Origin of the sequence: Rhodoferax sp., assembly GCF_034519335.1 — a bacterium.
Classification (GTDB): Bacteria; Pseudomonadota; Gammaproteobacteria; order Burkholderiales; family Burkholderiaceae_C; genus Allorhodoferax.
Window position 1 is genome coordinate 112,285 of record NZ_JAXHOL010000001.1, and the last position, 114,038, is coordinate 226,322.

Below are 114,038 nucleotides of genomic sequence, written 5' to 3' on the forward strand. Positions count from 1 at the left end.
TCGCAAAGACGCTTACGACCGTTACCGCGACGAGTTCAATGCGCTGTTTACGGGTCATGTTCCGGCCTACGCCCAGTTCAACCAACCCGGGCAAGGGTTGGATGCGTACCCTGAGTTGTGTGCCCACATTGCATCGGTCTGGCCCAGCAAGGCTGCGCTCGAGTTTATTGAAAAGTGCTTGGTACGAGCGCGTAATGCTGCGGCAGAGATGCGTTTTGATCTGGAGGCATTCCGCGAACTGTTGCTTTTGCATGCGCTGGTAACGCGTTTGTCGGGTGAAGCAACCAGTGGTGTAGCGCCGTTCAGCGCTGCCAAAGCTGTAGAGCCATCGGGGCTGCTCTCGGCAGAAACCGGGCCTGCGCCCGTGGATGCTGCCTTGCCCGCCATGGATATTGACTTGGATTTGTCAGACTCTGTACCGCCTGCTGACAACCTCATTGAGTTTGATGCGTCCGGCCTGTCTGTTACCCCGCCGCTGACACCGCGCTCCTAGGTGCTTGAGGCGTTTGAGGTGTTCAGCGGCGTACCTGCAGTGCGCCCGGGTTGATGATGTTCGACGGGGTACCTTTGATGAAGTTCACCACGTTGTCAAAAGCCGCACCGAAGTACATCTCGTAGCTGTCCTGCTCCACATAACCAATATGGGGTGTGCAGATGCAGTTTTCCAGCCTGAGCAAGGCGTGGCCTTGCAAAATCGGTTCAGTCTCGAAAACATCCACCGCAGCGAGACCAGGACGGCCCCGGTTGAGTGCACCAATCAGCGCATCGGCTTCAATCAGCTCTGCCCGTGAGGTGTTCACCAAAAGAGCCGTGCTTTTCATGCAGGCTAGGTCGGCGGCAGTCACGATGGCACGGGTGCTGTCGTTCAGGCGCAGGTGCAAGGTGAGCACGTCACTGCGCGAGAAAAATTCTTCGCGATCATTAGCGCTGAGGTATCCGTCTTTCACAGCCTTTTGGCGTGAGCTTTCGCTGCCCCAGACCAGCACCTGCATGCCGAAAGCACGGCCATACCCTGCGACCAATTGGCCAATGCGGCCATATCCCCAGATGCCCAGTGTTTTGCCGTGCAAGACGTTGCCCAGCCCGAAATTGGCCGGCATGGAGCCTGCCTTGAGCCCGGACTGTTGCCAGGCGCCGTGTTTGAGGTTGCCAATGTAATGGGGCAGTCGGCGCATGGCTGCCATGATCAGGGCCCAGGTCAACTCTGCAGGCGCGGTTGGGGAGCCTACGCCTTCGGCCACCGCAACGCCGTGCTCAGTGCACGCCTGTACATCAATGTGCGATCCTGCACGCCCGGTTTGGGCAATCAGTTTGAGACGGGGGAGTTTGTCAATCAGGGATCTGGTGATCTGCGTGCGTTCGCGGATCAGGACGATCACATCGGCGTCTTTAAGCCGAATGGACAGTTGGCCTATGCCTTTGACCGTGTTGGTGTACACCTTGGCAGGAAAGGCGTCGAGCTTGGCAGAGCATTGCAGCTTGCGCACCGCGTCCTGATAGTCATCCAGAATCACAATATTCATGCATGCCATTGTGCCTTGGGATGGCGGTCGCCCGGCCGCCGGCGGGGCAAAATTGCCCTGCTTTTGTTACGCAGCTTCGCAGGCCGCCAAGCGGTCCAGTTCGGCGCACACATCGGCCATGCGGCCCGAAATCACCATGCGGCCAACCTCAGAGCGTGCTTGCCCCGATTCGACCACACGCACCACACGCAAGGGCTTGGATTTCAAGCTGTTTGGTGCCTTTTGCGGCGTGGATATTGCGCGAGTAGCTACTAAATAAGGAGCGGTTTTAGGCTTTGCAGCTGGGGTGATGGGTTGGTGACGTAGCGACGGGCTGGTCTCGGGCCACAGCCATTGTTGCAAGAGACGCAACGGCGCCCAGAAATCAGGTTTGATGGCGAGAGCGGTATTCATGGTCAGACGTCCTGGGGTTCACATCAACATGGTGTTACGAATCAGGCCCACAGCCAGGCCTTCGATCTCGAATGGTTCGCCGGGCTCCACCACAATGGTTTGGTAGTCGGGGTTTTCAGGGTGCAGTTCGATCAGGTGTTTGTTGCGGCGAAAACGCTTGACGGTGACTTCTTCGCCCAAGCGTGCCACGACGATCTGGCCATTTTTGGCGTCTTTGGTAGCTTGTACGGCGAGCAGGTCGCCGTCCATGATGCCGGCGTCACGCATGGACATGCCGCGTACCTTGAGCAGGTAGTCGGGCTGGCGCTGAAACAGGCTGTTTTCCACGTAGTAGGTTTGGTCTACGTGCTCTTGTGCCAGGATGGGCGAGCCCGCAGCCACACGGCCAATCAGGGGCAGAGCCAGTTGGGCCAGGCCAGGCATGGGCAGCGCAAACTGTTTCATGCGGGACTCTTGCATGGAGCGCAGCACGTCACCTTTGAGGCGGATGCCGCGCGATGTGCCACTGACCAGCTCAATCACGCCTTTGCGGGCGAGGGCCTGCAGATGCTCTTCGGCGGCGTTGGCTGACTTGAAGCCCAGTTCGGTGGCGATTTCCGCCCGGGTGGGGGGGGCGCCGGTGCGAGCAATGGCGCCCTGGATCAAATCCAAAATTTGCTGTTGGCGGGCGGTGAGTTTGGGACTTTCAAGCATACTGACTCCTTCGGGTTGGGTCGGTGCTGGCTGTGTGTCTGTACACACTGTTTTCTCATCCAGTAACTGTATTTTTAACCAGTTTTTTGATTAATGCAAGCGGGACGGTGATGTATGGGTAAAAAAGTAGTGGTTTTGGGCACAGGGGGCACCATTGCGGGTCGCTCGGAGCGCGGCTCTGACAATGTGGGCTACAAGGCTGGGGAGGTGGGGGTACAGTCGCTGTTGGATGCCATTGCGCCTTTGAAAAGTGCCTTGCAAGGGCGGGAAATGGTGGCTGAGCAGGTGGCCCAGGTGGACAGCAAGGACATGGGGTTTGCCGTCTGGTCCACGCTGGCGCAGCGCTGTGCCGAGCACCTACAGGATTCCGAGGTCGATGCCGTAGTGATCACCCACGGAACGGACACACTGGAGGAGACTGCCTTTTTTCTGGAGCAGGTGCTGCCGCCCGCGCTGCTACAGGCCAAACCATTGGTTATGACCTGTGCCATGCGCCCGGCTTCGGCGCTCACGCCGGACGGTCCGCAAAATGTGCTGGATGCCGTGGCAGTGGCCTTGGACAGTGCGGCCCGGGGGGTGCTGGTGGTCTGTGCGGGTGCGGTGCACAGTGCGCGTCTGGTGCAGAAGAGTTACACCTACCGTGTCGACGCGTTTGACTCCGGGGATGCTGGGCCACTGGCCTTGGTAGAGGAAGCCCGGGTGCGTTGGCTGGGCCAGCCGGTGCATGTGGCTCCTGCTTTTTCGCTGGAGCGTCTGTCTTTGCCTCATGCTGCCTGGCCGCGTGTCGAGCTTGTGATGAATTACGCGGGCGCCTCGGGTGCCATGGTGCGAAGTCTCGTCTATTCGGACGCAAATGTGCCCCCTTTGCGTGGACTGGTCGTCGCAGGTACTGGCAATGGCACTCTGCATGTGGACCTGGAAGCCGCTTTGCTGGAGGTTCAGCGGCAGGGAGTGCGCGTGGTGCGTGCCAGCCGCTGTGCCCGTGGCCAGGTGGTGGCTGGGGAGGCACCTGCGGCCTTGCCCCACTCCCAAGGTTTGTCGCCCGTGAAGGCGCGCATTGCGCTGATGCTGGCGCTCATGGCGTAAAAGAAGCCGCTTGCGCGGCTTTTTTGCAGTGCCTGTTGCGCTTACCGGCTCAGCGCTTCAAACACGCGTGCGGTGATGGCGTCTACGTCACCCATACCGCTGATGGCGCGGTATTTGGGGGCTGCGGCTTGGTCTTTGGCCGCCCAGCTGGAGTAGTACTCCACCAAGGGACGTGTTTGTGCGCTGTAGACGTCCAGGCGTTTCTTGACCGTCTCTTCCTGGTCGTCAGGGCGTTGCACCAGCGGTTCTCCCGTCACATCGTCCAGACCTTCCACCTTGGGCGGGTTGAACTTGACGTGGTACGTGCGGCCCGATGCAGGGTGCGAACGGCGGCCGCTCATGCGTTCGATGATCGCGTCGAACGGGACGTCAATTTCGACCACGTAATCCAGCGCCACGCCAGCGGCTTTCATGGCATCGGCCTGAGGAATGGTGCGGGGAAAGCCGTCAAACAAGAAGCCCTTGGCGCAATCGGGCTGCGCAATGCGTTCTTTGACCAGGTTGATGATGAGGTCGTCGCTGACCAGTCCGCCGGACTTCATGACAGCATCGGCCTGCAGGCCTAGCGGTGTGCCAGCTTTGACGGCCGCACGCAGCATGTCGCCAGTGGAAATTTGCGGAATTCCGTACTTTTGACAAATGAAGGTGGCTTGCGTGCCTTTGCCAGCGCCGGGTGCGCCCAACAGAATCAGTCTCATGGATAACCTCGGATAAAACAAAACTTTGGCGCTTGTTTGGCACCTTGCTGGTGCGTTTTTCTTGCGCGCGTGTAGCTCTGGAGAATAGCACGGGCTGTCCCGTGCTTAACTTACAGCTTCGGCGCCAAGCCAGCGAGGATGGCCCGGACGCGTGCCAAGTCTTCTGGGGTGTCCACCCCGGGGCCGGGGGCGTGCGCGCTGACATGCACTGCGATCCGGTGCCCGTGCCAAAGCGCGCGCAGTTGTTCCAGTGCTTCCACGACTTCGATAGGGGCCTGGGGCAGGCGCGGAAACTCCCGCAGAAAACCCACGCGGTAGGAGTAGATGCCAATGTGGCGCAAGGGGGCTGGCGAAGGCAGGCTGCTGATGCCATTGGCAAAGCCGTCACGCCACCAACTGATGGGTGCGCGGCTGAAATACAGCGCCAAGTGGGCGGCGTCGTGCACGACTTTCACCACATTGGGGTTGGCAAAGTCAGCCACCTCGGTGATGGCATGGGCGGCTGTGCCCATGCTGGCTTGTGGCGTGGCTTGCAACAAGGCCGCTACCGCTTGCACCAAGTCGGGATCCATCAGCGGTTCGTCACCCTGGACGTTCACCACAATGTCCTCGTCGGCCAGACCCAGAATATCGCAGGCTTCTGCCAGGCGGTCGCTGCCGGAGGGGTGATCTTGGCGGGTCAGGATGGCCTGCACGCCATGTGCTGCACAGGCTTGCACGATGGAGCCGCTGTCTGCAGCCACCACTACGCGATTGGCTTGGGGCACGCCTTCACGGACCCGCTGTGCTACCCGCACCACCATGGGGATACCCCCGAGGTCCGCCAAAGGCTTGTTGGGCAGGCGGGTGGAAGCAAGGCGCGCAGGAATGAGAACTGTGAAACCCATGCTGCCGCTCACAGCCCAAGCTCGGCGTCGGTGAGGACGCGGGCCTCGTTTTCCAGCAGGATGGGAATGCCGTCGCGCACGGGGTACGCCAGGCGGGCGCTGCGGGAGACGAGTTCCTGCTGGTCGCGGTTGTATTCCAGGGGGCCCTTGGTGACGGGGCAAACAAGCAGTTCGAGAAGTCTGGTGTCCATGTCAGGATGATAGCGGGGCAGGTCGGTGTGGCTGTAAGCATCGGTCCAGCGCAGCATAGAAATCAGCGGGTGCGGTCTGCACCAGCGGCACGGCGCGGGCTTCAGGCACGTGTTGCCAGAGTTTGGTAGCGTCTTTCTCAGTGCAAATCAGGCTGTAGTGCCCGTGGTTATTGCGCGACCAGCTATCAAAATCATAGTGATCCGTGAGCGCCATGGTACGCGTTGGAACGATACCCTGCGCGCGCAGCATGGCAAAAAAAGCCTCGGGCTGGGCAATGCCCGCCACGGCACACAGCGGCTTGGCACCGGGAGCGTTCAGGGCCGCGAGTGGCTGCATATGGCCGCTGGCATCTACCGTGTGGTCGGCCAATTGGCGGATGGCGGTAAAGCCGGGCACGGTGTTAGGCCCTGTGTTGAGCACCAGCAGTTGCTCACCAGACTGGCCCGCGGCATGCAATGCCCTGCGCGGCCAATGTTCACGAAGCGGGCCAGCGGGCAAGAGCCAGCCGTTGCCGATGCCTCTGCTGTCGAACACACAAATTTCTACGTCACGGTAGAGGGCGTAATGCTGCATGCCGTCGTCACACACGATGATCTGCGTTTGAGGGTGGGCGTCCAGCAAGGCCCGGGCCGCAGCGGCACGCTCACGACCCACGTACACCGGAACCCCCGTTTTACGCTGCAGTAGCAAGGGTTCATCACCCACTTCGGCGGGCAATGCATCCGTGTGTACGGCCTGAACGGCGTCACTTCGGCGTCCGAAGCCGCGCGAAACGATGCCAACCTTCCACCCCTGGGCTTGCAAATGGGCCACCACGCCGATGACGGTGGGCGTTTTGCCCGCACCACCCGCCAATACATTGCCCACTACCACCACGGGGACTGGAAGGCGCTGGCTGGTGAGCCAATGTTGGCGATACGCAAAGCGGCGCAGCCAAACGAGGCTGCTGTAAACAAAAGCGACAGGGCGCAGGGCCCAGGCCAGTGCACCGCGGCCTGTCCAGGCCCGCAGCAGGGCCTGTTGCAGGCCTGCATGCATGTCTTATTGGCCGCCCGCCTGGGCGGAAGACTGGGTGGCGAAGGTGATTTGGTTGAGTCCGGCGCGCCGGGCCGCTTCCATCACGGTGACCACGGCCTGATGCTTGGCGCTGGCATCGGCGCTAATGATGACGACGGTGTCTTTGCCTGCCTTGGCGTTGTCGGTCAGGGCAATCGCCAAGCTGTCCAAGTTACGGCCTGCAATGGCATTGCGGTTGATGCTGTAGCTGCCATCCGCACTGACTGCAACGATGAGTTCCTTCGGGTAGTCGCGCTGGGCATCGGTGTCGGCGACCGGCAGCTTGAGCTGCAGTTCGGTGAACTTGCTGTAGGTGGTAGACAGCATCAGGAAGATGAGCACCACCAGAAGCACGTCGATAAAGGGGATCAGGTTGATCTCGGGCTCGTCCTGGCGGCGGTGGCGGAAGTTCATGGTGCGGTGTTTCCTCAATCGGCCGACTTATTTGCGCATGGCCCTGAGGTGCCGATTCAGGTGCTCGGCCGCGAGCTCCAAGGTCAACAGGTAGGCATCGACGCGAGCCCGGAAATAGCGCCAGAAAATCAGTGAAGGAATCGCAACGATCAGACCAAACGCTGTGTTGTAGAGCGCAATTGAAATGCCGTGTGCCAATTGCGCGGGGTTCCCACCAGTGCTGCCGCCTGGCGCTTGCGAGCCGAAGATCTCAATCATGCCCACCACCGTGCCAAACAGGCCCAGCAGCGGTGCGGCCGACGCAATAGTGGCCAAGGCGCCCAGATAGGTTTCCAGGCGTTGGGTGACTTTGCGCCCAGCGCCTTCCATGGTGGCACGCACATCGTCTTCCGAAATATGGGGGTCTGCATTCACGGCGCGCAGGCCGCTGGCCAGTACTTCCCCCAAGGCCGAGTTCTTTTCCAGTTGGGTGACGACATCAGGCGCAGGCACGCTGGTGCGTGTGACGCTAAGCACTTCTTCAAGCAAGCGGGGAGGTGCCACCTTGGCAACTTTCAGGCTGATGAAGCGTTCGATAACGATGGCCAAGGCCAGAATGGAGCAGGCAATCAAGGGCCAAATGGGCCAACCCGCGGCTTGTATGATGGAAAACAAGTGTGAAACCCCATGCAGAGTAAAAGCTGGCTGATTATGGCGTAGCCGGATGTCCCCTTTTTTCACAAAATGTGTGGATAAGTATGTGGGCAACTGCACCAGCTTGGCGGCTTTGCCCCGCCTGCATGCGGGTGCGAACAGTTTGATGACAAATACAGCAGTGAAAACTCCAATGAATTCAAAGACTTGCTACGCACCCGTGTGCGTTGGCGGAAGCCAGGGCGCGGTACATGGCTGCATTTGAGGCTGTGCCGCCCCTGCGGCGGGTTTGGCCGGTGTCAGCCTTGTGTCGTGCTCTAGCTGACACGCTGGACGCACGCTTCAACCCGGTGCGGGTGACCGGGGAGCTGGCCAGTTTCACGCGGGCCAGCAGCGGCCATTGCTACTTCACCTTGAAAGACGCGCAAGCCCAGCTGCGCTGTGCCATGTTCAAGCGCGCTGCTTCCTTGCTGGACTTTGCACCGCGCGAAGGCGAGTTGGTGGAGTTGACTGGGCGCTTGGATATTTACGGGCCGCGTGGCGATTTGCAGCTGATTGTGGAAAGCATGACGCGACAAGGCCAGGGCAATCTGTTTGAGCAGTTCATGCGTCTCAAGGCGGCGCTTGAGGCCGAAGGTTTGTTTGATCCTGCACGCAAGCGCTCTCTGCCTGCGGTGCCGCGGAGCATTGGCCTGGTGACGTCCCTGGGTGCTGCAGCCTTGCACGATGTGGTCACGGCCTTGCGCAGGCGTGCACCGCATCTTCAGGTGGTATTGGCGCCAGCTTTGGTGCAGGGTGAGGGCGCTGCACCCGCGCTGGTCCAAGCGTTGGAGTCGTTGTACCGTTAACCGTGGCGCGCAGGCGCAGGGGGTTGATGCCATTTTGTTGGTGCGGGGCGGCGGTTCCATGGAAGACCTGTGGGCCTTCAACGATGAACAACTTGCACGCACCATTGCCGCGAGCCCGGTTCCGGTGGTCAGTGGTGTCGGGCATGAAACAGACTTCACGATGGCTGATTTTGTGGCCGATGTGCGTGCGCCCACGCCCACGGCTGCGGCTGAGATGGTAAGTCCGTCGACCCAGCAGCTACAGGATTTGGTGGACAGCCAGCAAGACCGCCTTCAAACGGCCCTGATGCGCGTGGTGGACCGGCAGGCGCAACGACTGGATGGTGTGGCTGCCCGCCTGGGTCGCCCTTCGTCCATGGTGGTGCAGCGCAGTGCGGGTCTAGAACACTTGCGCCAGCGTCTGCGGCATGCGGTGGCCTCCGAGGTGCTGCGAAAGCGTGCTGCCGTGCAGCATGCCCAGCAAGGCTTGTTGCCTAGCTTGGCGCGGGCCCACCAAGCCCAGCAGGAACGCACTGCCCGTGCAGGCTTGCGCCTGGAGCTGCTGGACCCCAGCCTGGTGTTGCGCAGGGGTTATGCCTGGCTAAGCGACAAGTCCGGTCACGCCGTGACCCGGACGAGCCAGCTTCATGCCGGAGACCCCGTTCGGGCCACCCTTGCTGATGGCGCGGTTGATTTTGTGGTTGCCCAACAGGCTTCCAATTAGTTTCTACAATTCCGTTTTCTTGCTAACCAACCCAGAGGACTCCATGGAACATACCTTGCCCGCCCTGCCCTACGCGATTGACGCTTTGGCTCCCGCCTACTCCAAAGAAACCTTGGAGTTCCACCATGGCAAGCACCACAACGCCTACGTGGTGAACCTGAACAACCTGCAAAAGGGCACCGAATTCGAGAGCATGACGCTCGAAGAGATCATCAAGAAGTCCAGCGGCGGTATCTACAACAACTCCGCCCAGATCTGGAACCACACCTTCTTCTGGAACTGCATGAAGCCCAACGGCGGTGGTGAACCTACTGGCGCGTTGGCAACTGCCATCAACGCCAAGTGGGGCAGCTATGCTGCGTTCAAAGAAGCGTTTGTGAAGTCGGCTGTGGGCAATTTTGGTTCCGGCTGGACCTGGCTGGTGAAGAAGCCTGATGGCACGGTAGACATCGTGAACACCGGCGCGGCCGGCACGCCTCTGACCACCTCTGACACAGCCCTCTTGACCGTGGACGTATGGGAACACGCGTACTACATTGATTACCGCAACATGCGTCCCAAGTTTGTTGAGACCTTCTTGGACAAGCTGGTGAACTGGGGGTTCGCGGAAAAGAACTTCGCCTGAGGCGCGTTTCGTCTTAGCCGAGAGGCCAACGGGGTGACCTGTTGGCCTTTTTTACTTTGGGGTCATACTTTGGTCGCGAAAAAATTTTTGCCAGAATGAAGTTAAATTTCGCATTGTGAGAATGCATTGCAAAAAACCGGATTTAGGTCAGACCACTGAAAGCACAATCACGCACTATCCGGTGAACAAAGCCGGTGGGTAGTGCAGACCCACGGCGCCACCCCTTTCTATTTTTTGGAGACAAGAGATGACTACCCAGCAACCCACCATCATCTACACGCTGACTGACGAGGCCCCTCGCCTGGCCACCGCGTCGTTTTTGCCCATCATTCGCACATTTGCCGCGCCCGCAGGTATCAATGTGACCGAAAGCGATATTTCAGTGGCTGCCCGGGTGCTGGGGGAGTTCCCCGAATGTTTGCCCGAAGCCCAAAGGCTGCCGAATACCTTGGCCGAGCTGGGCAAAAAAACGCTGGAAGCAGATGCCAACATCATCAAGCTGCCCAACATCAGCGCATCCGTTGGCCAATTGCAAGCGTGTATCAAAGAGCTGCAGTCCAAAGGTTATGCAATTCCTGACTATCCGGAAGCGCCCAAGACGGACGAAGAAAAGTCCATCCGCGCCCGTTACGCCCGCTGCATTGGATCGGCTGTGAACCCTGTGCTGCGCGAAGGTAACTCGGACCGCCGTGCGCCCAAGGCCGTGAAGGAATACGCCCGCAAGAACCCGCACAGCATGGCTGAATGGAGCCAGGCATCGCGCTCGCACGTGTCTCACATGCACGCCGGAGACTTCTACCATGGCGAAAAGTCCATGACGCTGGACCGTGCTCGCGAGGTCAAGATGGAACTGCTCACCAAGAGCGGTCAAACCATTGTTCTCAAGCCGAAGGTGTCTCTGCTGGACCGCGAGGTCATCGACAGCATGTTCATGAGCAAAAAGGCCTTGCTGGAGTTCTACGAGAAAGAAATTGAAGACGCGCGCAAGACTGGCGTGATGTTCTCGCTGCACGTGAAGGCTACGATGATGAAGGTGTCCCACCCCATCGTGTTCGGCCACTGCGTGCGGATTTTTTACAAAGAAGCGTTCGAAAAACACGGCGCCTTGTTCAAGGAGCTGGGCGTCAACGTCAACAACGGTATGGCAGATCTGTACACCAAGATCGCCACCCTGCCGCAAAGCAAGCAAGACGAAATCAAGCGCGACCTGCACGCTTGCCATGAACATCGCCCCGAGCTGGCCATGGTGGACTCTGCCAAGGGCATCACCAACTTCCACTCGCCCAACGACATCATCGTGGATGCCTCCATGCCCGCCATGATCCGCAACGGCGGCAAGATGTGGGACGCCAATGGCCGCCTGAAAGACGTGAAGGCCGTGATGCCCGAGTCGACCTTTGCTCGCATTTACCAGGAGATCATCAACTTCTGCAAATGGCACGGCAACTTTGATCCCAAGACCATGGGTACCGTACCCAATGTGGGATTGATGGCGCAGCAGGCCGAAGAGTATGGCTCGCATGACAAGACATTTGAGATTTCGGAAGACGGTGTGGCCAACATTACCGACCTGGCTACGGGCGAAGTGCTGCTGAGCCAGAACGTGGAAGCGGGCGACATCTGGCGCATGTGCCAGGTCAAGGACGCTGCTATCCGCGACTGGGTCAAGCTGGCCGTGAACCGTGCGCGCAACTCGGGCATGCCCGTGGTGTTCTGGCTGGACTCGTACCGCCCCCACGAAGCGCAGCTGATCACCAAGGTGAAGATGTATCTGCACGAGCACAACACCGTGGGTTTGGATATCCAGATCATGAGCCAAGTGCGTGCGATGCGCTACACGCTGGAGCGCGTGATCCGCGGCCAGGACACGATCAGTGCCACCGGCAACATTCTGCGTGATTACCTGACCGATCTGTTCCCCATCATGGAATTGGGTACCTCGGCCAAGATGCTGTCTATCGTGCCCTTGATGGCCGGTGGTGGCATGTACGAGACGGGAGCTGGCGGCTCTGCGCCCAAGCATGTGCAGCAACTGGTGGAAGAAAACCACTTGCGATGGGATTCCTTGGGCGAGTTTTTGGCATTGGCAGTCTCCCTCGAAGATTTGGGCCTCAAGACGGGCAATGCAAAAGCCAAAGTACTGGCCAAGACATTGGACGCTGCAACGGGCAAGCTGTTGGATAACAACAAGAACCCTTCTCCCAAGACTGGTCAATTGGATAACCGTGGCAGCCAGTTTTACCTGGCCCTTTACTGGGCGCAGGAATTGGTAGCCCAAACGGATGATCCTGCACTGGCAAAGCTTTTTGCACCTCTGGCCAAGCAACTAACCGACAACGAGCAAACCATTGTGGCCGAGTTGGCTGCGGTGCAAGGAAAACCAGCGGATATCGGCGGTTATTACCTGCCCGATAGCAGCAAGCTCGATGCAGTGATGCGTCCCAGCCAGACCTTGAATGTGGCCTTGAAATCGGTCAAAGTGTAAGCTCGCGTTTTAGCCCTTTGGGGCTAGCCGCCGCGGACAGAAAAATGCCCCCGCAGACTGCAATGTCTGCGGGGGCATTTTGTTGGGGGACTGCAGTTGTGTGGCCTTGCAAATTATTTGCGTGTTGTGAATGGTGGCCCGCCCAATTTGCTTCCAGCCTTGAAGCCACGTTTGGTGAACCAGCCTTGATTCATTTCCAGAACGTAGCGTACCGGTTTGGCTGCGCAATGGGAGTCAGTCGTTTGTGGTTTCATATCTGCGAGGTTCACGATGGTTCCGTCATCGGCCACAAAAGCTGCGGTGAGCGGCAAGAGCGTGTTCTTCATCCAGAAACACAGGCCAGAGGGTTGTTCGAACACAAATAACATGCCTTCATGCTGGGGCATATCTTTGCGAAACATCAGGCCGATGCTGCGTTGGTCTGGCGTTTGGGCCACTTGTGCATCAATGACATGCATGCCCGCCGTGAGCTGGATGCGTGGCAAATTTGTTTGGGCGGAATCTTGTGCAATGGCTGCATGTGTTCCAGCCATTGCCATGCAGAGTGCAATAAGGTACTTGCCAAAGGATTTCATACGGTGACTGTTTGCGGGTTGTGATGCGGTCAAGGATTGGATTGTGCGCCATGTGCGTGCGGCATTTACAACTAGAATTCCCACGGTCAATTCCGGCGCCGCACCTTGCGTGTGGCATCCGGCCTCACATTGTTAGCGTACCGAACACGGAGTTCTGTTTTTATGTACCAGCACATCAAGGTCCCCGCGGAAGGCCAAAAAATCACCGTCAATGCCGACATGACTTTGAATGTGCCGGACCAGCCCATCATCCCTTACATCGAAGGTGATGGAACGGGGCAGGACATTACCCCAGTGATGCTCAAAGTGGTGGACGCAGCTGTAGCCAAGGCCTATGGTGGTCAGCGAAAAATTCAATGGATGGAAGTTTATGCGGGTGAAAAATCCACCAGAATTTATGGCCCTGATGTCTGGTTGCCCCAGGAGACGCTGGATGTAGTGCGGGAATACGTGGTGTCTATCAAGGGGCCACTGACGACTCCGGTGGGGGGGGGTATTCGTTCGCTGAACGTGGCGCTGCGCCAGGAGCTGGACTTGTATGTGTGCCTGCGACCTATCCAGTATTTCAAGGGTGTGCCCAGCCCGCTGAAAGAACCAGAGAAAACCAATATGGTGATCTTCCGTGAGAACTCGGAAGACATATACGCCGGCATTGAGTTTGAAGCGGAGTCGGACAAGGCCAAGAAGCTCATCAAGTTTTTACAAGACGAATTCGGTGTCAAGAAGATCCGCTTCCCAAATACCTCTGGAATCGGCATCAAGCCTGTATCGCGCGAGGGAACCGAGCGCCTGGTTCGCAAGGCCATCCAGTACGCCATCGACAACGACAAGCCCAATGTGACGATTGTGCACAAGGGCAATATCATGAAATTCACCGAGGGCGGCTTCCGCGACTGGGCCTATGCGTTAGCCCAAAAAGAGTTTGGCGCAGAATTGATTGATGGTGGTCCATGGTGCAGGTTCAAGAATCCCAAAACCGGCAAGGACATCGTCATCAAGGACAGCATTGCGGACGCGTTTTTGCAGCAAATTTTGTTGCGTCCGGTGGAGTACAGCGTGGTGGCTACCTTGAATCTGAATGGAGATTACATCTCCGATGCATTGGCGGCCCAGGTGGGCGGGATTGGCATTGCCCCCGGTGCCAATTTATCCGATACCGTCGCCATGTTTGAAGCAACCCATGGCACGGCCCCCAAGTACGCGGGCAAGGACTATGTGAACCCCGGTTCCGAGATTTTGTCGGCTGAAATGATGCTGCGCCACATGGGCTGGAAAGAGGCGGCAGACCTGATCATCCGCTCGATTGAAAAGTCGATTGCCAGCAAGAAAGTGACGTACGACTTTGCCCGACTGATGGACGGCGCCAAGCAGGTGAGTTGCTCCGGCTTTGGCCAAGTCATGATCGACAACATGTGATATGGATGCTGCGGCACCGCTCGCAGTACCTCCTCACCCTGAAAAACCGCTGCGGAGCCAGACTGCGCAGCGGTTTTTTGTTGGTGCGGCTTGAAACCCTCGTTTTTGTCACCAACTCCAAACAACATCGCCAGCGTGCACGCAAGTAAGCGCCCGATAAAATCTCACGCATGGCCACCAACAAACCTACCAAGCCCATCATTTCGCCGCCCCTTACCGAGGGGGATGGCTCCGTGGTAATGGAGCGGCTGACGCAAAAGGTGCAGCCGCCGTCCATGTACCAGGTGGTCATGCTCAATGACGATTACACCCCCATGGAGTTTGTGGTGGTAGTGATCCAGGAGTTTTTTGGCAAGGACCTGGAGGCGGCAACGCAAATCATGCTCAAGATCCATCTGGATGGGCGAGGCGTGTGCGGTGTTTATTCCAAGGATATTGCCGCGACCAAGGTAGACCAGGTCATGGAGGCGGCGCACAAGGCAGGTCATCCATTGCAGTGTGTGAGCGAACCGGTGGATTTGTAGGGTATTTCCGGCGTAAGCGCTTTGGGCGACGTAAAACGCATTACAGTTATTCAACACAGCAAGGCAAAAAGGAATTCATATGATTGCCCAAGAATTGGAAGTCAGCCTGCACATGGCGTTTGTCGAAGCGCGGCAGCAGCGGCATGAGTTCATCACCGTAGAGCACTTGCTGTTGGCCTTGCTCGACAATCCCAGCGCTGCCGAAGTGTTGCGGGCGTGCGCTGCCAACATCGATGATTTGCGCAAATCTCTGAGCAACTTCATCAAGGACAACACCCCCCAAGTGGCCGGCAGTGACGAGGTGGACACGCAGCCAACCCTAGGCTTTCAACGCGTGATCCAGCGAGCCATCATGCACGTGCAGAGCACCGGCAGCGGAAAGAAAGAAGTCACCGGCGCCAACGTGCTGGTCGCTATCTTTGGTGAGAAAGATTCGCATGCGGTGTACTACCTCCACCAGCAGGGCGTGACCCGCTTGGATGTGGTGAACTTCATCGCCCATGGAATCAAGAAGAGCGATCCTCCTGAGGCAGCCAAATCCAGTGAAAATCCTGCAGAAGCGGAAGAGGGCGGTTCTGAAAAGAACGAAAAGGCTTCTCCACTGGAGCAATACACCCAGAACCTGAACCAAATGGCCAAGGACGGGAAGATCGATCCGCTAATCGGCCGTGAGTACGAGGTGGAGCGGGTCATTCAGATTCTGTGCCGCCGCCGCAAGAATAACCCGCTGCTGGTCGGTGAGGCGGGTGTGGGTAAAACGGCGATCGCCGAGGGCTTGGCATGGCGCATCTCGCAAAACGATGTACCTGAAATTCTGGCGGATTCCGTCGTGTACTCGCTCGACATGGGCGCCTTGCTGGCAGGTACCAAGTACCGCGGTGATTTTGAGCAACGCCTCAAAGGTGTGTTGAAAGCCCTCAAGGACAAGCCCAATGCGGTGCTGTTTATTGACGAGATTCACACCCTGATTGGTGCCGGCGCTGCTTCGGGCGGCACGCTGGATGCCTCCAACCTGCTCAAGCCCAGCTTGAGTTCAGGCCAACTGAAGTGCATTGGTGCAACCACGTTCACGGAGTACCGTGGCATCTTTGAAAAAGATGCGGCCCTGTCGCGCCGCTTCCAGAAGGTGGATGTGGTGGAACCCACCATCGACCAGACCGTGGAAATCCTCAAGGGACTGAAGTCCCGTTTTGAAGAGCATCACAACGTGAAGTACGCACTGGCTGCATTGCAGGCTGCTGCAGAACTCAGTGCGAAGTACATCAACGATCGCCATTTGCCGGACAAGGCGATTGATGTGATCGATGAGGCTGGTGCTGCGCAGCGCATTTTGGCGCCCAGCAAACGCAAGAAGACCATCAGCAAGACTGAGGTGGAAGAAATCGTGGCGAAGATCGCTCGGATTCCCCCTGCCAATGTGTCTAATGATGACCGCAGCAAACTCAAGACGCTGGAGCGCGACTTGAAGAGTGTGGTGTTTGGCCAGGACAAGGCGCTGGACGTCTTAGCCTCAGCGGTCAAGATGGCACGCTCGGGTCTGGGCAAGGGCGACAAGCCGATTGGCTCCTTCCTGTTCAGCGGTCCCACGGGCGTGGGCAAGACCGAAGCGGCCAAGCAACTGGCCTACATCATGGGCATCGATCTGATCCGCTTTGACATGAGCGAGTACATGGAACGGCATGCTGTGAGCCGTCTGATTGGTGCGCCTCCCGGTTATGTGGGCTTTGACCAAGGCGGTTTGCTGACGGAAGCCGTGACGAAGAAGCCGCATGCGGTGTTGCTGCTGGATGAGATTGAAAAAGCCCATCCGGACATCTTTAACGTCCTTTTGCAAGTCATGGACCATGGTTCCTTGACTGACAACAATGGCCGCAAGGCAGATTTCCGCAATGTCATCATCATCATGACGACCAATGCGGGTGCCGAGACCATGAACAAGGCGACCATCGGTTTCACTAATCCGCGTGAGTCCGGTGATGAGATGGTGGACATCAAGCGTCTGTTCACTCCTGAGTTCCGCAACCGCCTGGATGCCATCGTTGGCTTCAAGGCGCTGGACGAGGTGGTGATCCTGCGTGTCGTCGATAAATTCTTGTTGCAGCTGGAAACGCAGCTGGCCGAGAAAAAAGTGGATGTCACGTTTACCGACAAACTGCGCAAGCACTTGGCGAAGAAGGGGTTCGATCCGCTCATGGGTGCACGCCCCATGCAGCGGCTGATCCAAGACACGATTCGTCGCGCGCTGGCCGATGAGCTGCTGTTCGGCCGTCTGGTTGACGGAGGCCGTCTCACGGTTGATCTGGATGATGCGGTGGCTGACAAGACCGAAGTGATTCTGGACATTCAACCCTTGCCCAAAAAAGAGGGCAAGTCCAAGCCAGAAGAGGCTACAGCGGGTTGAGGGTCAAACACCGTAAAAGAAAAGGGGCGCTCTGAGCGCCCCTTTTTTAATCGCCGGTGGGTATGTTCAACTGGCGTTTAGTTGGGCCCGTATAACTTCAATGCGTTGCCGGTTGACACCAAAGTCTTTGCGACCAATGCGGCTCGCAGAGCGCACTTGAATGACTTGGTTAGACGTGTCGAGCCAAAACTCCACGTCATCTGTAAAGCGCAACAACTTGGTCGTGCTTTGGGCATACACGTAACCGTCGCTTTGCGAGACGATCACGGTACCCGGCAGAGATTGCACAACATCTACCAGTTTGGCCATTGCGGCCTTGGCGTCACCTTGGTATGCCAATGGCGCGATAGCGGCGTACTGGGCTTGTGGATGATCGGGATAGAGGCCAGCTTGGCTATTGACACTGTTGGGCGTGCGGGCTGGCGGTTTGAGTCGGCCGTCTTTGACGCCCAAGTCTGTGGGTGGTGTTCCTTTGAGGATTCCCAGCTGTCCAGCCAAAAACAACAGTGTTGCTATGGCTACCATCACCAACGCGATGAACCAGACGACTTTCATGGTTGACCCTCTCTATCAAGCGTGTTCAGGTGTGCGCCTCGCCATTTGGCAAGACGCACAAACCTGAGCTTACTTGAAACCCACACGGTCCAACATCTGTTGGACTTTGACTTGGTTCATTCCGACCACGCTGATTGGGATCGTCTCGCTCTTGAACGAGCCGCCGCCCATGGCTTGAAGCGCAGGGTTGCTGGATTTCACGCCTTTTGCAGTGGGCCATTCGTTATTGCCGTTGGCGAAATGTTCCTGGGCAGAGGGGCTGGCCAAATATTCCAGAAATTTCACTGCGTTCGCTACATTCTTGGAGTTTTTGGCGACGGCGCCGCCTGCAATGTTCATGTGGGTTCCCCACGACGATTGGTTGGGAAACACCACGCCAACACGCTCCACGACAGCCTTGTCTGCGGCTGCGTCTGAACGCATCAATCGCGCCAGGTAGTAGGAGTTCGTCACCGCGATGCCACATTCCCCGCTGGCGACAGCCTTGATCTGGTCAGTGTCCCCGCCCTTGGGGGCGCGAGCCATGTTGTCCACCATACCTTTGAGCCACTGCTCCGCGGCCGCGTCACCCAAATGCTCGGTGACAGATCCAAACAGGGATAGGTTGTAAGGGTGCGAGCCCGAGCGAATGCACAGCTTTCCTTTGTTCTTGCTGTCACCCAGCTCTTCGTAGGTGTCTACGTCTTCCTTCTTGACCTTTACCTTGTCATACACAATCACACGTGCCCGGGTAGAGAAGCCATACCAAGGGATGCCGCCGTCAGTGCTTGCCTTGCCGCGCAGCTGCGCTGGAATGGCGTCTTCAAGCAATTTGGATTTGACCGGTTGGAAGAGACCATCGATTTCGCCGCGCCACAGGCGGCTCGCATCGACGAGCAAGATAATGTCAGCCGGAGACGCAGTGCCCTCTGCCTTCAAGCGCGCCAGAATGCCGGCATCGTCGGCGTCCACGCGGTTGAGTTTGATGCCGGTGGCCTTGGTGAAATTGGTGTACAGGGCCTCGTCCGTGGGGTAGTGGCGTGCGGAGTAAATGTTCAGTGTTTGCTCTTGCGCCATGGCGCCGCTAGCGCCGGCGACCATCAATGCGGCCAAAGTAATGCGAGAAATTTTCATGGTGTGTCGCTTTTCAGTTGTAAAACCAACGACATCATAAAACAAACGCGAATCATTCGTAATTAAGGTGAATTGATGCTGATCACAGAGTGGGTAAAAAGAGGCTGGATGACGGCCATGGTTTCGGGGGCGCTGTTGGTTTTGGCGGGCTGCGCCTCTTCACCAGTCGTAGTGGCGCCAGTCGTTGACGCCACTACGTCTGCGCCTGCAGCACCAGTCTTGGTGGTGAAGCCTCCGCCCAAGATAGGTTTGGCCTTGGGGGGCGGGGCTGCACGTGGGTTTGCGCATGTGGGTGTCATCCAGGTGTTGGAAGAAAATGGCATACGCCCAAATTTGGTAACGGGAACCTCTGCAGGAAGCTTGGTTGCCGCCATTTATGCCAGTGGCAAGACGGGGGCACAGCTGCAGCGTGTGGCAGAAACCATGGAGGAGGCTGCCATTGCAGACTGGACCTTGCCCATCTTCAGCCGTGGCATGCTGCGTGGGGAGGCACTGGCACGTTACGTGAACGCCCAAGTGGGATCGCGCCGAATCGAAGACATGCCGTTGCCACTGGGCATCATTGCGACGGACCTGAACACTGGCAAGGACGTGATCTTTCAGCGTGGCGATACAGGTACCGCCGTGCGAGCTTCCAGTGCAGTCCCGGCGGTGTTCCAGCCGGTCAAGATTTCGGGGCGTGAATATGTGGATGGTGGCTTGGTCTCGCCCGTGCCCGTGGGTGCGGCACGCAAGATGGGGGCGGATTTTGTGATTGCGGTGGACATTTCCAGTCCACCGGAGGGCAGCCTCACGGGCGGAACGCTGGAAATCCTGTTGCAAACTTTTTCCATCATGGGCAAAAGCATCAATACCTTTGAGCTGCGCGATGCCGATGTGGTGGTGCGCCCAGCCCTCCAGGGTATTGCGAGTTCGGATTTCAGTGCCCGCAAGCGTTCGATTGATGCCGGCCGGCAGGCTATGCTGCGTGCAATACCTGAGCTGAAGGCCGCACTCGCAGCCCGCATGCGTTAGGGAGGCTCGTTTGCGAGGGGCAAAAAAAAGGCCCCGTTTTGCAACGAGGCCTTGAAGGGATCCCTGAACCTGAAGGTTTCGAAAGGACCCGAGGAGACAACCGGTGGAAACAAACTTTGTTTCCGATGAAAGAATTATCTCAGGGTTTTCCCTTGGTAGATAGGGAGTAGGCCCAAATTTATTAAAAAACTTACGACCCGTTCCTGAATTAGCGCTTTTTGGCAGCAGTCTTGGTGGCGTTGGTCGCTGTGGCGGCCACTGCATTGAAGTTGGCTTCTGCCACTTCTGTGGCTTGCTTCACAGCCTTTTGCACAGATTCCAGCGCGTTGTTGGCAGCAGCCACAGAGCTTTTCAGGATGGCCACTGCGGCTTCGGAGCCGGCAGGAGCGTTCTTTGCAGCGCTGTCCACCAGACCTGCAAACTTCTTCTGGGCGTCAGCGGCTTGGCCTTCCACGGTCTTGGTCAGCTCAGCGCTGGCACCGGAAGCGATGTCATACAGGTGACGGCTGTAAGCAGCGGTCTTTTCAGCCAAAGGTTGCAGCAGGCTGGATTGCAGAGCCAGCAGTTCTTGGGCGTCTTTCACGCTCAGGACGGATTGGGTGTGGCCAGCGGCTTCAGACAAGGCAGCCTTGGAGGCGGTCAGGTTCAGTTCAACGATTTTTTCCACGCCTTCGAAGGCCTTGTTGGTCAGACCAAACAGGGTTTCGATATTGGCCTTGTGGGAAGCGATTACTTGTTCAACGGTCAGCATGTTCATTCTCCAGTAGTTAAGGTGAAAATCACTATCTGCTCCGTAACCTGCCCCCTGGGGCTCGTTTATGTTGCAGTGCAGCATGGGGTGAATTGTAGCGATGCTGCACTGCAATGCAAGCACTTTTTGTTGCAGTGCAGCAATTTAGATGCGATCGCCTATTCCTGTGCGGTTTCATGCCATTGACATGGTGGTCGGGCAGTGCATCCCGGGCTGGCAAAATGCTCACATGGACAACGTTCCTTCCAAACCCCAAGCCGAACCTCGCAGCGCCTACAAAGCATTTCGTCCCATCTCCACACGCTGGTCTGACAACGATGTATATGGCCACGTCAACAACGTCGTCTACTACAGTTGGTTCGACACCGCGGTCAATGCCTACCTGATCGAGCAGGGGGTGCTGGATATTCATGGAGGCGGCACGATTGGCCTGGTCGTGGAAACCCAATGCAACTACTTTGCCTCGCTGGCCTTTCCGCAGGCCGTCCAGGCGGGCATACGCGTGGCCAAGTTGGGGACTTCCAGCGTGCGTTACGAAGTCGGCATATTTGGCGAGGGCGAGTTCACCGCAGCCAAGGGGCATTTCATCCACGTCTACGTGGACCCCATCACACGTAAACCGGTGGCGTTGCCGTCGGATCTTAAAAAAGTATTGGAGACTCTTCTATGAACGCTACCGTGGTGGACGACGCTATTACCTCCCGCATGTCGGCGCGGGCTTTCACTGGGCAGCCCGTTGCGCGTGCCGATTTGGAGGCGATCCTGCAGGTGGCCAGCCGGGCACCCAGTGGCACTAACTGCCAGCCCTGGAAAGTGTATGTATTGCAAGGAGCCAGCCGCAGCACTTTGGTGAACAAGGTCTGTGCGGCCCACGATGCCATCCGTGCCAACCCCGGGCTGGCGGCTGAGTATCAGGAGGAATACGACTACTACCCAGGCCAGTGGGTCAGTCCCTATATTGACCGGCGCCGCGAGAACGGCTGGGGCCTGTATGGCTTGCTGGGCATTGGCAAAGCGGACAAAGACAAGATGCACGCCCAACACCAGCGCAATTTCAGGTTTTTTGATGCACCGGTGGGCCTGATGTTTACCGTGGACAAAGTCATGGGCCGTGGCTCGCTGGTGGACTACGGTGCGTTTCTGCAAAACATCATGGTGGCGGCGCGTGGGCGTGGCCTGCATACCTGCCCCCAGGCCGCCTGGAACGGCTTTGCCAAAATCATCTTGCCGCATATTGGGGCGGGCGAGGGCGAGATGCTGGTGTGCGGCATGTCCCTGGGCTATGCGGACATGCAGGCGCCGGTGAACAGCTTTCATACGCCGCGTGTGCCGGTAGCGGAATTCACCCGTTGGCTCGACTGAGGCTTTGATTTATAAGAAATAGGCCCTTTGGGCCCATAGAAACTGCGCGAGCAGCTATTAATAGCATAGCAAATATGTCGCCATAGCGGCGTCGACTGTCACACCATGATCATTGCCAGCCTTCTGGATACCGACCTGTACAAGTTCACCATGATGCAGGTGGTGTTGCACCAGTTCCCGGGCGCACAGGTGGAATACCGCTTCAAGTGCCGAAATCCCGGCATGAATCTGGCGGCGCATGCCGAGGACATCCGGGCTGAAATTCGCAGTTTGTGCGAGCTGCGGTTTCAAGACGAGGAGCTGGCCTACTTGCGTTCGCTGCGCTTCATCAAAAGCGACTTTGTGGATTTTCTGGGTTTGTTCAAGCTCAATGAAAAATACATCACGGTCACGCCCTTGCCAACGGGTGAGCTGGACATCGTCATTGAAGGCCCATGGCTGCACACCATCCTGTTCGAGATTCCGGTGCTGGCCATCGTCAACGAGGTGTATTTCCGCAATACCCAGCCCCAACCGGACCTGGATGAAGGTCGCCGCCGTCTGGATACCAAGATTGCCGAGCTGCGGGTGGCCGGACTGGGTGACTTGAAAATTGCCGACTATGGAACGCGGCGCCGGTTTTCACGCGCATGGCACGAAGAAGTGTTGCGTGTGCTGGCCGCCAAGCTGGGCACCGTGCACAGCCCGGGGCGGACCGGGGCCGCACCGGGGCAGTTGGCCGGTACCAGCAATGTGTTGCAGGCCATGCGCATGGGACTGTTGCCGCTGGGCACTATGGCGCACGAGTATTTGCAGGCATCCCAAGCGCTGGGGCCACGCCTGCGTGACAGCCAGATTTTTGCCTTTGAATCCTGGGCACGAGAATACCGCGGGGACCTGGGCATTGCGCTAAGCGACGTCTATGGAATGAACGCCTTTCTGCGCGACTTCGACATGTACTTTTGCAAGTTGTTCGATGGCGCACGCCACGACAGTGGAGACCCCTTCAACTGGGGCGAACGCATGCTGGAGCACTACCTGCGCAACCGCGTGAACCCGCGCACCAAAACACTTATCTTCAGTGATGGCTTGACCGTTCCGCGGACCATTGAGCTGTACCAGCAGTTCCGCGGCCGTTGCCAGTTGGCGTTTGGCATTGGTACCAACCTCACCAACGACCTGGGTTACGAGCCCTTGCAAATTGTGATCAAGATGGTGCGCTGTAACGGCCAACCGGTGGCTAAGTTGTCGGATACTCCATCCAAGAATATGTGCGATGACGAAAAGTACCTGGCCTATCTGCGCCAGGTGTTTGAGATCACGCCAGCCGCCTGACAGGCACCTGCTGTCTGACGTTTTTTCAGGGAAGCACCCATCCATGTCCTCCAAACCCCGCATTCTTGTGGCCCGTGCTATTTTTCCGGAGGTGCTCGACTATTTGTCCCGGCACTTCGAGGTGGAGTCCAACCAATCCGACACTGCCTGGAGCCCGGAACAGCTGATAGAGAAGCTGCAAGGCAAGGTTGGGGTGTTGAGCACAGGCGGAGAGCGCATCAGCGCCGCGCTTCTGGCCGCGTGCCCGCAGCTGCGCATTTGCGCCAACATGGCCGTGGGCTTCAACAACTTTGATGTGGACGCCATGACCGTTGCGGGCGTGCAAGGCACCAATGCCCCTGATGTGCTGACGGAGACCACTGCCGACTTTGGCTTTGCCTTGCTGATGGCCACGGCCCGGCGCGTGACCGAGAGCGAGCATTACCTGCGTGCTGGGCATTGGAAGCGCTGGAGCTATGACATGTTTTGTGGCTCCGATATTCACGGCTCTACCCTGGGCATCATCGGCATGGGCCGCATTGGCCAGGCCATTGCGCGGCGCGGTGCCTTGGGCTTTGGCATGCAGGTGATCTACCACAACCGCAGCCGTCTTGACCCAGCCACCGAGGCCGCCTGTGGCGCCCGCTACGTGGACAAGACCACGCTGTTGCAAACCGCCGACCACGTGCTGCTGGTGGTGCCGTATTCGGCCGCTTCCCACCATACGATTGGTGCAGCCGAGCTGGCCCAGATGAAGCCCACGGCCACGCTGATCAATATTGCCCGCGGCGGCATTGTGGATGACGCTGCATTGGCAGTTGCGCTGCGCGAACAACGCATTGCTGCGGCGGGTTTGGATGTGTTTGAGGGTGAGCCCAACGTCCATCCAGAGCTGTTGACCGTACCCAACGTGGTGCTCACCCCCCATATTGCCAGCGCCACGCTGCGCACGCGGCGTGCCATGGCCCAGCTGGCCGCCGACAACCTGGTCGATTTTCTGCTGCAGGGCAGGCCACGCACCCCCATCAATACGCCACGGCTTGTGGCACGCAGCGCATGAAGTGGTGGCCGCAGACTGCGTCTGACAAGGACACGGGCGGCACCATTTCAGCCGAAGGCATGGTCGGCATCGGCGCGGTAGCCCGCGGCTTCAATGCCAGTATTTTTGTGGTCTGCGGTCTGGTGATTGTGCTGGCCTATGCGCTGGGCCTGTTCACCGATGGGCTCAATATGCTCAACATGGTGCTGCTGGTTGGACTGGCAGCCCTGGTGCAAGTATTCCTGATCCGGGGCTGGGTGCGCTCCAGCTCTGCCGTGGTGCTGGTGCTGCTCTTCGTGGGTGTGTTTTCCAGCATGGTGCGGTTTGGTTCTGTCAGCATTGCACAGGCGTCACTGGCCGGTATCCCGCTCATTTACTGCGTCATCATCCTGGGTGAGCGTGCCGGTCTGTTGATGCTGCTGCTATCGGTTGCGGCCAGTGCCTGGATTACTTGGGCCCAGGTGTCGGGCCAGCTGTTGCCCTCTGCGCCTACAGTGCCGCAGGCCCAGTGGGCCATTCTGACCACGGGCTTCATCGTCGCCTACCGCATGGCGGTGCTGATCAAGCGCCACCTGCTGGATGCTTCCCAGCGCATCAATGCGGCGCAAAAAATGTTGCTCGACGAGCGCGAGGCCAGCAATGCACGCGTGCTCAAGGCCCTCTCGGAGCTGGAGCGTCAGCGCTACGTGATTGACCAGCACGCTATCGTCACCATCATGGACCTGGGTGGCCACCTGAGCTACGGCAACCAACGATTTGTGGAGATCAGCGGCTACGCACCCCAAGAGTTTCTGGGCAAGAGCTACCGCATGATGGATTCGGACCAGCACGACGACCGTTTTTATGCCGATTTGCTGGCCACCATTGCGCAAGGCAAGGTGTGGCGCTCCGAACTGTGTAACCGCGCCAAGGACGGCACGCTGTACTGGCTTGACACCACGGTCGCCGCCTTCATGCACACCGATGGCACGCCGCGCGAGTACATCACGGTCAGCACTGACATCACCCAGCGCCGCCAGGCCGAACAGTCGGCGCTCGCAGCCAGCCAAGCCAAGTCGCAATTCCTGGCGAACATGAGCCACGAAATCCGTACGCCCATGAACGGGGTGGTGGGCATGGTGGACTTGCTACGCGCGACGGAACTGACCCGTGAGCAACGCCGCATGGTCGGCACCATCCACGATTCGTCCATCGCGCTGCTGCAAATCCTCAATGACATCTTGGACTTCTCCAAGATCGAGGCCGACAAGCTGGAGGTGGAAGCCATGCCCACCCATCTGCGCGAGCTGGTGGAGGGGGTGGCCCAGTTGATGGTCACCATTTCAGCCGGAAAAGATATCGACCTCTCCGTGTTGGTGGATCCTGATCTGCCCGCCTGGGTCTGGGTAGACCCCACGCGCCTGCGCCAGGTGCTTTACAACTTGGTGGGCAATGCCCTCAAGTTCACCTTGGGCCGGGCCGAGCGGCGTGGCAATGTGCGCCTGTATGTGCGCGCCGCGCAGCAGACGCAAGGGGTGCCCATGCTGGAACTCAGCGTGATGGACAACGGTATTGGCATGGCGCCCGAGTTGGTGGAGCGCCTGTTTGAAGCCTTTACCCAAGCCGACGTGAGCACGGCGCGCCAATTTGGCGGCACGGGCCTTGGCCTCACCATCAGCCGCCGGCTGGTGGAAATGATGCATGGACGCATCCTGGTGCACAGCACTTTGGGCCAGGGATCCATCTTCACCGTGTTGTTGCCTCTGCAGGTGGCTACTGTTGGGGGCGATGTGGTGCCGGGCATACGCCTCGAAGGCGCCCAAGTGCTGCTGGTCACCGACGACACCGATTGCGCGCAAAACCTGCCCGGCCATTTGCGCATGGCCGGTGCACGGGTGCAAAGTGTGCATACCCTGGAGCAAGCCGCGCATTGGATGGCCCGTGCGCAAGGGCAGTCGGTGTTGTTGCTGGATGTGGATGCGGCTTGGGACGATGCGGCGGACCACTGGGCACAGGCCGTGCCTGGCCGGGGCGTCGTGCGTTTGGTGCGACAAAACCAGAGCAGCTTGCCGGGCCGATCGGTCACCGTGTGCGCCCGGCCATTGCTGCTGCAGGAGTTGCTTCGTGGCATTGCCCTGGCATGTGGGCGTCTGTCCTTGCCTGCCGTCGTACCGCGGCCAGCTGTGGCGCTGCAGCCCAGCCCCACACCGCCATCCGTGGAGGCCGCCCGCGAAGCGGGTCGCCTGATTTTGCTGGTGGAAGACAACGAGACCAACCGTGAAGTGATGCAGGAGCAGTTGCGCATCCTCGGCTACGCCGCGGAGTCGGCGGCGGATGGTGCCACAGCACTAACCATGTGGCGATCCGGCCGTTACGGCCTGATGCTGACCGACTGCCACATGCCCCACATGGACGGTTTCGCGTTGACCGATGCGATTCGCCAAGCTGAAGGTCCGGCAGACCATATGCCCATTGTGGCGGTGACAGCCAACGCACTGGATGGTGAGCTGCAGCATTGCCTGGAACGGGGCATGGATGACTACCTGACCAAACCGTTGCGCCTGAGTGAGCTGGGAGCCATGTTGGCCAAATGGTTGCCGCGCAACAGCGCACCCCATGCCCCCCCGCAATGGGACAGCCAGGCACTGAGTCGTATGGTGGGCGATGACCCCACCATGCACCGCCGCCTGCTGGACCGCTTTGTGACCACGACGGCGGCCCAAATGGGGGAGCTGGAGGTGCTGCGTGCTGCGCAGGACCTCAAAGGCCTCGCTGCGGTGGGGCATCGGCTCAAGTCGTCGGCCCACACGGTGGGTGCCATGCAGCTGGGGGCGTTATGCCAAGATCTGGAGACCCTGGCGCGCCAGGGCCGGGCCGAAGAGTCATTGGCGCTGGTGTCGGCCATCCAGCAGGCTTTTAGCGCCGTGGAGCCGTTGCTGCGTGGTGCTTAGTTTGCTATTGATTTAGGAGCTGTTTGCGCAGTATCCATGGTCTCTACAGTGTATTTTGTATGAAAATTGTTAGGCGCAGCAATGCAATGGTTTGAAGGTCTGCTCATCGGTTTTGCCGTGGTGCAACTGTTGGTATTGGCTGTGGTGGTGTTGCGCCGGCCGGCCGCGCCTGCGCCCAGCGCCTTGCAGGAAGCGCAGCGACAAGAGCTGCTGGCACTGGTCAAGGCCAGCAGCGACCGGCTGGAGCGCGAGTTGCGCCGCGAGGTGACCGAGTCTGCCCGTGGGGGGCGCCAGGAGCTGGCACAAAACCTCGCTACTTTTCAGCAAAGTTTGGTGCAGCAGAGCGCCGAGGCCACCCGCACGCAGAACACCCAGATCGACGCCTTTGGCCAGCAGCTGGCGCTGCTGCAAAAAACGCTGTCCGACACGCTGACGAACCAGCTTTCCGGCTTGAGTGAATCCAACGCCAGGCGCATGAATGAGGTGCGCGAGACGCTGGAGAAACAACTCGCCCAACTGCAAGCTACCAACGCCGCCAAGCTCGACGAAATGCGCGCCACGGTGGACGAGAAGTTGCAGACCACGTTGCAAGCCCGCTTGGGCGAGAGCTTCAAGCAGGTGGCGGAGCGGCTGGAGCAGGTGCACAAGGGCCTGGGCGAAATGCAGACGCTGGCGCAGGGCGTGGGCGACCTCAAGCACCTGCTCACCAATGTAAAAACCCGTGGCATGTTCGGTGAGGCCCAGCTGGCCAGCCTGCTGGAGCAGGTGTTTGTGCCGGACCAGTACGCGACCCAGGTAGCCACGCGCCCCGGCAGCAAAAACGTGGTGGACTTCGCCATCAAGCTGCCTGGCAAAGTCCGACGACGGCGCGCCGTTGTGGTTGCCCATCGATGCGAAGTTTCCTAACGAGGACTACGAGCGCCTGCTCGATGCCCAGGGTCGCGCCGATGTGCTGGCTACCGAGGTGGCGGGCAAGGCGCTGGAGACCCGCATCCGGCTGGAGGCCAAGTCGATTGCCGAAAAATATGTGGAGCCGCCATACACCACCGACTTTGCGATTCTGTTTTTGCCCACCGAAGGCCTGTACGCCGAAGTATTGCGTCGCCCCGGCCTGATGGAAAGCCTGCAGCGCGACCACCGCATCACCTTGGCCGGCCCCACCACGCTCTTGGCCATGCTGAGCTCTCTGCAAATGGGCTTTCGAACCCTGGCGTTGGAGAAGCGCTCCAGCGAGGTCTGGCAGGTGCTGGGGGCTGTCAAAACCGAGTTTGGCAAATTTGGCGATGTGCTGGCCAAGGTCAAGGCGCAGACCGAGACGGTGCTCAAGACACTGGACAGTGCCGAGGTGCGCAGCCGTGCCATGGGCCGTGCGCTCAAAAAAGTGGATGCCTTGCCGGATACGCAGGCCCAGGCCCTGCTTCCCACCGACCGGGACTTTGACCGGGATGCCGACACCGGCTCGGTATGAGCGCCTCTGCTGAAGACACCCTTGGGGCCCATGCCAACGGCAGCATTGGAGGGCTGCTGCGGCTGGTGGCCGGGCAGGTGTGTCTGCATGCCAGCATGGCGGGCATGCGCATGGCGGCGCCGCTGTGGGCTTTGCAACACGGGTATGGTCCGCTGGCGGTGGGCTTTTTGTTAGCCTTGTTTTCACTGAGCCAAGTGTTTTTAGCTCTGCCAGCGGGGCGGTATGCCGATCGCCACGGTCTACGGCGTCCGGTGGCGCTGGGTATTGGTGCGTCCATGCTGGGCGGCGGGCTGGCTGCGCTGTTCCCCCATTTTGCGATGCTGTGTTTCAGCGCCTTGCTTATGGGTGCCGCCACCGGTGCCGCCTCCATTGCTCTGCAGCGGCATGTAGGGCGTGCAGCGCATGACGCACAAGAGTTGCGGCGTGTGTTCAGCTGGCTGTCCATAGGGCCGGCGGTTTCCAACTTTCTGGGGCCGGTGTGCGTGGGGCTTTTGATCGATCACGCGGGTGTTTGGCTCGGCGGGCGTGCTGCCGACCACAACGGATTTGTTGCCGCATTTGCCCTGACGGCTCTGGCACCTGCACTGGCCTGGCTGTGTGTGCGTCATGCGGTGGAGTTGCCCAGCCTGCACACCGACCCCGGCGCAGCGACACCCAGTGTGTGGCCACTGCTGCGCGAGCCGTTGATGCGCCGTTTGCTGCTGGTGAACTGGTTGCTCTCCAGCTGCTGGGATGTGCATACCTTTGTGGTCCCCGTGCTCGGCCATGAGCGAGGGTTCAGCGCATCGGTCATAGGCACCATTCTTGGTGCATTTGCATTTGCGGTTGCGGCCGCTGTCGTGCGTTTGGTCATGCCGCTGTTGGCCGCCCATTTGCGGGAATGGGCGGTGGTGACGGGTGCGATGGTGGCCACTGCGCTGCTGTTCGCGGTTTACCCCTTCATGCCGGGTGCTTGGTCCATGGGCTTGTGCTCGGTACTGTTGGGGCTGGCTCTGGGAACGGTACAGCCCATGCTGATGAGTACGCTGCACCAGATCACGCCCCATGCCTTACACGGCCAAGCCATCGCCCTGCGGCTCATGAGTATCAACCTCTCCAGCGTGCTCATGCCCATGCTGTTTGGCACTGCTGGTGTGGTGGTGGGGGTGTCGGTGGTGTTTTGGACCGTGGGCGCCATGGTGGGCCTGGGGGCTCGCATGGCCTGGGGCTTGCAGCCCAGGGCGCTGCCTTAGCGGCTGCGGCTTTACAAGGGCAGGTTGTAGAAGGTGCGGATGGTGTCCCACGCTTCCTGCGGGTCGTCGGTGTAGTGCAGCAGGTCCAGGTCTTCGGGGGATATGGCACCTTCTTCCACCAACACGTCCATATTGATCAGGCGCTTCCAGTAGTCCGTACCAAACAGCACGATGGGCACCGGCTTGGCCTTGCGGGTTTGCACCAGGGTGATGACTTCAAACAGCTCGTCCAGCGTTCCAAAGCCGCCGGGAAAAGCCACCAGCGCTTTGGCGCGCATCATGAAATGCATCTTGCGCGTGGCGAAGTAGTGGAACTTGAAGCTCAGCGAGGGCGTGACATAGGGGTTGGCCTGTTGTTCGTGGGGCAGGGCGATGTTCAAGCCGGGTGTGGGGGCACCCATTTCAAACGCGCCGCGGTTGGCTGCCTCCATGATGCCGGGGCCGCCGCCGGTGCAGATGAACAGACGCTCTTTGAGTGGTTTGCGCGCGCTGTAGCCGGCCACCAGGCGGGCAAACAGGCGGGCGTTGTCGTAGTGTTTTGCGTTGCGCACATGGCGCTCGGCCAGTGCCAATTGCTTGGCATCACCACTGGCCTTGGCGGCCTTGAGTGCGGCATTGGCATCTTCGGGGGACGGAAAGCGGGCGCTGCCAAAGACCACCACTGTGTTTTCGACCCCCTGCGCGGCCTGGTCCAGGTCGGGCTTGAGCATCTCTAACTGGATGCGCATGCCGCGGGTCTCACGGCGCAGCAGAAACTCGGGGTCTGCAAAAGCCAGGCGGTAGGCGTCGGCTTCCAACATGTTGCCGAGGTCGGCGTGGGCTTGCAGGTCGGCCCAGGCATTGGCCAGGCGCGCTTCGTTGAGGTTTTGCGTGTTTTCCATGCATCCATTGTGCGGCAAATACAAGACAGCAAAAAGGCTCCCGAGGGAGCCTTTTTGCTGAGCACACAGCGCACTTGGTGCGCGCTTGCGGCAGGGTGGCGGTTTAGACGCGCTTGCGGTATTCGCCGGTGCGGGTGTCGATTTCGACCTTGTCGCCTTGGGCCACAAAGATTGGCACGCCGATTTCGAAACCGGTGGCGATCTTGGCGGGCTTGAGCACCTTGCCGGAGGTATCACCCTTCACAGCGGGCTCAGTCCAGGTGATTTCACGCTCGACGCTGGTGGGCAGTTCCACCGAGATGGCCTTGCCTTCGTAGAACACCACTTCGGCGGTCATGCCGTCTTCCAGGTAGTTCAGCGAGTCGCCCATGTTTTCGGATTCGACTTCGTACTGGTTGTAGTCGGCGTCCATCCAGACATACAGGGGGTCTGCGAAGTAGGAGTAGGTGCAGTCCTTCTTGTCCAGAATGATCTGGTCCATTTTGTCGTCGGCCTTGAACACGACTTCGGTACCGAAGTTGGCGATCAGGCTTTTCAGCTTCATGCGCACGGTGGCAGAGTTGCGGCCGCCGCGGCTGTATTCGGTTTTCAGGACGACCATAGGGTCTTTGCCGTGCATGATCACATTGCCGGCGCGGATTTCTTGAGCGATTTTCATAGGGTTGCGAGAACGAATGTCGCTGGGAGCGACTGTAGGCCGCTGTCTGCGGCGGGGCATGACTTGCCCCAAAACTCAGGCGGCAAATTCAGCAAAGCCTCGGATTTTATCGTTTTTTCTGTACGAAGCGAATGAGCTGGCTGCCCAAATCTTCCATTTGCAGCAGTCCTTGACGCCAGTCATGGGTGGCCAGTGACCAATCCGCCAGCGGCAAAGCGCCCCAATCGATAGGGGACTGCTCTAGTCCTGAAGCCTCAGCCAGGCCGTTCCAAATCAGCTGCGCCGTGCGCAACGTGGCGGGAGCCCGCATCTGGTCCAGCAACGCATTCAGCTTGTCGGCGTGTGCCCCATCGTCTTGCGGGTAGATGTGCCAAAGCCAGGGTTTGCCAGCCCAGATGGCGCGAACCAAAGAGTCTTCGCCGCGCACCAAGTTCAGGTCACACACCCACAACAGTTCGTCAAATTCGCTCTGGGGCATCGGTTGCAGCCAATGCAACGCCAGTGCACCAGCGCCCGTGGAGGCCAGACCCATCCGAGTCAAAGCAGTCCCTACCGCACGCTGGGCCCGACCCGGTGTGACCAACACCATGGTGGGCGCGGTTCCTTGGATCAAGCCCTGCAGCAGGTCTGTCAGTGCGGGTGGCTCATAGCAAAACAGCGAGACTAGGCGCTGGCCTTCCCAGGCAATGCCGTGTTGCGCCAGCCAGGCCTGACGTGCCGCAGCATCAAATGCCGCCTGTTGCGCCAAATAGTCCGGCTCACGCAGCAGGCCACCGGTGCGCGCTGTGAAGCCGGGGTAGTAGAAATGTTTGGTCCAGCCTTGGGCCGGGCCCTGCATCACGGGCGAGGGCAGGGCATGGCAGCGCTCCACATAGGCCTCGGCCGAGAGGTACTCCAGGTTGATCCATACGGGTGGTTTTGAATCATATTGGCCTCTGGACGCCGTATTCATTGCGCGAGCAGCTATGAATTCAGGAGCAATCTCGCAACCAAAGCCCTCGATCCACACATCGGCGGGAGGCAACGTCCGCAGCACTGCGGGATTGTGTGCTTCCGACCAGTCGCACACCTGCACACCGGGCCAGTGGCCTTCTACTGCGCCGGGCGCCATCCAGACCAGGGCGCTGGCGTCATCCACCCACAGGCGCACCCTGTGGCCACGGTGGGCCAGATCGGCGCACAGGCGCCAGCACACGCCGATGTCGCCAAAGTTATCGATGACTTTGCAGAAAATATCCCATTGCATGCGGCCTATTGTCCATGGCATGCCGACGCGCGAAAGTAGCAAGCACAATAGCGTCCCATGTCAGACGAACCATCCGCAGAAACCCACTCCGACGCGCTGCTGCGCGAAGTGGCAGCCTTGCCGCCGCTGCCCGGCGTGTACCGCTACTTTGATGCGGACAATCAGCTGTTGTACGTAGGCAAAGCCATCAGCCTGAAGAAGCGGGTTAGCAGCTATTTCCAGAAAGACCACGGGGGCACGCGCATCGGCCACATGGTGAGCAAGATTGTGCGCATGGAGACCACGGTGGTGCGCTCCGAGGCCGAGGCGCTGCTGCTGGAAAACAACCTCATCAAGACGCTGAACCCGAAGTACAACATCCTGTTTCGGGACGACAAGAGCTACCCCTATCTCAAGATGACCGGCACGCCACCGGTGCCGAAAAATCTGGCGCCTGCTGAGCCTGATGCCAAGCCGCGCGCGCCGCAGCCGGTGGAGTTCGCCCGCGTGTCCTACTACCGGGGCGGCGTGGAAAAGAAGCATCGCTATTTCGGCCCGTATCCCAGTGCCTGGGCGGTGAAAGAAGCGATTTTGCTGATGCAAAAGGTGTTTCGCCTGCGCACCTGCGAAGACCCTGTTTTCAGCAACCGCACGCGGCCTTGTTTGCTGTACCAGATCAAGCGCTGCTCCGCGCCCTGCGTGGGCCACATCAGCCCGCTGGATTACGCGCAGGATGTGGCCAATGCCGAGCGCTTTTTGCGTGGCGAAGCCCAGGACGTGATGCGCGGCCTGGAGGCGCGCATGATGGCGCATGCCGAGAAGCTGGAGTTCGAGCAGGCCGCCGAGCTGCGCAACCAGGTGGCGGCACTGTCCAATGTGCTGCACCAGCAGTCGGTGGACAACGTGTCGGACCGCGATGTGGACATCCTGGCTGTGAAGGTGCAGGGTGGCAAGGCTTGCGTGAACTTGGCCATGGTGCGCGGTGGCCGCCATCTGGGCGACCGGCCGTACTTTCCGGTGCACGTGGAAGACGCCACGGTGATGGGTGAGGCCGATGACAGCGAGGCGAAGAAGTCGGTGGAGGCCCAGGTGCTGGAGGCCTTCCTGTCGCAGCACTATATAGACGTGCCCATGCCTGGAGCCCTGGTGGTCAGTGAGCCGGTGAGCAAGGGGCTGCTGCAGGCTTTGTCCGAGCAAACCGGCGTCAAGGTCACAGCCGTGCACCAGCCTCGCGAGCAACGGCGTGCCTGGCTGGATATGGCGCAGACCAATGCCGGGCTGCAGCTGGCACGTCTGCTGGCGGAAGAAGGTTCGCAGCAGGCGCGCACGCGCGCACTGGCCGATGCATTGGATCTGGCGCTGGACGACCTGGACGCCTTGCGCATCGAGTGTTTTGACATCTCGCACACCGCGGGCGAGGCCACGCAGGCCTCGTGTGTGGTGTTTCAGCACCACAAGATGCAGAACAGCGAATACCGCCGCTTCAATATCGACGGCATCACCGGCGGGGACGACTATGCCGCCATGCGCCAGGTGCTGACGCGCCGCTACAGCAAGCTGGCTGAGGCGCTGCGCGAAGCCAAGCAGCTGGGCACCACGCCCAGTGGTACGGCACGCCTGCCCGATTTGGTGCTGGTGGATGGTGGCAAGGGCCAGGTGGCCATGGCGCGTGAAGTGTTTGAAAGCCTGGGGCTGGACCTGTCCCTGATCGTTGGGGTGGAGAAGGGCGAAGGCCGCAAGGTGGGCCTGGAGGAGCTGGTGTTTGCGGATGGCCGCGAGAAGGTCTACCTGGGTGCAGACTCTGCAGCGCTGATGCTGGTGGCACAGATTCGCGACGAAGCACACCGCTTTGCCATTACCGGCATGCGCGCCGCACGCGCCAAGGTGCGTACGGGCGGCGGCAAGCTCGAGGAAATTCCGGGCATCGGTCCCAAGCGCCGCGCCAAATTGCTGCAGCGTTTCGGCGGCGTGCGCGGCGTAGCATTGGCCAGTGCGCAGGACATTGCTACCGTGGATGGCATATCGCGCGAGCTGGCTGATGAAATCTACCGGGCCTTGCATTAGGCGTGCCACAATCCCGCCATGTTTATGACCATCCCCACCCTCATGACTTGGACGCGAATCTTCGCGATTCCCCTCATCGTGGGCGTCTTCTATTTGCCCGATTCCATGGCGTCTGCCTATGAGCGCAACTTGGTGGCGACCATCATGTTTGTGGTGTTCGCGGCCACGGATTGGCTGGATGGTTACTTGGCCCGCAAGCTGAACCAGACTTCGTCGTTCGGCGCCTTTCTGGATCCGGTCGCGGACAAATTTTTGGTCTGCGCCTGCGTGTTGGTGCTGGTGCATCTGCAGCGTGCCGATGTGTTCGTGGCCCTCATCATCATTGGTCGCGAGATCGCCATCTCGGCTCTGCGCGAGTGGATGGCGCAGATTGGTGCATCGCGTAGCGTGGCGGTGCACATGATTGGCAAGGTCAAGACCGTGGTGCAAATGGTCGCCATACCCTTCCTGTTGTTTGACGGCGTGTTGTTCGGAATCATCGACACCCATCTCTGGGGCGTATGGTTGATCTGGGCCGCGGCGGTTCTCACAGTGTGGTCCATGGTGTATTACCTGCAAAAGGCCTTGCCAGAAATTCGTGCGCGCACCAAATAACGAACCTTCGGGGCAAGTGCCCCGAAGCGGTGCACCCCGCATGGCGCCTACACTTTGTTGCATTTGCGCAAGTACAAGCCGGTTTAAAAAACTTCTGTCTTCCGCCAAGTTTTGGAAAGATTTGCGTCTAGAATTCGCCTCCGCGCCGTCGCAATGTTGCAGGGCATATTGACATGGCATGGGGCCGTGGCTCTAATGCAATGCAGCGGTTTTGACTGCTACCGCCGAATCGTTTTGTGTCTGGGTTGTGTGTTGTTGCACAGCAGCTCAGGCCCAAGGCGGTACAAACAAATTTGAAGAGACAATCCATTAATTTGCTTCCGTACAAGGGGTCTTTGTGAATAAAACAGAACTGATTGAGCACATTGCAAAACACGCTGACATCTCCAAGGCTGCAGCAACACGCGCTTTGGAATCCACCATCGGCGCAGTGAAGACCACCCTGAAAAAAGGCGGCACGGTTTCCTTGGTCGGTTTTGGTACTTTTGCAGTGGGCAAGCGTGCTGCTCGCACGGGCCGCAATCCACGCACCGGCGCTGCGATTAAAATCAAGGCTGCCAAAGTTCCAAAGTTCCGTCCAGGCAAAGCATTGAAAGATGCCCTGAACTAAAATTCGGTTTCGGTTTGGGTGATTAGCTCAGTTGGTAGAGCGTCTGCCTTACACGCAGAATGTCGGCGGTTCGAGCCCGTCATCACCCACCACCCACCCAGCAAAGGCGAACAGTGTGTTCGCCTTTTTTGTTGTTTACATGGAGAGTTAGTGCATGTTTGAATTTGTCCGCCGGAACACCAAGTTCATCGCGGCGCCATTGTTCTTGCTGATCATTGCCGCTTTTGTGTTGGTGGGGATTGACGGTTACAAAGGTGTTGTCTCCACGGGAGCCACCGTGGCCCAAGTGGGCAACGCGAGCATTACCCAGGAAGAATGGGACTTTGCCCACAAGAACGAGGTGGACCGCCTGCGTGCCTCCATCCCCAACCTGGATGCCAAGTTGCTCGACTCTCCTGAGGCACGTTACGCGACGCTGGAGCGATTGGTGCGCGAACGTGTGATGGCTGCTGCCGTAAACGACGCACACCTCACCACATCAGATGCACGCCTGGCCCGTGAGTTGCAACAGAATCCAACGATTGCAGCTTTGCGCAAGCCCGACGGCTCGCTTGATATGGACCGGTACCGCCAGCTGGCGGCTAGCCAGGGGCTGACACCTGAAGGTTTTGAGGCACGTGTACGCAGTGATTTGTCGTTGATGCAAGTGGAGTCGGGTGTGACATCCACCGCTTTTGCGTCCAACGTGCTGGCCGACCTTGCGCTGAATGCTTTTTTTGAGCGTCGTGAGGTGCAGATCACAAGGTTCAGCCCCGCTGATTTCACGAGCAAGGTTACCCTGTCGGACGCGGACGTAGAGGCCCACTACCAAGCCAACCTGTCGCAATACCAGTCTCCCGAATCTGCAACGGTCGAGTATGTGGTGCTGGACCTGGAAGCCATCAAGAAATCGGTGGTGGTGAATGAGGCTGATCTCAGGTCTTATTTCGAACAAAATGCCGGTCGTCTGAGTGCCAAGGAGGAGCGCCGTGCAAGCCACATCCTGATCAATGCACCCAAAGACATGCCTGCTGCTGAACGCGGCAAGGCCAAGGCCAAAGCCCAGGCACTGTTGGAGCAGGCACGCAAGGCCCCCAACAGTTTTGCGGATCTGGCCAAGAAGAACTCACAGGACGCGGGTTCTGCGCCTAACGGCGGTGACCTGGATTTCTTTGCGCGCGGTGCGATGGTCAAACCGTTTGAGGATGCAGCCTTTGCCATGAACAAGGGCGATATCAGCGATATAGTCGAATCTGATTTCGGTTTTCACATCATCAAGCTGACAGACCTTAAAGTTCCCAAACAACCGGTGTTTGAAGAGGTGCGTGCAGGGCTGGAAGCTGAGTTGCGGCTGCAACAGGCCCAGCGCAAATTTGCCGAAGTGGCAGAAACCTTCACCAACGCGGTTTACGAGCAGTCGGACAGCCTGAAGCCGGTGGCCGAACGTCTTAAACTGGAAGTTAAACAAGCTACTAACGTGCAGCGCCTGCCCGCAGGTGACACCAAAGGCGTGCTGACCAACGAGAAATTGCTGGCCGCCATTTTTAGTGCGGATTCACTCGAAAAGAAACGCAATACCGAGGCTGTGGAAACGGGCCCCAATCAGCTGAGTGCAGCACGTCTTGTGTCTTACAGTCCTGCAGCTGCATTGCCTTTGGCGGTGGTGCGGCCCCAAGTGCGCGAACAGTTGATGGCTAGCCGTGCCCAAGAGTTGGCCAAAAAAGAAGGCACTGCCAAACTCGAAGCATGGAAGGCAACACCCGCCTCTGCCAGCTTCCCTGCTGCAGTGACCGTATCGCGCGAACCCAACCAGCCCGTGCAGGGCCTTTTGCTGGATGCTGCCTTGCGTGCAGACCCCGCCAAGCTCCCCGTTACCGTGGGCGTGGATCTGGGGCGCCAAGGGTACGCCATTGTGAAAGTCAACAAAGTATTGCCACGCAACCCGGTGGCTGACGATGTCGCCAAGCAAGAGCGTAACCAGTATGCGCAATGGACCGCCAATGCAGAGAGCCTCGCCTACTACGCGGCCCTCAAAGAGCGCTTCAAAGTGCAAATCAAAGTCCCTGCACCTACAAGTTCTGCCCCGTCTGAGGCTCAGTAAGGGTTTTATCGGGTTATAATCTCGGCTCTGCGGTGGCTGTAGCTCAGTTGGTAGAGTCCAGGATTGTGATTCCTGTTGTCGTGGGTTCGAGCCCCATCAGCCACCCCAAGGTAATTGAAAACCCTGCTTTCGAAAGAAAGCAGGGTTTTTTTACGTCCGTTGCCCATCCTTTTTCGCAGGGGCCTGAAGAAACTTTCTGTGTCGATGCCTGTCAGACAAATTCGACCCAAGCGCGCGCGGCGTTTGAACGCTGGAGCAGTGCCTGGGCGGTCGTTGGACGGAGAAAGCACATGTTTGAAGACAGCGTCTTTTTCAAGACGATTGATGCAGCCTTTCCGAATATTGGAAAGAAGATCAAGCTGTTCTGGGGGTACCCGGAGTTTGTAGCACTGGTGCATGATTTGCAGCATGACGTGGGCGACAGGCCGCGGGCAGGTTTTCCTGCAGAGGTATTAATGGCTATTCACGGGCTGTCGAATGACCACGACGCGATTTACCCGCAGCTGGCCCCCAAAGATGCGAACCTCTGGCATCTTTAAGGCGCTTCGAAAGATTGGTCTAGTTCACCATCACCAGTTTGCCCATCACACCCCGTGAGCCCATGTGGGCATAAGCAGCTTTGAGTTCTGCCATGGGCATGGTGCGATCGATCACCGGTTTGATTTTTCCCTGTCCGTACCACTGGGCCAGTTCACCCATCATGGCGGCATTGGCCTTGGGTTCTTTCTTGGCAAAGTCGCCCCAGAACACGCCAACGATGCTGGCGCCTTTGAGCAGCGCCAAGTTGAGGGGCAGGGCGGGGATGGGGCCGGACGCAAAGCCCACCACGAGGTATCGGCCGCGCCAGGCGATGGAGCGAAAAGCAGGCTCGGAAAAATCGCCACCCACGGGGTCGTAAATCACATCGGGGCCCTTGCCGTCGGTCAGCGCCTTGATGCTGTCGCGCAAATTTTCTGTGCTGTAGTTGATCGTGGCGTCTGCACCAATGGATTTGCAGAGCTCGCATTTTTCTTGCGTTGAGGCCGCGGCAATCACCTTGGCTCCCACGGCTTTGGCAATTTGGATGGCCGAGGTGCCTACACCACCCGCGGCGCCCAGCACCAGCACCGTCTCACCGGCCTTTAGTTGTGCGCGATCCAATAGCGCGTGGTACGACGTGGCGTAGATCATGATGAAGGCTGCAGCGTCCACCATCGGGAAACCTGGTGGCAGTGGCATGCAAAGCGCTGCGGGCGCGACGGTGTGGGTGCCAAAGCCGCCGGTACCGCTCAGGCAGGCGACACTTTGCCCCACCTTGAGGTGGGTAACCCCTTCGCCCACCGCTTGGATGACTCCGGCATATTCAGAGCCCGGCACAAAGGGCAGGGGAGGCTTCATCTGGTACTTGTTTTGTACGATGAGAATGTCAGGAAAGTTCAGGCTGGCTGCCTTGATTTCCAGCAGTACCTCCCCGGCCTTGGGCTGCGGAGTGGGCAGTTCTTGCCAGGTCAGGGCGTCGATTCCAGTAGGGTTTTCGCATAACCAGGCGTGCATGGGGTATCTCCAAAAAGTTGGCAAATCATAGGTCGGTGCGACCCTTGAAAATGTCTCTCGGGCGACCAGGTTTCACACCCCCCACCTACAATGCCAGCACACTCTGCACTCTTATGAAAATCCTGATTTCCAACGACGACGGCTTCCAGGCCCCCGGTATCGTGGCGCTGTATGAAGCACTCAAAGACATCGCCCAGGTGGAGGTGATTGCCCCTGAGCAAAACAACAGCGCCAAATCGAACGCACTCACCCTGCATTCCCCGTTGTATGTGCATCGTGCAGCCAACGGCTTTCGCTATGTCAACGGTACCCCTGCCGACTGCGTACATATTGCGTTGAGCGGCCTGCTGGACTACCGGCCTGACCTGGTCGTGTCGGGTATCAACAACGGTGCCAACATGGGTGACGACACCATTTACTCTGGCACCGTGGGCGCGGCCATGGAGGGGTTTTTGTTCGGCATTCCTGCGATTGCTTTTTCGCAGGTGGAGAAAGACTGGGTGCAACTGGCCTCTGCTGCCCAAAAAGCGCGTGAATTGGTGCTCTCCATGCAGCAGCAACAGCTCATCACCTCCAAGCCCTGGCTGCTCAACGTCAACATTCCCAACTTGCCGTTTGACCAGATCGGTGCAGCGAAGTTGTGCCGCCTGGGCCGACGCCACGCGGCGGAAAAGGTGATTCAACAACAAAGCCCGCGCGGAGAAACCATGTACTGGATCGGTGCGGCGGGCCCGGTCATGGACGATGCCGACGGCACCGACTTCCACGCCACGGCCCAGGGCCATGTGGCCATTACGCCGCTGAAAGTGGATCTGACCGACCACGACAACCTGGGCTACTGGGCGCAAACCGCGTCTCGTCTGGCACAGCACCCGACGGCTCTTGCATGAAGCCTCGCCCATCGTTCCCCGCCCGTCTGGATGCCACGCTGGCCAAAACGCGGCCTAACCCGCATGGAGTCGTTGCCAGCATTGGGGGGGCTGTAGCCAAGCCACTGCCCAAGACGGGTGTGCAGGCTGCGCCCGCTAAGCCCGTAGTGGTGCCAACCGCACGCATCAAACCCAATAACACCCCCCTGCCGCACGTACCCCTGGGCCATGGCATGGATTCCGAGGCCGTACGTCAGCGCATGGTGCAAAAGCTGGCCGGGCAAGGTGTGACTGACCCACTGGTGCTGGGCGCCATGGGGGCCATTGAACGGCACCGTTTTGTGGACAGCGCGCTGGTCAACCAGGCGTATGAGGACACCAGTCTGCCGATTGGGCTGGGACAAACGATTTCCAAGCCCGGTGTGGTGTCGCGCATGATCGAGCTACTGCGCAACGGTGCCACCGGCCGTGTGGGCCGGGTGCTGGAGATTGGTACGGGATGCGGATATCAGGCCGCTGTGCTGAGCTTGGTGGCCGACGAGGTGTACAGCATCGAGCGCCTGCGTGGCCTGCATGACAAGGCGCGTGAGAACCTGCGCCACCTGCGTCTGCCGAATGTGCATCTGTTGTTTGGGGATGGCATGCTAGGGTACGCCAAGGGGGCACCCTATGCCGGCATCATTGCGGCGGCCGGCGGCGAAGCCATACCGCAGGCATGGGTGGAACAGTTGGCCGTAGGCGGACGTCTGGTGGCGCCTGTGGTTGCCGGGCGGTGGTGCGCAGGCCTTGCTGGTGCTGGACAAGACGCAGCAAGGGGTGCGCCAGACGCTTTTGGAGGCCGTGCATTTTGTCCCCCTAAAATCGGGCATTGCCTGAAGGGAAATAAACATATGTTTGGTGTGCGTCGTTTAGCGTTGGCCGGGGCCTGTGTGGCTGTGGTGGTCCTGTCCGGTTGCAGCTCTACGTCTGTGAACCGTGCACCGGTGGAGGACCGCGGCAGTTCCGCGGGCAAGACCGGCACGGTGAGTGATCCTCGCACCCAGGCCGTGAAGCAACCCCCAGGGTTTGAGAACGCAGGCAAGGCGGGCTACTACACCGTCAAGCCCGGTGACACCCTCATGCGCATTGGCCTGGAAACCGGCCAGGGCCACAAAGACATAGCGCGCTGGAACGCGCTGGATAACCCCGACAAGATTGAAGTCGGCCAGGTGCTGCGCGTGGTGCCGCCTGTCGCAGACACGGTGGCGGTTGCCAAGCCCGTGGCCAGCTCTTCGGCCACCACGACCACGCTGCCCGCTGCGGGTGCCGCATCGTCTGCGGCGTCGGCCCCTGCCAAAGCGGCGTCTACCCCCGTTGCGGCCACATCGACGCCCAGCACCCCAGCGCCTGTTGCTGCCGCCTCGGGTGAGGATGAGCTGGCCTGGATCTGGCCTGGCAATGGCCCGGTGGTCGCGGGTTTTGACGAAGTGAAGAACAAAGGCCTGGACATTGGTGGAAATGCTGGCGATCCGGTGCTGGCCGCTGGCGAAGGCAAGGTGGTGTACGCCGGTGCCGGCCTGCGGGGTTATGGCAACCTGATCATCCTCAAGCACAACAACACCTACCTCACCGCCTACGCCCACAACCAGACGTTGTTGGTCAAGGAAGACCAGACGGTGAAAAAGGGCCAGAAAATTGCCGAGATGGGCAGCAGCGACGCAGACCGTGTGAAGCTGCACTTTGAGGTACGCCGGCAAGGCAAGCCGGTGGACCCGGCCAAGTACCTCCCCGCCAGATAGAGGCTCCCATGAAAAAGCCCCGCTCTCCCGCACCGGATGACGCTCTAGCCCGTCCGAACCCAGCGGGCGGAGATTGGGCATCAAACATGCCCGTAGGGCGCATGGAATCTGCGCGAACAGCTCCTGAAAACGTAGCAAATCAGGCGCCCGAAGGCTGGGCGGCCGAGGCCGTGGCGCCCTCTGCCGGCGAGGAGGTGGCCGATGCGCTGGCCGTGTACCTGCGTGGCGTGCGGCGCACCACCCTGTTCACCCCCGAAGAAGAGTTCGACATGGCTGCGCGTGCCCGCGCGGGTGACTTCGCGGCCCGCCAAAGCATGATCGAGCACAACCTGCGCTTGGTGGTCAGTATTGCCAAGGGTTACCACGGGCGCGGTGTGCCCATGTCCGACCTGATCGAAGAGGGCAACCTGGGTCTGATGCACGCCATCGACAAGTTTGAGCCCGAACGCGGCTTCCGTTTCTCCACCTACGCCACCTGGTGGATACGCCAGTCGGTAGACCGGGCGCTGATGTACCAGGGCAGGGCGGTGCGCCTGCCGGTGAACGTGGTGCGCGAGGTGCAGCAGGTGCTGCGCGCACGCCGGGCGCTGGAAAACGATGCGGCGCTGGTGGCGCAGCGGCCCGAAGGCATCAGGGTGGAAGACATTGCCGCGCTGCTGGGACGTGAGGCACCCGATGTGGCCGACCTGTTGGCCATGTCGGAGGCGCCACGCTCACTCGATGCCACGCTGGACCCGGGCGGTGACGAGCATTCGCTGGGAGACAGCTTGGTGGACGAGCTGGCCTTAGACCCGCAAGCGCAGGCCCATGCCCACGAAGTGGATGTTCTGCTGGAGGAGTGGATTGCCACGCTGTCGCCACGCGAGCGCGAAATTCTGGAAGGCCGCTTCGGCTTGCACGACCGTGAGCCCGAAACGCTGGATGTCCTGAGCAACCGTTTGGGCCTGACGCGGGAGCGGGTGCGCCAGGTGCAGAACGAAGCGCTGTTCAAACTCAAACGCCACTTGGCCCGCCGCGGCATCAAGCGCGAGTTTTTGATGTGACCCTGTGGCCCCCACGCTCCGCCGCTGCGCAGGTCGCTGCCCCCCGAGGGGGCTAATTCTTCTTGGGGCGGCCCGGCGAAGAATTGCCCTTTCACTGACCTGAGACAATTCAGGCATGAGCGACGTTATTCCCCCAGACACCCTGTCCCCCATCTCCCCCCCAACTTCCACCGAAGCCGTACTGCCCGAAGGCTGGCTGCGCGTCAAATCCCTGGACCTGGAAGCCCAGGGCGTAGCCCACCGGCCCGATGGCAAGGTGGTGTTTATTGACGGTGCGCTGCCCTTTGAGGTGGTGAGCGCGCAGATCCACCGCAGCAAAAGCAGCTTTGAGAAAGGCACGCTGACCGAGATTCACCAGGAATCCTCCCAGCGCGTGCGCCCGGCCTGCCCGCACTTTGGCCTGCACGAAGGTGCCTGTGGCGGCTGCAAGATGCAGCACCTGCATGTGAGCGCCCAGGTGGCGGTGAAGCAGCGCGTGCTGGAGGACAACCTCTGGCACATCGGCAAGGTCAAGCCCGACAACATCCTGCGCCCCATCGAAGGCCCGGCCTGGGGCTACCGTTACCGCGCCCGCCTGTCGGTGCGCCACGTGCGCAAGAAGGGTCAGGTGCTGATCGGTTTTCATGAGCGCAAGAGCCGCTACGTGGCCGACATGAAGGAATGCCATGTGCTGGCCCCCCATGTGAGCGCCATGCTGGTGCCGCTGCGCCGCCTGATCGAGTCCATGGACGCGAAAGAGACGCTGGCGCAAATCGAGCTGGCCATGGGCGATATGGCGCCCACCGCCGGTGCCAATGGTGGCGCGGGCGAGGTGATTGCCATGGTGCTGCGCCACCTGGAGCCGCTGTCCGACGGCGACCTGAACCGCCTGCGCCAGTTTGCGGCCATCAACCCTGGCCTGCAATGGTGGCTGCAGCCCAAGGGGCTGGACACCGTGCACCGCCTGGACGAGCTGCCGGGCCACACCACGGGCCAACTGGCCTACCAGCTGCCCGACTTCGGCATCACCATGCCATTTCGCCCCACCGACTTTACCCAGGTGAACCCGCACATCAACCGCGTGCTGGTGTCGCGCGCGCTGGGTCTGCTGGCGGTGCAGAAGACCGAGCGCGTGATTGACTGGTTCTGCGGCCTGGGCAACTTCACGCTGCCGCTGGCCACGCAAGCGCGTGAAGTGCTGGGGGTGGAGGGGGCCGAGGCGCTGGTGGCACGCTCGCGCGAGAACCTGGCGCTCAACACAGCTGCCAATTCAGAGTCAAATGGCCCTCTAGCCCCCGTAAAACCTGCGCTAGCAGCTACTAAATTTGTAGCGCGCAACTTGTTTGAAATGACGCCAGAGCTGCTGATTGGCGACGGCGCGGCCGACAAATGGCTGGTGGATCCCCCACGCGAAGGCGCGTTCTCCCTGGTGCAGGCGCTGGCCGCCTTGCACCAGCAGCCCGAACTGCGCAAGGGCTGGACACCGCCCCGGCGCATTGTCTACGTGAGCTGCAACCCGGCCACGCTGGCGCGCGATGCGGGTGTATTGGTGACCGAAGCGGGCTACCGCTGTACCAAAGGGGGCGTGGTGAACATGTTCCCCCACACGGCGCACGTGGAGAGTATTGCGGTATTTGAGCTGGCGGACTGAGCCGCTATACCGCGCCAGCCATCTGGGCAAAAGATCAGGACTTGCCGCTGGCTTTGGCGGCGGGCTTGGTCTTTTCTTCTTTGGTCTCGGTGACGATCTCTTCTTGGGGCTGGGGTGGTTTGGCGCCCACGGGGGCAATGCCCTCGATTTTGTTGTCGCGCATGTACTGGTCCATGTCTTTCCAGCCTGCAAACACCGCAGCCTTGGAGGCTTTTTCGTTCAGCGCATAACAGTCTTCAATGCTGCGCAGTCCATGGCGGCAGGCGCTACCTATGGCCTTGGCATCGGCCTCGCGCTGGGCCACGCGCGGGTCTGCCAGCAAGGTCTCCAGGTCGCAGCCGGCCAGCAGCAAGGTGAGGGCGATGGGGAGTAAGCGCAGATACATGGATGCAAAAAGTGGTCTAGGTCATTTATCGGCTGATTTTGCGCGTTATTGAGCGCCCCATGCAAAAAGGCCCCGAAGGGCCTTGGTTTGCAGGGGCTTGGCAAGCTTAGTCGCGTTCGCCGCCAAAGATGCCCAGCAGGGCCAACAGGCTCTGGAACACATTGATGATGTCCAGGTACAGGGCCAGGGTGGCGCTGATGTAGTTGGTTTCGCCGCCATCAATGATCTGCTTGATGTCGTAGAGCATGTAGGCGCTGAAGATGCCGATGGCGGCCATGGACATGGCCATCATGCCGGCGGTAGAGCCCACAAAGGCGTTGATCACGCCACCCACCAGCAACACAATCACGCCGACAAACAGCCACTTGCCCATGCCAGACAGGTCACGCTTGATGACGCTGGCCAGCGAGGCCATCACCAAAAACACGCCAGCAGTACCACCAAAGGCGGTGAATACGAGTTGGGAGCCGTTGCTGAAGCCCAGCACGTGGCCGATCAGGCGCGACAGCATCAGGCCCATGAAGAAGGTGAAGCCCAGCAGCACGGGCACACCGGCAGCAGAGTTTTTGGTCTTTTCGATGGCGTAGATGAAGCCGAACGCGCCGGCCAAAAACACCACCATGCCCATGATGCCGCCCAGCGACTGGGTAATGCCGGTGGCCACGCCAACCCAGGCGCCCAATACGGTGGGGACCAGGCTCAGGGCGAGCAGCCAGTAGGTGTTGCGCAGCACTTTGTTGCGCTGTGCGGAAGATGCGCCATAGCCCAGGCTGTGGCCCATGGTGGTTATGCGATCGGTCATAGTCATTGCTCCTTGTTACTGCAGTTTGCAGATGCGGACATTCTAGGGAATAACAAGGCGTGCGCCGCATTTGGCCCTGTGATTGGCCGGGTTTTGTGCAGGGCTGTTCTGCGCTTGGTGCGGCCAATGCCGTCTTGGCAAACGGTATGCTTGGGGTTTTCCCCATTTTTAACCGTCAGGGCCCGCCATGAAAACCAAATCTGTACTCGAATTCGCCGATGTCAAAGCCATTGCCGCTGCGGCCGAAGCCGAAGCCCTGAAAAACAATTGGGCCGTAAGCATTGCCGTCGTGGACGATGGCGGCCACCTGCTGTCCTTCCAGCGCCTGGATGGCGCCGCCCCTATCTCGGCCCACATTGCCCCGGCCAAGGCCCGCACGGCCGCCATGGGCCGCCGTGAGAGCAAGGTCTACGAAGACATGATCAACGGTGGCCGTGTGTCCTTCTTGAGCGCGCCCAACCTGGAAGGCATGCTGGAGGGGGGGGTGCCCATTCTCAAAGATGGCCAGTGCCTGGGGGCGGTGGGCGTGAGCGGTGTGAAGTCCAACGAGGACGCCCAGATTGCCAAGGCAGGGATTGCCGCCATTGGCCTGTAATACGCTGCGTTGCTATTAAAACGATAGCTGCTCGCGCACTGTGGATGTGCGCTAGCAGCTATTTTTACGCCTATTTGGTGAGGATGAGCTTACCCGACTTGGTGCTTTGCAGGCGGTAACGCTGGCCGTTGTGCTCAATCTCGATGGCCTGGCGTGGGCCGAGCAGTGCGCTGGAGTGCAATACCTCTTGCGATGCAGCCTTGGGCGGCGGTGCGGGCGGTGCGGGTGGAGCCCCACCGGGGTGGCTGGGGGCGCTAGGCATACGAGAAACGCCGGCTCACCAGCTGTTGCCAACGCCGTTGGCGGTGCTTGTAAAAGCCCCAGGCAAACAGCCATACCAGAGGCGTAAGCAGCCCAGCCTGGATGTCCACCTGGTCGGTGTAGTCACAGCCCTGGTCTGCCGCCTGGATGAAGATGCGGTGGTCCCAGCGCGAGATCAGCGTACCCGAACCGTTGTCGCGCAACTCGACCGAGAAACGTCCGTCCCGCTGCGTGTGGTCCTGGCCGGAGATTCGCACCATCTGCTGCCCCAGCGGCAGAAAACCCAGCAAGTGCATGGCCACCTTGTACTCACGTTCCTCCCAGCGCCCGGGGAGTTGCGGCGGATCAATCGGCGTGAAGTGCAGCAGCGGCTGCGCAATGTGCAGCAGCAAGCGGGTGGTTTGCACCTCGTCAAAGCAGCGCTCGGCCGTGCAGGCAAACCGGGTTTTCAGCGTGAGCAGCATCGGGGCCTTGCCTCAGGGCTTGGGTTCTGTGATGAAACCTATCTTGCGCAGCCCGGCCACTTGTGCCGCGCCCATGGCCTGTGCCACAAACTCGTAACGCACCGCCTTGTCACCACGGATGTGCAGCTCGGGTTGTGGGTCTTTGGCGGCCTCGGCCTGCAGCACGGCGGGCAGGCTGTCTGGCGCCACCGGGTTCTGGTTCAGGAAGTAGGCACCCTGGGCATCCACGCTGAGCTGAATGGTTTCGGGTTTGGTGTTTTGGGGCTGGCTGGTGGCGGTGGGCAGTTCCACATTCACTGCGTGTTTCATCACGGGCACGGTAATGATGAAGATGATCAGCAACACCAGCATCACGTCCACCAAGGGCGTCATGTTGATCTCGTTCATCACCTCGGTGTCGCCGTCCGCACTGGTGTCTTGCATTCCAAAAGCCATACGCCGCCTTACGCCTTCTTCATGGCAACGACCTTGCCATCGGCCTTGTGGTGTGCACCCACGCGGGCGCCCGTCACAAAGTAGGCGTGCAGGTCATGGGCAAAGCGGTTGAGCTTGGTCAGGATGGATTTGTTGCCACGCACCAGCGCGTTGTAGCCCAGCACGGCTGGGATGGCCACCGCCAGGCCCAGCGCCGTCATGATCAGCGCTTCGCCAATAGGGCCAGCCACCTTGTCGATGGTGGCCGAACCGGCGGCGCCAATGCCCATGAGCGCGTGGTAGATGCCCCACACGGTGCCAAACAAGCCCACAAATGGGGCGGTGGAGCCCACCGAGGCAAGGATGGCCAGACCGCTTTGGAAGCGCGCTGTGCTGTCGTCAATGCTGTTGCGCAGGGAGCGGCTGATCCAGTCGCTGATGTCCAGCGCGTCGTGCAGCTGGGTTTGGGTGTTGCGGTGGTGGGCCGTGGCTTCTTGGCCGGCCTGGGCCAACTGCACAAAGGGGTTGTCTTGTTGGGGGCCCAGGGCCTTCATGCCCGCAGAAAAGTCTTCGCTGTGCCAGAAAGTTTCGGTGCGCTGGCTCAGCGACTTGAACTTGAGGATGTCCAGCGCCTTGATCAGGATCACGATCCACGAAGCCAAGGACATGCCGAGCAAAAGCACAGCGACGGCTTTGGTGACCCAATCACCTTGGGTCCAGAGGGTGACGAGTCCGAGTTGCGATTCCATGTACTACTCCACTAAAAAGATTCAGAAAAAATTGAACTACTGCAGTACCCAGTTCACGGGTACGTCAAACCACATGGCCTCGGGCACGCCACCGCGTTTGCCCGGCACGTAGCGCCATTTGAGAACGGTGTTGACGGCGGCCTGGTCCAGGCGCTCGAAGCCGCTGGACGTTTTGACGGAGGCTTGCGAGGCCTGGCCGTCGGTGCCGATGAGTGCCCGCACGACGACCTTGCCTTGCTCATGCAGGCGTTTGCTCAGGGCCGGGTACTGGGGCTTGGGGTTGTTGAGGTAGGCCGCATCGCTGGATGGCATCTCCACCTTGGGGGGGGCTGGCGGTGCTACTGGCGCGTTGGATGTGCTGCCCGAGTTGGCGCTGGTGGTGGCGCCAGCGACTGCGGTGGGGGCAGCGGCAGAGGGCGCAGGGGCCGTGGCAGACGGGGCGATCGCCAGCGGTGTGGGCGCGGGCTGCGCTACGGGCGGCGTGGGAGTGGGGGCGACGGGTTTGGGCGTGGGCGCCTTCACTTGCACCTTGGGTTGGGGCTGTGGCTTGGGCTTTGGCGCAGGTGGCGCCGGCGGGGCCATGATCTCTACCAAGATTTCGGCCGGCACCACGGCTTCGGCCACACGGCGCAGCAAGCCGGTCTGCATGGCCCACAGCACCGCCACGTGCAGGGCAATCACGCTGATAACGATGGTGGTGTTGCGGCTCATGGAGGGCAGGGCGCTGGGGCGGGGCAAAGCGGAAGTGGACATTGTGAAGGAGGGCGGCAAATCGGTGGTTGCGTCGGCAGGCTCAGGTGTCGGCCCACATGCGCAGCATGTTGTGGTACACGCCAGTCAGCGCAGTGGTGTGGGCGTTGTCGCCATGTTGTTGACGCAGAGCCAGCAAGTTCATGTCCAGCTCGTACAACATGCGGCGTTGCTCGTCGCTGCGCACCAGGCTCTCAATCCAAAAAAAGCACGCCAACCGGGTACCCCGGGTGACGGGTTTGACCTGGTGCAGGCTGGTGCCGGGGTACAGCACGGCGTGGCCGGCTGGTAGCTTGACAGTTTGTTCACCGTAGGTGTCGGCAATGCAGAGTTCGCCACCGTCATAGTCTTGCGGGTCCGACAGAAAAATGGTGCACGACACATCGGTACGCAAACGCCCGCTGCCATCCGGCAGGTAGCGCACGGCACCGTCGATGTGGTTGCCATAGAAATTGCTGTCACCGCCATAGCGGTTCAGGCGCGGCGGAAATACCTTTTTGGGCAACGCCGCCGAGAAAAATGTGGGGCTGCGGTCCAACCCACGCATCACCATCGTGCGGATGCTGCGTGCTGCCTCGCAGTCGTGGTCCAACTGTTCGTTGTTCTTGACCTGTCGCGCCAGCTCCCCCGTGCCCTTGCGCCCGTCCGCCCACGGCGCCACAGCCAGCAAGGCTTGGGCCTGGGCGACTTCGTCGGCGGACAGGATGTCGGGCAAGTGCAGGAGCATGGTAGCGGCAGGGCTCAGGGTTGGAGGAAGGCTTTAGAACTTGACGTTCAGAGTGGCCTGGATGTTGCGGCCAGCGCCAGGAATATAGTGACCGCTGTACAGCGCGTCTGCATAAAGCTTGTCCAACGCATTGTTCAGGTTGACTTTGAGCACCATACGCTCATTGAATTGGTATTCGCCCATCAAATCCAGTGTTGCATAGCCAGGGGCTGCGAATCCTGGGTTCCGGTTGGGGGTTTGTTCACTACGAAAGTTCACACCTGCTCCGACCCGCAACTGTGTCGTGGCTTGGTATGTACTCCAAACAGTACCGCTATGCACTGGGGTCAGCGATGGACGTGCTCCAGCTGCTTCTGCGCCTTGTCCCCCCACATCAATCAACGCATCCGGCATCCACATGTAGGAGCCGTAAATTTCCCATTTCGGACTAATACGACCTGTGATGTCTAGTTCCATGCCTGAGGCGTGTCTGCGTCCGGACAGCACAGTCACGCCTGGTTGCAGTGGATCAGTATTGCGTTCGTGCAACTTAACGGAGTAAAACGCTGCCCAGCGAGTTGTGACGCGTTTGTCAGCTGAGTCCAGCTTCGCGCCTACTTCAAAGTTATAGCTTTGCTCAGGCGGTGTATTCGTGTTGCTGGCCGACAGGGAATAGGCGTCGGCGGATGTGTTGAAGGAACTTCCGAGCGACACGTGATACGACTGAAGGTCGTTGGGCTGATAAAGGGCCCCCACGCGTTGGCTCCAGCCCGCAACGGTCATCTGGTAAGACGAGATGCCAGTTTTTGTGATGCCACTGTATCCACCCGCACCTGAATAGGTGTGGTTGTGGGTGTAGTAGTTGCCCGTCATGTTGTCATAACGGAGGCCACCGAGCAGCTTCCACTGGGGGGCAATTTGCACCATGTCTTGAAGGTAAACACCGAAACCGGAGGAGTCGTATTCACTCGTCAAGAAGCGTCGACGTGAAGCTTCATTGATTGATGCGCCATCATTTTCTGCGCCTATAGAGGTTGTCGGTTTTGTCAACCCAATCGCAGCAAGGTAGGCAGCTGACTGTGCGTTGGTAACACCAGGGTTGAAAGAGTAAACGCGCTTGCGTTCACTGTTCAAGTCAACGCCTGTGAGCACCTCATGTTTAAAACCCAAGGCCTCAAATTTTTTGCTGTAGTCCGACTGAACAATCAGGTTGTCCAAGTCTTGCATCTTGATTTGTGTACCACGGGTAATCGATGTATTCGGACCAAAGTTATTTAGCCCGGTTGTGTTACCCGTGAAGCGGACTGTACCTGCACGCTGGTCGCGATCATAGGTGCCACGTTTGACCTGCGTCTTTAGTTCGCCATCGTCTTCAAACCGATGGATATGGCTCATCCCGAAAGTGTCGGCACTGCTCTTGTTGTAATCACTTGCCAAGCCGTAATAGCTATCGGGGCTGATCGGTAGCATCATCGACGTCGAGGCGGGGGCGCTAGATGTCGGCTTGATCCAAGGCATGCCGTAATTCATGCCATTGTTGTTTTTGAGTGAGTACAGCTCCAGCGCGAACTCATCCGCAGTCCCGATCCCAAATCGGTAGGCCGCGGCAAGCCCTTTTTTATCAATGCTGCTGCCCGCACCGTTGTTGTCCGCTTTGGTGGCCATCGCGTTGATGCGCAGTGCTGCATCCTCTCCTGTGCGGATATTGAAATCGCCAGTGACACGTCGAAAGTTGTAGCTGCCCAACGTGGTGCTGATTTCGTTTGAGTCCATAGCATGTGGCTTCTTGGACACTTGGTTCACGGCGCCACCGGTGGAGCCGCGGCCGAACAACATCGAGGCCGAGCCACGCAATAGTTCGATACGGTCATTGCCGAAAGTATCTCGATCGTAGAAGGCAGGGTCGCGCATGCCATCCACGAAGATGTCACCAGTTCCAGCAAGCGAAAAGCCACGCAAGCGGATGTCCTCCTCTCCACCTTCGGCTGCCAGGAATGTCACGCCAGCGGTGTTGTGTAACACATCCTTGAGCGTGTCCAGATTGCGGTCATCAATCAGCTTTTCGGTGACGACCGTGATGGACTGGGGGATGTCGCGTAACTCTTGCTTGCCTTTACCGATGGTGGTGGTGGTGGCCCTCAGTGCATCCTTGCCTTGCGCCTCCTCAGCTTTTTCGGTGATGGTGACGGGCTTGAGGGATTTCACCTCCGCCTCATTGGCTTGCTGCGCCAGCGCGCTGCCGGCGCTTGCAAGCAGCATGGCGCCTAGGGGCAGCAGTGGTGCGGTGTAGATGGGAGAGGGGCGAGCGAAAGCAGGAGCAAGTGATGGCATGGCGCTTAGTCTTCAGGGTTGAGGGCTGGCTGGCTATGTCATGGCTGCCGTGGGGCATCCAGGTGTGGCTTGCTGCAGGGATTAAAAAACCTCGTAAACAAGAATCGTTATTGTTTACTATCAAAAAAAAGGGACCGATTTAGCGGGACATGGACACGGCAATCGGCATCCAGCCGTGCTGGGCGATGCTGGCTTTGGCGTGGCATTTGTCGATCACTTCGCGTGCGCAGTCTTCACACTTGCCGCACTGCGTGGCTACGCCCAGTTCAAACTGGATGTCGTCAAAACCCATGCCCTCGCTGGCGTGCAGAGCAATCTCTTTCTCGGACACACGGCGGCAAACGCAAACAATCATGGCAAATCGGATGGAGCTGATGTTGATGGATGAATTCTAAATGAGAATCTGTCCTATTTGTATTCTGCGTGAAGAAATATGTCATTCATGTGTGCCCTGTGTGAAGCAGGCTGGTGCCATACTGGGCTTCGTCGTTGTGATTGGAGTCTTCATGAACCCGCCTGGTACAAGGAGGGCTGGAGGCCAACTCAGGTCTTGGCTGTGCGCCGCGCTGGCCGGTTGGGCCTTGTTGCCGACCTGCCCCGTGCATGCAGAAACACCGCCGGTGATGGTGCTGGGGACGTCGCGTCCCGACGGTAGCTACGCCGGGCGGATGTTGCGGCGCACTTACCAGGAGTTGTTTCGGCGCCTGGGCATCCCCCTGGATATCAAAGTGACGCCCACGGCCCGGCTCACGATGGAGCTGGCCTCAGACCGCATAGACGGCGACGTGGCGCGCCCCTTGGCATTTGCCGACAGCCAGCCGGGGCTGGTGCGGGTGGACGAGCCCATCATGACCATTGGCTTTGGCCTGTGGTCGATTCACCCCAGACCCCAGTTGCAGCGATTGGACCAGTTGGCAGACTCTGGCCTGTCGGTCAACTTCACGCGCGGCGTGGTGGAGTGCGAGCGCCTGCTGCAAAGCTTGCTGCCGCCACAGCGCGTGGTGGATGTGACCACCACCGTCAACGCGCTGAGCCTGCTGCAGATGGGCCGCAACGATGTGCACTGTGGCATTGATGTGGCGGTGCTGTCGGATGCCGGCAGTGCCGAGCTGGCGGGCCTGCCGCCGCCCATCAAGCTGTTTTCGGTGGGCGAGGCGATTCCGCTCTATTTCTACCTGCAGCGCAAACACGTGGCGCTGGTGCCGCAGATCGAAACCACCCTGAAGAAGATGAAGGCCGACGGCGTGCTGGAGCAGATCCGCCGAGAGACGTTGGTGGAGTACAAGTTAGCGCCGGTCTTGAAGCCTGCGGTACCTGTGCGTTGAACTCTGGGTTGAGTGTCAATTAAGGCTCTAGACGCCGTGGATATTGCGCAAGAAGCTATTAAAAGTATAGCGTTTTGTTGCCCAAGAGCCTACCACTTGCCTTCCAGCGTCACATAAATCTGCCGGGCGCCACGGGCGGTTTCCTGGCTTTCACCATTGAGGACGCCTGCGGCGTCAAAAGTAGGCTTGCGAATCACGCGCTCTGGCTGCAGCAGATTGGCAATGGAGACACGCAAGCCCAATTGGTGGTTCAGTTGCCGGTGCGCATACAGGTCAACCTGCCGTTGCGCAGACTCTGTCTCTTGGGTGCTCGGGTCACGCACCAGCAGCGGCACGTAGTTGTAGCTGCCCCCCAACGTCAGTTGGTGGGTGGGCAGGCGCCACTCCAGCCCCAAGTTGACGATGTAGTCGGGCTGCTCTTTCATGCGCCGCAGCGCGTGGGTCGTACTGTCTCGGACCTGGGAATACAAGCGGGTGTAGTTGCCTCGCAGCGTCAGCGTGTCCAGCCCCAAGGCGTCAAGCCGCGCGCGCCCGTCCAGCTCCAGGCCCCACACCAGGGCTGCGCCGCTGTTGTAGGGGCGTTCGATGTAGCGGCCACTTTCCAGGGTCTTGCGTTTTTCCACCAGCTCTTGGATGTCGCGCCAGAAGAGGTTGGCTCCAAGGGTTCCTGCGCGTGCGGGCAGGGCGTTTTCCCATCCCACCTCCAAGGCGGTGGCCTGCTCAGGCCGCAGCTCGGGGTTGCCCGCCTTGTCCGGGTTGTTGAAGCCGCCAGGGCCGGTGCCCGTGGCTATCCGTACCTGCGGTGATAAATCATCAAAACGGGGCAACTTGACGGAGCGGCTGATGCTGCTGCGCACCAAGTGGCCCGGAGCCACACGCCAGCGGTGGTGCAGCGAAGGGCTCCAGCTCAGGCTGTTGCTCTCACGTACGCCATTGGCAGCTTCTGACGTTCTGCGCAGTTGCGACAAGCGCACGCCGCCCACCAGCGTGTGTGATTCTGAGAGTTCGATCTCGTCTTGCGCAAAGCCGGTCCACTGCTGTTCGCGTACCGTCAGGGTGTCTCCTACGTCGGTGGTTACGGGCACCCCATTTTCCAGCCGAACACGCTCATCCACGCGCCGCTTGCCATCGTTTTCCAGGCCCCAACTCAGCAAGTGCAAGTCGGCCACCGGGTGCATGCCCTTGAGCGACCAGCGGTAGGACTGCTCCCGGGCGTCAATCTGGTCGGTGGTGGTCTGCGTCAGGCTTCCTGCAGCATCCCATTCACGTCCCAGCGACCGGGTGGTTTGCTCACCCAGCCGGGTCGAGACATCCATGCTGAGCTCACCACTGTTGGCCAGCCGCCGCCGCCAACCGCCCCGCACATGCAGCGCGGTTTGGTTTTTGTTCTCGGCCTCTTGCACCTGCCCGTTAGGGGCCATGCTGGCGAAGTCGGCGCCGCTGCCATTCCAGCGTTGGCGTTGCAGCGCGCGGCTGTTGTCCTGCAGTTGGAGCATGGGGGCGATGTTGAAGCGGTCGCTGCCATCACGCCAATCCCAGCGTGGGGCCAGGTTGAGTTCGCGATTGATTAGTTGCTCTTGGCTGATTTCCTCGCGTCGGGCGGTGGTTGTACCAGTGGCATCGAACTCGCGCACCTGGGTGTGGGTGCCAGAGGGCTCTGTGCGTTCCGTATAACTGGCGTTGAGCAACCAGCGGCCGCTGTCGGTTCGATCCCCCCACAGACCGCTTATTTGCAGCGGTGTGGCCTCGCCACCTTCGCTCTGGCTCCAGCCGCTGGCCAGGCGTACCGAACGCTGCGCTTGTTCTGGCGCCTCGCGCATCACGATGTTGATGGTGCCCGCAATGCCCTCATTGGGCATGTCCGCAGTGGGGGTCCGAATGATCTCGATGCGCTCAATCAGCTCCAGGGGCAGTTGGTCCACATCGACCGATCGGTCTTTACCGCCACCGGTTTTTTCTCCGTCAATCAGGATCTGGGTGTAGCCCTTCATGCCTCGCATGCGCGCCTCACGCCCCTTGCCAGGCGCGCCGGACACAACAACACCCGGCAGCTTGCGCAAAAAATCCCCCACTGCCAGGTCATTGGACTGGGTCAATTCTTCGCGGCCGTACACGATGCGCGTGGCCGATGCGTCATGGCGCTGGGAGTCATCATCACGGCTCACCTGCACCACCACTTCGGGCAGGGTGCGGGGCTCTGGCTGCTCGGCCCCGGCAGCGGTGCTCAGGCCACCCAGCATCAGCCATATCCAGGAATGCTGTTTCATGACGTACCCAGCGCGGAGAGAGTGGCAGGGCGCAAACGCATATGGCTGGTGGGCAGTGCGCAGCAGGTCAACACGTGGGCGGGCGGCACCGTGCATTCGGGGGCGCTGCGGTAGCGGAATTCACCGGCCTCCACTCCGAGCAGGCAACGTCCGCAGCTGCCGGTTCGGCAGTCGGCATCCACGTCTAGGCCCTGGGCCTCGATGGCGTCCAGCAAGCTGGGGTGGCCGTCGGCGGAAATGTCCTGCCCACCGAAGGCCAGTTGCCAGCCTTCGTCCACACCGTCGGTCGGGCCCAAGCCAAACCGCTCATAGTGCAGCGCATCGGCTGTCACCGCTGCCGCAGCCAATGCCTCCAGCATGCTGTCCATCATTGCGTTGCTGGCGCACAGGTAAAAGTCTGTGTTGGCCAAAGAACCCAACTCGTGGGTCAACAAATCAACGCCAATTCTTTGGCCCACGCCCTGGGCTGGACGGGACACCAGAATGCGGACCTGCAGTGCCGGGCAGCGCGCTTGCAGGGCCACCAGGGCGTCGCGGTACAGGGCCTCGTCGTCATGGCGGATTTGCCAGTACAGGTGCATTTGCGCGTAGGCACTTTGGGTCGGGCTCCATTGGTCCAGCATGGCCAGCAAGGGGGTAATGCCCACGCCCCCCGCAATCAGTACCGCACGGGTGCGGGTGCCTGGGGCGGCCAGCGTGAAGTGCCCCTCAGGGCGCCCCACCTCCAGCACAGCGCCGGTTTGTGCGTGGGCAAACAGACGCGGAGAAAAGCGTCCGTCAGGCTCGCGCTTGATGGTGACTTCGTAGGTGAAAGGCAGTGTTTGCCAACGCGCCAGCGAGTAACGGCGCTTGAGGCGCTCGCCGGGAATCAGCAGGGCAACAGATTGCCCTGCCGCAAACCGCGGCAAGGGCCGCAATTTACCCAGACCGGGCCGTTGCAATCGCAATGTGAAGAGGTCACCCGGTGCATCGATGCGTGACGCGACCACCAAGCGCATGGGCTTGGGGCTCCGTTGCGGGCGGTACCACATGCCGCGCAGCAATAAGAAAACGGCGCCAAAGAATGCGGCGCCGGAAACCAGCAAGAGAAGCAGTAGGGCCCACTTCATTCAGCCAGCGACTCCCGCCCGTTGGCGTCGGCTGCGCATCCACATCACCAGGCCAGTAATGCCCAGCGCCACACAGGCCAGGCCCAGCAGGTCAATCCAGATCCACTCGTACTCTTTGCCAAAGAAAAGCTTGCCGGTGTGCATGTCCATGATGACTTTGGACAGTGCCATGCCTTTGGGCAGTGCGGTCAACACTTCTTCGGGAAACTCCACGGCGCGCGCGCTCCAGGCTTTGCCATCTGCACTGGCCAACAGGCCCACGTCTTTGCAGGCGGCGGAGTAACCGGTCGCATGGGCTGCAACCTGCCAGCAATCGCCTTTGAACACCTTGGTGGCGGCAGCACCCTCCATGCGCCACAGGGCTTTTTTGCCCGCCATCAGCACGGCGTCACCGGCAGAGACCATGTCGCGGATCTCATCGGTGGGGGCACCTTCGACGAGCAGCGCCTTGCCATTCTCTACGCGGAAGACCCCTTGCTTGGTGCCAATCCACTGCTCAGCGCCTTGCTGCAGGCTGGATCGGATTTCCATTTCTTCGTAGCCTGCGCCCTGGATGGGCAGCATGATGTCTTTGGTGCCCAGCGCCTTGTCGTGGGCAATAAAGAAAGTGGTCAGACCGACCAACAACAGGGGGACGCCCAAGACCAGGCTGCCCCAAGTGTGCCAATTGCGCATGCTGTGTTTCATGGTTGTCTCCTGCAGGTTGAAAAACTAAAAACGGCTTTCAAAGGTCACGTAAAGCGTGGGCTGCGAGCTTTCCACCTTGGTTTCGCCCGCATTAAACGTGCCGTTGGCGTTGTACTTGGTGGTGCTTTCTTCTTTTTTGACCGACAAGAGGTTCTTGGCGATGAAGCGCAACTCTGCCTTGGGGCTGAAGACCTTGAGCAAATACACATCGAGTTGGGTGGCGTCGTTGCGGGTTTTGACTTCGCGCACTCCATCGTCGTTCACGCTGTCGGTGGTGTAGCGCGGCGAGAAGTTGACTGCAAACCCTGCCGACCAGCGGGAGGGCCGGTGGCGCCAATCCATTCCCAGGTTGGTGGTGCTGGGGGGCATGTCTTTGACGCCGTAGGTACGACCGCTCACGGCGCTGGTGATTTGGCCGCGCATTTCGGAATGGTTGCCGGTGAGTGTTAGTTCGTTCGGGCCTTTGTCTAACAGCGGGACGCGCATGTCGAACTCCGCGCCCCAGACCGTGGCCTTACCGGCGTTGTAAGGGCGCTTGACCCAGCGCGTGCCTTCCAGACGGGTGTCTTTTTCGATGTAATCCTTGATATCGCGCTGGTACAGGTTGGCGCCCAGCACGCCGCGGTTGCCCTTGAAGTACTTTTCTATCCCCAGCTCCAGGCCGGTGGCCAGCTCGGGGCGCAGGTCTGCATTTCCGGCTTCGTCTGGCGCGGCCACGGTACCCGACTTGGTGGTGACCAGCGGGTTGACGAAGTCGAATTTGGGCAGCTTCAGCGTCTGGGCCAGGCTGCTGCGCAGAACCAGGTCTTTTTGCACTTCCCAGCGGTAGTGCAAAGACGGGTTGGCTGCCACGTGTGAGCCCGGTCGGCTCAGCCCCGTGCGGTCGCTGGCATTGCGATCAGTGAATTCGTAGCGTATGCCCGGCGTCAGCCAGTGCTTGTCCGCCAGACGCCACTCGTCTTGCAGGTACACCGCAGACTTGCGCTCCACGATGGTGTAGATGTCATTGGCACCTGCGGCCTTGGGCACCAGCGGGTTGGTGGCATTGCTGGCCTCTGCCGCAGCCTTGTTTTTCTCGTAGTCAGTCAGCCGGTACTCGGTGCCGCCTTTGAGCGTGTGTTTACCCAGGGGCACGGAGGCGCCAGCACTGGCGTAGGTTTGCTCGTCGTAGATGTTCTCGATTTCCTGGGTGCGTTTGGTCACCACACCGGTGCCATTGGTTTCCACCGAATAGGCGTCTTTGCTGGAGCGGCCTTGCTGTGAACCCAGCCGGGCGTGCCAGGTGCCCCAGTCGGCCTTGCTGTCGTAGCGCACGGCCACGCGCCCCAGCAGGTCGCGTTTCATTTCGTTTTTGTCGGTACCCTTGGTCAACACACCCGCTGCCGTACGTGCACGGGCGGTTTCCACCTTGTCCTCGGTGCCGGATGACAGGAAGGGGTCGAAGGTAATGCTGTCCTGGCCCAGACGCCAGGTCAAACGCGGCGTGAGCAAGGTTTCTGTCTTCTTGACGGGCTTGGGTTTGTACTCACGGGCTGTGACGGCTCCAGCGGCATTGAGCGTGTCCTTGCTTTCGATCACGTCCTCGGCGCCTACGGTGTGGGACAGTGCCAGCACCGCGTCCAGGTCGTCGAACTGGCGACTCCACTGCACCACCACGTCGCCCACATCCATGCTGCCGTTTTTGCCATAGGCGGCGCGCAGGCGTGTCAGGTCTTCGGCCTTGTTCTTCAGCACGATGTTGATGGTGCCGCCCACGGCCGCTGCGTCGTATTCGGCGCTGGGGTTGCGGATGATCTCGATGCGCTCAATCATGTCTGCGGGCAGGCGGTCTACCTGCATCTGGCGCTCTTGGGTGGCGCCAGGCACGGGCTCGCCGTTGATCATGAACTGGGTGTAGCCCTTGTCCAGGCCACGCATGCGCACGTCTTTGCTTACTCCGGCCGGGCCGGTGAAGCTCATGCCTGGCAGACGGCGCAGCACGTCGCCCACGGTGGCGTCGCCGTAGCGCTCCACGTCTTCCTCGGCAATCACGATCTTTTGAATCTCGGAGTTCTTGCGTTCTACCTGTGCGCTGCGGACGTCGGTGATGACCACTTCCGCCAGGACTTTGACCGGCTTGGGCGAAGCCGCGCTATCGCTTGTTTCGTTTGCGTTTTGCTGGGCCATCACAGCCAGGGGAAACAATCCCCACGCCATGCCAAGCGCCAGCGCGAGAGGTGTCCTGCGCATGCTGAATATGCCTTTGTGTTTTGGATAAAAAAGTCACTGGCTTGCAAACGCTGGCTTGTGCTGGCTTCTGTAAAACTTTACAGAATAGATATATTGTAATTACCAATGAGAGTAATTCGCATTAGCAATTGAAATTAATTTTGAAGCGTGCTGATGGACCTTTGGTCGAGCCTGACGGCCGCTGCGCCGGGTACCCCTGCGCAGCGGCTACGTCGGTAGCATTGCAGCGTGGTTGTCCCAGGGCAGGGCCACGCCATAACGCTGCGGCTGGGGCGTGCGGCTGCCGTAGAGCAGGGCCGCGTCATCTCCACCCACTAGCCAGTGCTCGCCCCGTGCGGCCAGTGCGCCGGCGCCGGCTAGGGCCTGGGTGTGCAGCACCTCGCCTTGGGTCGACCAGCTTGCCAGCCAACCCGCATGGGGTGCGCTGACCCAAAAGCGGCCCTCTGCACAACACACATCACCTGCGTAGCCGTCCCACGCAGCGGGGGCTTCGCCTGCGGCCCAGTCCACCGTGTGCAACTGCCCGCCTTGCAGCAGGGCCAGGGCGGGGGCGCGGTGCCGGTCGGCGGGCTGGGTGTGTTCGGCCTGCAGGGCAATGCCCAGCGTGCCATCGGGTGCGAAGGCCAGGTGGCGCAGGCTCAAAAAAGGATCGGACACGCGGTACTGCGCCAGCACTTGGCCACTGGCCGTGTCCAGCCGGGCCAGGTTGGAGTCCATGCGGCCAATATTGAGCTTGCGCCGCCCGGTCTCGGGCAGGTTCAGGATGCCGCCATTGGCCACGATGAGGCTACCGCCAGGCTCCAGCCCCGCAGGCTCCATTAACAGGGCGTGGGGACCGATGCCGCCGCTGGGGAATTCGCGTATTTTTTCCAGCGAATGTGCAAGTCGCGCTCGGCGATCAGGCCCTGGCCGGTGTGGCCATCGGTCTCGGTGGTGAAAATGAACCGTCCATCAGGCCGACTTCACGGCGTGGCCGCCCAGGTAGCGGTCCTCCTCCACCGTGTGTAGGTGCAGTAAGCGCCCGTTGCGGGTATCTACACGGGCCAAGTACTCACCGGGCCGCCGTGCAACTACCAGCGCCTCTCGCACCGCGCCCGTGTACCGAGCCGATAAGGGCAGCAGTTGGTGTGCTCGATTGGGCAAGGCGATCGCCCAGCGGATGCTCTGCGGCGTCCACACGCCGGCATAGGCCCGGCCACCGGTTTGCCAGGCGGTGAGCACTTGCAGTGTGTCGGATCGCACCTGCTGTGCGGTTGCCGCCGCAGTGGGCAAGCAGGCCGACCACGCGGCCACGCCCAAGGTGCCCAGTGCCTGTCGCCTTGTGGGGGCTGGACGGGTCGCTGCGGGATCAGTCGCCATCGGCATCGGTAAAGCCTTGGCTAAAGTCAGAAGAGCTGGCTCCCCATGTCGCTTGCCAGGGTGTGCAAGGCCAGCAGCGCTCGCTGCGCGCGCTGCACACTGGCGGGTTGGTTAGGGTTGGCCGCCAGCACCGCGGGTTGGCTGACGGCGAGTTGCCGCTCCAGCCGGTCGGCCGGGGCCAAGTGGCCGCGTGAGCGCAGCAAGTCGGTAAAGCTGTGGGGCGCTCCGTTCGCCGCACCGCAGCGGCGGGCCGGGCTGCCGGCCAGAAAATGGGTAATGCCCTCCCACTGCGCCGCCCAAGCCGGTGCGGTTTGGCCACTCACACCGCGGACCCAGATCGCACTGTCTTTTCCCCGGGTGTTGGTCCGCAGCTTCTTCAGGCGTAGCTGGTCGAGGCTTCCCATGCACTGGGTGAACCACTCGCCGTAGTCGGTCCAGGATTGCGCCTCGTCCACAGCCTCCGGCTCCGGTGCCCGGGCTCGTGCTTGGTAGTCTTGCAGAAGTACAGTGGCCTCCGCGTGGAGCTCAATACACAGCCTCGAGGCCAGGGCGCGGGTGCCCGGCTCGTTGGCTTGGCGCCATAGCAACCACTCCAGCGCCGGGAGGCCCTTGGCACCCACACCGGCTGCCCGCACCCGGCTGGCCAGGAGCGCAGGCTCTTGGGTGCTGGCCGATTGCCGTAGCTCTTGTATTTGCACGGTGCGGGTGGGCCAGAAGTCGAGGGTCCGCACCGAGCGGCGTTCCAGCACGGCACCCACCGGCACGGCGGCGAGCCGTTCCCAGTCCAGCATGCAGCGCACCCAGGCCAAGCGCTGCGTGCTGATCGGGCTAGAGGCGGTGCGCACCGAGTGCTCTAACTCTGCAGCAGACTGCGCGAAGGCTTGGGCACGCGGCAACCAATGGGTTTGCATGCCGCCCAAAGTCAACTCACTCGCGCGGTAGAAAGGGGTGGCGACCATAGGTTCTTTGTGGCAGCCGGGTGCTACTGTTTTAGGAGCTGCATGCGCATATTCTGTAAGCGCTAGAGCACTAAAAGGCACTGAAAGAAGAAAAGTACGCCGATTCATAAGGATTCCACAAACGCGACCAGCGCCTGGCGATCGCGGGCATTGAGCTTGAGCACTTGCTGCTTGGCACCTTGTGCTTCGCCCCCGTGCCAGAGGATGGCTTCGAGCACACCGTTGGCTCGGCCATCGTGCAGCAGGCGGCGGTGGCCGTTGACATCATGAATCAGGCCCACGCCCCACAGTGGGGGTGTCTTCCACTGCTGACCATTGGCGGCAAAGTCAGGCCGGCCATCGGCCAGGTCGGGCCCCATGTCGTGCAACAAGAGGTCGGTGTAGGGCCAGATTTTGAGGCCCGACACCTTGGCGCTGGACAGGCGCGGGAAGGGCGGGGCACCGGTGGTGTAGCTCGGGCGGTGGCAGCTGGCGCACTGGGCCTGCACAAACAGCGCCTCCCCTCGCACAACAGCGGGCCGTTCGACGTTGCGCCGCGCTGCGGGTGCCAGAGTGGCCTGGTAAAACACTACATCGCCCAGCGTGCGATCGTCAATTTCAGGGGCCTTGCCTTGGGCACCTTTCGGGGCCGCCAAGCAGTCTTTTTGCGAGGGCGTGCAGGCCTCCTCAGGGTGCTGGGTGGAGGTAATGCCGATGTCACCTAAAAAAGCACCGGCTGTCTGGCTGGCCAGACTGGCTTGGTTTGCTTTCCAGCCGAAACGGCCCACGCGGTGTGCGCCCGCAAGGTCGTCCCATACCCGGTTGGGCGTGCCCTTGATGGGGCCTGACATGGCGGCCTGTGCACTGGCGTTGGCCAGGATGTCGGTCTCGGCAATGGCTTCGAGCAAACCCAGGCCCGCCATTTGCGGCGCAATGCGCGGGCTGAGCATGGCGCCCGGTGCCAAAGGGCCGTAGGCCAAGCGCGTGAGGGAGTAGATGGGTTTGCGCAGGGTGTAGGGCGTGCCGTCGGCAAAGCGCCCGCGTATGAGTTCGTGGCGTATCTGGACCTGCCCTTCAGGCTCCACTCCTTGAATGGCGGCGTTGTTGAGCTGGTCGCCATACACGGGGTCCGGCACCACACCGCCGTGAGGCCCGGTGCCAGGGATGGACAGGCGCATCAGTAGTGCGACGGGCTGATCGCTCAGGCCTTTGCGGAAGTCGGGTGGGGCACCACGGCCGTCTTGCACATGGCAGCCGCCACAGGAGCGGGCGATGAAATGCGGGCCAAGGCCATCACGTGCGGTGGTGGATGCCGGTGCCTCGACCCAATTACGGCGGAAAAACGAGTTCCCCACGGCAAACCGTGCGCGTTCCTCATCGTCCAGCGTGGGTAGGGGCATAGAAAACGCGTTGCGCCCGGTGACAAAAGCGGTGGCTTGGTCTGCAGTGAGTTCACCTTGGGCGCGCCCGACTTTGTCACTATGGCTGTGGCCCCACAGAGGCCATAGCAGAGCGGAGGCAGCGCCTCCGGCTGCAATGAGCAGCCCCAGTTTTTGACGGGGGCGCAGTTTCATTTGGCTTGTGCCAATTTCGTAATACCCAAGGCGGCCGCGGCTTCGGTGATGTCTTTGCTTTGTTGGACCAGGCTGTCGATCGTTTTTTGCACGCGCACACGGCCGGGCGCGTCTTTGGCGCCCATGATTTCGCGGTCAAACGGAGCCTGGATGGCGGTGGCGTTGGCAACGCTTTGGGCAATCTGCTTGCTCACCTTGTCGGCCAGTGCGGCGTTTTTGGCGGCCACCAGGTCTTTGAGCGAAGCACCTTGCAGCATGCTGCCGTCCAGGCGCTTGTAGCTGCCCAGCCAGACGTTTTCAATGCCCTGTGCATTGGCCACCACATCGCGGTGGGTGTTGTCAGAGAAGCAAGAGTGTTCGTCTTCTTTGTCTTGCGTGTTCATGGCCACTTCCAAGCGCTCGCCGGCCAGTTCACCACGGGACAGAGAGCCCATGCCTACAATGATCTTTCGCACGGACTGGATGCCGCCTTGTTCAAACTTGGCGCGGTAGTTTTTAGCGCCGGGAGCCCAGGCCTTGACCAAAAAGCTCAGGTCGTCGATCAGCAGCTCGGTCACTACGGTCAGATAGGTGCGCCGACGGTCCGCGTTGGGGGCCTTGCCGTCCACAAAGTCTTCAAACGAGCGATTGCCCGGGCCTGTGTCACTTTGGTCCTGGCCCCACAGCAGAAATTCAATAGCGTGCCAACCTGCCGCAATGTTTTCCTCGCCACCGCGCTCATTGAGCTTGGAGAGGGTGGCTTTGTTGATTTTGACCTTGAGGTTGTTGACGATGCCGGCCTTGGGCTTGCCCGGAACGCTGTCAATGTAAGACTCATCCAGGGGCCAAGCGTTCAGACGGCCTTCGGGGCCGTTGTCATCGTCGATAGGGCCGCTGTAGAAGCGAAATGCTTCTGTTTGACCATAAAACTCACGTGCGGCGAGCCAGGCTTTTTTGGCGTCTTCAAGTCCTTGGGCAGAAGGGCTGGCGGCCAGTGCACCAATGGCTTTTTGCAGTGTTTGGGCACTGGTCAGGACGTCTTGGTAGTTGGCGGAGACCAAGGCGGCGTAGTTCCGGACTACGGTGGGCGCATCAACAGACTGCGCATGCAGAGGCAGGCCGCTCAACAGCGTGGCCGCGAGAAGGGTGCCTTGAAGGAAGCTACGTTTTTGCATGAAGTCTCTTTTTCCAAAGTGGAGTAAATGCGTATCTTAATGCAAATCATTCTCAAAATAAACTAAAAAAAACGCTGAGCGAGTCAGCGTTTGGGGTGACGCATAGGCGCTCTCGTTTAGGAGACTGCGCCCATCTGCGACTGCAGATAGTTGGGCAAGCCGACTTTGGCGATCAGGTCGATCTGGGTCTCCAGGAAGTCGATGTGTTCTTCGGTGTCGTCCAGAATTTTTTGGAGCAAATCACGAGACACGTAGTCGCGCACCGACTCGCAGTGGGCAATGCCGGCTTTGATGGTTGCCTGTGCGCCGGTCTCTGCTTTCAGATCGCATTCCAATGCCTCAGGCACCGATTCTCCGACCATGATTTTGGCCATGTCCTGCAGGTTGGGCAGGCCGTCGAGCATGAAGATGCGGTCCATCAACATGTCGGCGTGTTTCATTTCGCCAATGGACTCGCTGTATTCCTTCTTGGCGAGTTTTTCAAAGCCCCAGTGCTTGTACATCCGGTAGTGCAGGAAGTACTGGTTGATTGCGGTGAGCTCATTTTTGAGTTGGGCCTGCAAATGGCCAATGACTTGTGCGTCGCCTTTCATACGGGGCTCCTTTTTTGAAAAAAGGCCATTATCCCTTTGGGCATGTCCGGGGGAATGGCGTCGATCAAAAAATAGACGAGTCAGTGCGAATATTTTAGGAAATGAGAATGATTCGCATATACTAAACATTCAACGGTGCTCGCTGTGAGCCTGTCGCACATAGGAGAGGACGATGCCCCTGCATTGGAAACCACAAGATGAGGAATACATGATTCCGAGCGCAGAAGCGCTATTGGCCAGCACCATGGCCTTGATGACGGGTCACGTGCAGTCGTGTTGCGCTGAGCACCGCGAGGCTATGGCGACCAAGATCGTGAGTAATTTGTCCCGGCTTTCCTCGGACCCCTTGCTGTCGCCAGGCTTTCAGGCGCTGTTGTGGTCTTTGCGGCAGCGTTGGTTAGCCCAGGGGCAAGCTGCGACCGCGGTACGACCGGTGCACGTGGAAAGTGGCTTATGGCACCCAACGCCTGAGGCTGTGCAGTGAGCACGGAGCACACCGGTCATCGCGCTGGCGGACGCTATGGCTCGATGTGTCCCTGCTGCGAGCCTGAAGCCGAGGTGGTGCGTGGGCGTCCCGTGAAACAGGCCAGGCCCCGGCCGGTCATGGCCTGGCGGGTCCGGCTCGCCAATGGCCTCGAAGACCTTGTGAGTCTGAATACTGAAACCGAAGAGGAGTAACCATGCCAATCACCCAACCGGACCCGAAGCCCCGCAGTGTTCCATCGAGCTACCCGGAGCCATGTCCTGACACCCACATGCCTCCGACCGCCTCTACCGGCTCACGGAGAAAGCGGATCTGGGAATTGGGCACCCATTGCCATTGCCCCTTGGTGGGGGTGAGTTTGCCTATGGAGATGCTGCGCCGTTTAGTGAACAAGTCCCTGGGCGCAAACGCGGTGGCCAACGACTACGAGGTACATGCAGGGGCTGTGTCGGAGGCGGCGCGCCGCTGCAAGCTCTCGGAGCTGATGCAAAGTGAGCTGGAGGCGCGCTATGTGCGCGAAATTCATGCCTTTAAAGCGGCCAAAAGTAGTCTGGCTGTCGCCGAGATGTGGGTGAGCTATCTGAAGGCGGGTGACATAGCGGGCGCATTTTGGGCAGCCTTGACCCATCCGCGCTGTGATGCCGCTCTGCAAGACGCCATGTGCAAAGATTTGCACATGTTCCAGCATCAAGCCGGCGCTGGAGTGCGTTTGGAGATTGCCCGTTTCAACGCACTGGCAGAAGAAAACGCGGTGCTGGGGCGTGAGCTCGGGAAGGTGCAGGAGCGCATCAGCCGGGTGATGGCACAGAAGACAGCGGATATTGATCGGCTCCAGGCGGAGTTGCTGCAGGTGCGCGCTGAGTCCATTGCGAAGGACAGTCGCTTGGCATTTCTTGCGCAAGATCTGGAGAGCTTACAAGCGTCGATTCCGCAGTTGGAGGACAAGCAAAAGCTGCACAAGCGGGTTGAGCAAATGGCTCAGCGTCAGCTGGAATTGGAAGCTCAAAACTCCGATTTGAGGCGCCGTTTGCTAGCTTCAGAGCGCACTGCAGTCGAGCGCGCGTCCGTGGGGCGATTGAGTCTTGATGTATCCACCAACGATGAGCCGTCCGTGGTGGTGGAGTTGCACCAAAAAGTGGTCTTGTGCGTCGGTGGGCGCAGCGGCAACATTTCGAATTACCGCGATGTAGTGGAGCGGGTGGGGGGCAGGTTTGCGCACCATGATGGTGGTGTGGAAGACAACGCCTCGGTATTGGATGCCAACCTGGCTGCTGCCGATCTGGTGATCTGCCAGACGGGGTGCATCAGTCACAACGCCTACTGGCGGGTTAAAGACTTTTGTAAACGCACGGGCAAGCGTTGTGTGTTTGTCGAAAATCCCAGTGCCTCGTCGTTGGAGCGAGGTCTAGTTCAGATTGCCCTCAACAAGCCTGCGGCGGGTTCGCTCATCACTGAGACAAATAAATAGTCAGCACCGATATGTAATGCGAACGATTCGCATTACGATAACTCATTCGAATAGCAAGCCACGCCACTAGGTCCGGATAGACGAACGGAAAGCCCTGCGCAAAGCCAGCCAATGTGAAACAACCGTTTTTTCAATAGGTGGTGTATGGCGCGTATCCGTAGGTCCGGTCAGTTTTCGCTGACCCGGCTGTCTCTGTGTTTGGGTTTGGCGTTTGGTAGTGGCGGCCTGTGGGCCCAAGAAGTGCCGGTCGCCGTGCGTCCGGTGGCGACGTTGAAAGAGGTGGTGGTGAGCGCCAGCCGTGTTGAGCAGGAGCTGGAGGATGTGCCGGCCACTCTCACTGTGATTACGGCCGAAGACATTGCGTTGGACAACCCCACCGATTTGGAAGAGCTGCTGGGCAACGAAGTGGGCGTCTCGGTGCGCTCCCAGCCGAACCGTTCTTCGGGAGTGTTTTACGCCACTGGACGTAGCGGCAATGAGGGTGTCAATATCCGCGGCCTTGAGGGGGATCAAGTGCGCTTGCAGGTCGACGGCGTGAGTTTGCCCTCCACCTATGCCAGCGGTCCATATGCGGCGGGCAGGGGTGACACGATCGACCCTGAAGGCTACAAGCGGGTCGAGATTCTGCGCGGTGGCTCCAGCAGCCAGTTTGGTTCGGATGGGCTGGCCGGCGCGGTCAGTTTTGTTACCAAGGAGCCGGAAGACTTGCTCACTTTGGGAAAACCTCAGCAATTCACCCTGAAATCTGCCTACGCGTCGGTAGACAACTCGTTTCAGTTGGCGCCCAGTTTTGCGTTTGCGGGTGAAGGTGTTAAAGGCATGGTGTTGGCGAGCATGCGGCGTAGCCATGAAACCGACAACATGGGCACCAATGATTCCGCCAACAACAGCCGCACCACACCCAACCCGGCCAACAACCAGGCGGACTACGTGTTGGCCAAGTTGGTCTTGTCACCCAGTGCTACCCACCAAGTGAAGCTGAGCGCAGAAACCATTCGGCGCCAGAACAACACAGACATCAAGAGTTTTTTTGGTGATTCATTTGCTGCAGCAACGCTCACGGATGTGGATGTGCGCGAAGACATTTCGCGCGACCTGGTCAAGCTGGATTACCGCTTTGCGCCCAATGGAATGTGGTTCGATGTGATGAACGTAGGTGTATACGCACAGCAATCGAAAAATCAGCAGTACGGCTACGAGGCGCGTTCGACAGCCCCGCTAGTGCGCAATCGGGATACCGGCTATGGGGAAAACACGCTGGGTGCGAATCTTCAAATAGAAACCAACCTTGGTGATCGCATCAAGCACCGCTGGGTGTATGGGCTGGACACCTCCATTACGGACGTGACCTCGTTGAAAGAGGGATACAACAGCTCTGGCACTGCCTTTGTACGCAACAAAAGTTTCCCAGATACCGACTACCGCGTGTTGGGTGCATTCATCCAGGATGAAATCAACTTTGGCGCCGTGAGTGTGACGCCCGGCTTGCGTTACGACAGCTTCAAGCTCACCCCCAAGCCGGATGCCCTGTACCGGGTTAACAATTCGGCCGCTCCATCAGAGTTGAGCGATTCGGCGCTGTCTCCGCGACTAGGTGCTGTGTGGAAGCTGGCTCCCATGGCCCAGTTGTTTGCGAACTACGCCCATGGATTCCGGGCCCCCAAGGCCAGCCAGGTGAATGGCGGTGTTACCAATTTGACGGCCGCCGACCCGTATACGTCGACTGGCAATCCGAACCTGAAGTCAGAGACCAGCGATTCCGTAGAGTTGGGTCTGCAGGGTCATATGGCTGGCACCAAAAATTCTTACAGCGTGTCGGTGTTTCACGGCAAGTACAAAGACTTTATTGCCAGCAACGTCAAGGTGACCGATAACGCCGCGCCCATGGCGGATGTATACCAGTCCATCAACTTGAGCAAAGTCACGATCAGCGGCTTTGAGGCGCGTGCCAACTGGGCGCTGTCGAAAGACTGGAACTTGTCAGCGGCTTATGCCCACGCCGAGGGTGATTCAGAGAGCAACGGAGCCAGCACACCCTTGGCCACGATTGATCCTGACAAGCTGATTCTTGGCTTGAGTTATGCCCACGGCGCGCACTGGGGCTTGGCCACGCAAATCACTGCGGTGGAGCGCAAGCTGCGCAACCCCGATGCCACCAAAGTCACGCCAGGCGGCTACAGCTTGGTGGACGTGTCCGCTTGGTACAACGTCAGCAAGGCTACCCGCTTGACGGCCGGCATCAACAACCTGTTTGACAGAAAGTATGTGGAATGGGCGGATGTGCGTGACTTGGCTGCCACCAGCACCACTGTTGACGCCTACACCCAGCCCGGCCGCAATTTCAAAGTGAGTTTGACCCACAGTTTTTAACGGTTAGGGCACCGTTTGCCGGAAGCGCTTTCGGAGGCTTCCGGCTTTTTTACTCAAAGAATGCAATGACTGATATGACATGGTGCAAGGGCTGGCGCCGGCTCGTTTCCTGGGCGGCTTGGGTGCTGGGTGGCTGGCTGTTGCCGTCTATGGGCTTTGCCGCATCGCTGTTGTTTGTGACCACGGGCCCCATCACACCAGGCAAGTTCACTGTCTTGTCTGCAGCCGCTGCGCCTTACGGGGTCAAGGTCGAGGCCAAGTTCATTGAAAAGCTGGGTGTGGTTGATGCTCGCCTCTGGGCGGGGTATGACATGGTGTTGTTTGATGCGCCGCGCGACCACATCCGGGACGCCGTGGCCGCCAAGGTTAAAGACGCGTTGCCCGCGCTGGCACAGGCCAAAACGCCCGTGCTGTGGTTGCACACCAGCAAGCCCCAGTGGTCCCACCTGCAGGATGATCTTGCCAAGCGTTTGCATGCCTATTACGTGAATGGTGGGCGCACCAACAGTGCAGGTTTTTTTGCAACCGTAGCGGCCCATTTGGCCAAGAAACCATGGATGCAGATAGCTGCGCCCCAGGTATTTCCGGCGACGGCCATCTACCATCCCAAGGCACCTGCGCTGGTGTTTGCGGATACCGCGTCCTATCTGCGCTGGAAGGGTGCTCCCAAGGATAAACCGGTGATTGGCGTGGCCTTCCACCAGCAGGCGATTGCGGCCGAGCAGACCGGCATGATTGATCACTTCATCGCCCGCATCGAAGCTGCTGGGGCGGTACCGTTGGCCTTCTATAGCCCGGTGATGGACAACGACGCCAACACCAAGATTCTTGCACCAGAGGGCAAGCCCTTGGCCGATGTGCTGATCACCACGCAGATCATGTTGAACCCGGAGGGGCGGCGCACCGAGTTTGAGAAGTTGGGCATCCCGGTGATCCAGGCCATGGCCTACCGCAAGGGCGGTGTCGATGCCTGGTGGAACGACAGCGCAGGGATTGCGCTCATGGATGTCCCGTTTTACCTGGTCCAGCCCGAGTACGCGGGGGTGCACGACATCATGGTGGCGGCGGCTACCGATGGTGATGACCAGTTGCGCGCGATTCCGGAACAAGCTGATGCGGTGGTGGGCAAGGCCTTGGGGCTGGCCCGATTGGCCCGCGCCGCTAATGCGGACAAAAAAGTGGCCATCATGTTCTGGAACTACCCTGCAGGGGAGAAGAACTTGGGGGCTTCTTTCATGAACCTGCCCACCAGCTTGCACAGCACCTTGGCTGCCATGAAAGCCGAGGGGTACCGTACCGACGCGATGGACGCTGCCACCCTGACGCGCAACCTGCAGCGGCTGCTAACGCCGTTTTACCGGCCCGGCAGTGTTGCGCACGAGATGGATGCGCTGGTGCGCGATGGCCTGGCTGAGCTGATGCCATTGGCAACCTACAAGCAGTGGTTGGACACCCTGCCCGAAGAGCGGCGCGAGGTCTGGTCCTCCGCCGTCGCTCAGCCCGAAAAATCGGTGTTTCTGGTGCGCCGCAATGGAGAAGCCTTTTTTGCCATTCCGCGCCTCAAGCTGGGCAATGTGGTCATCATGCCGCAGCCGCCACGCGGAGAGCCGATAGGCGGTGGCTTGTATGCCAAAGGCAAAGAAATTTACCACTCCAGTACCGCCGCACCACCCCATTCCTACATGGCGGGCTACTTGTGGACTCGCGCACAGTTCAAGGCAGATGCCTTGATTCACTTTGGCACCCACGGCACACAGGAGTGGCTGCCCGGCAAGGAGCGCGGCCTGTGGGTGCATGACTACCCGCTGATGGCGCTGGGCAACGTTCCGGTGATTTATCCCTACATCGTGGACAACATTGGGGAGGCCGTGCAAACCAAACGTCGTGGCCGTGCATTGAACATCAGCCACCAGACGCCACCATTTGCGCCCGCCGGTCTGCACGCCGTGCTCACCAAGTTGCACGACGAATTGCATGCCTGGCTGGCCCAGGACCAGGGGGCGGTGAAAGAACAGCTGCGCCTGTCCATCACTGCCCTGGTGCGCAAGGAGCGCATAGACCGCGACATGGCCTGGACGCCGGAACGCATGGAGCGCGAGTTCCCAGCCTTTATCACTGCCTTGCACGACCACCTGCACGAGCTGGCCACCACCGCGCAGCCGCTGGGCCTGCACACCTTTGGGCAGGGCTCGGACAAGCAGGGGCGCCTCTACACCGTGCTCATGATGCTGGGCAGGCCGTTCTGGGAGGCGGCAGCCACCCTGGCCGATGGCAATGACCTGGAGGCTGACGAGGCGCTGATTGCCGATTACGCCAAGATGGCGCAGACGGCACCGTACAAGCTGCTGGCCAAGCATGCGGTGCAAGGCCAGCCCACCGATGGTTTGCCGCCCAAGCTCAAGGCCTTGCTCGAGCAGGGACGGCGCTGGTACAACGATTTGCAGGCCGAGGGCGAAACCCGTGGGCTGCTGGCTGCGTTGAGCGGCCGCTACATCCCCACGTCGTACGGCGGCGATCCGATCAAAAACCCCGACAGCCTGCCCACAGGGCGTAATTTGTATGGTTTTGACTCCACTCGTGTGCCCACCAAGGCCGCATGGGCGGCGGGTAAAGAAGCATTGGACAAACTGGTGGCTGCACACCAGCAGAAGACGGGTGTGACGCCTTCGAAGTTCACTTTCACGCTGTGGTCCGTCGAGACCATGCGCCACATGGGGATGTTGGAGGCCCAGGCTTTGTGGGCCATGGGCGTGGAGCCTGTGTGGGATGCCGGTGGCCGCGTGACCGATGTGAAGCTGGTGCCGCGCAAAGACTTGGGGCGCCCGCGTATTGACGTGGTGCTGTCGGCCACCGGCCTGTACCGCGATCACTTCCCCAATGTCATGAAGCAGCTGTCGCGTGCGGCACAACTCGCATCGCAAGCGACGGGGGAAGCAGACAACGCGGTGGCCAAGAATGCCAAGACCATCACCAGCCAACTGCAGGCCCAGGGCTGGCGTGCCGACGCTGCGCAGCGCGCAGGGGAGACGCGTATTTTCTCGGGCGCCTCGGGTAACTATGGCTCGGGGCTGGATGACGCAGCCTTGGCCACCGATACCTGGAAAACCAAGGAGGAGGGCGACCGCAAGATGGCTGAGCTGTATTTGCGCAAAATGCAGTTTGCCTACGGACCGGTGGAGGCCGATTGGGGCAAAAGTGGCAGTGATCTGGCCCGCGAGGCCGGAGGCAGCAGCGGAGGTGCCAGCATGAATCTTTACGCCGCCCACCTCAGGGGGACCCAAGGCGCGGTTCTGGCCCGCAGCTCCAACCTCTACGGCATGCTCACCACCGACGACCCCTTCCAGTACCTGGGTGGCATCGCTACGGCAGTGCGCTACCTGGACGGCAAAGCGCCTGAGTTGTTCATCTCCAACCTGCGCGGTACGGGCTCGGGCAAGGCCGAAGATGCCGCGGGCTTTCTGTCCAAAGAGCTGGCCTCGCGCAATTTCCACCCCGGCTATATCCAGGGCTTGATGAAGGAGGGCTACGCGGGCACCCTGCAGATGCTGGACGGCATCAACAACTTCACGGGCTGGACCACGGTGGCGCGCGAGATTGTGCGGGACGACCAGTGGCAGGAATTTGCCGATGTGTATGTGCGGGACAAACACCAGCTCGGCATGCGCCAGTACATGGAAAAGAACAACCCCCACGCCCTGGCCCAGATGATGGAGCGCATGCTGGAGATGGCCCGCCAGGGCTACTGGCAAGCTGATTCCGCCACCGTGGACGAGCTGAAGGCGCGCTACACCGATTTGGCCCAGCGCTTTGATGTGCGCACCAGCAACACCACCTTCCAGGAGTTTGTCGGTTTGTCGGGTTATGGGCTTGGTCAAGCGGTGGATGGTGCGGTGACGGCTGCAAGCCCGGCGCCTGCCCGTCCGTCCACCGCTGCACCGCCCTCTGAGGTTGTTGCTGAGGCACGACCAGTGGAGCCTTCCGTTCCCCCCTTGATTGAAGGCATGAAACTGGAGAAGGTGAGTGAACCTGTGGTCCAAGCCTTGAGCACCATGCTCTTGTTGGCCCTGGGTGTGTTGTTGATGACGCCGGCCATTGGGGCCTGGCGCCAATGGAGAAAAGCATGAGAAACCAACGATGGGCTATGACCCTGTGCCTTGGTCTTGGCGTGTGCCTGAGCGGCGCCGCCACGGCCCAAACGCCCGTCCAACCGGCGCATGCGCTGCAGGGACGCATCTGGGATACACGCACCCAGCAGTTCATTTCCGAGCCCGTGCTGTACCAGCGCGCGGTGGCTGCGCGTTATGTGTTGCTGGGCGAAAAGCACGACAGCGAAGCCCACCACGCGCGGCAGTTGGATGTGCTGCGAGGCATGGCAGCCTTGGGCGCGCAGCCCGCGCTGGCCATGGAGCAGCTGGATGCTGAACACCAGGGCGCACTGAGCCGCGCGCAGTCGGCCGGCCAGACGGATGCGGAAGCCTTGGCCGATGCGGGCCAGCTCAACCGCAAGGGCTGGCGTTGGCCCATGTACAAGGACTTGATAGCGTTCGCCGCCCAGCGCCAGTGGCCACTGCGTGCGGCCAATCTCTCGCGTGCCGAAGCCCGCAAGATCGCATTGGGCGAAGTGAAGCCGGTATTGCCTGCGGCCACGCCCACCCAGTTGGAGGCATTGGAAAACGATGTGGTGCAAGGCCACTGCGGCCACCGGCCTGAGCCTGCGCGTTTGGCCGGCATTGTGGCGGCGCAGCGTGCACGTGATGCACGCATGGCCCAGGTGCTGGATGCTGTGGCGGGCCCGGTGGTGCTGATTGCCGGAGCGGGCCACGTACGCAGCGACCGCGCAGTGCCGCGTTACCTGGCCGCCCCCGATCAAGCCTTGACCATTGCTTTGGTCGAGACGGTGGCGGGTAAAACCGCGCCTGCCGACTATGACCGCGCGGGCTTTGATGTGCTGTGGTTCACCGAGCCCGGTGAAGTGCGGCCTGACCCGTGCGCCACGCCCTTGCCGGGCCTGGCGGCACCTGCTGCCAAACCCTTAGTCCCTTCAACCCCATCTCCCAATCCCAAGCCTTAAGGAAACCCCATGAGCCAAAGCTCGATGATTGAAATTTTCATGTACCAGGTGGGGCAGCTGTTTTTGCTGCCGGTGCTGGCCCTGGTGGCCCTGCTGTTTGTGTATGCGCTGTATGTGCTGGGCTCGTTCACGGTGCAGGCTTTGCAACGTCGCAATCCTGCCAAGTTGGCGGGCTATCCCTTGATGCGCTACGTGGAAAACCGTCCCGAAGCCACCGAAGACGAGCTGGACCTGTTTGCCCACAAGCTGCTGGAGCCCGAGCGCCTGGCCAGCCGCATCGCGCCCATGCTGGGCTTGGTGGGCACCATGATTCCCATGGGGCCGGCACTCAAGTCCTTGTCAGATGGCAATTTGGCCCAGGTCTCTGGCAGCCTGACGGTGGCGTTCTCTGCGGTGATTCTGGCGCTGATCGCGGCCAGCATTACCTACTGGGTCGCCAATGTGCGCCGCCGCTGGTTGGCCGAAGAGTTGGTGTCTCTGCAGCAAAGGAAGATCCTATGAGCCTGAAGTTGCTGCACGAACCCGAGAACGACGATCCCATCCTCTCGGTGGTGAACATCATTGATATTTTTCTGGTCATCATCGCGGCGCTGCTGATCACCGTGGCGCAGAACCCGATGCTCAACGCTTTCAGCAAACAGGACGTGACGGTGATCACCGACGCCGGCAAGCCCACCATGGAGATGATGGTCAAAAAAGGCGAGAAGATCGAACGCTACAAGTCCAGCGGCCAGATCGGGCAGGGCGAGGGCGCCAAGGCCGGAACCGCCTACCGCATGAAGGACGGCGGCATCGTCTACGTGCCGGAATAGCCCTTTAGTAGTGAAATTGGCACCTGGCCCCTGTGGATAGTGCGCGAGCAGCTATGAAAATAATAGCGGAGGAGCGCGGGGCTGGGCCAGATCAATACACCAGCCGCTCCGGGTGGATCTCCTGCAGGATGGTGGTGGCGATCTCTTCGATGGATTTTGTGGTGGTCGATAGCCAGCGGATGCCGGTGCGCCGCATCATGGCTTCCGCCTCGCTCACTTCCATGCGGCAGTTCTCCAGCGAGGCGTACTTGGAGTTGGGCCGCCGCTCGTTGCGGATCTCGCTCAGGCGTTCGGGCTGGATGGTCAGGCCAAAAATCTTGCCTTTGTGTGGCACCAGCGCCGGGGGAAGCTGGCGGCGCTCAAAGTCTTCCGGGATCAGTGGGTAGTTGGACGCCTTCAGTCCGTACTGCATGGCCAGGTAGAGCGAGGTTGGCGTTTTGCCGCTGCGGCTCACCCCCACCAGAATCACATCGCTTTGCTCCAGGTCGCGGTTGCTCTGGCCGTCGTCGTGCGCCAATGAGAAATTGATCGCCTCAATGCGGTCCTGGTATTCCTTGCTCTTGCTGGCGTCGCTGAACCGGCCGATGCGGTGGTTGGACTTGATGCCCAGCTCGTTCTCCAGCGGGTGCACAAACATGCCAAACATGTCCAGCAGCATGCCTTGGCAGCCTTCCTGAATCACCTTGAGCACCTCCATGTTCACCAGCGTGGTAAACACAATTGGCTTGTTGCCATCCACCACCCCGGTGTGGTTGATCTGGCGCACCGCCTGGTGGGCCTTGTCGGCCGTGTCCACGAAGGGCAGGCGCACATGGCGTGCCTTCATCTCAAACTGGGCCAGGATGGCGTTGCCAAAGGTTTCGGCAGTGATGCCGGTGCCGTCGGAAATGAAAAATACGGTGCGTTGGGGCATGGTAGGGGGTCCAGGGTGTCAGTGAATTGCAAGCGCTCACGGGTTTTCCGGTGGTCGGCGGGCTGCGCCTGCCACCTACAATCAGTGCAATTTAGCGCATTTGGTAACTGCTTCGTAATTCCATAAGAGCAACAACAGAAAACGAACGGTCGTGCGCTGCGGCAGGCGGGTGAGGTTTCCCCGCGGGGCCCTGTAAAGGTTTTAACTTCTGGAGCATTCCTATGTCTAATCTTTTCAACCCGACCGACCTGGTCGTCCCCTTCGAGCTGCTGCGCATGGCCGATGTGGAATCCGTGGGGGGCAAAAACGCCTCCTTGGGGGAGATGATTTCGCAATTGCCGCAAGGCGTGAAAGTGCCCACCGGCTTTGCCACCACGGCGCACGCTTTCCGCCAGTTTCTTGCTCACGCCGGTTTGGCCGACAAAATCAGCGCCAAACTCAAGACTCTGGACACCGAAGACGTGCGCGCCCTGGCCCAGGTGGGCGCCGAAATCCGCGCCATGGTCGAGGCCCAGCCTTTCCCGACTGACCTGGAAAAAGCCATCCGCGATGCGTTTGCCACGCTCAGCGCGGGCAATGCCCAAGCCAGCTTTGCTGTGCGCTCCTCTGCTACCGCAGAGGATTTGCCTGATGCATCGTTTGCCGGTCAACAGGAAACTTTCCTCAACGTGGTCGGCATCGACGACGTGCTGCACAAGATGAAGGAGGTGTTTGCCTCCCTCTACAACGACCGTGCCATCAGCTACCGCGTGCACAAGGGCTTTGCCCACGACGTGGTGGCACTCAGCGCTGGCGTGCAGCGCATGGTGCGCTCCGATCTGGGCGCGGCTGGTGTGATGTTCACCATCGACACCGAATCCGGCTTCGACCAAGTGGTGTTCATCACCAGCAGCTACGGTTTGGGCGAAACGGTGGTGCAGGGCGCCGTCAACCCCGACGAGTTCTATGTGCACAAGCCCATGCTGAAGGCCGGCAAGCGCGCGCTGATCCGTCGCAACCTGGGCTCCAAGCTGCTGCAAATGGTGTTTTCCACACCCGAGGAAAAGGCGGCGAGCGGCAAGCTGGTCAAGACCACCGATGTGCCGACCGAGCTGCGCAACCGCTACTCGCTGACCGACGCCGATGTGGAGCAACTGGCCCAATACGCCTTGGTGATTGAAGAGCACTACGGTCGCCCCATGGACATTGAGTGGGGCAAAGACGGTGTGGATGGTCAGCTCTACATCTTGCAGGCTCGCCCAGAAACGGTGAAGAGCCAGGCCGGCACCCAAGCCGAGTACCGCTACAAGCTCAAGGGCAAAGGCAATGTGCTGGCCGAGGGCCGCGCCATTGGCCAGAAGATTGGCACCGGCCCGGTGCGTATCGTGCACAACATCAATGAGATGGACCAGGTACAAGCCGGGGACATTCTGGTGACCGACATGACGGACCCCAACTGGGAGCCCGTGATGAAGCGCGCCAGCGCCATCGTCACCAACCGCGGCGGCCGCACCTGCCACGCCGCCATCATCGCGCGCGAACTCGGCATTCCTGCCGTGGTGGGCTGTGGCAATGCCACCGATTTGCTGAAGGACGGCATGCTGGTGACGGTGAGCTGCGCAGAAGGCGACACCGGCTTCATCTACGACGGCTTGCTGGAAACCGAAGTCTCCGAGGTACAGCGAGGCGCGATGCCAGAGATCCCCGTCAAGATCATGATGAACGTGGGCAACCCCCAGCTCGCCTTTGACTTCTGCCAGTTGCCCAACCAAGGCGTGGGCTTGGCGCGGCTGGAGTTCATCATCAACAACAACATTGGCGTGCACCCCAAGGCCATCCTGGACTATCCCAATGTGGATGCCGACCTGAAAAAGGCGGTGGAATCTGTGGCCCGCGGCCATGCGTCGCCGCGTGCTTTCTATGTGGACCGTGTGGCCGAAGGTGTGGCCACTATCGCCGCAGCCTTCTGGCCCAAGCCGGTGATCGTGCGCTTGTCGGATTTCAAGAGCAACGAGTACCGCAAGCTCATCGGCGGCAGCCGCTACGAGCCTGAAGAAGAGAACCCCATGCTGGGCTTCCGTGGCGCCGTGCGTTACACCAGCACCGAGTTTGGCGAAGCCTTTGCCATGGAGTGTGAAGCCCTGAACCGTGTGCGCAACGACATGGGTTTGACCAATGTGCAGGTCATGGTGCCCTTTGTGCGCACCTTGGGCCAGGCCAAAAAAGTGACCGAGTTGCTGGGTCGCCACGGCCTGCGCCGTGGCGAGAACGAGCTCAAGCTCATCATGATGTGCGAGATCCCGAGCAACGCCATCTTGGCCGATCAGTTCCTGGAGTACTTCGATGGCTTCTCCATCGGTTCCAACGACCTGACCCAGCTTACGCTGGGGCTGGATCGGGATTCGGGCCTGGAGTTGCTGGCAGCCGATTTTGATGAGCGTGACCCCGCCGTCAAGGCCCTGATTAGCCTGGCCATTGAAGCCTGCAAGCGCCAGGGCAAGTACATCGGCATCTGTGGCCAAGGCCCCAGCGACCACCCTGACTTTGCGCAATGGCTGGAACAGCAGGGCATTTCGTCCATCTCCCTGAACCCTGACTCGGTGGTTGCCACCTGGCAGCAGCTCGCCAGCAAATGACGGCGGCGGCAAGCCCACGCCGGTGGCACCTGCATGCAGGGCTGCTGGCGCTGTGGTTTGCCGTGTCGTTTGGCGTGGTGTTCTTTGCCCATGACCTGCAGCAGGAGGTCTTGGGCTGGCCTTTGGGTTTCTGGTTTGCGGCCCAAGGTGCTGTGCTGGCTTTCATCGCCATCGTGGTGGTGTTTGCCTGGCGGGTGAACCGGCGCAACACGGAAACCCTGGGCTTTGATCCGGATGCCTACAGCCGTTACGAGCGGCGCTTGCACCGCCGCTTTGGCCTTTACGTACTGCTCGTTCTGCTGTTTATTGCTGCATTGGCTGTGGCCGAGAGCCTGGGCCTGTCCAAACCCTGGGTGGCAGGCATTTTTCTCTCCACCACCTTGGTGCTGTACGCGGTCATTGGCGTGGTCGGGCGTACGGCCGATGCCAATGAATACTACGTCGCGGGACGCCGTGTGCCCGCCATGTACAACGGCATGGCCACGGCAGCTGACTGGATGAGTGCTGCCTCTTTCATCAGCATGGCCGGGGGCTTGTACCTGCAGGGCTTTTCGGGGGCAGGCGGGCAGCCTGGTGGCCTGGCCTATGTGCTGGGCTGGACAGGCGGCTTTTGTCTGGTGGCGCTGCTGGTGGCACCCTATCTGCGGCGCATGCGTCTTTACACGGTACCCGACTATTTCGCCGTGCGCTTCGGCGGGCGCTGGCCCCGCATGTTGGCGGCCATGGCTGCGGTCTTGTGTTCCTTTACCTACGTTGTCGCACAAATCTACGGTGTGGGTTTGATCACTTCTCGCCTGACAGGTGTGCACTTTGAGATTGGCATCCTGCTGGGTTTGGGCGGTGTATTGGTTTGCTCCTTTCTGGGTGGCATGCGGGCCGTGACCTGGACGCAGGTGACGCAGTACGTGATCATCATTCTTGCCTTTCTGATTCCGGTGTCCTGGCTGTCTTACAAGCAGACTGGCAACCCGCTGGCGCCGCTGGCCTATGGGCAGCAATTGGGCAAGATTGCGGAGCTGGAGCGGCAATTCAAAGCCTCTCCCGTCGAGCAAGAGGTGATTGGCATTTTTGCCCAGCGTGCCGCTGATCTGGAGCGCAAGCTGCAAAACGTGGAGGAGGCCCTGCAGCTAGAGCGCCAAGAGCTGCGCCGCCAGCTACGCGCCCTGGGTGACCGGAAAGCCGATGATGCGCGTGCCCAACACTTGCGCAGAGAGTTGGCAGCCTTGCCCAAGGACGCCAACGCGGCGCGTGAGCGCTGGACCAAAGCGCTGGCGGATAACCTGGAGCGTGCGCAACCTCTGGGGGGCATGCCGGCTCACACGCGTCCCTATGCGGGCAATCCGGACGGCACGGCGCAGGAACAAGCAGGCTTTGACAGTTCCCGTACCAATTTTCTGGCACTCATGTTTTGTTTGATGGTCGGCACGGCAGGCCTGCCCCATTTGCTTACCCGTTACTACACCACGCCTTCCGTCGCAGAGGCGCGTCGCTCGGTGGCTTGGTCCCTGGTGTTCATTGCTTTGCTGTATCTGTCGGCCCCGGCGCTGGCGGTTTTGGTCAAGTACGAGGTCATGGCGCACTTGGTGGGGCAACCCATAGATGCGCTGCCGAGTTGGATGGCCCAATGGGCCCGTGACCCCTCGCTGCTGATGGCCGTGGATGTGAACGGGGACCACATATTGCAGTTTGCCGAGCTCAAGATCGGCCCTGACCTGGTGATGCTGGCCACCCCCGAGATCGGCGGGTTGCCGTATGTGGTGTCGGTGCTAGTGGCCGCCGGTGGCCTCGCGGCCGCACTATCCACGGCAGATGGACTCCTGCTTACCATCGGCAATGCGCTGGCTCACGATGTGTACTTTGAGGGCAATAGCAACAAAGCCCAAGCCATGCGTCGCGTCATGTGGTCCAAATTTGCCTTGCTGGTGGTGGCTTTGGTGGCAGCTTACGCGGCGGCGCAGCGGCCGGCTGGTATTTTGTATTTGGTGTCTGCATCCTTTTCTCTGGCTGGAGCGGCCTTTGTGCCAGCCATGGTGCTGGGCATTTTTTGGCCCGGTATGACCCGAGCTGGTGCCGTGGGCGGCATGTTGACCGGTTTGGGTGTGACGGTTTATTACATGGCAATCAACCTGCCAGTGGTACGCCAGAGCCTTGGCTTGCAAGGCGATGGACTGTGGTGGGGCATTCAGCCTGTCTCCGCCGGGGTGTTTGGGGTCTCTGCCGGCATCGTGGCGTGTGTTGTGTGCAGCTGGCTGGGGAAACCTGATCCCGTACCCGAGCGCGATTTGGCCCCGCATCTGGGCTGAGCTATAATCGCTGGCTTCGCCTTGCTGCACCCCGTTTTAGACGCCGGGGGCAGCTTTCACTCAGACCGGCACGCAAGTGCTGGGAAATCCTCAAGGAGTATCAATGCGTCATTACGAAATCATCCTCATGATCCACCCGGATCAGAGCGAACAAGTTCCTGCCATGCTGGAGCGTTACAAGGGCATGATCACCGCTGGCGGTGGCAAGGTGCACCGTGTTGAAGATTGGGGCCGTCGTCAGATGGTGTACATGATCAACAAGCTGGCCAAGGCCCACTACCTGTGCGTCAACATCGAAGCCGACCAGGCTGTGATGTCTGAACTGGAACACGCGTTCAAGTTCAACGACGCCGTGCTGCGCCACCTCACCGTGCTGAAGAAGAAAGCCGAAACCGGCCCTTCTTCCATGATGAAGACCGTGGAACGTGAAGACGCACGCAAGGCCCAACAGGCCGAGTACCAAGCGTAATCACGCATTTGCCTGAAAAGGAGTGCAAGCCAACTCACTGGTGCTCAGTGCATGTATCGCAGAGGTGGAATCCATGCGCTACACGCCAGCCGGTCTACCCGCTCTGAACCTGCGACTCGAACACGAGTCCCGCGTGACAGAAGCAGAGGGCCAGCGAACCGTGAAGGTGGTGGTGAAGGCAGTGGCTTTCGGCACATTGGCAGAGCGGCTTGCAAAGCAGGCCATCGGCAGTGTCTGGAAGTTCAACGGTTTTCTTGCCAATGCGCGCCAAGGCAAATCGCTTGTGTTTCACATTCAAGATTTTTTGCAAGATTAATTTTTTAGGAGTCCATCATGCCCGGACCAAAACGTTTCAACAAAGACAAGCGCCCCAAGCGCAATACGCAATCCCTGTTGTTCAAGCGCAAGCGCTTTTGCCGCTTCACCGTGACTGGTGTGGAAGAGATTGACTACAAAGACATCGACACGCTGCGTGATTTCATTGCTGAAAACGGCAAGATCATTCCCGCACGCCTGACCGGCACCCGCGCGATTTTCCAGCGCCAACTGAACACCGCTATCAAGCGCGCTCGCTTCCTGGCGATGCTGCCTTACAGCGACCAGCACAAGATCTAAGGAGCTCCGACCATGCAAATTATTCTGCTCGACAAGGTCGTGAACGTTGGTAACCTGGGCGATGTCGTCAAGGTGAAAGACGGCTACGCACGTAACTTCCTGATCCCTTCTGGCCGTGCACGCCGCGCTACTGAATCTGCCAAGGCAGAGTTCGAAGCCAAGCGCGCTGAGCTGGAAAAAGCCGCTGCCGCCAAGTTGGCCGAATGCCAAGCTTTGGGCGAAAAGCTGGCTGGTACGTCCATCAAGCTGACCCAAAAGGCCGGAGTGGATGGCCGTTTGTTTGGTTCTGTGACCAACTCCGACATCGCTGAAGAGCTGGTCAAGGGTGGTTACAAGGTCGTCAAGTCCCAGATCCGCATGCCCAACGGTCCTATCAAGATCGTCAGCGACAGCACCGTGAGCGTGGCTTTGCACACCGACGTGGTGGTCGACATCACTGTGTCTGTATACGGCGAAACTGCCTAACAGCACTCTGAAGACTGGCCCGGTAACGGGACAGTTCTCATCAAAAGCCGCCGGGGCTAGTCCCTTGCGGCTTTTGTCTTTTTTGGGGCGACTTATCCCGCCCTTTGCACAGTTTGCCCACAACTTGCCCCCAGCCTTTGCCCTCGACGCAGCTCTGTTCGCCGCTTAGGATGCAAGGTTCCAAGGAAATTCACCATGTCTGCCGTTTTGTCTGCCAGCGAAGGTTTTGAGCCCGACCGCCAAATTGCCCAACTGCGGGTACCACCGCATTCCATTGAGGGCGAATCCAGCGTACTGGGCGGTTTGTTGTTGGACAACGAGGCCTGGGATCGTGTGGGTGATGTGGTGGTGGACACCGACTTCTACCGCTACGAGCACCGCCTGATTTACGCCTCGATTGGCACGCTGATCAACGGCAATAAACCGGCCGACGTGATCACGGTGTTTGAGCATTTGCAAAGCCAAGGCAAGGCTGAGGAAATTGGGGGGCTGACCTACCTGAACTCGCTGGCGCAGTATGTGCCCAGCGCCAGCAATATCCGCCGCTATGCCGAAATCGTGCGCGACCGCTCCATCCTGCGCAAGCTGGTCAGCGCCAGCGACGAGATTGCCACCAATGCCTTCAACCCCAAAGGGCGCGCGGTGTCCGAGATCGTGGACGAGTCCGAGCAGAAAATTTTCAACATCGGTGAGCAAGGCAAGCGCAACAAACAAGGCTTTCAGGGAATGGACACGCTGGTGGTCAACCTGTTGGACCGCGTGCAGGAAATGGCCGACAACCCCAACGATGTGACGGGTGTACCCACGGGGTTTATTGACTTTGACCGCATGACGGCGGGTTTGCAGGCTGGCGACTTGATTGTGCTGGCCGCGCGTCCGTCCATGGGCAAGACGGCGCTGGCCATCAACATTGCCGAGCATGTGGCGTTGAACGAGGGGCTACCAGTTGCCATTTTCTCCATGGAAATGGGCGCCGCCCAACTGGCGGTGCGTATCGTGGGCTCCATCGGCCGCATCGACCAGGGCCACTTGCGTACCGGCAAACTCAGCGACGATGAGTGGCCGCGCCTGTCTGAGGCCATCGAAAAGCTGCGCACCATCTCTTTGCACATCGACGAAAGCGCGGGTCTGAATTCCAGCGAGGTGCGGGCCAATGCGCGCCGCCTGGCACGCCAGTGCGGCCAGCTGGGGCTGATCGTGGTGGACTACTTGCAGCTCATGAGTGGTAGCAGTGGTGACGGTGAAAACCGCGCGACCGAGCTCGGGGAAATCTCCCGGGGCCTGAAGATGCTGGCGCGTGAACTCAAGTGCCCGGTGATTGCGCTCTCGCAGCTCAACCGCTCGGTAGAGCAACGCCCCGACAAACGCCCCATGATGAGTGACTTGCGTGAATCCGGCGCTATCGAGCAGGATGCGGACATCATCATGTTCATCTACCGCGACGAGTACTACACCAAGGATCAGTGCAAGGAGCCCGGCGTGGCCGAGGTCATCATCGCCAAGCAGCGTAACGGCCCCACGGGCACGGTCAAACTGGCATTCATGAACCGCTTCACCAAGTTTGAGAACCTGGCCCATGGTGGCATGGGCGGTGGCGACGACTACTGATTTCGAAGATCACAAAAGACAAGGGCTGGATGCCAAATTGGCCTCCAGCCCTTGTCTTTATTGCGCGAGCAGCTATGGAATCAATAGCGACTCAACCGGGACTGTCAGAGCACTTCACTCGCAAAGTCAGCCAAGCGCGAGCGCTCGCCACGCGCCAGCGTGATGTGACCACCGTGCGGCCAGCCCTTGAACTTGTCCACCGCAAAGGTCAGGCCCGACGAGCCTTCGGTGAGGTAGGGCGTGTCAATCTGCGCCAGGTTGCCCATGCAGATGATCTTGGTGCCAGGGCCAGCACGTGTGATCAGGGTTTTCATCTGCTTGGGCGTCAGGTTTTGTGCCTCGTCGATGATCACGTACTTGTTCAGGAAGGTACGCCCGCGCATGAAGTTCATGCTCTTGATCTTCACGCGGCTGCGGATCAACTCGTTGGTGGCCGCACGGCCCCATTCGCCGGCGCTGGTGTCGGTCTTGCCCAGCACTTCCAGGTTGTCGTCCAGCGCGCCCATCCAGGGGCCCATCTTTTCCTCCTCGGTGCCGGGCAGGAAGCCGATGTCTTCGCCCACGCTCACGGTGGCGCGGGTCACGATGATTTCGGTGTAGCGACGATCGTCCAGCACCTGGGTCAGGCCGGCGGCCAGGGCCATCAGCGTCTTGCCGGTGCCGGCTGTGCCGGTGAGGGTGACGAAGTCGACTTCCGGGTCTGTGAGCAGGTTCATGGCGAAGTTCTGCTCTCGGTTGCGCGTGGTAATACCCCAGACTGCGTTCTTGAGGTGGTTGAAGTCTTTGAGTGTCTTGAGCACTGCCGTGGTGCCGCGGATCTCGGTCACACGGGCGTAGAGGCTGGGCTCGCCGGGCGACTCGAAGTAAACAAACTGGTTGATCAGCATGCTGGGCACGACAGGTCCGTCCACCTTGTAGAAGGTGTGCGGGCCTTGCTGCCAGCTTTCCACGCCCTGACCGTGGGTCGCCCAGAAATCGGAGGGCAGGGCGAGCGCACCGGAGTACAGCAGGTCGCCGTCTTCCAGGGTCTTGTCGTTTTGGTAGTCGTCAGTGGCCAGGCCCAGTGCGCGCGCCTTCACGCGCATATTGATGTCCTTGGACACCAGCACCACCTCGCGCGGTGCGTAGTGCTGGCGCAATGCCTCCACCACGCCGAGGATCTGGTTGTCCGCCTTGCCCTGGGGCAGGCTGGTCGGCAGGGTGTAGTTCAGCGGCTGGGTCTGGAACATCAGCTTGCCGCGCGCATCCTTGTGGCCCGTGCTGTCGAGCTGGAAGCCGGCTGTGATGTCGGCGCCGGGCGTGCCTGCCAGTGCATCCAGGGTGCGGCTGGTCTGGCGGGCGTTGCGGGCCACTTCGGTCATGCCCTTTTTGTGGCCATCCAGTTCTTCCAGCACGATCATGGGGAGGTAGATGTCATGTTCCTCGAAGCGGAACAGGCACATCGGGTCATGCATCAACACATTGGTGTCGAGCACAAACAGCTTGGTCGGGCCTGTGCCTGCAGTCTTCTTGGCGCGGCGTACGGGGGACACTGCCGCCTGAGTGCGCGGCGCGTCCAGCACCGGGGTGCTTGCCGGTGCTGTAACGGGACTGTGTGTCAATGCCGCTGTTTGTGGTTTCTTGCTGGCTTCCGAAGGCCCCGATTTGCTGCGTGCAACTGGGGCAGCGGGGGCCTGCGTTTCGGTCTGCGGGGTTTTGCGCTGGGGGCGCTGGGAGGCTCGTGCGGGTGCGTCAAAGTCTTTAGCGGTCAGGCGATCGGCGCGCTTGGACGGGGCAGTGGGCAATGGCATGGAGTGGGCTCGCAGAGGATGAAAAGTAAGAAACAGATGCCGGAAAAACGAAAAAGCCGCCTTGAGCCAAGGCGGCTTTTTGTGAGAGCGCGGTTGCGACGTTCAACGGCATGAAACCATTATGCATGAGCACCATGGCCGTCTTGTTTTGGTTGTGCACCAAAACAACAGTGAACGGTCAGCCAGCTTTTTTGAGTGCTTTGACAGCCTTGAGCACGTCGTCTACGTGGCCGGGAACCTTCAGGCCACGCCACTCTTCTTTCAGCATGCCGTCGGCACCCACCAGGAAGGTGCTGCGTTCGATGCCTTTGACCTTCTTGCCGTACATGATCTTGTTTTTGACCACACCGAACATGTGGCACATTTTTTCTTCGGTGTCGGCAATCAACTCAAACGGCAATTCCAGCTTGGCCTTGAACTCGTCGTGCGACTTCATGTTGTCGCGGGACACACCAAATACTTCGGCACCAGCCTTGACGAAGTCTTTGTACTTGTCGCGGAATTGCATGGCTTCGGTGGTGCAGCCGGGGGTGTTGTCCTTGGGGTAGAAGTACAGCACCATGGTTTTTCCGACATGGGTGGTGTTGGTGACCTTGATGCCGCCGGTGGCGTTGGCTTCAAATTCGGGCAGGGGTTTGTTGACAACGATCGCCATAGGGTATTTCAGTCTCGCGTGCTTGATGTGTCAGTCGTAGTGCGGAGCGCCAAACGTGACAGCAATTTGTCGCCCCAGACCGCAACCCGCGATTTTACTCTGAAATGGCTACCGCCCCGCCACCAATTGCTAGTGGATTCCCTAGACCAAGAGCGCGGCCACAACCTTGCGGCCCTCGCCGGCCAGGAAGTTGTAGGTGCGGCAGGCGGCCTGGGTGTCCATGGTTTCCACGCCAATGCGCCGGCCGTACAGGGCTGTTAGCCACTGGGGTGGCGGGAACTGGATGCGCTCGCCGCTGCCAAACAGCACCAGCTCGGGCTCCAGGGCCGCCAATTCGTCAAAGTGTATGCCCTGCAGCTCGGCAAAACTGGGGCTGCCCCAGGGGCGGCACAGGCCCTGGCTGCTGACCAGGATGCTGGTGTGGTGCTGCTCGCCATTCACTGCCACCCAGCCGGGTCCGTAGCCGGTAATCGAGGGGCCTTGGGTGGCATCGGGGATGAATTTCATGGTCGAGGAGCGGGTTAGGGGGTAGGGGGCGCATGCCGCCGTGTTGACGCGGGCGTTGCCCTGTCGTTCTGTGGTCAAATTATAGGTTTCACCCTGTGCTGACACCTCCCGGAGGGACTTTGAAAACCATTCAGAAATCTGCCAAGCTGGCCAATGTGCTCTACGACATCCGCGGTCCCATCATGGACGCGGCGCGTCAGATGGAGGACGAAGGCCAAAAGATCATCAAGCTCAATCTGGGCAACTTGGCGGTATTTGGTTTCGATGCGCCCGAAGAAATTCAGCAGGACATGATCCGCAACCTGCCCAACTCGGCGGGCTACTCGGACAGCAAAGGCATCTTCGCTGCGCGCAAGGCGGTGATGCACGAGACCCAGAAGCAGGGCATTGCCGGCGTCACGCTGGATGACATCTACCTGGGCAACGGTGCCAGCGAGCTCATCACCATGGCGACCAACGCGCTGCTGGATAACGGCGACGAATTGCTGCTGCCCATGCCCGATTACCCGCTGTGGACCGCCGCGACCAGTCTGTCGGGCGGCACACCGGTGCACTACCTGTGTGACGAAGCCAATGGTTGGATGCCCAACCTGGACGACATCCGCGCCAAGATCACGCCGCGCACCAAGGGCATCGTGGTCATTAACCCCAACAACCCCACGGGCGTGCTGTATTCGGACGAGCTGCTCAAGGGCATCATTGGCATCGCGCGTGAGCACGGCCTGGTGATCCTGGCTGACGAGGTGTACGACAAGGTGCTGTATGACGGCATTAAGCACACGGCGCTGGCCAGTCTGTCCACCGACGTGCTGACGTTGACCTTCAACTCCCTCTCCAAGAGCTACCGTTCTTGCGGCTACCGTGCGGGTTGGATGGTGGTGTCCGGCCCCAAAAAGGCGGCGACCGACTACATCGAGGGCCTGAACATGCTCTCGAACATGAAGCTGTGTTCCAACGTGCCTGGCCAGTGGGCGATCCAGACCGCCTTGGGCGGCTACCAGAGCATCAATGACTTGGTCTGCGAAGGCGGGCGCCTGCGTCGCCAGCGCGATCTGGCCTACGAGCTGATCACCGCCATTCCCGGTGTGAGCTGCGTGAAGCCCCAGGCTGCGCTCTACATGTTCCCCAAGCTGGATCCCAAGGTGTACCCCATCACGGACGACCGGCAGTTTTTCCTGGAGCTGCTGCGCGAGACCCGCGTGATGCTGGTGCAGGGCACGGGGTTCAACTGGCAGCAACCTGACCATTTCCGCATTGTGTTTTTGCCGCACGAAGACGATCTGCGCGAAGCCATCGGTCGCATAGCCAAGTTTCTGGAGCAGTACCGTGCCCGCAACGGCAGCTGACTCACTCTGATTTTGATAGCGGTTCGCGCAGTATTTGCGAGGGCCAGAAGCCTTTTTACCTGAAAAATATATGAAACCGATACAAGTAGGCATCATGGGCCTGGGCACCGTGGGCAGCGGTGTGTTCAATGTCCTGCAGCGCAACCAGGAAGAGATCAAGGGCCGCGCTGGCCGCGGCATCGAAGTGACCATGGTGTCGCGCCGCAACACCGCGCTGGCCCAACAAATCGTGGGCGACAAGGCCCGCGTGGTGGCCGATGCACGCGAGATCATCCGCAACCCCGACATTGACATCGTGGTCGAGCTGATTGGTGGCTACACGCTGGCCAAGGAATTGGTGCTCGAAGCCATTGCTGCCGGCAAACACGTGGTTACCGCCAACAAGGCGCTCTTGGCCGTGCACGGTACCGAGATTTTTGCTGCCGCGTCTGCCAAGGGGGTGATGGTGGCGTTCGAGGCCGCCGTGGCCGGTGGCATTCCCATCATCAAGGCGCTGCGCGAAGGCCTGACCGCCAACCGCGTGCAGTGGATCGCCGGCATCATCAATGGCACGACCAACTTCATCCTGTCCGAGATGCGCGACAAGGGTCTGGACTTTGATGTGGTGCTCAAAGAAGCGCAACGCCTGGGCTACGCCGAAGCCGACCCCACCTTCGACATCGAAGGCGTGGACGCCGCGCACAAGCTCACACTAATGAGCGCTATTGCCTTCGGCATTCCCGTGCAGTTCGACAAGGCCTATGTGGAAGGCATCACCCAGCTGGGCTCGGCCGACATCAAATACGCCGAGCAACTGGGCTACCGCATCAAACTGCTGGGCATCACCAAGCGCATGGCCAATGGTATTGAGCTGCGCGTGCACCCCACGCTGATTCCGGCCAAACGCCTGATTGCCAATGTGGAAGGCGCCATGAACGCTGTAGTGGTCAATGGCGACGCCGTGGGCACCACGCTGTACTACGGCAAGGGCGCGGGCTCCGAGCCCACCGGCAGCGCAGTGATTGCTGACCTGGTGGATATCACCCGCCTGCACACCGCCGATGCGGCGCAGCGTGTGCCGCACCTGGCCTTCCAGCCCGGTGCCATGAGCAACACACCCATCCTGTCCATGGGGGAGGTGGTGACCAGCTACTACCTGCGCCTGCGCGTGGCCGACGAGGCTGGCGTGCTGGCCAAGGTCACCGGCATCCTGGCCGAAGCCGGCATCAGCATCGACGCGGTGCTGCAGCGTGAAGCCGACGAGATCAGCGGCGAGGCCGGCACCCAAACCGACGTCATCATCCTCACGCACGACTGCGCCGAAGCCAAGATGAACGCAGCCATCGCCCACATGCAGGGCCTGCCCACCGTGCTGGCGCCGATTACCCGCATCCGCAAAGAGGAGCTGAACTGATGCATTACCTCTCTACCCGCGGCAACCCTGACCGCAAACGCTTTTGCGAAATCCTGCTCGAAGGCCTGGCGCCGGACGGCGGCCTGTACCTGCCGGTGGCCTACCCGCAAGTGGACGACGCCACGCTCACGCGCTGGCGCAAGGTCTACCATGAGCAAGGCTATGCCGAGCTGGCGTTTGAAATCCTGTCGCTGTACGTGGATGACATTCCTGCCGACGACCTGCGCGCCCTGTGCGCCAAGACCTACACCGCCGAAGTCTTTGGCACCGGCGAGATCGTGCCGCTGCGCCACCTGGAAGACGGCGTGTGGATCGAAGCCTTGTCCAACGGCCCCACGTTGGCTTTCAAGGACATGGCCATGCAGCTGCTGGGCAACCTGTTCGAATACGAGCTGGGCCGCCGTGGGGAAGAACTCAACATCCTGGGCGCCACCAGCGGCGACACCGGCAGCGCGGCTGAATACGCCATGCGCGGCAAAAAGGGCGTGCGCGTCTTCATGACCAGCCCGCACGGCCGCATGAGTCCCTTCCAGCAGGCGCAGATGTTCAGCCTGCAAGACGCCAACATCCACAACATCGCCATCAACGGCGTGTTCGACGATTGCCAGGACATCGTCAAGGCCGTGTCCAACGACCTGGCGTTCAAGCGCAAGTACAAGATCGGTACCGTCAACTCCATCAACTGGGCCCGTCTGCTGGCCCAGGTGGTGTACTACTTTGCTGGCTATATCCAGGCCACAGAGACGAATACGCAGAAGGTCAGCTTCGCTGTGCCCTCGGGCAACTTCGGCAATGTCTGCGCGGGCCATGTGGCGCGCCAGATGGGTCTGCCGATTGCCAAGCTGGTGGTCGCCACCAACGAGAACGATGTGCTCGACGAGTTCTTCCGCACCGGCGTCTACCGCGTGCGCGGCACCGCCGATACGCACGAGACCTCCAGCCCATCCATGGACATTTCCAAGGCCAGCAACTTCGAGCGCTTTGTGTTCGACCTGCTGGGCCGCGATGGTGCGCGTGTCAAGGCGTTGTTCGGCGAAGGCCTGTCCAAAACCGGCCAGTTTGACCTGAGCGCCGACCCTGCGTTTGCCCAAGCGGCCAGCCGTTACGGTTTTGTCAGCGGCAAGAGCGTGCACGCCGATCGCCTGCGCACCATCCGCGAGACCTTTGAGCAGCACGGCATGGTGATCGACACCCACACGGCCGACGGCCTTAAGGTGGCGCTGGAGCAGCGCACGGAGGGCGTGCCCATGGTGGTGCTGGAAACCGCGCTGCCTATCAAGTTTGCGGGCACCATCGTCGAAGCCCTGGGCCGCGAGCCTGAGCGGCCCGCCAAGTTCGAAGGCATTGAGGCTCTGCCCAAGCGCGTCAAAGTGATGGATGCTGACGTGGACGCCATCAAGGCGCTGGTGGCTGCCGAGTGCGGCTACTGAGCCAAATAAGAGAGAAATAGCTGCTTGGCCCGCATGGAATTTGCGCGAGCAGCTATATAAAGCATAGCAAATCACCGCATGTCCACCGCCCCCCGCAAACCCCTGATGCCCCTGGACGATGCGCTGGCCCAGCTGCTGGCCAGCGTAGCGCCCCTTACCCAGACCGAAGCCCTGGCCACCGGTGATGCCGATGGCCGCGTGCTGGCGCAGGCCATCGTCTCGGGTCTGCAGGTACCGCCGTGTGACAACAGCGCCATGGACGGCTATGCGGTGCGCGTCGACGACGTGCTGGCCGCGCAGGGCGCCTTGCCGGTGTCCCAGCGCATTGCGGCCGGCAGCGTGGGGATGCCTTTGCAGCCCGGTACGGTGGCCCGCATCTTCACTGGCGCACCGGTACCTCCGGGGGCTGACGCGGTGGTGATGCAGGAGGAGTGCGTGATGGTGGAGGCCGCTGACGCAGCAGCCCCTCACGTCCAGATCCACAGCACCCCGCTGCCGGGCCAGAACATCCGCCGCTCGGGTGAAGACGTAGCCCGTGGCGATGTGGTGCTGGCCGCTGGCACCCGCCTGGGGCCCGCCGCCTTGGGTCTGGCCGCTAGCGTGGGCATGGCCCAGCTGCAGGTGGTGCGCAAGCCGCGGGTGGCGCTGTTCTCCACGGGGGACGAGCTGGTGCTGCCCGGCACCGTGCCGCCCGAGCAGATGCCGCCCGGTGCCATTTACAACTCCAACCGCTTTTTCCTCAGCGCCATGCTGCGCCGCCTGGGCTGCGAGGTGACGGACTTGGGCATCGTGCCCGACCGGTTGGATCCCACGGTGCAGGCACTGCAGCAGTCTGCGGCCAGCCATGATCTGGTGCTGACCAGCGGTGGCGTATCGGTGGGCGAAGAAGACCACATCAAGCCCGCCGTGCAGTCCCTGGGCCAGCTGGACCTGTGGCAAATCGCCATCAAGCCCGGCAAGCCGTTTGCGCACGGCCGTATCGGCGCTGCGCATTTCATAGGCCTGCCCGGCAACCCGGTGTCCAGCTTCGTGACCTTTGTGTTGCTGGTGCGGCCCTTCTTGCTGCGCTTGCAGGGTGTGCAGGATGTCGCTATGAAAAGCATAGCTGCCCGCGCAGATTTTGATTGGCCCAGAGCCGAAAAACGCCGTGAATTCCTGCGTGTGCGCCGCAATGAGCAGGGCGGCCTGGAGCTATTTACCAACCAGAGCTCCGGGGTGCTGACGTCTGCGGTGTGGGGCGATGGTCTGATCGACACGCCGCCGGGTGAGCCCATTCACTACGGCGCCACCGTGCGCTACATCCCGTTCAGCGAGTTGCTGGCATGAACGTCACCTTGCGTTACTTTGCTTCCGTGCGCGAGGCCATGGGCACCGGCACGGAGCAGCTGGACACCGCAGCCACTACCCTGGCCGCATTGCGTGCCGAGCTGGTGGCGCGCGGTGGTGCTGGCGCCGAAGCTTTGGCCCCCGGTCGCGCGGTGCGCATGGCGCTGGACCAGGTGATGAGCCCCGAGTCCGCGCCGCTCACGTCCGGCTGCGAAGTGGCGTTTTTCCCGCCGGTTACCGGGGGCTAACCTCCAGCGCGGTGCTGAGGGCCACCAGCCGCTCGGTGAGCGCCCGGGAGGCGGCCGTCATTGGTGCACGCAGGTCTGCCTGCATCAGGCCTTGCTGCGCCAACAGTGCCTTCACCGGCGCCGGGTTGGGCTCTGCAAACAGCGCTTCGATCAAGGGTTGCAGCGGCCGCCACAGCGTCTGCGCGGCCACCAGTTCTCCACGCAGCACGTGCTGCATCAGCGCCACCAGGCGCGCGGTGTGCACATGGCCACTGGCGGCAATCGCGCCAGTACCGCCCAACGCCAGGGTGGTGAAGATGTTGGCATCGTCCCCTGCCAGCACCTGCAACTGCCCATCGGCAATCAGCGCCTGGGTCTTGGCCATATCGCCGCCGCAGTCCTTGATGCCCACGATGTTGGGGTGTTGTGCCAGGGTGCGCAGTGTGGCCAGGCTCAGGGTCACGCCGGTACGTGCGGGAATGTCGTAGACCAACACCGGCTGCGCGCTGGCATCGGCAATGGCAGTGAACCACTGCAGCAGCCCGGCCTGCGACGGGCGGATGTAGTGGGGCGCCGGTACCAGTAGCCCTGCCAGGCTGCGGCTGCCCAGGGTGCGCACCCAGTCCAGCGTGTCGGGCAGGTGGTAGCCCGACAGGCCCATCACCCGTGCCAGGCCCGGCGCCGTCTGGGCCACTGTATCCAAAACGGCCAGCTGCTCCTCGGCACCCAGCGCGGCGGCCTCGCCCGTGGAGCCACAGACCACGATGCCCGCAATGCCCTGGGGCTCCAGGAGTTGCACCAGTTGGCGCAGGGCCGAGTGGTCCACGGCGTTATTGTGAAAGGGCGTGACCAATGGAATCCAGAGGCCGGAGAACCTGTAAGGGGCAGGGGAAGCAGTAGCGTGCACGCGAACATCCTTTGCAGAAACATGACCGATGGAAAGAACCATCGTCAGCTGCGCGGCGGGTTGCGTAAACGGGGGAGGGGTGTTGTTCGCAGTTCCATCGCTCATCTGAGGACGGAACCGCAGCTCCGGTCAAATGAGCTTGGGTTTTTTGGATTTGCTCGCGGCCACCACACGCGCGCCGACCAGGGCCAGAGTGGCCGTGGCAAGGAGTGCGGTGAATGCGAACATGGGCCACATGCTAGCACGGTGCCACAATCCATCCATGCCTTTTGACGAATCCAGCACCCCCCGTGTCCGCATCCAGCCGCAGCCCTTCGACGTGGCGCAGGAAATTGCTGCTCTGCAAGCGGGCGATCCGCGGGTGGGTGCCGTCTGCACCTTTGTGGGTACGGTGCGCGACCGCAATGCACCCGGTGCTGCAGGTTCGGTGCAGACGCTGGAGCTGGAGCACTACCCCGGCATGACCGAGAAGTCCATCGAGGCCATGGTGGACGCTGCGTTTGTGCGCTTTGACATTCTGGGCGCCCGCGTGGTTCACCGGGTTGGTGTGCTGCTGCCTACCGACGGGGTGGTACTGGTGGCGGTGACCTCGGCGCACCGTGGCCAGAGCTTCCAGGCCTGCGAGTTCCTGATGGACTACCTCAAGACGCAGGCCCCGTTCTGGAAGAAGGAGCAAACACCCGACGGTGCACACTGGGTGGACGCCCGTGTGAGTGATGACGAGGCCTTGGCCCGATGGGGCATAGAGGCCCGTAACGCCTGACTTTTTTCGGGCCCCGGCACCTACAATCGGCCCCAACACGCCAAACGGGGGGCGTTGCCCGCAGGTTTTGGCAAGCCAACTTCTCTACAAGGGTGGTCATGAATCTGGTGCACACGGCGCTGCGTGTCTTTCTGTTGCTCGCAATGGCGCTGTGGTCCATGGCGGTCAAGGCAGCACCGCTGGCAGTGGATTACCGCTGTGACGCCTTGCCCCTGTCCCAACTCACCCAGGCATCCTCTACAGGCTGGACCGCCGCCCCCGAAGGCAAAGTACCTGTGGGTGCTGATGACCAGCCGTGCTGGATTCGTATTCCGGCGTTGCCAGCGGGGCAGTCACTGGAGGCTGGGCAGTGGCTTTCGTTTGCCGATCTCAATGTACAGCGCGTGGACATTCGGTTGTTTGATGCCACGGGCAAACCGCTGGGCCAAGCGTTGCGCCTGGGCCAAAGCAGTGGTGCATTGATCACCGGGCTGCGTGCCATCTTCACACCCGATGCCCAAGCGCCGTTTCCGCTGTACGCCCAGTTTGCCCCGCCTCACGGCGTATTGGCCTACCCGGGCTTGGCGCACGAACTGGTCGTGGAGTCGGTGCAGGCGGACACCAGCCTGCGTGAAGAACAGGCCGTAGATTTACTTAACCACAGCGGTGCCATTTTCCTGCTCACCACTGCGCTGGTGGCGCTGTTCTTTGGGGTGGCATTGCGCGAATGGAACTACGGCATTTACGCCTTGTATGCCACATTGCAGTCGCTCACCATCTTCACCAAAAGCGGGCTTCCTTATGTGTTGGACGTAAGTTCGCCGCTCTGGCTGAACGCGTGGATTTTCAATTACCTGGTAGGCGTGCTCTCGGTTTTGCTCAGCGTGCGCTTTGGCCGCTTTAACCAGCATAGTCCTGTGGCCGCCCATGTGGCATACGGTGTTGCGGTCATGTTTGTGCTGCTGATTCCGCTGCACTATTTCTTGCCGGCTATCGCCAATGTGCTGATCTATGGCGTGGTGCCGCTGCACTTCTTGGCCCTCCTCACCGGCAACTGGCGCGGCTGGCGTGCCGGTGAAAGGGGCTGCGGCATCTTGCTGCTGGGCATGACCCCCATTGCCGCTTATTGGTTGGGCTTTTTGCTCTACAGCGTGGTACTGCGCGAGCCCATGCCCTCTGAGCTGGCGCTTGGCTCCCCGTTTGATTTTGTGCGCACCCTGCTGCTGCCCGTGGCCTTTTGTTATGGCATTGCCGACCGCACCCTGCGCCTGCAGCGAGAAACCGCCCGCATGGCCCGCTTTGATGCCCTGACCGGGTTGCTCAACCGTGAAGGCGCACGCCAGTATGGCCAGCAGCGGATTGACGGCGGCAGTGTGCCCATTGTCCTGATGCTCAATGTGGAGAGGTTCCATGCGATCAACGAAACCCTGGGGCCCTCACTGGGCGACCAAATATTGGTGGAAACCGGACGCAGGCTGCAAGCCGTCTGCCGACCCATGGCAACCGCCCATGTGGGACGCATGCATGCAGACCAGTTCTGCCTGGTGTTTCCCAGTGACTACCCATTGGCATTCGTGCGTGAGTCTCTCGAGCGCGCGTTCAGTGTTTCTGCGGAAGTCGAGGGGCAGGCCGTCGACATTGCGCTGTCGGTTGGCGTCGCCTTGCCTCCCGAACAGAAGACAACCATGGAGCAGCTCCTGCGCAATGCCGAAATCGCGCTCGATGCAGGCCGCAGCCAGCATCGCAATTGGCTGCAATACCAAGCAGAAATGGAAACCAGCCAGCGGGCCGACTTGGATCTGTTGTCTGAACTCAAGCGCGCGGTAGAGCACGGCGAGCTGCGGCTGTACTTGCAACCCAAAGTGCGCTTGAGCGATGGCACGGTCGGCAGTGCCGAGGCCCTGGTGCGTTGGGAACATCCGCGGCGCGGCATGATTCCACCGGGAGAATTTGTTCCCTTTGCTGAAAAAACGGGCCGCATCACACTCATTACCCGCTGGGTGCTGGAGCAGTCCATGCGGCTGGCTGCCAGCTACCGTGCTCAAGGGCAGCCACTCCAAATTTCGGTCAATTTGTCCACCTTCGATTTGGGGGAGGCAGGGTTTGCCGCCCGCACTGCCAAACTGGCCCAGGAGGTCGGGGTGGACCCGGCTGACATCCGGTTTGAAATTACCGAGAGCGGTGCCATGCGCGATCCGGCCTCGGCGCTGGAGGTAATGAACGCCCTGCGGGCCAGTGGCTTCAGCCTGTCGATTGACGACTTTGGTACCGGGTATTCCTCGTTGGCCTATCTGCAAAAAATGCCAGTGGCCGAACTCAAAATCGACCGTGCATTCGTGCGAAACGTTCGCCCCGGCAGCGATGGCGCGGCTCTGCTGGAGTCCACCATCGCCATGGGACACCGGTTGGGCCTCAGCGTGGTGGCGGAAGGGGCGGAGGACGCCGAAGAGTGGGCGCTTGTTGTGCGCCATTGGTTGCGACTATGCGCAGGGCTGGTACGCCGCGCGTCCCATGCCCGTGCCCGAGTTCGAGCAGTGGTGTGCAACCCAGCTGCCTTTTTTGCGATGAGTCGGATTTTTTAATTCAGAGAGGATTGCGCTATGCACTGGCTGTCACACGGTGTGGAGCAACTGATCACCGGTATCCGGGAAGAAGGCTATGCGCCTGAGGTTCTGGTCGTCGGGTCGGGTTACGGCGGCTCTGTCGCCGCTTTGCGTTTTGCCGAACATGGCCATAGCGTCGCCGTGCTGGAGCGCGGCTCGGAGTATGTGGCCGGCGAGTTTCCTACCGACTTTGGCCAGTTCGGCGGCTTTGTGCGCGCCGAGGTGGGCGGCAATGCCGAGCGCGCGCAGGGCCCTTCGGCTGTCGGCTACGAGGATGCACTGTTTGACTTTCGGGTGGGGACGCGTGCCACGGCCCTTGTCGGCAACGGCCTGGGTGGCGGCAGTCTGATCAATGCCGCTGTGGCGCTGCGCCCGGATGTGCGGGTGTTTCAGCAAGACGCCTGGCCCGAACCGCTGCGCGATGCCTCACTGGATGCCGATTACGCGCGCGCTGCACAGGTGCTGGAGGTGCAGTCGCCCCAGATGCAGCGCGCGTCGCCCGCTTGCGTGCCCCAGCACACGGCCAAGTACCAGCGGATGCAAGACATCGGGCAGGCTGCAGCAGAACGGTTTGGCAGTGCGCGCCTCAAGGTCAGCACCGAAGACGTGCCCTTGGCCATTGAATTTCGTGCTGGTGCCCCGCTAAGCCTGGGGCCGCGCGATGCGTGCGTGGGCTGCGGTGACTGTTGCTCGGGTTGCAACCACAACGCCAAGCTCAGCCTGGACAAGACCTACCTGCCGCGCGCTGCACAAGCCGGCGCACGCATGTTCACCGGCGTCAGCGTGTTGCATGTGCAACACCGCCCAGATGTGGCCCACCCCGGGCGGGATTGGGAGGTGCACTGCGTGCGCACCACCGAACGCGGCACCTGGGAACAGTCTTTCGATGCGCCTGAAGGCCCCCTGAACCGGGCGTACGAGTTTGTGCTGCGTACCGGCCGCGTCGTGCTCAGTGCCGGAACCTTTGGCTCCAGCGAAATCCTGCTGCGCTCCCGTGCGCACGGGCTGCCCGTGGCCCACAGCTGGTTGGGCAAAGGCATTTCTGCCAACGGCGATGACCTCAGCGCTGCCTACGACATGGACGACAAGGCCAACGCCGTGGGCGAGGGCAGTGGCGCGGTGCGTGCGGCGGATGCCAAGGTCGGGCCCACGATCAGTTCCGTGATCCGCTTTCACGACACACAAGACCACACCCAGAGCACCGTCACTGAAGACGGCGGCATTCCGGGCATGCTCGCGCCTATCGTGGGCGAGGCCTTGGCCACCCTGGGTGTGTTGCCCCAGTTGGCGCGATTCGGTGTGCGCCAATCTGGCCGGCGCGACCCCCTGGTTGCAGACCCGGTGCGCACGGCACGCAGCCTGGTCATGCTGGGTATGGGGCACGACAGCTCGGCCGGTCAGGCCCAGTTGGCCAAGCCGCAGTTGCGCATTGCCTGGTCTTGGGAGCAGGGGGCGCAAGACCCGGCCCCGGGCCTGCACCGCAGCCGGGCGGCCAGTGTCGAGGGGGGGGGGGCCGAGTTCTTGCCCAACCCCGCCAGCGGGGTGTTGCCCGACAAAATTGCCAGCGTGCTCAGTGGCCCCAAGGCCGAACCCAGCTGGATCACTGTGCACCCGCTGGGGGGATGCCGCATGGCCGCCTCGCCCGCGCACGGCGTAGTCAACCACCAGGGCCAAGTCTTCCTTCCCGATGGCAGCGTACACACCGGTTTGGTCGTGGTGGACGGCTCCGTCATCCCCACCTCGCTGGGGGTGAACCCCTTGCTGACCATCACCGCGCTGGCAGAGCGTGCCTGTCGCTTGCTGCTGCAAGACGAACCGGCCCGGGCACCGCAAGCACGCGCCTTGCCCCCACACCCGCCCATCGCCCCCACCGTGAAGGCTGAGCCCGATGCTCCCCACGGCGCGGTGCTGGCCGAGGTCTTGCGCGGTCCCTTGCAGCCTGAGCCAGAGGCCGTGCTGCCATCCTGGTGGCCCACGGGCACCACCCCACCCGCGGCAGCCTTGTTTCTGGAGATGGACGTTGCCGACTGGACCCGCTTGTGGCAAGACCCCAGCCACACCCTGCAGGCACTGCCGGGGAGTGCCACGGCGCGCAGCCTCACCGCCTCGCGGCTGGTGATTGACGCTGCACACGGTCCGTCCACGGTGCTGCATGTCACCGGCGGCACGGTGCAGCTGTTCCGCGCGGCGCCCGAGGGTTTGTTTGCGCGTGCCTCGCGCACGTTGCGTGCGGGCTTGACCTACGGAATCACCCGCTGGTACCCCGACAGCAAGCGGCCCAAGGAGGCGGGCGCCCCGAAGCAGAAACTGAAAGATCTGGTCTGGGATGGCCTCAAGCTGCTCTGGCACGCCAGTGCCGCACGCACCTTTGACTACCGGCTCACGCTCAGCGATGGCGAACGCAGCTGGTACCTGCAAGGTCGCAAGTTGATACAACCCGCCTTGGGCTGGAGCGAACTCTGGGCTTGGGGGCGTAACAAGTGGCAACACGGCGGTTGGCCTGCGCCGCAGCGCCGCAGTGTGTGGGACGAGCTCACACAACTCGATGTGCAACTCATGCAGGCCAAGGGAGGACGCGTGTTGGCCACAGGCCGCCTGACCATGGATGTGCCTGAAATGGTGCGCCGTATTGCGCCGCAAATGAAACCCGGCCCGGACACGGTCAACGCGCTGGCGGCCTTCATCACCTACCCGCTGACGATCCTGCGCTACGTGGTCAGCAGCCGCATGCTCGACTTCCGGCTGCCTGACTACCGCGCCGACCTGCCCGCCGTGGACCCGGTCACACTCCCTGACAACGGCGACTTTGAATTGACCGCCGACCAGTACCCGCCCATCCGTCTGCCCGACGGCCACAGTGTGCTGCCGCAGGCGCCGGTGTGCTTGACCGTACCGCTGCGCGCGGGGGAGGATGCGTCCGACCCCAAAACCGAAACCATCCGCATTGGCATGGTGCGCTATGCGCAGCCGCGAGTGGAATCCAGCGTCACCCCGCAGGGCTTGCGGCGTTTCGAATCCATCATCCTGCTCAACGGCTTTGCACAGAACACCTTGCCTTTTGTGGCCGAAGAGCTGGGCGAACGTGCATTGGCGGCCATGCTCTACGCCCAAGGCTGGGACGTGTGGCTGCTTGAATACCGTGTCAGCCCCTTCTTGCGTGCCTCTGCCCGGCTCTCCAGCATGGACGACATTGGGGCCTGTGATCTGCCAGCTGCGGTCAACCACGCACTCAGCGTATTGCAGGCCGAGCGCAGCGAGCCCGAGCTTCTGCCCGGCCAGCTCAGCGTGTTTAGCCACTGCGTGGGCTCGGCGTCCACCGCCATGGCCTTGCTGGGCGGGCACCTGATGCACGAGGCGGGCAAGCCCAAAGTGGCTGCCGTGCTGTTCTCACAGTTCCAGCCCTATGTGATTGGTTCTGTTACCGCGCAGATGCGCTTGCAGGTGGCCTCGCTCATGGTCAATGCGCTGGGTCTGGAGTACGTGAACTTTGCTGCGGGTACGGCCCAGGCGGACGGTCTGCACGCACTCATGGACCGCCTGTTTGCCAGCTTCCATTACGACGAGGCCGAGCGCTGCCCGCACGAACACGACCTGCGTGTGCACCAACCCGACAGCACCTCTTGCAAGCGCATGGCCGGTTTCCTGAGCCGCCTGTTCCGCCACGACCAGCTGATTGAAAGCCAGTCCGGCCGCCCCGGCACCCACGAGAAGCTGGACCTCTACTTTGGCCGCACCAACCTGGGCGTGTTTTTGCACGGCGCCAAGTGCGTGGAGTACGAACACCTGGTGGACGCCGACGGCCAGAACATCTATGTGACCGACGAAAACGTGCGCCGCTACCTGGGCATGCCCGTCATGCTGCTGCATGGCGCGGACAATGTCTTGTTCGACAAGGAATCCCTGCACGAAACCCAGCGGCAGTTCAGCCGCGCCTTTGGCGGCCAGCGGCTGGCCACCGGTCTCGACCGCTTTTTGGTCGCCCCGGACCATGCCCACTTCGACTGCACCATTGGCAAACGTGCGCCCGAGGTCATCTTTGCAGAGGTGGTGGACTTCTTCAATCAAGCCCAGGCCGCAGACCTGCCCGAACCCGCCACGCAAAACCGCCTGCGTGCCCGTCTGCCACGCACCGGCCCGCTGAGCGGTTGGGTGCGGCGCGAGGGGGCAGATACGGTGCTGCGCGTGTGGATGGAGGTGGACAACTCCCAGGCCGACACTGCGGTGGCAGCCATGACGCTGCTCTCGGTCGGGCGCCAGCGTACGGTGCAAGCCTGGCCACTTGTCAGCAGCCCGCTCGAAGGACTGGTGGGAGTGGCGCAGGATGCATCGCCAGACCAGAGCATTGTGTATGCGGTGGCAGACCTGCGGGTACCTGCCGAATGGCAAGGTGCCATCACCGTGGCCATGGTGAGCCTGCACCGCATTGCGGCCGACGCACCCACCGATACCACGGCCCAGACGCTGCATTGGCCCACGCTGTGGGGGGCACCCGTTACGGTAGACGATGTGGCCCACAGCGCCGGGCGCAGCCCGGTGCCCGCGGTTCCACTTTCGGCAGAGGCCGCGCATGCGGACTACCGACACACCCTGGCCCAAGCCCAAGGGGCTGCAGGTTGGGAGCTAGCCCCCACCACAACTGCCGTGCCCCATGCGGTGGGCCATGGGTCGCTACAGCCCTTGCCATTGGCGCTGACCCTGGCCGACGCGGTAGCCCTGTTGCGCCCCTTGGCCGCCCTGGTGCGCGAGGAGCGTGCCATAGCTTTGCGTGCGCAGCCCGGCACACTCTCACGCCAGCGCCGCAGCCTGCGCTGGATGCGCGATTGCGTGCTGCGCCTGCAGGGCCAACTGCTCACTCCGCAGGCCGGCCTGCGCTTTGTCGCTGCCACCTGTCGCCACCCCGGCATTACCGAGCTGGAGGCAGCCCGCAGTGACCACACCTTGCAGCAATTGGCCGTGCGCCAGCGGCAGGCGCCAGCGTCAATGATGTGGATGCTGGGCGACCAGATCTACGCCGATGCACGCGCCGGCCTGGCCTCCAGCGCCTCACCCATCGAGTCACTGCTGCCGCGTTACCGTGAGGCCTTTGGCTCGCCGGGCTTCCGGCAACTGGCGCGGAGCCTGCCGCTCTACATGGCCATGGACGACCACGAGATTGCCGACAACTGGAGCCGTGACGAAGAGCGCCTGAGCGTTGCGCGCGCGGTACTCACACGCAACGCCCTGAGTGCCTTTGCCGCGTTCCAACGCGCCCATGGCCCGGCCCCGCTGGGGCCGCAGGGGCACGACGGAGCGGTGTCGCACGAAGCAGCGGCATTTCTTTCGCTCAATACCCGCGTGCACCGCAACCGCGCGTTGGGCACCGAACGCCGCTTGCTGGAACCCGGCCAGTGGCCGGTGCTGGAGGCCTGGCTGTTGCAGGAGCAGGCGCGCGGCCACCATGCCAAGTTCATTGCCACCGGCGCGGTGCTGGCACCGGGGTTGGTGCAGGGGCTGGGTCGGCCTTCGCCGCGGTCGACCGATAACTGGCAGTTTGCCGAAGGCGACCGCCAGCGTGTGCTGGACTTTATCGCTACGCAGCGCATCAGCAATGTGGTCTTCCTGTCGGGCGACTACCACTGCGCAGCCAGCGCCACCATTACGTTCAGCCACAGCCCGGTCAAGGCCTATGCACTGGTGACGCCGCCGCTGCATGCGCCGCTGCGCTTTGCGAACGTGGCCGCCAGCGATGTGCTGGCACAAGAGACCGTGCCGCTGGCAGGCGGCAGTGCGCAGATTGAGGCGCAGGCCTGGAATGGCGACGGTTGGCTGGAGTGCGAATTGGTGCCACTGCCCGGTGGGGGCCAGCAGTTGCGCGCCAGCTTCACCATGCGCCGTTTTGATGTGGCTACGCCGGACCAAGTGCAGCTTGACTGGACCTTGGGCTGAGCGCGTTGGGGATTAGCCCGGCGTTTGATGTGGGTCAAACTCCGGGCTATTGCCTGCTGGCGCCCGGGCACTGGCCTTGAAATGGAGCACCATGGCCCCAAGCTGGGGAGCATCTGAATCACAGTCGCGGGAGCAGCAATGCGAATCGAAAAACTTACTACCAAATTCCAGGAAGCCCTGAGCGAAGCCCAGAGCCTGGCCTTGGGCAATGACAACCAATACATCGAGCCCGTGCACTTGCTGGCGGCCATGATCCGTGTGGACGATGGCCCCAAGGCGCTGATGAACCGCGCTGGCGTCAATGTGGCCGGTTTGCTGGCCTCCGCCGAGGCCGCCATCAAGCGCCTGCCCCAGGTGCAGGGGCACGAACAGGTGACGGTGGGCCGCGACATGGTGAGCCTGCTGCAAGCGGCCGAGAAGGAATCCATCAAGCGTGGCGACCAGTTCATCGCGGGCGAGCTGTTCTTGCTGGCGCTGGCCGACCACAAGGGTGACGCAGGCAACCTGGCCCGCGCCAACGGCCTGACCCGCAAGAGCCTGGAGGCCGCCATTGAGGCCGTGCGCGGTGGCCAGAACGTGGACAGTGCCGACGCCGAAGAGCAGCGTGAGTCGCTCAAAAAATACTGCATCGACCTCACCGAGCGCGCCCGCTTGGGCAAGCTCGATCCGGTGATTGGCCGCGACGACGAGATCCGCCGCGCTATCCAGGTGCTGCAGCGCCGTACCAAAAATAACCCCGTGCTGATTGGCGAACCCGGTGTCGGCAAAACCGCGATTGTGGAGGGCTTGGCCCAACGCATCGTGGCCGGCGAGGTGCCCGACAGCCTCAAGGGCAAGCGCGTGCTGAGCCTGGACATGGCGGCCCTGCTGGCCGGTGCCAAGTTCCGCGGCGAATTTGAAGAACGCCTGAAGAATGTGCTCAAAGACCTGGCCAAGGACGAAGGCCAGACCATTGTGTTCATCGACGAGCTGCACACCATGGTGGGTGCTGGCAAAGGCGAGGGCGCCATGGACGCTGGCAACATGCTCAAGCCCGCGCTGGCGCGCGGCGAGCTGCACTGCGTGGGCGCCACCACGCTGGACGAATACCGCAAGTACATCGAAAAAGACGCCGCGCTGGAGCGTCGCTTCCAGAAGATTCTGGTGGGCGAGCCGACCGTGGAGGCCACCATCGCCATCCTGCGCGGCCTGAAAGAGCGCTATGAGGTCCACCACGGTGTGGACATCACCGACCCGGCCATCGTGGCCGCGGCCGAACTGTCCAACCGCTACATCACCGACCGATTTTTGCCCGACAAGGCCATTGACTTGATCGACGAAGCCGCCAGCAAGATCAAGATCGAACTGGACTCCAAGCCCGAGGTCATGGACAAGCTCGATCGCCGCCTGATCCAGCTGCAGATCGAGCGCGAAGCCGTGAAGCGCGAGAAAGACGAAGCCTCGCTCAAACGCCTGGAGCTGATTGACGAAGAGATCCAGTCCTTGCAAAAGGAAATTGCGGATCTGGATGAAATCTGGAAGGCAGAAAAAGCCACGGCCCAGGGCAGCGCCCAGGTGCGCGAAGAGATCGACAAGCTACGCACCCAGATCGAGGGACTGACCCGCAAGGGCGACCTGGCCAAGGTGGCCGAGCTGCAATATGGCAAGCTGCCCGAGCTGGAAAAGCAGCTCAAAGAGGCGCAGGAAAAAGAGGCTGGCAAGTCCAAAGGCGGCGAAGGTGCTACACGCCAGCTCTTGCGCACCCAAGTGGGGGCTGATGAGATTGCTGAGGTGGTGAGCCGTGCCACCGGCATCCCGGTCAGCAAGATGCTGCAGGGCGAACGCGACAAGCTGCTGCAAATGGAAGACAAGCTGCACGACCGCGTAGTCGGGCAGGACGAGGCCATTGCCGCTGTTGCCAACGCCATCCGCCGTTCACGCTCGGGTCTCTCTGACCCTAACCGCCCCACCGGCTCATTCCTGTTCCTGGGCCCCACGGGCGTGGGCAAGACCGAGCTGTGCAAGGCGCTGGCCGGCTTCATGTTCGACAGCGAGGAGCACCTGGTGCGCATCGACATGAGCGAATTCATGGAGAAGCACAGCGTGGCCCGCCTGATTGGCGCGCCACCCGGCTACGTAGGGTACGAGGAGGGCGGCTACCTGACCGAAGCTGTGCGCCGCAAGCCCTACAGCGTGCTGTTGCTGGATGAGGTGGAAAAAGCCCACCCCGATGTGTTCAACGTGCTGCTGCAAGTGCTGGACGACGGCCGCCTGACGGACGGCCAAGGCCGCACCGTGGACTTCAAAAACACGGTCATCGTGATGACCAGCAACATCGGCAGCCAGCTCATCCAGAGCATGGTGGGGCAGGACTACGAGGATGTGAAAGAGGCCGTGACCGGTGAGCTGAAGAACCACTTCCGCCCTGAATTTTTGAACCGCATCGACGAGACCGTGGTCTTCCATTCGCTGGACGCCGCCAACATCGCGTCGATTGCCAAGATCCAGCTCGCCACCCTGATGGGTCGCCTGGCCAAGATGGACCTGACGCTGCAAGTGAGCGATGCCGCTGTGGCCGAGCTGGCCAAGGTGGGTTTCGATCCGGTGTTTGGTGCGCGGCCCTTGAAGCGCGCCATCCAGCAGCGCATTGAGAACCCGCTGTCCAAGCTGCTGCTGGAAGGCAAGTTCGCGCCTAAGTCCACCATCAAGGTGGGCGTGGACCCCATCCTCGCGCCGGGGCAGTTCAGCTTCGCCTAAAAACTGGTACCCGCCAATGAAAAGCGCACCGTCTCCGGTGCGTTTTTTTTGGTGGTTAGCCTGGGCTGACTGCTTCAGGCCGCTACGGGCGCAGGCGCCATGCTGTCCCAGGCCGCACCTGCCTCGGCGGCGTACATCAGGGCGGGGCCGCCGCCCATGTAGACACACACGGCCAGCATTTCATCCAGCTCGGCGCGGGTGCAGCCCAGCTTGTGCAGTGCCTTGATGTGAAAGCCGATACACCCCGAGCAATGCTGGGTGATACCAATGGCCAGCGCCATCAGCTCCTTGTGCTTGGCGCTCACGGCGCCCTCGGCCATGGCTGCTTTGGCGAGTTGCCCAAAGCCTTGCAGCGCGTCGGGCTGCGCCTTGCGCAAGGGGCCCAGGTTGTCGTTGATGTTCTTGATCAGGGTGCTGTGGTCAAAGCTGCTCATGCGGTGCTCCGGGGCTGAAAACCTCACTGTAGGCAGACAGCGACCAGGGTGCCTTGACCCGGCGCAAACAGGCTGCGATTGCCGTCAAGTTGGCTTGCAGAACGCACGATTTGGCATCGAAATGGCATCCAGGCCCGGTGGATATTGCGCGAGCAGCTATTGAATGTATAGCGATTTGCGGGCCCTCAGCCTTGCCACTGCACGCGCCGCGTCAACCGCTCAAACGCCATGTCGGCCGCCACGGCCAGCAGGCCCACCAGCACGGCGCCTTGCAGCACGTAGGCGGTGTTGAAGCCGGAGAGGCCCACGATGATGGGCGAGCCCAGCGTTTTGGCGCCCACGGTGGAGGCTATTGCCGCGGTGCCGATATTGATGATGACGGAAGTGCGCACGCCGGCCAGCCACAACGGCAGGGCCAGTGGCACCTGCACTTGCCACAGCTGCTGCCAGGGCGAGAGGCCCATGGCGCGGGCTGACTCTTGCACTGGCCGCGGCACCGACTCCAGCCCGGCCAGGGTGGCTTGCAGCACCGGCAGCAAGCCAAACAGCGACAGCGCCAGCAGCGCGGGCAGTTCACCAAAACCCACCACGGGCACCGCCACGGCCAGCACCGCCACGGGCGGAAAGGTCTGGCCCATGGCGGCGATGGTTTCCAGCAGCGGGCGGAAGGCCCGACCTGCGGGCCGCGTGGCGGCCAGGCCAGCGGTGGTGCCCAGCAGCACTGACACCGCGCTGGACAGTAGCACCAGCCCCAGGTGCTGCCACAGCAAGCCGGCCAGCGGCTCCTGCAGGTAGACCGGACGCGGCAGCGCGGGGAAGAGGGCGGCAAACAGCGGCTGGCTGTGCGGCAGGCCATAGGCCAGCGCCAGTAGCAGCGCCAAGGTCCACAGCAAGCGGTCGGCCCACCAGGCGGGGGGCGGGTGTGAGGTGTTCACCTCAGCGTTAGCCACGGTGCTGCGCTTCCAGCAGATCGGCCGCGCGCACCTGGCCCAGCACCTGCCCGGCAGCACCTACCACGCGCAGCGTGGACACCGCCTGCGCTGCCATGTGCGACAGGGCCTCGCGCACCGTGGCGGTGTCGGTAATCTGCGCCATGGGCGTGGGCTCGGTGAGTGGCTGCACCAGCGGCGCAATGGGCCGCAGCGACAGCAGCTTGAGCCCGCGGTCGGCGCGGCCCACAAAGTCCGCCACAAAGTCGTTGACCGGCGTAGCCAGCAGCTCCAGTGGTGTACCTACTTGTTCGATGCGGCCCTGGCGCAGCAGCACGATGCGCGTGGCCAGCAGCAGGGCTTCGTCGATGTCGTGCGTGACCAGCACAATGGTTTTGCCAGACGCCTGGTGCACGCGTTTGAGCTCCAGCTGCAGCGCCGCGCGCGTCACCGGGTCCAATGCGCCAAAGGGTTCGTCCATTAGCAGCACATCGGGGTCGGCCGCCAGTGCGCGTGCCACGCCCACCCGCTGCTGCTGCCCGCCCGACAGCTGGTGCGGGTAACGGTTGCGGTACTGCGCGGGCTCCATGGCAAACAGGGTCAGCAGCTCGGTCACGCGCGCCTCAATGCGCTCCGCGCTCCAGCCCAGCAGCTGCGGCACGGTGGCAATGTTGCGCGCCACCGTCCAGTGCGGGAACAGGCCCACCGACTGGATGGCATAGCCCATGCGCCGGCGCAGGTCCAGCACGTTGAAGCTGTAGATCTCTTGCCCGTCCAGCAGAATGCGGCCACCGTCATGGTCCACCATGCGGTTGACCATCTGGAGCGCGGTGGACTTGCCCGAGCCCGAGGGCCCGATGAGCACCAGCAGCTCGCCACGGGCAATGGTGAGCTGCAGGTCGGAGAGGGCGGGTGTGCCGCCGTAGGACTTGCTGGTGTGGTCAAACGTGATCATGCGGCGGGGGCCTCCAGCAGCGCGGTCAGCGCCTTGAACAGGGCATCGGCTAGCACGGCCAACAAGACAATCGGCAACACGCCCAGCATCACCAGCTCATTGGCCGCGCTAAACAGGCCGTCAAACATGATTTGCCCCAAGCCCCCCGCGCCCACCAGCGCGGTCACTGCGGCCAAGCCCGTGGTCTGCACCACTGCCGTGCGCAGGCCGATGAGCAACACGGGCAGCGCCAGCGGCAGTTCCACTTGCCACAGCACCTGCCAGGGCGCCATGCCCATGGCGCGCGCCGCGGTAGTGGCCGCAACAGGCACCTGCTCCAGCCCGGCCAACGTGGAGCGGACGATGGGCAACAGCGCATACAGCAGCAGCGCCAGCACCGCAGGCGCCAGGCCCACGCCGCTGATGCCCATTTGCCCCAGCAGCGGCGCGTTGGCAGCGGCCCAGGCCAGCGGCGCCATCAGCAGGCCAAACAGGGCGATGGAGGGAATGGTCTGGATCACATTGAGCACGGGAAACAGCGCCTGGCGCAGCCATGGCGTGCGCGCCATGGCCCAGGCCAGCGGCACGCCAATACCTACGGCTGGCACCGTGGACAGCAGCACGATCTGCAGATGGCGCAGCACGGCGGCGCCAAACACATCGCTGTGGTTGGCGTACTCTTTGGCGATGGAGAGCTCTTGCCCAACTCCAGTTGTGGCCAGTACAGCCAGCAAGGGCAGGGCGGTGGCCGTGAGCACGGCCAGGCGTGCCAGGGCGCCTAATCGCAGCCGTGTCACCGCATCCAGTGCCGCCAGCCAAGCCAGGCTCGCCAGCGTCCAGAAGCCGGCGCCGAGTGCGGTGCGGTGCAAGGGCGATTCGGTGTGCGCCACTAGCTGGGCGTGTGCGCCTGCCAGTAGCCACAGCCCGGCCAGCGCGGCTGCCATGGCCGTTAGCACCAGTGCGTGTGCGGTGCGGCGCTGGGCCTGCAGCGTGGCGAAGAGCACCACCACCATCAGCGCGACGGCCAGCCAGGCTCTAGGGCTCTGCAGTACGTCGGCCAGATAAACGGGCTCGCCCGACAGCAGGCGGTTGGGCGCCACCCGCACAAAGGGCAGGGCCCAGGCGGCAGCCAGTGCCAGTGCGGTGCACAGCGCCAGCACCGGGTTGCAGCGCTGGGTAGGCGCGTCCGCCACGGTGGCGCTTATTTCAGGAATCCCTTGCTCTGCAAGAAGGTGCTGGCCACCTTGCGTGGGTCTTGCCCTTCGAGCTGAATGCGGGCGTTCAGCATTTGCAGCGTGGGGCCGTCCAGCGCCTTGAAGATGGGGGCCAGCACCGTGGCAATGGCCGGGTGCTGCTTGAGCACCTCTTCACGCACCAGCGGTGCGGGCGCATACACGGGCTGCACGCCCTTGGGGTCTTCCATCACCACCAGGCCCAGCGCGGCTACCGGGCCGTCGGTGCCATAGGCCATGGCGGCGTTCACCCCCGAGGTCTTTTCGGCTGCAGCCTTGATGGTGGCCGCCGTGTCGCCCCCGGCCAGCACCAGCGCCTGGTCGGCGCGCAGCTTGAAGCCATAGGCCGCCTGGAAGGCGGGCATGGCGTCGGCCCGCTCCATGAATTCGGCCGAGGCCGCCAGCTTGAACGTGCCGCCCTTGGCTATGTAACGACCCATGTCGTCCAGCGTGCGCAATTTGTTGGCGCTGGCCACATCGCGGCGCACGGCAATCGCCCAGGTATTGTTGGCATTGGCCGGTTCCAGCCAGACGATTTTGTTCTTCTCCAGGTCCATTTTCTTGGCCAGCTCGTAGCCCGCGCGCAGGCTCTTCCAGGCCTTGTTGCCCTCGTCGCCCAACATGAAGGCGCCGTTGCCGGTGTACTCGGGGTAGAGGTCAATCTCGCCGGCCATCAGGGCCGTGCGCACCACCTTGGTATTGCCCAGCGCCACCTTGTTTTCGGTCTTGATGCCCTTGGCCTCCAGTGCCAGCACGATGATGTTGCCCAGCAGCTTGCCTTCGGTGTCGATCTTGGAGCCAACGCGCACGGGGCTATCGGCCTGTGCGCCCCAGCTGGCTAACAAACCGGTGGCCAGCACGAGCAGGTGGCGGCGCAAAAACAAGGGAGAAGTACGCATGGCAAAGCCTTTCAAATGAGGGCACAGGATAAGCGAAAGCGATTGCCCCCGGTAGCACTCAGTTGCCCTGCGTTGTGGTGCAATGGGAGCTTACGAATGTGACCCAGGAGCATGCAATGAAAGCCATTTGGAACGGAACCATCATCGCCGAAAGCGCAGACACCTTGCTGGTGGAAGGCAACCACTACTTTCCTGCCAGCAGCCTGAACCGCGACTACGTGCAGTTCAGCAACCACAAAACCAGCTGCGCCCGGAAAGGCCAGGCCAGCTACTACTCGCTGATGGTGAATGGCGAGATGAACATCGACGCCGTCTGGTACTACGCCGACCCCAAACCCGAGGCCGATATGGTGCGCGATCGGGTGGCGTTTTGGAAGGGTGTGCAGGTAACTGCCTAAGCCATCTCAACAAGCAATTTTTGAAGGGAGAACAACTATGACAAACCAAGACACGCCCCACAACGGAGACTTTGCGTCATTCTTGGAGGCAAAGGCCAAAAATACGCCTTTGGCGGAAGCTGCCCCCGCCACAGTTGCTGCCGGCACTATATCGGCCGCGGAGCCCTCCACGCGGCGGCGCCAGACGATCGACGATGTGCTGGTGCACGGCGAAGACCCCAGCGACGAGTTTGTGGAAGAGTGGAGCGAGCTGAACAACCTGCCCGAAGTTTCCGACGAAGAGCTGGCGCAGCAGGCACTGAACGCGCCCGGCGCCGACGGCGATATCAATACGCCAGAGTGAGTTCTGGGCACTGATGGCGGTGGCGTTGTAGGAAATTGCCTACGCCATGTCGAGATTTTGTCCTCTGGTTGAAGCGGCGCAGACCGGCCAAACTGCAGTTGTGATTTTTTCAATCACGACAGAAGGACACACTATGAACTCGCACGCTATTCAAGCCAAACACCACTTCATTCCTCGCATGCACCCACTGGTTGCTGTCGCTGCCGGTTCGGTGGTGCTGGTGAGTCTGCTGGGCGCAGCCGCCATCACAGGCATTCTTCCCAGCTCCAATGCCAATGTGCCAGCGGCCATTGCGGTAAGCGCCCCGGCGGACGTGAAGCCACTGCCTGCCGCGACTGCTCAGCAGAAAACTGCAAGCCAAAAGGCACCCACTCAAAAGTCGTCAACCCAGGTGGCATCCGCTTCCACGGCACCCGCACAACCCGCCGCCGCGCCGGCCCAGCAGAACAGCGCTATCGGTATCGGCATTGGTGCTGTTGTTGGCGGCGCGCTGGGTAGCCAAATTGGCAGTGGCGACGGCAAGACCCTGGCCACCATCGCAGGTGCGGTGGGGGGTGGCTACATTGGCAATGAAATTGCCAAGAAAAACGCGGCTCCCTAAGCCTCTCTCCGTTCCATAACAACACAGGCCTTCGGCGTCATGCGCTGAAGGCCTGTGGTGCGTTGTGCAGCTGCCAAAGTGGCTACCGGGGCATCCACGCACCGCAGTTCCAGCACTGCTCAAACCCGCCTTCCACCCGCTCGCCGCATACACATACCCAGCGCCGTTGCGGAACGTGCTGCAGGTGGTGCAGCAGTTCCCGCGCCGCGGCTTCCTGTTCCGGGTGGCGAATCCACACCTCGGGCAGGCATTGATCAGGTGGCAGTTCGCCCACCGCACTGCCCAGGTATTGCCGCTGCACACTCGCCTCAATCCCCTCCGCCTGGAGCGCGTCTGCCCACAGCGTTGCGATTTGCAGATTGGGAGCTTGGGTCATGCGTGGCATGTATATCTGGGATTATGGATAAAAAGTGCCTCTAGCACCCGTGGAATATGCGCGAGCAGCTACTATTTTTATAGTAACTAGCCTGCGCAGGTTCCGGTTTCAGGCCCCTCGCCACTGGCGAATTTGCTCCACCGTGGCGGTAGCGCCGCCGCACACGATGAACAGCACGTTGCGGTAGGGCGCCAGCGCGGCGTGGGCTTCGTAGGCCAGCGCCAGGCCTGCACCGCAGGCCGGTTCCACCAGCACACGGTGGTCGGTCAAGAAGCGTTCACACGCATCCAGCGCACTCGCGTCGGACACCCGCACACTCTGCACCGGGCGCTGCTGCGTCCACTGGAACGCCTGTTCGCACACGCGCTTGGCGCCGAGTGACCCGGCAATGCTGGTGATGGCGTCCAGCCCCACCGTGTGACCCGCCTGCATGGCCGCGTGCAGCGACGCGGCGCCGTCTGTCTCCACCGCAATGATGGGCACACTGCCCCAGCCATTGCGCGCCATGCCTTCGGCCACCCCCGACATCAGGCCACCACCGCCCACCGACAACACCACCGCATCGGGCACCAGGCCCGCCTGCGCCACTTCGTCCACCATGCTGGCATGGCCGGCCCACAGCAGCGGGTCGTCAAACGGATGCAAAAACGCGTCGTCCGGCCCCACCAGCGACAGGGCCAGTTCATTGGCCTCTTGCCACGACGCACCATGCACGATCACGTCCGCATCCTCTTGCCGCAGCAGCTCTTGTGCCCGCGCCGTGGTGGTCTGCGGCACCACCACCGTGACGGGAATGTTCAGCATGCGCCCCGCATACGCCACCGCCATGCCGGCGTTGCCGCCGGACGACGACACGAAGCGCTTGGCGCCCCGTTGTGCGTGTAGCTGGCAGGCGTGGCCGATGCCGCGAATTTTGAAACTGCCTGGGGGCTGCAGGGCTTCCATCTTGAGCCAGACTTGGCGTTGGGCCAGGAGGCTTAGGGGGCGGGATTCCAGGAGAGGTGTTTGGAGGTGTAGCGGCATGGTTCTAATGATGCTTTTTCAACCCAAATCTTCGGGACTTGGTTTCTGAATCGGCTGAATGGGGTGCTCCAGCGTGTAGTAATCAATATAAAAATCTGCCGCCCCACACATAGCCAAGATCATTCGGTTGATCAAAACCCGCAGTGACTTGTTTTCTCGTACTACCTTGGTGAATTCACGTCGCTCAATAACGCCTCCGTGGGCCGCGCGATTTCTACCTTCCCTCCAAGCACGGGTCTCTACCGAACCCATTTCTATGTTGAGCTCTCCCAGAAATCGCTTCATCAGTATGGACTGAGGAGCTGAATTCAGAGAGTCCAATTTATTGCGGAGGATGGTTTCCAGTTCTTCGGTCAGGCCAACTTTTTCGAGTTCAGCAACCAACTGCTTTTGAAGTTCCTTCCACGTTTTTTTATCTAAAAGACTCTTCGAATTTGCGTCATGGAATGTGAAATATGTCGTTTGCAGCCTCTCTATTACCGCTGCAAAGTGGACGGCAGCAATGTGTGCAGGTGCTGCCATA

The 114,038-nt window shown here is 61.0% G+C and carries 98 protein-coding genes, 2 tRNA genes and 5 pseudogenes (2 of these 105 only partly in view); 56 read left to right on the forward strand and 49 right to left on the reverse strand.

Annotation, left to right across the window (positions count from 1 at the left end; translation table 11 throughout):
* A protein-coding gene (locus U5O12_RS00610) for a hypothetical protein (protein WP_322576774.1) crosses the window boundary here: on the forward strand, nt 1–493 show its end. Its footprint begins 1,478 nt before the window's first position; only the last 493 of its 1,971 coding nucleotides appear in the window; the start codon falls outside the window, past its left edge; its stop codon occupies nt 491–493.
* A 22-nt stretch (nt 494–515) separates the two neighbouring features.
* On the opposite strand, the gene U5O12_RS00615 is transcribed toward U5O12_RS00610, so the two are convergent.
* From U5O12_RS00615 to lexA, 3 genes are all read right to left on the reverse strand, one after another.
* Nucleotides 516–1,523, reverse strand: coding sequence for a D-2-hydroxyacid dehydrogenase family protein (locus U5O12_RS00615; protein ID WP_322576775.1), 1,008 nt, complete (start codon nt 1,521–1,523; stop codon nt 516–518).
* 66 nt (nt 1,524–1,589) lie between these two features.
* Nucleotides 1,590–1,730, reverse strand: a complete 141-nt coding sequence (locus U5O12_RS00620) for a hypothetical protein (protein WP_322576776.1) — start codon at nt 1,728–1,730, stop codon at nt 1,590–1,592.
* A 204-nt stretch (nt 1,731–1,934) separates the two neighbouring features.
* A complete protein-coding gene (gene lexA, locus U5O12_RS00625; RefSeq protein WP_322576777.1) occupies nt 1,935–2,609 on the reverse strand; it encodes a transcriptional repressor LexA in 675 nt (224 codons plus the stop codon).
* Between the two features lie 114 nt (nt 2,610–2,723).
* Between lexA and U5O12_RS00630 the strand changes: the two genes are divergently transcribed.
* A complete protein-coding gene (locus tag U5O12_RS00630; RefSeq protein WP_322576778.1) occupies nt 2,724–3,695 on the forward strand; it encodes an asparaginase in 972 nt (323 codons plus the stop codon).
* A gap of 41 nt (nt 3,696–3,736) precedes the next feature.
* Here the strand turns inward: U5O12_RS00630 and adk are convergent, their stop codons facing one another.
* From adk to U5O12_RS00660, 6 genes are all read right to left on the reverse strand, one after another.
* Nucleotides 3,737–4,393 (reverse strand): adenylate kinase, encoded by a 657-nt coding sequence (adk, locus tag U5O12_RS00635; protein WP_322576779.1) that lies wholly within the window; start codon nt 4,391–4,393, stop codon nt 3,737–3,739.
* A gap of 110 nt (nt 4,394–4,503) precedes the next feature.
* A complete protein-coding gene (gene kdsB, locus U5O12_RS00640) occupies nt 4,504–5,280 on the reverse strand; it encodes a 3-deoxy-manno-octulosonate cytidylyltransferase (RefSeq protein WP_322576780.1) in 777 nt (258 codons plus the stop codon).
* A gap of 8 nt (nt 5,281–5,288) precedes the next feature.
* Nucleotides 5,289–5,471 carry a Trm112 family protein gene (locus U5O12_RS00645; protein WP_322576781.1) on the reverse strand — a complete coding sequence of 61 codons (183 nt, stop codon included), beginning with the start codon at nt 5,469–5,471 and terminating at the stop codon, nt 5,289–5,291.
* 1 nt (nt 5,472) lies between these two features.
* On the reverse strand, nt 5,473–6,510 hold the full coding sequence (gene lpxK, locus U5O12_RS00650) for a tetraacyldisaccharide 4'-kinase (protein ID WP_322576782.1): 1,038 nt from the start codon (nt 6,508–6,510) through the stop codon (nt 5,473–5,475).
* A 3-nt stretch (nt 6,511–6,513) separates the two neighbouring features.
* Complete coding sequence (locus U5O12_RS00655) at nt 6,514–6,942, reverse strand: biopolymer transporter ExbD (protein WP_322576783.1); 429 nt, start codon at nt 6,940–6,942, stop codon at nt 6,514–6,516.
* A 27-nt stretch (nt 6,943–6,969) separates the two neighbouring features.
* Nucleotides 6,970–7,596, reverse strand: a complete 627-nt coding sequence (locus U5O12_RS00660; protein WP_322576784.1) for a MotA/TolQ/ExbB proton channel family protein — start codon at nt 7,594–7,596, stop codon at nt 6,970–6,972.
* Nucleotides 7,597–7,826: 230 nt separating this feature from the next.
* On the opposite strand from U5O12_RS00660, the pseudogene xseA reads away from it, so the two are divergent.
* The 3 genes and pseudogenes from xseA (at nt 7,827) to U5O12_RS00675 (ending at nt 12,236) form a co-directional block, all read left to right on the forward strand.
* Nucleotides 7,827–9,126 (forward strand): annotated as a pseudogene (gene xseA, locus U5O12_RS00665) (exodeoxyribonuclease VII large subunit).
* Between the two features lie 43 nt (nt 9,127–9,169).
* Nucleotides 9,170–9,751 (forward strand): superoxide dismutase, encoded by a 582-nt coding sequence (locus U5O12_RS00670; RefSeq protein ID WP_322576785.1) that lies wholly within the window; start codon nt 9,170–9,172, stop codon nt 9,749–9,751.
* 247 nt (nt 9,752–9,998) lie between these two features.
* On the forward strand, nt 9,999–12,236 hold the full coding sequence (locus U5O12_RS00675) for an NADP-dependent isocitrate dehydrogenase (protein WP_322576786.1): 2,238 nt from the start codon (nt 9,999–10,001) through the stop codon (nt 12,234–12,236).
* A gap of 113 nt (nt 12,237–12,349) precedes the next feature.
* On the opposite strand, the gene U5O12_RS00680 is transcribed toward U5O12_RS00675, so the two are convergent.
* Nucleotides 12,350–12,775, reverse strand: a complete 426-nt coding sequence (locus tag U5O12_RS00680) for a DUF192 domain-containing protein (protein ID WP_416221419.1) — start codon at nt 12,773–12,775, stop codon at nt 12,350–12,352.
* Nucleotides 12,776–12,973: 198 nt separating this feature from the next.
* Between U5O12_RS00680 and icd the strand changes: the two genes are divergently transcribed.
* From icd to clpA, 3 genes are all read left to right on the forward strand, one after another.
* Nucleotides 12,974–14,227, forward strand: coding sequence for an NADP-dependent isocitrate dehydrogenase (gene icd / locus U5O12_RS00685; protein WP_322576787.1), 1,254 nt, complete (start codon nt 12,974–12,976; stop codon nt 14,225–14,227).
* Between the two features lie 170 nt (nt 14,228–14,397).
* Nucleotides 14,398–14,751, forward strand: a complete 354-nt coding sequence (gene clpS / locus U5O12_RS00690; RefSeq protein WP_322576788.1) for an ATP-dependent Clp protease adapter ClpS — start codon at nt 14,398–14,400, stop codon at nt 14,749–14,751.
* Nucleotides 14,752–14,830: 79 nt separating this feature from the next.
* Complete coding sequence (gene clpA / locus U5O12_RS00695) at nt 14,831–17,152, forward strand: ATP-dependent Clp protease ATP-binding subunit ClpA (protein ID WP_322576789.1); 2,322 nt, start codon at nt 14,831–14,833, stop codon at nt 17,150–17,152.
* Between the two features lie 66 nt (nt 17,153–17,218).
* Here clpA and U5O12_RS00700 read toward each other — a convergent pair whose 3' ends face one another.
* On the reverse strand, nt 17,219–17,707 hold the full coding sequence (locus U5O12_RS00700; RefSeq protein ID WP_322576790.1) for a DUF1499 domain-containing protein: 489 nt from the start codon (nt 17,705–17,707) through the stop codon (nt 17,219–17,221).
* Nucleotides 17,708–17,776: 69 nt separating this feature from the next.
* On the reverse strand, nt 17,777–18,820 hold the full coding sequence (locus U5O12_RS00705) for an extracellular solute-binding protein (RefSeq protein WP_322576791.1): 1,044 nt from the start codon (nt 18,818–18,820) through the stop codon (nt 17,777–17,779).
* 75 nt (nt 18,821–18,895) lie between these two features.
* Here U5O12_RS00705 and U5O12_RS00710 point away from each other — a divergent pair, with 75 nt between their 5' ends.
* Entirely contained in the window at nt 18,896–19,834 is a 939-nt protein-coding gene (locus U5O12_RS00710; protein WP_322576792.1) for a patatin-like phospholipase family protein, read from the forward strand.
* Nucleotides 19,835–20,042: 208 nt separating this feature from the next.
* Here the strand turns inward: U5O12_RS00710 and U5O12_RS00715 are convergent, their stop codons facing one another.
* Nucleotides 20,043–20,585, reverse strand: a complete 543-nt coding sequence (locus U5O12_RS00715) for a phasin family protein (RefSeq protein ID WP_322576793.1) — start codon at nt 20,583–20,585, stop codon at nt 20,043–20,045.
* A gap of 229 nt (nt 20,586–20,814) precedes the next feature.
* Between U5O12_RS00715 and U5O12_RS00720 the strand changes: the two genes are divergently transcribed.
* From U5O12_RS00720 to U5O12_RS00750, 7 genes and pseudogenes are all read left to right on the forward strand, one after another.
* Entirely contained in the window at nt 20,815–21,255 is a 441-nt protein-coding gene (locus U5O12_RS00720) for a thioesterase family protein (protein ID WP_322576794.1), read from the forward strand.
* The gene (locus tag U5O12_RS00725) at nt 21,252–21,947 is read left to right on the forward strand and encodes a nitroreductase (protein WP_322576795.1); all 696 of its coding nucleotides are present in this window, start codon (nt 21,252–21,254) and stop codon (nt 21,945–21,947) included. Before U5O12_RS00720 ends, U5O12_RS00725 begins: the two co-directional genes overlap by 4 nt.
* 105 nt (nt 21,948–22,052) lie before the next feature.
* A complete protein-coding gene (gene pncB / locus U5O12_RS00730) occupies nt 22,053–23,261 on the forward strand; it encodes a nicotinate phosphoribosyltransferase (RefSeq protein ID WP_322576796.1) in 1,209 nt (402 codons plus the stop codon).
* Between the two features lie 43 nt (nt 23,262–23,304).
* Complete coding sequence (locus U5O12_RS00735) at nt 23,305–24,300, forward strand: D-glycerate dehydrogenase (protein WP_322576797.1); 996 nt, start codon at nt 23,305–23,307, stop codon at nt 24,298–24,300.
* A complete protein-coding gene (locus U5O12_RS00740) occupies nt 24,297–27,209 on the forward strand; it encodes a hybrid sensor histidine kinase/response regulator (RefSeq protein WP_322576798.1) in 2,913 nt (970 codons plus the stop codon). The genes U5O12_RS00735 and U5O12_RS00740 overlap by 4 nt, the downstream gene beginning before the upstream one ends.
* A gap of 81 nt (nt 27,210–27,290) precedes the next feature.
* Nucleotides 27,291–28,677, forward strand: a pseudogene (gene rmuC, locus U5O12_RS00745) (DNA recombination protein RmuC).
* Entirely contained in the window at nt 28,674–29,909 is a 1,236-nt protein-coding gene (locus U5O12_RS00750; RefSeq protein ID WP_322576799.1) for an MFS transporter, read from the forward strand. Before rmuC ends, U5O12_RS00750 begins: the two are co-directional and overlap by 4 nt.
* A gap of 11 nt (nt 29,910–29,920) precedes the next feature.
* Here U5O12_RS00750 and U5O12_RS00755 read toward each other — a convergent pair whose 3' ends face one another.
* The 3 genes from U5O12_RS00755 to earP form a co-directional block, all read right to left on the reverse strand.
* Nucleotides 29,921–30,790, reverse strand: a complete 870-nt coding sequence (locus U5O12_RS00755) for a TIGR00730 family Rossman fold protein (protein ID WP_322576800.1) — start codon at nt 30,788–30,790, stop codon at nt 29,921–29,923.
* 103 nt (nt 30,791–30,893) lie between these two features.
* The gene (gene efp / locus U5O12_RS00760) at nt 30,894–31,448 is read right to left on the reverse strand and encodes an elongation factor P (RefSeq protein ID WP_322576801.1); all 555 of its coding nucleotides are present in this window, start codon (nt 31,446–31,448) and stop codon (nt 30,894–30,896) included.
* 106 nt (nt 31,449–31,554) lie between these two features.
* Nucleotides 31,555–32,694 (reverse strand): elongation factor P maturation arginine rhamnosyltransferase EarP, encoded by a 1,140-nt coding sequence (earP, locus tag U5O12_RS00765; protein ID WP_322576802.1) that lies wholly within the window; start codon nt 32,692–32,694, stop codon nt 31,555–31,557.
* A gap of 57 nt (nt 32,695–32,751) precedes the next feature.
* Between earP and uvrC the strand changes: the two genes are divergently transcribed.
* The 7 genes from uvrC (at nt 32,752) to U5O12_RS00800 (ending at nt 38,560) form a co-directional block, all read left to right on the forward strand.
* Entirely contained in the window at nt 32,752–34,737 is a 1,986-nt protein-coding gene (uvrC, locus tag U5O12_RS00770) for an excinuclease ABC subunit UvrC (RefSeq protein WP_322576803.1), read from the forward strand.
* Between the two features lie 18 nt (nt 34,738–34,755).
* Nucleotides 34,756–35,331 carry a CDP-diacylglycerol--glycerol-3-phosphate 3-phosphatidyltransferase gene (pgsA, locus tag U5O12_RS00775; protein WP_322576804.1) on the forward strand — a complete coding sequence of 192 codons (576 nt, stop codon included), beginning with the start codon at nt 34,756–34,758 and terminating at the stop codon, nt 35,329–35,331.
* Between the two features lie 337 nt (nt 35,332–35,668).
* Entirely contained in the window at nt 35,669–35,941 is a 273-nt protein-coding gene (locus tag U5O12_RS00780; RefSeq protein WP_066709320.1) for an HU family DNA-binding protein, read from the forward strand.
* A 16-nt stretch (nt 35,942–35,957) separates the two neighbouring features.
* Nucleotides 35,958–36,033: transfer RNA gene (locus tag U5O12_RS00785), tRNA-Val, on the forward strand.
* 62 nt (nt 36,034–36,095) lie between these two features.
* The gene (locus tag U5O12_RS00790) at nt 36,096–38,021 is read left to right on the forward strand and encodes a SurA N-terminal domain-containing protein (RefSeq protein ID WP_322576805.1); all 1,926 of its coding nucleotides are present in this window, start codon (nt 36,096–36,098) and stop codon (nt 38,019–38,021) included.
* 32 nt (nt 38,022–38,053) lie between these two features.
* A tRNA-His gene (locus U5O12_RS00795) sits at nt 38,054–38,129 on the forward strand.
* A 182-nt stretch (nt 38,130–38,311) separates the two neighbouring features.
* Nucleotides 38,312–38,560 (forward strand): hypothetical protein, encoded by a 249-nt coding sequence (locus tag U5O12_RS00800; RefSeq protein ID WP_322576806.1) that lies wholly within the window; start codon nt 38,312–38,314, stop codon nt 38,558–38,560.
* A gap of 19 nt (nt 38,561–38,579) precedes the next feature.
* On the opposite strand, the gene U5O12_RS00805 is transcribed toward U5O12_RS00800, so the two are convergent.
* Nucleotides 38,580–39,554, reverse strand: a complete 975-nt coding sequence (locus U5O12_RS00805; RefSeq protein WP_322576807.1) for an NADPH:quinone oxidoreductase family protein — start codon at nt 39,552–39,554, stop codon at nt 38,580–38,582.
* A 113-nt stretch (nt 39,555–39,667) separates the two neighbouring features.
* On the opposite strand from U5O12_RS00805, the gene surE reads away from it, so the two are divergent.
* From surE to rlmD, 5 genes and pseudogenes are all read left to right on the forward strand, one after another.
* Nucleotides 39,668–40,444: a 5'/3'-nucleotidase SurE gene (gene surE / locus U5O12_RS00810; protein WP_322576808.1), complete on the forward strand. Its 777-nt coding sequence runs from the start codon at nt 39,668–39,670 to the stop codon at nt 40,442–40,444.
* Nucleotides 40,441–41,299 (forward strand): annotated as a pseudogene (locus U5O12_RS00815) (protein-L-isoaspartate(D-aspartate) O-methyltransferase). The gene surE and the pseudogene U5O12_RS00815 overlap by 4 nt, the downstream one beginning before the upstream one ends.
* 14 nt (nt 41,300–41,313) lie before the next feature.
* The gene (locus tag U5O12_RS00820) at nt 41,314–42,201 is read left to right on the forward strand and encodes a peptidoglycan DD-metalloendopeptidase family protein (protein ID WP_322576809.1); all 888 of its coding nucleotides are present in this window, start codon (nt 41,314–41,316) and stop codon (nt 42,199–42,201) included.
* 8 nt (nt 42,202–42,209) lie between these two features.
* Complete coding sequence (locus U5O12_RS00825) at nt 42,210–43,244, forward strand: sigma-70 family RNA polymerase sigma factor (protein ID WP_322576810.1); 1,035 nt, start codon at nt 42,210–42,212, stop codon at nt 43,242–43,244.
* A 115-nt stretch (nt 43,245–43,359) separates the two neighbouring features.
* The gene (gene rlmD, locus U5O12_RS00830) at nt 43,360–44,874 is read left to right on the forward strand and encodes a 23S rRNA (uracil(1939)-C(5))-methyltransferase RlmD (protein WP_322576811.1); all 1,515 of its coding nucleotides are present in this window, start codon (nt 43,360–43,362) and stop codon (nt 44,872–44,874) included.
* Between the two features lie 34 nt (nt 44,875–44,908).
* On the opposite strand, the gene U5O12_RS00835 is transcribed toward rlmD, so the two are convergent.
* Together U5O12_RS00835 and U5O12_RS00840 are read right to left on the reverse strand one after the other, a co-directional pair.
* Nucleotides 44,909–45,259, reverse strand: a complete 351-nt coding sequence (locus U5O12_RS00835; RefSeq protein ID WP_322576812.1) for a hypothetical protein — start codon at nt 45,257–45,259, stop codon at nt 44,909–44,911.
* Nucleotides 45,260–45,365: 106 nt separating this feature from the next.
* Nucleotides 45,366–46,061, reverse strand: coding sequence for a Bax inhibitor-1/YccA family protein (locus tag U5O12_RS00840; RefSeq protein ID WP_322576813.1), 696 nt, complete (start codon nt 46,059–46,061; stop codon nt 45,366–45,368).
* Nucleotides 46,062–46,248: 187 nt separating this feature from the next.
* Between U5O12_RS00840 and U5O12_RS00845 the strand changes: the two genes are divergently transcribed.
* Nucleotides 46,249–46,656 carry a heme-binding protein gene (locus tag U5O12_RS00845; protein WP_322576814.1) on the forward strand — a complete coding sequence of 136 codons (408 nt, stop codon included), beginning with the start codon at nt 46,249–46,251 and terminating at the stop codon, nt 46,654–46,656.
* Between the two features lie 70 nt (nt 46,657–46,726).
* On the opposite strand, the gene hemP is transcribed toward U5O12_RS00845, so the two are convergent.
* From hemP to U5O12_RS00885, 8 genes and pseudogenes are all read right to left on the reverse strand, one after another.
* On the reverse strand, nt 46,727–46,918 hold the full coding sequence (gene hemP, locus U5O12_RS00850; RefSeq protein ID WP_322576815.1) for a hemin uptake protein HemP: 192 nt from the start codon (nt 46,916–46,918) through the stop codon (nt 46,727–46,729).
* Nucleotides 46,911–47,381 (reverse strand): hypothetical protein, encoded by a 471-nt coding sequence (locus U5O12_RS00855; RefSeq protein WP_322576816.1) that lies wholly within the window; start codon nt 47,379–47,381, stop codon nt 46,911–46,913. Before U5O12_RS00855 ends, hemP begins: the two co-directional genes overlap by 8 nt.
* A gap of 12 nt (nt 47,382–47,393) precedes the next feature.
* Nucleotides 47,394–47,816, reverse strand: a complete 423-nt coding sequence (locus tag U5O12_RS00860) for a biopolymer transporter ExbD (protein WP_322576817.1) — start codon at nt 47,814–47,816, stop codon at nt 47,394–47,396.
* A 122-nt stretch (nt 47,817–47,938) separates the two neighbouring features.
* Nucleotides 47,939–48,544 (reverse strand): annotated as a pseudogene (locus tag U5O12_RS00865) (MotA/TolQ/ExbB proton channel family protein); the annotation flags it as partial.
* Between the two features lie 36 nt (nt 48,545–48,580).
* Nucleotides 48,581–49,297 (reverse strand): energy transducer TonB, encoded by a 717-nt coding sequence (locus tag U5O12_RS00870; protein WP_322576819.1) that lies wholly within the window; start codon nt 49,295–49,297, stop codon nt 48,581–48,583.
* 40 nt (nt 49,298–49,337) lie between these two features.
* The gene (locus U5O12_RS00875) at nt 49,338–50,021 is read right to left on the reverse strand and encodes a Fe2+-dependent dioxygenase (RefSeq protein ID WP_322576820.1); all 684 of its coding nucleotides are present in this window, start codon (nt 50,019–50,021) and stop codon (nt 49,338–49,340) included.
* Nucleotides 50,022–50,054: 33 nt separating this feature from the next.
* Entirely contained in the window at nt 50,055–52,331 is a 2,277-nt protein-coding gene (locus U5O12_RS00880) for a TonB-dependent receptor (RefSeq protein WP_322576821.1), read from the reverse strand.
* Nucleotides 52,332–52,470: 139 nt separating this feature from the next.
* Nucleotides 52,471–52,686 (reverse strand): (2Fe-2S)-binding protein, encoded by a 216-nt coding sequence (locus tag U5O12_RS00885; protein ID WP_322576822.1) that lies wholly within the window; start codon nt 52,684–52,686, stop codon nt 52,471–52,473.
* Between the two features lie 151 nt (nt 52,687–52,837).
* On the opposite strand from U5O12_RS00885, the gene U5O12_RS00890 reads away from it, so the two are divergent.
* The gene (locus tag U5O12_RS00890; RefSeq protein WP_322576823.1) at nt 52,838–53,656 is read left to right on the forward strand and encodes a hypothetical protein; all 819 of its coding nucleotides are present in this window, start codon (nt 52,838–52,840) and stop codon (nt 53,654–53,656) included.
* Nucleotides 53,657–53,745: 89 nt separating this feature from the next.
* On the opposite strand, the gene U5O12_RS00895 is transcribed toward U5O12_RS00890, so the two are convergent.
* The 9 genes and pseudogenes from U5O12_RS00895 to bfr form a co-directional block, all read right to left on the reverse strand.
* Nucleotides 53,746–55,923, reverse strand: a complete 2,178-nt coding sequence (locus U5O12_RS00895; RefSeq protein ID WP_322576824.1) for a TonB-dependent receptor — start codon at nt 55,921–55,923, stop codon at nt 53,746–53,748.
* The gene (locus U5O12_RS00900; RefSeq protein ID WP_322576825.1) at nt 55,920–57,032 is read right to left on the reverse strand and encodes a 2Fe-2S iron-sulfur cluster-binding protein; all 1,113 of its coding nucleotides are present in this window, start codon (nt 57,030–57,032) and stop codon (nt 55,920–55,922) included. Before U5O12_RS00900 ends, U5O12_RS00895 begins: the two co-directional genes overlap by 4 nt.
* The gene (locus tag U5O12_RS00905) at nt 57,033–57,734 is read right to left on the reverse strand and encodes a PepSY domain-containing protein (RefSeq protein ID WP_416221420.1); all 702 of its coding nucleotides are present in this window, start codon (nt 57,732–57,734) and stop codon (nt 57,033–57,035) included.
* A 9-nt stretch (nt 57,735–57,743) separates the two neighbouring features.
* On the reverse strand, nt 57,744–59,948 hold the full coding sequence (locus tag U5O12_RS00910; RefSeq protein ID WP_322576827.1) for a TonB-dependent receptor: 2,205 nt from the start codon (nt 59,946–59,948) through the stop codon (nt 57,744–57,746).
* Nucleotides 59,949–60,155: 207 nt separating this feature from the next.
* Nucleotides 60,156–61,313: pseudogene (locus U5O12_RS00915) on the reverse strand (DUF1513 domain-containing protein).
* A gap of 20 nt (nt 61,314–61,333) precedes the next feature.
* Nucleotides 61,334–62,266 carry an imelysin family protein gene (locus U5O12_RS00920; protein ID WP_322576828.1) on the reverse strand — a complete coding sequence of 311 codons (933 nt, stop codon included), beginning with the start codon at nt 62,264–62,266 and terminating at the stop codon, nt 61,334–61,336.
* A gap of 104 nt (nt 62,267–62,370) precedes the next feature.
* Nucleotides 62,371–63,819 carry a di-heme oxidoredictase family protein gene (locus U5O12_RS00925; protein ID WP_322562658.1) on the reverse strand — a complete coding sequence of 483 codons (1,449 nt, stop codon included), beginning with the start codon at nt 63,817–63,819 and terminating at the stop codon, nt 62,371–62,373.
* Nucleotides 63,816–64,973: an imelysin family protein gene (locus tag U5O12_RS00930; RefSeq protein WP_322562657.1), complete on the reverse strand. Its 1,158-nt coding sequence runs from the start codon at nt 64,971–64,973 to the stop codon at nt 63,816–63,818. The genes U5O12_RS00925 and U5O12_RS00930 overlap by 4 nt, the downstream gene beginning before the upstream one ends.
* 116 nt (nt 64,974–65,089) lie before the next feature.
* A complete protein-coding gene (gene bfr, locus U5O12_RS00935; protein ID WP_322562656.1) occupies nt 65,090–65,566 on the reverse strand; it encodes a bacterioferritin in 477 nt (158 codons plus the stop codon).
* A 172-nt stretch (nt 65,567–65,738) separates the two neighbouring features.
* On the opposite strand from bfr, the gene U5O12_RS00940 reads away from it, so the two are divergent.
* From U5O12_RS00940 to U5O12_RS00970, 7 genes are all read left to right on the forward strand, one after another.
* Complete coding sequence (locus U5O12_RS00940) at nt 65,739–66,050, forward strand: hypothetical protein (RefSeq protein ID WP_322562655.1); 312 nt, start codon at nt 65,739–65,741, stop codon at nt 66,048–66,050.
* A gap of 196 nt (nt 66,051–66,246) precedes the next feature.
* Nucleotides 66,247–67,518 (forward strand): DUF2325 domain-containing protein, encoded by a 1,272-nt coding sequence (locus U5O12_RS00945; protein ID WP_322562654.1) that lies wholly within the window; start codon nt 66,247–66,249, stop codon nt 67,516–67,518.
* Between the two features lie 144 nt (nt 67,519–67,662).
* Complete coding sequence (locus U5O12_RS00950) at nt 67,663–69,888, forward strand: TonB-dependent hemoglobin/transferrin/lactoferrin family receptor (RefSeq protein ID WP_322562653.1); 2,226 nt, start codon at nt 67,663–67,665, stop codon at nt 69,886–69,888.
* 65 nt (nt 69,889–69,953) lie between these two features.
* Nucleotides 69,954–74,012: a cobaltochelatase subunit CobN gene (gene cobN, locus U5O12_RS00955; RefSeq protein WP_322562652.1), complete on the forward strand. Its 4,059-nt coding sequence runs from the start codon at nt 69,954–69,956 to the stop codon at nt 74,010–74,012.
* The gene (locus U5O12_RS00960; protein WP_322576829.1) at nt 74,009–74,959 is read left to right on the forward strand and encodes a ChaN family lipoprotein; all 951 of its coding nucleotides are present in this window, start codon (nt 74,009–74,011) and stop codon (nt 74,957–74,959) included. Before cobN ends, U5O12_RS00960 begins: the two co-directional genes overlap by 4 nt.
* A gap of 9 nt (nt 74,960–74,968) precedes the next feature.
* On the forward strand, nt 74,969–75,460 hold the full coding sequence (locus U5O12_RS00965; protein WP_322576830.1) for a MotA/TolQ/ExbB proton channel family protein: 492 nt from the start codon (nt 74,969–74,971) through the stop codon (nt 75,458–75,460).
* 2 nt (nt 75,461–75,462) lie between these two features.
* A complete protein-coding gene (locus U5O12_RS00970) occupies nt 75,463–75,771 on the forward strand; it encodes a DUF2149 domain-containing protein (protein WP_081708677.1) in 309 nt (102 codons plus the stop codon).
* Between the two features lie 91 nt (nt 75,772–75,862).
* Here the strand turns inward: U5O12_RS00970 and U5O12_RS00975 are convergent, their stop codons facing one another.
* The gene (locus tag U5O12_RS00975) at nt 75,863–76,684 is read right to left on the reverse strand and encodes a pyruvate, water dikinase regulatory protein (RefSeq protein WP_094480424.1); all 822 of its coding nucleotides are present in this window, start codon (nt 76,682–76,684) and stop codon (nt 75,863–75,865) included.
* Between the two features lie 221 nt (nt 76,685–76,905).
* Between U5O12_RS00975 and ppsA the strand changes: the two genes are divergently transcribed.
* The 7 genes from ppsA (at nt 76,906) to dnaB (ending at nt 84,759) form a co-directional block, all read left to right on the forward strand.
* Nucleotides 76,906–79,299: a phosphoenolpyruvate synthase gene (gene ppsA / locus U5O12_RS00980; RefSeq protein ID WP_322576831.1), complete on the forward strand. Its 2,394-nt coding sequence runs from the start codon at nt 76,906–76,908 to the stop codon at nt 79,297–79,299.
* Nucleotides 79,296–81,602, forward strand: a complete 2,307-nt coding sequence (locus U5O12_RS00985) for a VC_2705 family sodium/solute symporter (RefSeq protein WP_322576832.1) — start codon at nt 79,296–79,298, stop codon at nt 81,600–81,602. The genes ppsA and U5O12_RS00985 overlap by 4 nt, the downstream gene beginning before the upstream one ends.
* Nucleotides 81,603–81,705: 103 nt before the next feature.
* Nucleotides 81,706–82,071 carry a 30S ribosomal protein S6 gene (rpsF, locus tag U5O12_RS00990; RefSeq protein WP_029708817.1) on the forward strand — a complete coding sequence of 122 codons (366 nt, stop codon included), beginning with the start codon at nt 81,706–81,708 and terminating at the stop codon, nt 82,069–82,071.
* 22 nt (nt 82,072–82,093) lie between these two features.
* The gene (priB, locus tag U5O12_RS00995) at nt 82,094–82,387 is read left to right on the forward strand and encodes a primosomal replication protein N (protein ID WP_322576833.1); all 294 of its coding nucleotides are present in this window, start codon (nt 82,094–82,096) and stop codon (nt 82,385–82,387) included.
* Nucleotides 82,388–82,404: 17 nt separating this feature from the next.
* Nucleotides 82,405–82,686 (forward strand): 30S ribosomal protein S18, encoded by a 282-nt coding sequence (gene rpsR / locus U5O12_RS01000; protein WP_029708819.1) that lies wholly within the window; start codon nt 82,405–82,407, stop codon nt 82,684–82,686.
* Between the two features lie 12 nt (nt 82,687–82,698).
* Nucleotides 82,699–83,151 carry a 50S ribosomal protein L9 gene (gene rplI / locus U5O12_RS01005; protein ID WP_322576834.1) on the forward strand — a complete coding sequence of 151 codons (453 nt, stop codon included), beginning with the start codon at nt 82,699–82,701 and terminating at the stop codon, nt 83,149–83,151.
* A gap of 195 nt (nt 83,152–83,346) precedes the next feature.
* Nucleotides 83,347–84,759: a replicative DNA helicase gene (gene dnaB, locus U5O12_RS01010; protein WP_322576835.1), complete on the forward strand. Its 1,413-nt coding sequence runs from the start codon at nt 83,347–83,349 to the stop codon at nt 84,757–84,759.
* A 104-nt stretch (nt 84,760–84,863) separates the two neighbouring features.
* Here dnaB and U5O12_RS01015 read toward each other — a convergent pair whose 3' ends face one another.
* From U5O12_RS01015 to U5O12_RS01025, 3 genes are all read right to left on the reverse strand, one after another.
* A complete protein-coding gene (locus U5O12_RS01015; RefSeq protein ID WP_322576836.1) occupies nt 84,864–86,549 on the reverse strand; it encodes a PhoH family protein in 1,686 nt (561 codons plus the stop codon).
* Between the two features lie 178 nt (nt 86,550–86,727).
* Complete coding sequence (locus U5O12_RS01020) at nt 86,728–87,204, reverse strand: peroxiredoxin (protein WP_322576837.1); 477 nt, start codon at nt 87,202–87,204, stop codon at nt 86,728–86,730.
* A 141-nt stretch (nt 87,205–87,345) separates the two neighbouring features.
* Nucleotides 87,346–87,711 carry an Mth938-like domain-containing protein gene (locus U5O12_RS01025; RefSeq protein ID WP_322576838.1) on the reverse strand — a complete coding sequence of 122 codons (366 nt, stop codon included), beginning with the start codon at nt 87,709–87,711 and terminating at the stop codon, nt 87,346–87,348.
* Nucleotides 87,712–87,830: 119 nt separating this feature from the next.
* On the opposite strand from U5O12_RS01025, the gene U5O12_RS01030 reads away from it, so the two are divergent.
* The 5 genes from U5O12_RS01030 (at nt 87,831) to moaD (ending at nt 93,454) form a co-directional block, all read left to right on the forward strand.
* Nucleotides 87,831–89,057, forward strand: coding sequence for a pyridoxal phosphate-dependent aminotransferase (locus tag U5O12_RS01030; protein WP_322576839.1), 1,227 nt, complete (start codon nt 87,831–87,833; stop codon nt 89,055–89,057).
* 70 nt (nt 89,058–89,127) lie between these two features.
* Nucleotides 89,128–90,450 carry a homoserine dehydrogenase gene (locus U5O12_RS01035; protein WP_322576840.1) on the forward strand — a complete coding sequence of 441 codons (1,323 nt, stop codon included), beginning with the start codon at nt 89,128–89,130 and terminating at the stop codon, nt 90,448–90,450.
* Complete coding sequence (thrC, locus tag U5O12_RS01040; RefSeq protein ID WP_322576841.1) at nt 90,450–91,880, forward strand: threonine synthase; 1,431 nt, start codon at nt 90,450–90,452, stop codon at nt 91,878–91,880. Before U5O12_RS01035 ends, thrC begins: the two co-directional genes overlap by 1 nt.
* 78 nt (nt 91,881–91,958) lie before the next feature.
* The gene (glp, locus tag U5O12_RS01045) at nt 91,959–93,206 is read left to right on the forward strand and encodes a gephyrin-like molybdotransferase Glp (RefSeq protein WP_322576842.1); all 1,248 of its coding nucleotides are present in this window, start codon (nt 91,959–91,961) and stop codon (nt 93,204–93,206) included.
* Entirely contained in the window at nt 93,203–93,454 is a 252-nt protein-coding gene (moaD, locus tag U5O12_RS01050) for a molybdopterin converting factor subunit 1 (protein WP_322576843.1), read from the forward strand. Before glp ends, moaD begins: the two co-directional genes overlap by 4 nt.
* Here moaD and dapA read toward each other — a convergent pair.
* Nucleotides 93,441–94,382 (reverse strand): 4-hydroxy-tetrahydrodipicolinate synthase, encoded by a 942-nt coding sequence (gene dapA, locus U5O12_RS01055; RefSeq protein WP_322576844.1) that lies wholly within the window; start codon nt 94,380–94,382, stop codon nt 93,441–93,443. The two genes, moaD and dapA, sit on opposite strands and share 14 nt — an antisense overlap.
* Nucleotides 94,383–94,602: 220 nt before the next feature.
* On the opposite strand from dapA, the gene U5O12_RS01060 reads away from it, so the two are divergent.
* The 4 genes from U5O12_RS01060 to clpB all read left to right on the forward strand — a co-directional run bounded on the left by U5O12_RS01060 (nt 94,603) and on the right by clpB (nt 106,346).
* Nucleotides 94,603–95,103, forward strand: a complete 501-nt coding sequence (locus U5O12_RS01060; protein WP_322576845.1) for a molybdenum cofactor biosynthesis protein MoaE — start codon at nt 94,603–94,605, stop codon at nt 95,101–95,103.
* Between the two features lie 98 nt (nt 95,104–95,201).
* On the forward strand, nt 95,202–97,664 hold the full coding sequence (locus tag U5O12_RS01065) for a putative bifunctional diguanylate cyclase/phosphodiesterase (RefSeq protein ID WP_322576846.1): 2,463 nt from the start codon (nt 95,202–95,204) through the stop codon (nt 97,662–97,664).
* An 18-nt stretch (nt 97,665–97,682) separates the two neighbouring features.
* A complete protein-coding gene (locus U5O12_RS01070) occupies nt 97,683–103,610 on the forward strand; it encodes an alkaline phosphatase D family protein (RefSeq protein WP_322576847.1) in 5,928 nt (1,975 codons plus the stop codon).
* A gap of 138 nt (nt 103,611–103,748) precedes the next feature.
* On the forward strand, nt 103,749–106,346 hold the full coding sequence (clpB, locus tag U5O12_RS01075) for an ATP-dependent chaperone ClpB (protein ID WP_322576848.1): 2,598 nt from the start codon (nt 103,749–103,751) through the stop codon (nt 106,344–106,346).
* 74 nt (nt 106,347–106,420) lie between these two features.
* Here clpB and U5O12_RS01080 read toward each other — a convergent pair whose 3' ends face one another.
* The 5 genes from U5O12_RS01080 to U5O12_RS01100 all read right to left on the reverse strand — a co-directional run bounded on the left by U5O12_RS01080 (nt 106,421) and on the right by U5O12_RS01100 (nt 110,774).
* Entirely contained in the window at nt 106,421–106,780 is a 360-nt protein-coding gene (locus U5O12_RS01080) for a carboxymuconolactone decarboxylase family protein (RefSeq protein WP_322576849.1), read from the reverse strand.
* A 185-nt stretch (nt 106,781–106,965) separates the two neighbouring features.
* Nucleotides 106,966–107,715, reverse strand: a complete 750-nt coding sequence (locus U5O12_RS01085) for an ABC transporter permease (RefSeq protein WP_322576850.1) — start codon at nt 107,713–107,715, stop codon at nt 106,966–106,968.
* Nucleotides 107,716–107,722: 7 nt separating this feature from the next.
* Nucleotides 107,723–108,664, reverse strand: coding sequence for an ABC transporter ATP-binding protein (locus U5O12_RS01090; RefSeq protein WP_322576851.1), 942 nt, complete (start codon nt 108,662–108,664; stop codon nt 107,723–107,725).
* The gene (locus tag U5O12_RS01095) at nt 108,661–109,836 is read right to left on the reverse strand and encodes an ABC transporter permease (RefSeq protein WP_322576852.1); all 1,176 of its coding nucleotides are present in this window, start codon (nt 109,834–109,836) and stop codon (nt 108,661–108,663) included. The genes U5O12_RS01090 and U5O12_RS01095 overlap by 4 nt, the downstream gene beginning before the upstream one ends.
* Nucleotides 109,837–109,844: 8 nt before the next feature.
* A complete protein-coding gene (locus U5O12_RS01100; RefSeq protein WP_322576853.1) occupies nt 109,845–110,774 on the reverse strand; it encodes an ABC transporter substrate-binding protein in 930 nt (309 codons plus the stop codon).
* Nucleotides 110,775–110,890: 116 nt separating this feature from the next.
* On the opposite strand from U5O12_RS01100, the gene U5O12_RS01105 reads away from it, so the two are divergent.
* The 3 genes from U5O12_RS01105 to U5O12_RS01115 all read left to right on the forward strand — a co-directional run bounded on the left by U5O12_RS01105 (nt 110,891) and on the right by U5O12_RS01115 (nt 112,116).
* On the forward strand, nt 110,891–111,172 hold the full coding sequence (locus U5O12_RS01105; RefSeq protein ID WP_322576854.1) for a DUF427 domain-containing protein: 282 nt from the start codon (nt 110,891–110,893) through the stop codon (nt 111,170–111,172).
* A 37-nt stretch (nt 111,173–111,209) separates the two neighbouring features.
* Nucleotides 111,210–111,515 (forward strand): hypothetical protein, encoded by a 306-nt coding sequence (locus U5O12_RS01110; protein WP_322576855.1) that lies wholly within the window; start codon nt 111,210–111,212, stop codon nt 111,513–111,515.
* Nucleotides 111,516–111,648: 133 nt separating this feature from the next.
* Nucleotides 111,649–112,116, forward strand: a complete 468-nt coding sequence (locus U5O12_RS01115; RefSeq protein ID WP_322576856.1) for a glycine zipper 2TM domain-containing protein — start codon at nt 111,649–111,651, stop codon at nt 112,114–112,116.
* Between the two features lie 82 nt (nt 112,117–112,198).
* Here U5O12_RS01115 and U5O12_RS01120 read toward each other — a convergent pair whose 3' ends face one another.
* The 3 genes from U5O12_RS01120 to U5O12_RS01130 form a co-directional block, all read right to left on the reverse strand.
* A complete protein-coding gene (locus U5O12_RS01120) occupies nt 112,199–112,501 on the reverse strand; it encodes a putative signal transducing protein (RefSeq protein ID WP_322576857.1) in 303 nt (100 codons plus the stop codon).
* A 99-nt stretch (nt 112,502–112,600) separates the two neighbouring features.
* Nucleotides 112,601–113,515: a pyridoxal-phosphate dependent enzyme gene (locus U5O12_RS01125; RefSeq protein WP_322576858.1), complete on the reverse strand. Its 915-nt coding sequence runs from the start codon at nt 113,513–113,515 to the stop codon at nt 112,601–112,603.
* Between the two features lie 18 nt (nt 113,516–113,533).
* On the reverse strand, nt 113,534–114,038 hold the final stretch of the coding sequence (locus U5O12_RS01130) for a hypothetical protein (protein ID WP_322576859.1). 950 nt of this gene lie beyond the right edge of the window; the window shows 505 of its 1,455 coding nt (coding positions 951–1,455); its start codon lies beyond the right edge, outside the window — the gene reads right to left on this strand; its stop codon occupies nt 113,534–113,536.

Bases quoted from the DNA above. Each gene is read 5' to 3' on its own strand.
- lexA (WP_322576777.1), bottom strand. From the start codon at position 2,609: ATGCTTGAAAGTCCCAAACTCACCGCCCGCCAACAGCAAATTTTGGAT.
- efp (WP_322576801.1), bottom strand. From the start codon at position 31,448: ATGAAAATCGCTCAAGAAATCCGCGCCGGCAATGTGATCATGCACGGC.
- U5O12_RS00825 (WP_322576810.1), top strand. From the start codon at position 42,210: ATGAAAAAGCCCCGCTCTCCCGCACCGGATGACGCTCTAGCCCGTCCG.
- icd (WP_322576787.1), top strand. From the start codon at position 12,974: ATGTACCAGCACATCAAGGTCCCCGCGGAAGGCCAAAAAATCACCGTC.
- thrC (WP_322576841.1), top strand. From the start codon at position 90,450: ATGCATTACCTCTCTACCCGCGGCAACCCTGACCGCAAACGCTTTTGC.
- U5O12_RS00750 (WP_322576799.1), top strand. From the start codon at position 28,674: ATGAGCGCCTCTGCTGAAGACACCCTTGGGGCCCATGCCAACGGCAGC.
- U5O12_RS01115 (WP_322576856.1), top strand. From the start codon at position 111,649: ATGAACTCGCACGCTATTCAAGCCAAACACCACTTCATTCCTCGCATG.
- U5O12_RS00895 (WP_322576824.1), bottom strand. From the start codon at position 55,923: ATGAAACAGCATTCCTGGATATGGCTGATGCTGGGTGGCCTGAGCACC.
- U5O12_RS00720 (WP_322576794.1), top strand. From the start codon at position 20,815: ATGGACAACGTTCCTTCCAAACCCCAAGCCGAACCTCGCAGCGCCTAC.
- rpsF (WP_029708817.1), top strand. From the start codon at position 81,706: ATGCGTCATTACGAAATCATCCTCATGATCCACCCGGATCAGAGCGAA.
- U5O12_RS01035 (WP_322576840.1), top strand. From the start codon at position 89,128: ATGAAACCGATACAAGTAGGCATCATGGGCCTGGGCACCGTGGGCAGC.
- U5O12_RS00910 (WP_322576827.1), bottom strand. From the start codon at position 59,948: ATGCGCAGGACACCTCTCGCGCTGGCGCTTGGCATGGCGTGGGGATTG.
- U5O12_RS00705 (WP_322576791.1), bottom strand. From the start codon at position 18,820: ATGAAAATTTCTCGCATTACTTTGGCCGCATTGATGGTCGCCGGCGCT.
- U5O12_RS00925 (WP_322562658.1), bottom strand. From the start codon at position 63,819: ATGAAACTGCGCCCCCGTCAAAAACTGGGGCTGCTCATTGCAGCCGGA.
- U5O12_RS00700 (WP_322576790.1), bottom strand. From the start codon at position 17,707: ATGAAAGTCGTCTGGTTCATCGCGTTGGTGATGGTAGCCATAGCAACA.
- kdsB (WP_322576780.1), bottom strand. From the start codon at position 5,280: ATGGGTTTCACAGTTCTCATTCCTGCGCGCCTTGCTTCCACCCGCCTG.
- U5O12_RS00930 (WP_322562657.1), bottom strand. From the start codon at position 64,973: ATGCAAAAACGTAGCTTCCTTCAAGGCACCCTTCTCGCGGCCACGCTG.
- U5O12_RS01100 (WP_322576853.1), bottom strand. From the start codon at position 110,774: ATGCGTACTTCTCCCTTGTTTTTGCGCCGCCACCTGCTCGTGCTGGCC.
- U5O12_RS00940 (WP_322562655.1), top strand. From the start codon at position 65,739: ATGCCCCTGCATTGGAAACCACAAGATGAGGAATACATGATTCCGAGC.
- U5O12_RS00950 (WP_322562653.1), top strand. From the start codon at position 67,663: ATGGCGCGTATCCGTAGGTCCGGTCAGTTTTCGCTGACCCGGCTGTCT.
- U5O12_RS00835 (WP_322576812.1), bottom strand. From the start codon at position 45,259: ATGTATCTGCGCTTACTCCCCATCGCCCTCACCTTGCTGCTGGCCGGC.
- U5O12_RS00805 (WP_322576807.1), bottom strand. From the start codon at position 39,554: ATGCACGCCTGGTTATGCGAAAACCCTACTGGAATCGACGCCCTGACC.
- uvrC (WP_322576803.1), top strand. From the start codon at position 32,752: ATGTCAGACGAACCATCCGCAGAAACCCACTCCGACGCGCTGCTGCGC.
- U5O12_RS01065 (WP_322576846.1), top strand. From the start codon at position 95,202: ATGAATCTGGTGCACACGGCGCTGCGTGTCTTTCTGTTGCTCGCAATG.
- U5O12_RS00680 (WP_416221419.1), bottom strand. From the start codon at position 12,775: ATGGCAATGGCTGGAACACATGCAGCCATTGCACAAGATTCCGCCCAA.
- surE (WP_322576808.1), top strand. From the start codon at position 39,668: ATGAAAATCCTGATTTCCAACGACGACGGCTTCCAGGCCCCCGGTATC.
- U5O12_RS01025 (WP_322576838.1), bottom strand. From the start codon at position 87,711: ATGAAATTCATCCCCGATGCCACCCAAGGCCCCTCGATTACCGGCTAC.
- rplI (WP_322576834.1), top strand. From the start codon at position 82,699: ATGCAAATTATTCTGCTCGACAAGGTCGTGAACGTTGGTAACCTGGGC.
- U5O12_RS00800 (WP_322576806.1), top strand. From the start codon at position 38,312: ATGTTTGAAGACAGCGTCTTTTTCAAGACGATTGATGCAGCCTTTCCG.
- ppsA (WP_322576831.1), top strand. From the start codon at position 76,906: ATGTCTAATCTTTTCAACCCGACCGACCTGGTCGTCCCCTTCGAGCTG.
- U5O12_RS00715 (WP_322576793.1), bottom strand. From the start codon at position 20,585: ATGCTGACCGTTGAACAAGTAATCGCTTCCCACAAGGCCAATATCGAA.
- U5O12_RS00615 (WP_322576775.1), bottom strand. From the start codon at position 1,523: ATGAATATTGTGATTCTGGATGACTATCAGGACGCGGTGCGCAAGCTG.
- dnaB (WP_322576835.1), top strand. From the start codon at position 83,347: ATGTCTGCCGTTTTGTCTGCCAGCGAAGGTTTTGAGCCCGACCGCCAA.
- cobN (WP_322562652.1), top strand. From the start codon at position 69,954: ATGACTGATATGACATGGTGCAAGGGCTGGCGCCGGCTCGTTTCCTGG.
- glp (WP_322576842.1), top strand. From the start codon at position 91,959: ATGTCCACCGCCCCCCGCAAACCCCTGATGCCCCTGGACGATGCGCTG.
- clpS (WP_322576788.1), top strand. From the start codon at position 14,398: ATGGCCACCAACAAACCTACCAAGCCCATCATTTCGCCGCCCCTTACC.
- dapA (WP_322576844.1), bottom strand. From the start codon at position 94,382: ATGGTTCTTTCCATCGGTCATGTTTCTGCAAAGGATGTTCGCGTGCAC.
- adk (WP_322576779.1), bottom strand. From the start codon at position 4,393: ATGAGACTGATTCTGTTGGGCGCACCCGGCGCTGGCAAAGGCACGCAA.
- U5O12_RS00860 (WP_322576817.1), bottom strand. From the start codon at position 47,816: ATGGCTTTTGGAATGCAAGACACCAGTGCGGACGGCGACACCGAGGTG.
- U5O12_RS00840 (WP_322576813.1), bottom strand. From the start codon at position 46,061: ATGACCGATCGCATAACCACCATGGGCCACAGCCTGGGCTATGGCGCA.
- U5O12_RS00755 (WP_322576800.1), bottom strand. From the start codon at position 30,790: ATGGAAAACACGCAAAACCTCAACGAAGCGCGCCTGGCCAATGCCTGG.
- U5O12_RS00975 (WP_094480424.1), bottom strand. From the start codon at position 76,684: ATGCCCCAACGCACCGTATTTTTCATTTCCGACGGCACCGGCATCACT.
- U5O12_RS00630 (WP_322576778.1), top strand. From the start codon at position 2,724: ATGGGTAAAAAAGTAGTGGTTTTGGGCACAGGGGGCACCATTGCGGGT.
- U5O12_RS00670 (WP_322576785.1), top strand. From the start codon at position 9,170: ATGGAACATACCTTGCCCGCCCTGCCCTACGCGATTGACGCTTTGGCT.
- U5O12_RS00875 (WP_322576820.1), bottom strand. From the start codon at position 50,021: ATGCTCCTGCACTTGCCCGACATCCTGTCCGCCGACGAAGTCGCCCAG.
- U5O12_RS00735 (WP_322576797.1), top strand. From the start codon at position 23,305: ATGTCCTCCAAACCCCGCATTCTTGTGGCCCGTGCTATTTTTCCGGAG.
- U5O12_RS01105 (WP_322576854.1), top strand. From the start codon at position 110,891: ATGAAAGCCATTTGGAACGGAACCATCATCGCCGAAAGCGCAGACACC.
- U5O12_RS00675 (WP_322576786.1), top strand. From the start codon at position 9,999: ATGACTACCCAGCAACCCACCATCATCTACACGCTGACTGACGAGGCC.
- U5O12_RS00965 (WP_322576830.1), top strand. From the start codon at position 74,969: ATGAGCCAAAGCTCGATGATTGAAATTTTCATGTACCAGGTGGGGCAG.
- U5O12_RS01090 (WP_322576851.1), bottom strand. From the start codon at position 108,664: ATGATCACGTTTGACCACACCAGCAAGTCCTACGGCGGCACACCCGCC.
- U5O12_RS00725 (WP_322576795.1), top strand. From the start codon at position 21,252: ATGAACGCTACCGTGGTGGACGACGCTATTACCTCCCGCATGTCGGCG.
- U5O12_RS01110 (WP_322576855.1), top strand. From the start codon at position 111,210: ATGACAAACCAAGACACGCCCCACAACGGAGACTTTGCGTCATTCTTG.
- lpxK (WP_322576782.1), bottom strand. From the start codon at position 6,510: ATGCATGCAGGCCTGCAACAGGCCCTGCTGCGGGCCTGGACAGGCCGC.
- U5O12_RS00885 (WP_322576822.1), bottom strand. From the start codon at position 52,686: ATGATTGTTTGCGTTTGCCGCCGTGTGTCCGAGAAAGAGATTGCTCTG.
- clpA (WP_322576789.1), top strand. From the start codon at position 14,831: ATGATTGCCCAAGAATTGGAAGTCAGCCTGCACATGGCGTTTGTCGAA.
- U5O12_RS00790 (WP_322576805.1), top strand. From the start codon at position 36,096: ATGTTTGAATTTGTCCGCCGGAACACCAAGTTCATCGCGGCGCCATTG.
- U5O12_RS01020 (WP_322576837.1), bottom strand. From the start codon at position 87,204: ATGGCGATCGTTGTCAACAAACCCCTGCCCGAATTTGAAGCCAACGCC.
- U5O12_RS01080 (WP_322576849.1), bottom strand. From the start codon at position 106,780: ATGAGCAGCTTTGACCACAGCACCCTGATCAAGAACATCAACGACAAC.
- U5O12_RS01125 (WP_322576858.1), bottom strand. From the start codon at position 113,515: ATGCCGCTACACCTCCAAACACCTCTCCTGGAATCCCGCCCCCTAAGC.
- U5O12_RS00960 (WP_322576829.1), top strand. From the start codon at position 74,009: ATGAGAAACCAACGATGGGCTATGACCCTGTGCCTTGGTCTTGGCGTG.
- pgsA (WP_322576804.1), top strand. From the start codon at position 34,756: ATGTTTATGACCATCCCCACCCTCATGACTTGGACGCGAATCTTCGCG.
- U5O12_RS00920 (WP_322576828.1), bottom strand. From the start codon at position 62,266: ATGGTCGCCACCCCTTTCTACCGCGCGAGTGAGTTGACTTTGGGCGGC.
- U5O12_RS00655 (WP_322576783.1), bottom strand. From the start codon at position 6,942: ATGAACTTCCGCCACCGCCGCCAGGACGAGCCCGAGATCAACCTGATC.
- U5O12_RS01070 (WP_322576847.1), top strand. From the start codon at position 97,683: ATGCACTGGCTGTCACACGGTGTGGAGCAACTGATCACCGGTATCCGG.
- U5O12_RS00855 (WP_322576816.1), bottom strand. From the start codon at position 47,381: ATGCTGCTCACGCTGAAAACCCGGTTTGCCTGCACGGCCGAGCGCTGC.
- U5O12_RS00880 (WP_322576821.1), bottom strand. From the start codon at position 52,331: ATGCCATCACTTGCTCCTGCTTTCGCTCGCCCCTCTCCCATCTACACC.
- bfr (WP_322562656.1), bottom strand. From the start codon at position 65,566: ATGAAAGGCGACGCACAAGTCATTGGCCATTTGCAGGCCCAACTCAAA.
- U5O12_RS00900 (WP_322576825.1), bottom strand. From the start codon at position 57,032: ATGAAGTGGGCCCTACTGCTTCTCTTGCTGGTTTCCGGCGCCGCATTC.
- pncB (WP_322576796.1), top strand. From the start codon at position 22,053: ATGATCATTGCCAGCCTTCTGGATACCGACCTGTACAAGTTCACCATG.
- U5O12_RS00710 (WP_322576792.1), top strand. From the start codon at position 18,896: ATGCTGATCACAGAGTGGGTAAAAAGAGGCTGGATGACGGCCATGGTT.
- earP (WP_322576802.1), bottom strand. From the start codon at position 32,694: ATGCAATGGGATATTTTCTGCAAAGTCATCGATAACTTTGGCGACATC.
- U5O12_RS00870 (WP_322576819.1), bottom strand. From the start codon at position 49,297: ATGTCCACTTCCGCTTTGCCCCGCCCCAGCGCCCTGCCCTCCATGAGC.
- moaD (WP_322576843.1), top strand. From the start codon at position 93,203: ATGAACGTCACCTTGCGTTACTTTGCTTCCGTGCGCGAGGCCATGGGC.
- U5O12_RS00645 (WP_322576781.1), bottom strand. From the start codon at position 5,471: ATGGACACCAGACTTCTCGAACTGCTTGTTTGCCCCGTCACCAAGGGC.
- U5O12_RS00820 (WP_322576809.1), top strand. From the start codon at position 41,314: ATGTTTGGTGTGCGTCGTTTAGCGTTGGCCGGGGCCTGTGTGGCTGTG.
- U5O12_RS00945 (WP_322562654.1), top strand. From the start codon at position 66,247: ATGCCAATCACCCAACCGGACCCGAAGCCCCGCAGTGTTCCATCGAGC.
- U5O12_RS00985 (WP_322576832.1), top strand. From the start codon at position 79,296: ATGACGGCGGCGGCAAGCCCACGCCGGTGGCACCTGCATGCAGGGCTG.
- U5O12_RS00740 (WP_322576798.1), top strand. From the start codon at position 24,297: ATGAAGTGGTGGCCGCAGACTGCGTCTGACAAGGACACGGGCGGCACC.
- U5O12_RS01060 (WP_322576845.1), top strand. From the start codon at position 94,603: ATGCCTTTTGACGAATCCAGCACCCCCCGTGTCCGCATCCAGCCGCAG.
- hemP (WP_322576815.1), bottom strand. From the start codon at position 46,918: ATGCCTAGCGCCCCCAGCCACCCCGGTGGGGCTCCACCCGCACCGCCC.
- U5O12_RS00890 (WP_322576823.1), top strand. From the start codon at position 52,838: ATGAACCCGCCTGGTACAAGGAGGGCTGGAGGCCAACTCAGGTCTTGG.
- U5O12_RS00845 (WP_322576814.1), top strand. From the start codon at position 46,249: ATGAAAACCAAATCTGTACTCGAATTCGCCGATGTCAAAGCCATTGCC.
- U5O12_RS01120 (WP_322576857.1), bottom strand. From the start codon at position 112,501: ATGCCACGCATGACCCAAGCTCCCAATCTGCAAATCGCAACGCTGTGG.
- rlmD (WP_322576811.1), top strand. From the start codon at position 43,360: ATGAGCGACGTTATTCCCCCAGACACCCTGTCCCCCATCTCCCCCCCA.
- U5O12_RS01015 (WP_322576836.1), bottom strand. From the start codon at position 86,549: ATGCCATTGCCCACTGCCCCGTCCAAGCGCGCCGATCGCCTGACCGCT.
- clpB (WP_322576848.1), top strand. From the start codon at position 103,749: ATGCGAATCGAAAAACTTACTACCAAATTCCAGGAAGCCCTGAGCGAA.
- rpsR (WP_029708819.1), top strand. From the start codon at position 82,405: ATGCCCGGACCAAAACGTTTCAACAAAGACAAGCGCCCCAAGCGCAAT.